110 protein-coding genes (1 of these 110 running past the window's edge) are annotated in these 107,755 nt (G+C 72.5%); 38 read left to right on the top strand and 72 right to left on the bottom strand.

What is annotated here, in order from left to right; genetic code table 11:
• From HJG45_RS22705 to dapA, 3 genes are all read right to left on the bottom strand, one after another.
• Window positions 1-429: the 5' portion of a sulfite oxidase-like oxidoreductase gene (locus HJG45_RS22705; protein ID WP_171615352.1), read on the bottom strand. Its footprint begins 294 nt before the window's first position; only the first 429 of its 723 coding nucleotides appear in the window; it begins with the start codon at window positions 427-429; the stop codon falls past the left edge of the window.
• Between the two features lie 62 nt (window positions 430-491).
• Window positions 492-977, bottom strand: coding sequence for an SsrA-binding protein SmpB (gene smpB / locus HJG45_RS22700; RefSeq protein WP_171615350.1), 486 nt, complete (start codon window positions 975-977; stop codon window positions 492-494).
• Window positions 978-1,035: 58 nt separating this feature from the next.
• Window positions 1,036-1,914, bottom strand: a complete 879-nt coding sequence (gene dapA, locus HJG45_RS22695; RefSeq protein ID WP_171615348.1) for a 4-hydroxy-tetrahydrodipicolinate synthase — start codon at window positions 1,912-1,914, stop codon at window positions 1,036-1,038.
• A 165-nt stretch (window positions 1,915-2,079) separates the two neighbouring features.
• Between dapA and HJG45_RS22690 the strand changes: the two genes are divergently transcribed.
• From HJG45_RS22690 to HJG45_RS22675, 4 genes are all read left to right on the top strand, one after another.
• On the top strand, window positions 2,080-4,089 hold the full coding sequence (locus HJG45_RS22690) for a lytic transglycosylase domain-containing protein (protein WP_171615346.1): 2,010 nt from the start codon (window positions 2,080-2,082) through the stop codon (window positions 4,087-4,089).
• On the top strand, window positions 4,068-4,982 hold the full coding sequence (locus HJG45_RS22685; protein ID WP_171615344.1) for an alpha/beta fold hydrolase: 915 nt from the start codon (window positions 4,068-4,070) through the stop codon (window positions 4,980-4,982). The genes HJG45_RS22690 and HJG45_RS22685 overlap by 22 nt, the downstream gene beginning before the upstream one ends.
• 240 nt (window positions 4,983-5,222) lie before the next feature.
• On the top strand, window positions 5,223-5,675 hold the full coding sequence (locus HJG45_RS22680) for a phosphatidylglycerophosphatase A (protein ID WP_171615342.1): 453 nt from the start codon (window positions 5,223-5,225) through the stop codon (window positions 5,673-5,675).
• 349 nt (window positions 5,676-6,024) lie between these two features.
• Window positions 6,025-6,510: a CinA family protein gene (locus HJG45_RS22675; RefSeq protein ID WP_171615340.1), complete on the top strand. Its 486-nt coding sequence runs from the start codon at window positions 6,025-6,027 to the stop codon at window positions 6,508-6,510.
• 119 nt (window positions 6,511-6,629) lie between these two features.
• Here HJG45_RS22675 and HJG45_RS22670 read toward each other — a convergent pair whose 3' ends face one another.
• The 18 genes from HJG45_RS22670 to HJG45_RS22585 all read right to left on the bottom strand — a co-directional run bounded on the left by HJG45_RS22670 (window position 6,630) and on the right by HJG45_RS22585 (window position 24,960).
• The gene (locus tag HJG45_RS22670) at window positions 6,630-7,874 is read right to left on the bottom strand and encodes a serine hydrolase (RefSeq protein WP_217363010.1); all 1,245 of its coding nucleotides are present in this window, start codon (window positions 7,872-7,874) and stop codon (window positions 6,630-6,632) included.
• 50 nt (window positions 7,875-7,924) lie between these two features.
• Window positions 7,925-8,308: a YraN family protein gene (locus HJG45_RS22665; RefSeq protein WP_171615338.1), complete on the bottom strand. Its 384-nt coding sequence runs from the start codon at window positions 8,306-8,308 to the stop codon at window positions 7,925-7,927.
• 19 nt (window positions 8,309-8,327) lie between these two features.
• Complete coding sequence (locus HJG45_RS22660; protein WP_171615336.1) at window positions 8,328-9,392, bottom strand: low specificity L-threonine aldolase; 1,065 nt, start codon at window positions 9,390-9,392, stop codon at window positions 8,328-8,330.
• Between the two features lie 225 nt (window positions 9,393-9,617).
• A complete protein-coding gene (locus HJG45_RS22655) occupies window positions 9,618-10,244 on the bottom strand; it encodes a glutathione S-transferase family protein (protein WP_171615334.1) in 627 nt (208 codons plus the stop codon).
• Window positions 10,245-10,325: 81 nt separating this feature from the next.
• Entirely contained in the window at window positions 10,326-10,814 is a 489-nt protein-coding gene (locus tag HJG45_RS22650; protein ID WP_171615332.1) for a type II toxin-antitoxin system RatA family toxin, read from the bottom strand.
• The gene (lipA, locus tag HJG45_RS22645; RefSeq protein ID WP_171615330.1) at window positions 10,814-11,851 is read right to left on the bottom strand and encodes a lipoyl synthase; all 1,038 of its coding nucleotides are present in this window, start codon (window positions 11,849-11,851) and stop codon (window positions 10,814-10,816) included. Before lipA ends, HJG45_RS22650 begins: the two co-directional genes overlap by 1 nt.
• A gap of 78 nt (window positions 11,852-11,929) precedes the next feature.
• Window positions 11,930-13,327, bottom strand: coding sequence for a dihydrolipoyl dehydrogenase (gene lpdA / locus HJG45_RS22640; protein ID WP_171615329.1), 1,398 nt, complete (start codon window positions 13,325-13,327; stop codon window positions 11,930-11,932).
• Window position 13,328: 1 nt separating this feature from the next.
• Window positions 13,329-13,871: a GNAT family N-acetyltransferase gene (locus HJG45_RS22635; RefSeq protein WP_171615328.1), complete on the bottom strand. Its 543-nt coding sequence runs from the start codon at window positions 13,869-13,871 to the stop codon at window positions 13,329-13,331.
• Window positions 13,868-14,260 (bottom strand): VOC family protein, encoded by a 393-nt coding sequence (locus HJG45_RS22630; RefSeq protein WP_171615326.1) that lies wholly within the window; start codon window positions 14,258-14,260, stop codon window positions 13,868-13,870. The genes HJG45_RS22635 and HJG45_RS22630 overlap by 4 nt, the downstream gene beginning before the upstream one ends.
• Window positions 14,257-15,729 (bottom strand): pyruvate dehydrogenase complex dihydrolipoamide acetyltransferase, encoded by a 1,473-nt coding sequence (locus tag HJG45_RS22625; RefSeq protein ID WP_171615324.1) that lies wholly within the window; start codon window positions 15,727-15,729, stop codon window positions 14,257-14,259. The genes HJG45_RS22630 and HJG45_RS22625 overlap by 4 nt, the downstream gene beginning before the upstream one ends.
• 27 nt (window positions 15,730-15,756) lie before the next feature.
• Window positions 15,757-17,187, bottom strand: a complete 1,431-nt coding sequence (locus tag HJG45_RS22620; protein ID WP_171615322.1) for a pyruvate dehydrogenase complex E1 component subunit beta — start codon at window positions 17,185-17,187, stop codon at window positions 15,757-15,759.
• Window position 17,188: 1 nt separating this feature from the next.
• Window positions 17,189-18,166: a pyruvate dehydrogenase (acetyl-transferring) E1 component subunit alpha gene (gene pdhA, locus HJG45_RS22615; RefSeq protein ID WP_217363009.1), complete on the bottom strand. Its 978-nt coding sequence runs from the start codon at window positions 18,164-18,166 to the stop codon at window positions 17,189-17,191.
• Window positions 18,167-18,533: 367 nt separating this feature from the next.
• Window positions 18,534-18,866 carry a septum formation initiator family protein gene (locus HJG45_RS22610; RefSeq protein WP_171615318.1) on the bottom strand — a complete coding sequence of 111 codons (333 nt, stop codon included), beginning with the start codon at window positions 18,864-18,866 and terminating at the stop codon, window positions 18,534-18,536.
• A gap of 166 nt (window positions 18,867-19,032) precedes the next feature.
• Entirely contained in the window at window positions 19,033-20,310 is a 1,278-nt protein-coding gene (eno, locus tag HJG45_RS22605) for a phosphopyruvate hydratase (RefSeq protein WP_171615315.1), read from the bottom strand.
• Between the two features lie 173 nt (window positions 20,311-20,483).
• Window positions 20,484-21,416, bottom strand: a complete 933-nt coding sequence (locus tag HJG45_RS22600; RefSeq protein ID WP_171615313.1) for a hypothetical protein — start codon at window positions 21,414-21,416, stop codon at window positions 20,484-20,486.
• Window positions 21,417-21,778: 362 nt separating this feature from the next.
• On the bottom strand, window positions 21,779-23,413 hold the full coding sequence (locus HJG45_RS22595) for a CTP synthase (RefSeq protein WP_171615311.1): 1,635 nt from the start codon (window positions 23,411-23,413) through the stop codon (window positions 21,779-21,781).
• 127 nt (window positions 23,414-23,540) lie between these two features.
• A complete protein-coding gene (gene secG, locus HJG45_RS22590) occupies window positions 23,541-23,864 on the bottom strand; it encodes a preprotein translocase subunit SecG (protein ID WP_171615309.1) in 324 nt (107 codons plus the stop codon).
• Between the two features lie 37 nt (window positions 23,865-23,901).
• Entirely contained in the window at window positions 23,902-24,960 is a 1,059-nt protein-coding gene (locus HJG45_RS22585; RefSeq protein ID WP_254452715.1) for a UV damage endonuclease UvsE, read from the bottom strand.
• A 152-nt stretch (window positions 24,961-25,112) separates the two neighbouring features.
• Between HJG45_RS22585 and HJG45_RS22580 the strand changes: the two genes are divergently transcribed.
• A complete protein-coding gene (locus HJG45_RS22580) occupies window positions 25,113-25,970 on the top strand; it encodes an SDR family oxidoreductase (protein ID WP_171615307.1) in 858 nt (285 codons plus the stop codon).
• Window positions 25,971-26,122: 152 nt separating this feature from the next.
• On the opposite strand, the gene HJG45_RS22575 is transcribed toward HJG45_RS22580, so the two are convergent.
• The 3 genes from HJG45_RS22575 to HJG45_RS22565 form a co-directional block, all read right to left on the bottom strand.
• Window positions 26,123-26,536 (bottom strand): Rieske (2Fe-2S) protein, encoded by a 414-nt coding sequence (locus HJG45_RS22575; protein ID WP_111472160.1) that lies wholly within the window; start codon window positions 26,534-26,536, stop codon window positions 26,123-26,125.
• Window positions 26,537-26,774: 238 nt separating this feature from the next.
• Complete coding sequence (locus HJG45_RS22570) at window positions 26,775-27,887, bottom strand: amidohydrolase family protein (protein WP_217363008.1); 1,113 nt, start codon at window positions 27,885-27,887, stop codon at window positions 26,775-26,777.
• Window positions 27,884-28,948 carry an amidohydrolase family protein gene (locus HJG45_RS22565; protein ID WP_171615305.1) on the bottom strand — a complete coding sequence of 355 codons (1,065 nt, stop codon included), beginning with the start codon at window positions 28,946-28,948 and terminating at the stop codon, window positions 27,884-27,886. Before HJG45_RS22565 ends, HJG45_RS22570 begins: the two co-directional genes overlap by 4 nt.
• A 188-nt stretch (window positions 28,949-29,136) precedes the next feature.
• Here HJG45_RS22565 and HJG45_RS22560 point away from each other — a divergent pair, with 188 nt between their 5' ends.
• Window positions 29,137-30,420, top strand: a complete 1,284-nt coding sequence (locus HJG45_RS22560; RefSeq protein WP_171615303.1) for an LLM class flavin-dependent oxidoreductase — start codon at window positions 29,137-29,139, stop codon at window positions 30,418-30,420.
• On the opposite strand, the gene HJG45_RS22555 is transcribed toward HJG45_RS22560, so the two are convergent.
• Window positions 30,395-31,123, bottom strand: a complete 729-nt coding sequence (locus HJG45_RS22555) for a winged helix-turn-helix transcriptional regulator (RefSeq protein ID WP_217363007.1) — start codon at window positions 31,121-31,123, stop codon at window positions 30,395-30,397. The genes HJG45_RS22560 and HJG45_RS22555 overlap by 26 nt on opposite strands.
• Before the next feature lie 77 nt (window positions 31,124-31,200).
• Between HJG45_RS22555 and HJG45_RS22550 the strand changes: the two genes are divergently transcribed.
• From HJG45_RS22550 to HJG45_RS22540, 3 genes are read left to right on the top strand one after another with little or no spacing between them, the layout of a single operon-like run.
• On the top strand, window positions 31,201-31,623 hold the full coding sequence (locus HJG45_RS22550) for a VOC family protein (RefSeq protein WP_171615299.1): 423 nt from the start codon (window positions 31,201-31,203) through the stop codon (window positions 31,621-31,623).
• Window positions 31,624-31,627: 4 nt separating this feature from the next.
• Window positions 31,628-32,101, top strand: coding sequence for a VOC family protein (locus HJG45_RS22545; RefSeq protein ID WP_171615297.1), 474 nt, complete (start codon window positions 31,628-31,630; stop codon window positions 32,099-32,101).
• A 40-nt stretch (window positions 32,102-32,141) separates the two neighbouring features.
• A complete protein-coding gene (locus tag HJG45_RS22540; RefSeq protein ID WP_171615295.1) occupies window positions 32,142-32,564 on the top strand; it encodes a YciI family protein in 423 nt (140 codons plus the stop codon).
• A gap of 18 nt (window positions 32,565-32,582) precedes the next feature.
• Here the strand turns inward: HJG45_RS22540 and HJG45_RS22535 are convergent, their stop codons facing one another.
• Window positions 32,583-33,578, bottom strand: coding sequence for an NAD(P)-dependent oxidoreductase (locus HJG45_RS22535; RefSeq protein WP_171615293.1), 996 nt, complete (start codon window positions 33,576-33,578; stop codon window positions 32,583-32,585).
• Between the two features lie 98 nt (window positions 33,579-33,676).
• On the opposite strand from HJG45_RS22535, the gene HJG45_RS22530 reads away from it, so the two are divergent.
• Window positions 33,677-35,092, top strand: coding sequence for a dipeptidase (locus tag HJG45_RS22530; RefSeq protein WP_171615291.1), 1,416 nt, complete (start codon window positions 33,677-33,679; stop codon window positions 35,090-35,092).
• Window positions 35,089-35,967 (top strand): CoA ester lyase, encoded by an 879-nt coding sequence (locus HJG45_RS22525; RefSeq protein ID WP_171615289.1) that lies wholly within the window; start codon window positions 35,089-35,091, stop codon window positions 35,965-35,967. Before HJG45_RS22530 ends, HJG45_RS22525 begins: the two co-directional genes overlap by 4 nt.
• Before the next feature lie 13 nt (window positions 35,968-35,980).
• On the opposite strand, the gene HJG45_RS22520 is transcribed toward HJG45_RS22525, so the two are convergent.
• Window positions 35,981-37,390 (bottom strand): FAD-binding oxidoreductase, encoded by a 1,410-nt coding sequence (locus tag HJG45_RS22520; protein WP_171615287.1) that lies wholly within the window; start codon window positions 37,388-37,390, stop codon window positions 35,981-35,983.
• Window positions 37,391-37,553: 163 nt separating this feature from the next.
• Here HJG45_RS22520 and HJG45_RS22515 point away from each other — a divergent pair, with 163 nt between their 5' ends.
• Complete coding sequence (locus HJG45_RS22515) at window positions 37,554-39,179, top strand: GMC family oxidoreductase (RefSeq protein WP_171615286.1); 1,626 nt, start codon at window positions 37,554-37,556, stop codon at window positions 39,177-39,179.
• Between the two features lie 33 nt (window positions 39,180-39,212).
• On the opposite strand, the gene HJG45_RS22510 is transcribed toward HJG45_RS22515, so the two are convergent.
• Genes HJG45_RS22510 through HJG45_RS22495 form a run of 4 tightly spaced genes read right to left on the bottom strand, consistent with a single transcriptional unit; the run spans window position 39,213 to window position 42,496 of the window.
• Window positions 39,213-39,968 carry an enoyl-CoA hydratase/isomerase family protein gene (locus HJG45_RS22510; RefSeq protein WP_171615284.1) on the bottom strand — a complete coding sequence of 252 codons (756 nt, stop codon included), beginning with the start codon at window positions 39,966-39,968 and terminating at the stop codon, window positions 39,213-39,215.
• Window positions 39,965-40,621, bottom strand: a complete 657-nt coding sequence (locus tag HJG45_RS22505) for an enoyl-CoA hydratase/isomerase family protein (protein WP_171615282.1) — start codon at window positions 40,619-40,621, stop codon at window positions 39,965-39,967. The genes HJG45_RS22510 and HJG45_RS22505 overlap by 4 nt, the downstream gene beginning before the upstream one ends.
• Window positions 40,622-40,652: 31 nt before the next feature.
• Window positions 40,653-41,636 (bottom strand): hydroxymethylglutaryl-CoA lyase, encoded by a 984-nt coding sequence (locus HJG45_RS22500; RefSeq protein WP_254452714.1) that lies wholly within the window; start codon window positions 41,634-41,636, stop codon window positions 40,653-40,655.
• On the bottom strand, window positions 41,633-42,496 hold the full coding sequence (locus tag HJG45_RS22495) for a CoA-binding protein (RefSeq protein WP_171615280.1): 864 nt from the start codon (window positions 42,494-42,496) through the stop codon (window positions 41,633-41,635). The genes HJG45_RS22500 and HJG45_RS22495 overlap by 4 nt, the downstream gene beginning before the upstream one ends.
• A 10-nt stretch (window positions 42,497-42,506) precedes the next feature.
• On the opposite strand from HJG45_RS22495, the gene HJG45_RS22490 reads away from it, so the two are divergent.
• The gene (locus tag HJG45_RS22490; RefSeq protein ID WP_171615278.1) at window positions 42,507-43,634 is read left to right on the top strand and encodes an ATP-grasp domain-containing protein; all 1,128 of its coding nucleotides are present in this window, start codon (window positions 42,507-42,509) and stop codon (window positions 43,632-43,634) included.
• Window positions 43,635-43,649: 15 nt separating this feature from the next.
• On the opposite strand, the gene HJG45_RS22485 is transcribed toward HJG45_RS22490, so the two are convergent.
• Together HJG45_RS22485 and tsaA are read right to left on the bottom strand one after the other, a co-directional pair.
• Window positions 43,650-43,952 carry a hypothetical protein gene (locus tag HJG45_RS22485; RefSeq protein WP_171615276.1) on the bottom strand — a complete coding sequence of 101 codons (303 nt, stop codon included), beginning with the start codon at window positions 43,950-43,952 and terminating at the stop codon, window positions 43,650-43,652.
• Between the two features lie 31 nt (window positions 43,953-43,983).
• Window positions 43,984-44,448 carry a tRNA (N6-threonylcarbamoyladenosine(37)-N6)-methyltransferase TrmO gene (gene tsaA, locus HJG45_RS22480; protein ID WP_171615274.1) on the bottom strand — a complete coding sequence of 155 codons (465 nt, stop codon included), beginning with the start codon at window positions 44,446-44,448 and terminating at the stop codon, window positions 43,984-43,986.
• Between the two features lie 69 nt (window positions 44,449-44,517).
• Here tsaA and HJG45_RS22475 point away from each other — a divergent pair, with 69 nt between their 5' ends.
• Window positions 44,518-45,489, top strand: coding sequence for a tripartite tricarboxylate transporter substrate binding protein (locus HJG45_RS22475; RefSeq protein WP_171615272.1), 972 nt, complete (start codon window positions 44,518-44,520; stop codon window positions 45,487-45,489).
• Here the strand turns inward: HJG45_RS22475 and HJG45_RS22470 are convergent.
• The 5 genes from HJG45_RS22470 to HJG45_RS22450 all read right to left on the bottom strand — a co-directional run bounded on the left by HJG45_RS22470 (window position 45,476) and on the right by HJG45_RS22450 (window position 49,518).
• Window positions 45,476-45,754, bottom strand: a complete 279-nt coding sequence (locus HJG45_RS22470; RefSeq protein WP_171615270.1) for a hypothetical protein — start codon at window positions 45,752-45,754, stop codon at window positions 45,476-45,478. The two genes, HJG45_RS22475 and HJG45_RS22470, sit on opposite strands and share 14 nt — an antisense overlap.
• Window positions 45,755-45,826: 72 nt before the next feature.
• Entirely contained in the window at window positions 45,827-47,041 is a 1,215-nt protein-coding gene (locus HJG45_RS22465) for a CaiB/BaiF CoA-transferase family protein (RefSeq protein WP_171615269.1), read from the bottom strand.
• Entirely contained in the window at window positions 47,038-47,895 is an 858-nt protein-coding gene (locus tag HJG45_RS22460) for a MaoC family dehydratase N-terminal domain-containing protein (protein ID WP_171615267.1), read from the bottom strand. The genes HJG45_RS22465 and HJG45_RS22460 overlap by 4 nt, the downstream gene beginning before the upstream one ends.
• A gap of 78 nt (window positions 47,896-47,973) precedes the next feature.
• Complete coding sequence (locus tag HJG45_RS22455; RefSeq protein ID WP_217363006.1) at window positions 47,974-48,246, bottom strand: hypothetical protein; 273 nt, start codon at window positions 48,244-48,246, stop codon at window positions 47,974-47,976.
• Window positions 48,247-48,315: 69 nt separating this feature from the next.
• Window positions 48,316-49,518, bottom strand: a complete 1,203-nt coding sequence (locus HJG45_RS22450; RefSeq protein ID WP_171615265.1) for a CaiB/BaiF CoA-transferase family protein — start codon at window positions 49,516-49,518, stop codon at window positions 48,316-48,318.
• A gap of 200 nt (window positions 49,519-49,718) precedes the next feature.
• Here HJG45_RS22450 and HJG45_RS22445 point away from each other — a divergent pair, with 200 nt between their 5' ends.
• Genes HJG45_RS22445 through HJG45_RS28980 form a run of 3 tightly spaced genes read left to right on the top strand, consistent with a single transcriptional unit; the run spans window position 49,719 to window position 52,236 of the window.
• On the top strand, window positions 49,719-50,873 hold the full coding sequence (locus HJG45_RS22445) for an acyl-CoA dehydrogenase family protein (protein WP_171615263.1): 1,155 nt from the start codon (window positions 49,719-49,721) through the stop codon (window positions 50,871-50,873).
• A 17-nt stretch (window positions 50,874-50,890) separates the two neighbouring features.
• The gene (locus HJG45_RS28985) at window positions 50,891-51,643 is read left to right on the top strand and encodes a PIG-L deacetylase family protein (protein WP_171615261.1); all 753 of its coding nucleotides are present in this window, start codon (window positions 50,891-50,893) and stop codon (window positions 51,641-51,643) included.
• A complete protein-coding gene (locus HJG45_RS28980) occupies window positions 51,640-52,236 on the top strand; it encodes an SAM-dependent methyltransferase (protein WP_171615259.1) in 597 nt (198 codons plus the stop codon). The genes HJG45_RS28985 and HJG45_RS28980 overlap by 4 nt, the downstream gene beginning before the upstream one ends.
• On the opposite strand, the gene HJG45_RS22430 is transcribed toward HJG45_RS28980, so the two are convergent.
• Window positions 52,166-53,332, bottom strand: a complete 1,167-nt coding sequence (locus tag HJG45_RS22430) for a glycosyltransferase family 2 protein (RefSeq protein ID WP_171615257.1) — start codon at window positions 53,330-53,332, stop codon at window positions 52,166-52,168. The two genes, HJG45_RS28980 and HJG45_RS22430, sit on opposite strands and share 71 nt — an antisense overlap.
• Before the next feature lie 136 nt (window positions 53,333-53,468).
• Window positions 53,469-55,415, bottom strand: coding sequence for an elongation factor G (locus HJG45_RS22425; protein WP_171615255.1), 1,947 nt, complete (start codon window positions 55,413-55,415; stop codon window positions 53,469-53,471).
• Window positions 55,416-55,726: 311 nt separating this feature from the next.
• Between HJG45_RS22425 and HJG45_RS22420 the strand changes: the two genes are divergently transcribed.
• The gene (locus tag HJG45_RS22420) at window positions 55,727-55,951 is read left to right on the top strand and encodes a hypothetical protein (RefSeq protein ID WP_171615253.1); all 225 of its coding nucleotides are present in this window, start codon (window positions 55,727-55,729) and stop codon (window positions 55,949-55,951) included.
• A 31-nt stretch (window positions 55,952-55,982) separates the two neighbouring features.
• On the opposite strand, the gene HJG45_RS22415 is transcribed toward HJG45_RS22420, so the two are convergent.
• Window positions 55,983-57,074, bottom strand: a complete 1,092-nt coding sequence (locus HJG45_RS22415; protein ID WP_171615251.1) for a 5-methyltetrahydropteroyltriglutamate--homocysteine S-methyltransferase — start codon at window positions 57,072-57,074, stop codon at window positions 55,983-55,985.
• A gap of 158 nt (window positions 57,075-57,232) precedes the next feature.
• On the opposite strand from HJG45_RS22415, the gene HJG45_RS22410 reads away from it, so the two are divergent.
• Window positions 57,233-57,919, top strand: coding sequence for an isochorismatase family protein (locus tag HJG45_RS22410; protein WP_171615249.1), 687 nt, complete (start codon window positions 57,233-57,235; stop codon window positions 57,917-57,919).
• A 52-nt stretch (window positions 57,920-57,971) separates the two neighbouring features.
• On the opposite strand, the gene HJG45_RS22405 is transcribed toward HJG45_RS22410, so the two are convergent.
• The 5 genes from HJG45_RS22405 to HJG45_RS22385 form a co-directional block, all read right to left on the bottom strand.
• Window positions 57,972-59,378 (bottom strand): NAD(P)(+) transhydrogenase (Re/Si-specific) subunit beta, encoded by a 1,407-nt coding sequence (locus HJG45_RS22405; RefSeq protein ID WP_171615247.1) that lies wholly within the window; start codon window positions 59,376-59,378, stop codon window positions 57,972-57,974.
• Between the two features lie 4 nt (window positions 59,379-59,382).
• A complete protein-coding gene (locus HJG45_RS22400; RefSeq protein WP_171615245.1) occupies window positions 59,383-59,793 on the bottom strand; it encodes an NAD(P) transhydrogenase subunit alpha in 411 nt (136 codons plus the stop codon).
• Window positions 59,794-59,913: 120 nt separating this feature from the next.
• Window positions 59,914-61,071, bottom strand: coding sequence for an NAD(P) transhydrogenase subunit alpha (locus tag HJG45_RS22395; protein WP_171615243.1), 1,158 nt, complete (start codon window positions 61,069-61,071; stop codon window positions 59,914-59,916).
• Between the two features lie 189 nt (window positions 61,072-61,260).
• Window positions 61,261-62,622, bottom strand: coding sequence for an AarF/ABC1/UbiB kinase family protein (locus HJG45_RS22390; protein WP_171615241.1), 1,362 nt, complete (start codon window positions 62,620-62,622; stop codon window positions 61,261-61,263).
• Window positions 62,619-64,415, bottom strand: a complete 1,797-nt coding sequence (locus HJG45_RS22385) for a M3 family oligoendopeptidase (protein ID WP_254452723.1) — start codon at window positions 64,413-64,415, stop codon at window positions 62,619-62,621. Before HJG45_RS22385 ends, HJG45_RS22390 begins: the two co-directional genes overlap by 4 nt.
• Window positions 64,416-64,646: 231 nt before the next feature.
• Here HJG45_RS22385 and HJG45_RS22380 point away from each other — a divergent pair, with 231 nt between their 5' ends.
• Window positions 64,647-66,419 carry a long-chain fatty acid--CoA ligase gene (locus tag HJG45_RS22380; RefSeq protein ID WP_254452713.1) on the top strand — a complete coding sequence of 591 codons (1,773 nt, stop codon included), beginning with the start codon at window positions 64,647-64,649 and terminating at the stop codon, window positions 66,417-66,419.
• Window positions 66,420-66,663: 244 nt separating this feature from the next.
• Window positions 66,664-67,509 (top strand): class I SAM-dependent methyltransferase, encoded by an 846-nt coding sequence (locus tag HJG45_RS22375; protein WP_171615239.1) that lies wholly within the window; start codon window positions 66,664-66,666, stop codon window positions 67,507-67,509.
• Between the two features lie 24 nt (window positions 67,510-67,533).
• Here the strand turns inward: HJG45_RS22375 and HJG45_RS22370 are convergent, their stop codons facing one another.
• The 5 genes from HJG45_RS22370 to HJG45_RS22350 all read right to left on the bottom strand — a co-directional run bounded on the left by HJG45_RS22370 (window position 67,534) and on the right by HJG45_RS22350 (window position 70,731).
• Window positions 67,534-67,737 (bottom strand): hypothetical protein, encoded by a 204-nt coding sequence (locus HJG45_RS22370; RefSeq protein WP_171615237.1) that lies wholly within the window; start codon window positions 67,735-67,737, stop codon window positions 67,534-67,536.
• Window positions 67,738-67,879: 142 nt separating this feature from the next.
• Complete coding sequence (locus HJG45_RS22365; RefSeq protein ID WP_171615235.1) at window positions 67,880-68,725, bottom strand: quinoprotein dehydrogenase-associated SoxYZ-like carrier; 846 nt, start codon at window positions 68,723-68,725, stop codon at window positions 67,880-67,882.
• A 5-nt stretch (window positions 68,726-68,730) separates the two neighbouring features.
• The gene (locus HJG45_RS22360; RefSeq protein WP_171615233.1) at window positions 68,731-69,666 is read right to left on the bottom strand and encodes a quinoprotein relay system zinc metallohydrolase 2; all 936 of its coding nucleotides are present in this window, start codon (window positions 69,664-69,666) and stop codon (window positions 68,731-68,733) included.
• 52 nt (window positions 69,667-69,718) lie between these two features.
• Window positions 69,719-70,063 (bottom strand): hypothetical protein, encoded by a 345-nt coding sequence (locus tag HJG45_RS22355; RefSeq protein ID WP_171615231.1) that lies wholly within the window; start codon window positions 70,061-70,063, stop codon window positions 69,719-69,721.
• Complete coding sequence (locus HJG45_RS22350) at window positions 70,060-70,731, bottom strand: hypothetical protein (protein WP_171615229.1); 672 nt, start codon at window positions 70,729-70,731, stop codon at window positions 70,060-70,062. Before HJG45_RS22350 ends, HJG45_RS22355 begins: the two co-directional genes overlap by 4 nt.
• 351 nt (window positions 70,732-71,082) lie before the next feature.
• Here HJG45_RS22350 and HJG45_RS22345 point away from each other — a divergent pair, with 351 nt between their 5' ends.
• From HJG45_RS22345 to HJG45_RS22330, 4 genes are all read left to right on the top strand, one after another.
• Window positions 71,083-72,882 (top strand): methanol/ethanol family PQQ-dependent dehydrogenase, encoded by a 1,800-nt coding sequence (locus tag HJG45_RS22345; RefSeq protein WP_171615228.1) that lies wholly within the window; start codon window positions 71,083-71,085, stop codon window positions 72,880-72,882.
• A 66-nt stretch (window positions 72,883-72,948) separates the two neighbouring features.
• Window positions 72,949-73,377: a cytochrome c gene (locus HJG45_RS22340; protein WP_171615226.1), complete on the top strand. Its 429-nt coding sequence runs from the start codon at window positions 72,949-72,951 to the stop codon at window positions 73,375-73,377.
• The gene (locus tag HJG45_RS22335; RefSeq protein ID WP_171615224.1) at window positions 73,374-74,195 is read left to right on the top strand and encodes a substrate-binding domain-containing protein; all 822 of its coding nucleotides are present in this window, start codon (window positions 73,374-73,376) and stop codon (window positions 74,193-74,195) included. Before HJG45_RS22340 ends, HJG45_RS22335 begins: the two co-directional genes overlap by 4 nt.
• Entirely contained in the window at window positions 74,192-74,722 is a 531-nt protein-coding gene (locus HJG45_RS22330) for a PQQ-dependent catabolism-associated CXXCW motif protein (protein WP_368040656.1), read from the top strand. Before HJG45_RS22335 ends, HJG45_RS22330 begins: the two co-directional genes overlap by 4 nt.
• A gap of 16 nt (window positions 74,723-74,738) precedes the next feature.
• Here HJG45_RS22330 and HJG45_RS22325 read toward each other — a convergent pair whose 3' ends face one another.
• From HJG45_RS22325 to HJG45_RS22315, 3 genes are read right to left on the bottom strand one after another with little or no spacing between them, the layout of a single operon-like run.
• The gene (locus HJG45_RS22325) at window positions 74,739-75,323 is read right to left on the bottom strand and encodes a hypothetical protein (protein WP_171615220.1); all 585 of its coding nucleotides are present in this window, start codon (window positions 75,321-75,323) and stop codon (window positions 74,739-74,741) included.
• Complete coding sequence (locus HJG45_RS22320; protein WP_171615218.1) at window positions 75,320-76,297, bottom strand: PQQ-dependent catabolism-associated beta-propeller protein; 978 nt, start codon at window positions 76,295-76,297, stop codon at window positions 75,320-75,322. Before HJG45_RS22320 ends, HJG45_RS22325 begins: the two co-directional genes overlap by 4 nt.
• Window positions 76,282-77,484, bottom strand: a complete 1,203-nt coding sequence (locus HJG45_RS22315) for an ABC transporter substrate-binding protein (protein WP_368040655.1) — start codon at window positions 77,482-77,484, stop codon at window positions 76,282-76,284. The genes HJG45_RS22320 and HJG45_RS22315 overlap by 16 nt, the downstream gene beginning before the upstream one ends.
• Before the next feature lie 79 nt (window positions 77,485-77,563).
• Here HJG45_RS22315 and HJG45_RS22310 point away from each other — a divergent pair, with 79 nt between their 5' ends.
• The gene (locus HJG45_RS22310; RefSeq protein ID WP_171615214.1) at window positions 77,564-78,064 is read left to right on the top strand and encodes a DUF3280 domain-containing protein; all 501 of its coding nucleotides are present in this window, start codon (window positions 77,564-77,566) and stop codon (window positions 78,062-78,064) included.
• 13 nt (window positions 78,065-78,077) lie between these two features.
• Here the strand turns inward: HJG45_RS22310 and HJG45_RS22305 are convergent, their stop codons facing one another.
• Complete coding sequence (locus tag HJG45_RS22305; RefSeq protein ID WP_171615212.1) at window positions 78,078-78,446, bottom strand: cytochrome c family protein; 369 nt, start codon at window positions 78,444-78,446, stop codon at window positions 78,078-78,080.
• Between the two features lie 163 nt (window positions 78,447-78,609).
• Between HJG45_RS22305 and cysK the strand changes: the two genes are divergently transcribed.
• Both cysK and HJG45_RS22295 read left to right on the top strand, forming a co-directional pair.
• Window positions 78,610-79,524 carry a cysteine synthase A gene (gene cysK / locus HJG45_RS22300; protein WP_171615210.1) on the top strand — a complete coding sequence of 305 codons (915 nt, stop codon included), beginning with the start codon at window positions 78,610-78,612 and terminating at the stop codon, window positions 79,522-79,524.
• Window positions 79,525-79,783: 259 nt separating this feature from the next.
• Window positions 79,784-80,632, top strand: coding sequence for a universal stress protein (locus HJG45_RS22295; protein ID WP_171615208.1), 849 nt, complete (start codon window positions 79,784-79,786; stop codon window positions 80,630-80,632).
• 82 nt (window positions 80,633-80,714) lie between these two features.
• Here the strand turns inward: HJG45_RS22295 and HJG45_RS22290 are convergent, their stop codons facing one another.
• The 4 genes from HJG45_RS22290 to HJG45_RS22275 form a co-directional block, all read right to left on the bottom strand.
• On the bottom strand, window positions 80,715-81,014 hold the full coding sequence (locus HJG45_RS22290; RefSeq protein ID WP_174890540.1) for a DUF2312 domain-containing protein: 300 nt from the start codon (window positions 81,012-81,014) through the stop codon (window positions 80,715-80,717).
• Window positions 81,015-81,145: 131 nt separating this feature from the next.
• A complete protein-coding gene (locus HJG45_RS22285) occupies window positions 81,146-81,457 on the bottom strand; it encodes a DUF1244 domain-containing protein (protein WP_254452712.1) in 312 nt (103 codons plus the stop codon).
• Window positions 81,458-81,550: 93 nt separating this feature from the next.
• Window positions 81,551-82,624 carry a tartrate dehydrogenase gene (locus HJG45_RS22280; RefSeq protein WP_171615206.1) on the bottom strand — a complete coding sequence of 358 codons (1,074 nt, stop codon included), beginning with the start codon at window positions 82,622-82,624 and terminating at the stop codon, window positions 81,551-81,553.
• A 97-nt stretch (window positions 82,625-82,721) separates the two neighbouring features.
• A complete protein-coding gene (locus HJG45_RS22275; protein WP_171615204.1) occupies window positions 82,722-83,246 on the bottom strand; it encodes a cupin domain-containing protein in 525 nt (174 codons plus the stop codon).
• 182 nt (window positions 83,247-83,428) lie between these two features.
• On the opposite strand from HJG45_RS22275, the gene HJG45_RS22270 reads away from it, so the two are divergent.
• The 4 genes from HJG45_RS22270 to HJG45_RS22255 all read left to right on the top strand — a co-directional run bounded on the left by HJG45_RS22270 (window position 83,429) and on the right by HJG45_RS22255 (window position 88,633).
• On the top strand, window positions 83,429-84,736 hold the full coding sequence (locus HJG45_RS22270; RefSeq protein WP_171615202.1) for a glycerate kinase: 1,308 nt from the start codon (window positions 83,429-83,431) through the stop codon (window positions 84,734-84,736).
• Between the two features lie 87 nt (window positions 84,737-84,823).
• A complete protein-coding gene (gene pyk, locus HJG45_RS22265; protein ID WP_171615200.1) occupies window positions 84,824-86,461 on the top strand; it encodes a pyruvate kinase in 1,638 nt (545 codons plus the stop codon).
• A gap of 53 nt (window positions 86,462-86,514) precedes the next feature.
• The gene (locus HJG45_RS22260) at window positions 86,515-86,970 is read left to right on the top strand and encodes a hypothetical protein (RefSeq protein WP_171615198.1); all 456 of its coding nucleotides are present in this window, start codon (window positions 86,515-86,517) and stop codon (window positions 86,968-86,970) included.
• A 229-nt stretch (window positions 86,971-87,199) separates the two neighbouring features.
• Window positions 87,200-88,633 carry a hypothetical protein gene (locus HJG45_RS22255; RefSeq protein WP_171615196.1) on the top strand — a complete coding sequence of 478 codons (1,434 nt, stop codon included), beginning with the start codon at window positions 87,200-87,202 and terminating at the stop codon, window positions 88,631-88,633.
• Window positions 88,634-88,696: 63 nt separating this feature from the next.
• Here the strand turns inward: HJG45_RS22255 and ada are convergent, their stop codons facing one another.
• The 4 genes from ada to HJG45_RS22240 all read right to left on the bottom strand — a co-directional run bounded on the left by ada (window position 88,697) and on the right by HJG45_RS22240 (window position 91,971).
• Window positions 88,697-89,794, bottom strand: coding sequence for a bifunctional DNA-binding transcriptional regulator/O6-methylguanine-DNA methyltransferase Ada (gene ada / locus HJG45_RS22250; protein WP_254452711.1), 1,098 nt, complete (start codon window positions 89,792-89,794; stop codon window positions 88,697-88,699).
• Window positions 89,795-89,999: 205 nt separating this feature from the next.
• Window positions 90,000-90,128, bottom strand: a complete 129-nt coding sequence (locus HJG45_RS29285) for a hypothetical protein (protein WP_302479796.1) — start codon at window positions 90,126-90,128, stop codon at window positions 90,000-90,002.
• A gap of 107 nt (window positions 90,129-90,235) precedes the next feature.
• Window positions 90,236-90,910, bottom strand: coding sequence for a tetratricopeptide repeat protein (locus tag HJG45_RS22245; protein WP_171615195.1), 675 nt, complete (start codon window positions 90,908-90,910; stop codon window positions 90,236-90,238).
• Window positions 90,911-90,966: 56 nt separating this feature from the next.
• Window positions 90,967-91,971 (bottom strand): tripartite tricarboxylate transporter substrate binding protein, encoded by a 1,005-nt coding sequence (locus tag HJG45_RS22240; protein WP_171615193.1) that lies wholly within the window; start codon window positions 91,969-91,971, stop codon window positions 90,967-90,969.
• Between the two features lie 143 nt (window positions 91,972-92,114).
• Between HJG45_RS22240 and HJG45_RS22235 the strand changes: the two genes are divergently transcribed.
• Complete coding sequence (locus tag HJG45_RS22235; RefSeq protein WP_171615191.1) at window positions 92,115-93,245, top strand: YihY/virulence factor BrkB family protein; 1,131 nt, start codon at window positions 92,115-92,117, stop codon at window positions 93,243-93,245.
• Window positions 93,246-93,272: 27 nt separating this feature from the next.
• Here HJG45_RS22235 and glcF read toward each other — a convergent pair whose 3' ends face one another.
• From glcF to HJG45_RS22220, 3 genes are all read right to left on the bottom strand, one after another.
• Entirely contained in the window at window positions 93,273-94,595 is a 1,323-nt protein-coding gene (glcF, locus tag HJG45_RS22230) for a glycolate oxidase subunit GlcF (protein WP_171615189.1), read from the bottom strand.
• 102 nt (window positions 94,596-94,697) lie between these two features.
• Complete coding sequence (locus tag HJG45_RS22225) at window positions 94,698-95,432, bottom strand: hypothetical protein (RefSeq protein WP_171615187.1); 735 nt, start codon at window positions 95,430-95,432, stop codon at window positions 94,698-94,700.
• Window positions 95,433-95,455: 23 nt separating this feature from the next.
• Window positions 95,456-96,670 carry an OpgC family protein gene (locus HJG45_RS22220; protein WP_171615185.1) on the bottom strand — a complete coding sequence of 405 codons (1,215 nt, stop codon included), beginning with the start codon at window positions 96,668-96,670 and terminating at the stop codon, window positions 95,456-95,458.
• Window positions 96,671-96,789: 119 nt separating this feature from the next.
• Between HJG45_RS22220 and HJG45_RS22215 the strand changes: the two genes are divergently transcribed.
• Window positions 96,790-97,560, top strand: a complete 771-nt coding sequence (locus HJG45_RS22215) for an SGNH/GDSL hydrolase family protein (protein WP_171615183.1) — start codon at window positions 96,790-96,792, stop codon at window positions 97,558-97,560.
• 27 nt (window positions 97,561-97,587) lie between these two features.
• Here the strand turns inward: HJG45_RS22215 and HJG45_RS22210 are convergent, their stop codons facing one another.
• From HJG45_RS22210 to HJG45_RS22200, 3 genes are all read right to left on the bottom strand, one after another.
• Window positions 97,588-98,415 carry a hypothetical protein gene (locus tag HJG45_RS22210; protein ID WP_171615181.1) on the bottom strand — a complete coding sequence of 276 codons (828 nt, stop codon included), beginning with the start codon at window positions 98,413-98,415 and terminating at the stop codon, window positions 97,588-97,590.
• 290 nt (window positions 98,416-98,705) lie between these two features.
• On the bottom strand, window positions 98,706-99,893 hold the full coding sequence (locus tag HJG45_RS22205) for an FAD-binding protein (protein ID WP_171615179.1): 1,188 nt from the start codon (window positions 99,891-99,893) through the stop codon (window positions 98,706-98,708).
• Window positions 99,890-101,347, bottom strand: coding sequence for an FAD-linked oxidase C-terminal domain-containing protein (locus HJG45_RS22200; RefSeq protein WP_171615177.1), 1,458 nt, complete (start codon window positions 101,345-101,347; stop codon window positions 99,890-99,892). The genes HJG45_RS22205 and HJG45_RS22200 overlap by 4 nt, the downstream gene beginning before the upstream one ends.
• 131 nt (window positions 101,348-101,478) lie before the next feature.
• On the opposite strand from HJG45_RS22200, the gene HJG45_RS22195 reads away from it, so the two are divergent.
• Window positions 101,479-101,838: a hypothetical protein gene (locus tag HJG45_RS22195; RefSeq protein ID WP_171615175.1), complete on the top strand. Its 360-nt coding sequence runs from the start codon at window positions 101,479-101,481 to the stop codon at window positions 101,836-101,838.
• Between the two features lie 247 nt (window positions 101,839-102,085).
• Here HJG45_RS22195 and ykgO read toward each other — a convergent pair whose 3' ends face one another.
• From ykgO to HJG45_RS22180, 3 genes are all read right to left on the bottom strand, one after another.
• On the bottom strand, window positions 102,086-102,211 hold the full coding sequence (gene ykgO, locus HJG45_RS22190) for a type B 50S ribosomal protein L36 (protein WP_076960648.1): 126 nt from the start codon (window positions 102,209-102,211) through the stop codon (window positions 102,086-102,088).
• 50 nt (window positions 102,212-102,261) lie between these two features.
• Window positions 102,262-103,524 carry a 3-sulfinopropanoyl-CoA desulfinase gene (acdA, locus tag HJG45_RS22185; protein ID WP_171615173.1) on the bottom strand — a complete coding sequence of 421 codons (1,263 nt, stop codon included), beginning with the start codon at window positions 103,522-103,524 and terminating at the stop codon, window positions 102,262-102,264.
• A gap of 72 nt (window positions 103,525-103,596) precedes the next feature.
• Window positions 103,597-104,526 (bottom strand): hydrogen peroxide-inducible genes activator, encoded by a 930-nt coding sequence (locus HJG45_RS22180; protein ID WP_171615417.1) that lies wholly within the window; start codon window positions 104,524-104,526, stop codon window positions 103,597-103,599.
• 237 nt (window positions 104,527-104,763) lie between these two features.
• Between HJG45_RS22180 and HJG45_RS22175 the strand changes: the two genes are divergently transcribed.
• The 3 genes from HJG45_RS22175 (at window position 104,764) to HJG45_RS22165 (ending at window position 107,723) form a co-directional block, all read left to right on the top strand.
• Window positions 104,764-105,339: a peroxiredoxin gene (locus HJG45_RS22175; protein ID WP_171615171.1), complete on the top strand. Its 576-nt coding sequence runs from the start codon at window positions 104,764-104,766 to the stop codon at window positions 105,337-105,339.
• A gap of 161 nt (window positions 105,340-105,500) precedes the next feature.
• On the top strand, window positions 105,501-106,031 hold the full coding sequence (locus tag HJG45_RS22170; RefSeq protein WP_171615169.1) for a carboxymuconolactone decarboxylase family protein: 531 nt from the start codon (window positions 105,501-105,503) through the stop codon (window positions 106,029-106,031).
• An 87-nt stretch (window positions 106,032-106,118) separates the two neighbouring features.
• Window positions 106,119-107,723: an EAL domain-containing protein gene (locus HJG45_RS22165; RefSeq protein WP_171615167.1), complete on the top strand. Its 1,605-nt coding sequence runs from the start codon at window positions 106,119-106,121 to the stop codon at window positions 107,721-107,723.
• Window positions 107,724-107,755: the final 32 nt, after the last annotated feature.

Here is a 107,755-nt window from a genome sequence, read left to right as displayed (position 1 = left end):
CCGCGCCGCCTCGATCAGGTCGCGGGCCCGCACCCCCTGCCAGCGGTTGTCGTAGCGGCTCCACTGCGTCACGCAGTGGATGTCGTTGACCAGCTCGACCTGCGGCAGGGCCATGAACTCGTCGAGCGTCAAGCGCAGCGGCGCCTGCACCAGCCCCTCCACCCTGAGCCGCCAGCGGTCCCGCGCCACGTCCGGCTGCACGCCGAGATCGAGCACCGGCCAGTCCTTCACCAGGGTCTGGCCGGGCGGCAGGCGCTCGCGCGTCGCGGTGCCGCCGAGGGGATAGGCCTCTCCGGTCAGCAGCCGCCCTTCGCGGGCCCAGGCCTGCTTGGTCTCGATCAGCTTCTCCCGGACCTTGCCGGTTACGGGGACCGGATCGTCTTGGAGAGGATCCTTGTGGGTCTCGTCAGGGGTCTCGTCGGGGGCCATCGCGCTCTCCTGCACCCCTTTAGGTGCCAGCCGCCGCAGCAGTTGCAAGCCCTTGGGGCCGCCTACCCCTTCGCCCGCATCAGCCGCGCCTTGTCGCGCGCCCAGTCGCGCGCGGCGATGGCGGCGCGCTTGTCGTGCTTCTTCTTGCCCTCGGCGAGGCCGAGCAGCACCTTGGCGCGGCCGCGGTCGTTGAAATGGATCTGCAGCGGCACGAGGGTGGTGCCCTCGCGGGTGATGCTGCCGATCAGCTCCCGCACCTGCTTGCGGTGCAGCAGCAGCTTGCGCGGCCGGCGCGGCTCGAACCGCGCCACCACGCTGCCGGCCTGCCATTCCGGGATGGTGCAGTTGAACAGCCACATCTCGCCGTCGCGCTCGCCGGCCCAGGCCTCGACGAGCGTCGCCCGGCCGGCGCGCAGCGACTTCACCTCCGGCCCCACCAGGGCGAGGCCGGCCTCGATCGTCTCGCCGATCGTGTAGTCGTGGCGCGCCTTGCGGTTCTGCGCGGCGATGCCGTGCGAGATGAGGGTCTTCTTCTTGTCCTTGGCCATGCGATCTACCGGGAAGGGGTTGGGCCGGCCGGGGAAGGCCGCGCCGCCCCCGACCGCCTCAATTCAGCAGCCCGACCGAGACCATCGCCTCGCGCACCCGCTGCCGGGTCGCGGGCTGCGGCGGGGCGAGCGGCAGGCGGCAGCGATCGGCGGTCTTGCCGAGCAGGCTGGCGGCATACTTCACCGGGCCGGGCGAGGTCTCGGCGAAGAGCGCGTCGTGCAGCGGCAGCAGCCGCTCCTGGATCGCCTGCGCCTCGCGCACCCGGCCCTCGCGCCAGGCGCGCTGCATCTCGGCGCAGAGCCGGGGCGCGACGTTGGCGGTGACGCTGATGCAGCCAACCCCGCCGGCGGCGTTGAAGGCGAGAGCGGTGTGGTCCTCGCCCGAGAGCTGGATGAAATCCTCGCCGCAGGCGCGCCGCGTGTGCTGCGGCCGGACCAGGTTCGCCGTCGCGTCCTTCACGCCGACGATGTTCCGGTGCTTCGCCAGCCGCGCCATGGTCTCGACCGACATGTCGATGACGCTGCGCGGCGGGATGTTGTAGATGAAGAGCGGCAGGTCCACCGCATCGGCGATGGCCGTGAAGTGCAGGACCATCCCCTCCTGCGTCGGCTTGTTGTAGTAGGGCGTCACCACCAGGCAGGCATCGGCGCCGGCCTGCTTGGCATGCCGGGTGAAGTCGATCGCCTCGGCGGTGCTGTTGCTGCCGGTGCCGGCGATGACGGGCACCCGTCCCTTCGCCGCCTCGACGCAGAGCTCGACGATGCGCTTGTGCTCCTCATGGCTCAGCGTCGGGCTCTCGCCCGTGGTCCCGACCGGGATCAGCCCCTCGGTCCCCTCGCTGATCTGCCACTCGACCAGCTCGACGAAGGCCTTCTCGTCCAAGGACCCGTCGCCACGCATCGGCGTGATCAGCGCGACCATCGATCCCTGGAACATCTGGCTTTCCTCCGGAAGGGTCCGCATGGCCCGAACGGCCGGGCCTGCCCGGTCCTGCGACCCGGGACCCGGGCGCGTGAACCTAATCACCGGGGCCGGCACCGGCAAGGGCGAGGCCTCATCATCGGTCACACACTGGCATCGGAAACCGCCTAAGCTCGCCGCATGCGCCGCCGCTCCCTGCTCGCCCTGTCCGTCCTCCTCGGCGTGCCCCTGCTCCCGCTCGGGCTCCGAGGCGATGCCGCGGCCCAGTCCGCCGCTGATCCGGCGGCCGCCCGCGCCGCCGGGCGCCAGGCCCTCGCCCTCGCCCAGGCGCAGCGCTGGGCCGAGGCCGAGGCGGCGGCGCAGGCCGCCGACCCGCCGATCCGGAAATACGTCACTTGGCTGCGCCTGCAGCAGCGCGGCCAGGCCGCGGGGGCGGCGGAGGTCGTCGGCTTCGTCCTCGCCAACCCGGACTGGCCGGGCCAGGACATGCTCGGCCGCCGGGCGGAGGAGCTGCTCGCCGCCGATCCCGATGACGAGCTCGCGGCGCAATGGTTCGCCGCCCGGGCGCCGCGCAGCCTCGATGCCTATCAGCGCCTCGCCGATGCGCTCGGCCGCGCCGGCCGGCCAGACGAGGCGAGGCAGGTGCTGCGCACCGGCTGGGCCGAGGCGCCGGCCGACCCGCTGGCCGAGCAGGCCTTCCTGGCGCGCAACGCCACGCTGCTGACCGCCGCCGACCATGCCCGGCGCTTCGACCGGCTGGCGTTGGCCCGCGACGTCGCCGGCGCCTCGCGGGTGCTGCCGGCGCTCGACCCGGCGCGTCTGGCCGCCGCCTCGGCCCGCCTCGCCTATGCCGGCGACCGGCCGGATGCCGACAGCCCGGCGCTGGCCGCCGCGGCGCCCGGCGATGCCGCCCTCACCTTCGAGCGCGCCCGCTGGCTGCGCCGGCGGGAGTCGGATGCCGAGGCCGCCGCCGCCTTCGCCGCCGGCAGCCGGCAGATCCCCTTCCCCGACCCTGCCATCGCCCGCGCCGCCTGGCCGGAGCGGAACATCCTGGCGCGGCGGCTGATCCGCCTCGGCGATCCGCCCGCCGCCTATGCGGTCGCCGCCGGTCACGGCATCAAGGCACCGGGCGAGGCGCGGCAGGAGGCCGAGTTCCTCGCCGGCTTCATCGCGCTGCGGCTGCTGCGCGACGCGCCGGCGGCCGGGCGGCATTTCGCCCGGCTCGGCGAGGACAGCCACAGCGTCATCACCCGCGCCCGCAGCCTCTACTGGCAAGGCCGCGCGGCCGAGGCGGAAGGCGCCGGCACGCGCGCCCGCGGGCATTACCAGGCCGCCGCGGCGCTGCCCCTCGCCTTCTACGGCCAGCTTGCCATTCTCGCCCTCGGCGAGGACGGGGCGCCGCTCTCGGCGCGCATCGCCCGCGCCCCGGTGCCGCAGCCGAGCCCCGCCGAGGAGCGCGCGCTCATGGCGCGGGAGCCGGCGCAGGTGGCCCTCGCCCTGGCCGAGCTCGGCGAGGCGAAGCGGGCGCGCCCCTTCCTGCTGCGGCTCGAGGAGCTGGCCGCCGATCCCGCGGGGAAGCTCCTGGTCGTGCGGCTGGCGCAGCGGCTCGGCCGGCCGGACCATGCCGTCTGGGTGGCGCGCCGCGCCGGGGCGGGCGGGCTGATGGCCCCGGCCGATGCCTGGCCGATCCCCTACGCGCCGCCCGCCGAGGGGCCCGAGCCGGCGCTGGTCCTCGCCATCACCCGGCAGGAGAGCAATTTCGACCCCGAGGCGGTCTCCGGCGCGAATGCCCGCGGCCTGATGCAGCTGCTGCCCTCGACCGCCTCCGGTGTGGCCAAGCGGCTCGGCCTGAGGCATCAGGTGGGCATGCTGACCACCGACACGGCGCACAACATGCGCCTCGGCGCCGCCTATCTGAACGAGCTGCTGTCCCGCTTCGGCGGCACGCTGCCCTATGCCATCGCCGGCTACAATGCCGGGCCGAACCGGGTCGACGAATGGCTCGGCACCTATGGCGACCCGCGCAGCGGCAGCCCGGCCATGCTCGACTGGATGGAGCTGATCCCCTTCTCCGAGACCCGCAACTACGTGCAGCGGGTGATCGAGAACATGGCGATCTACCGCGCCTTCGACCCCGCCGCGGCGGGGCTTGAGCATCCGATGTCGCAATGGATGCGGACCGCCGGCTGATGGCGCCGCAGCGACGGTTCTTCAGCGCCCGCGACGGGCTGCAACTCTCCGCGCTCGACTGGCCGGGACCGCCGCCTGGCCAGCGGGTGGGCCAGCGGGGGGGATGGACGGCGCCGACGCCGCTGCTCTGCCTCTCCGGCATCTCCCGCTCCTCGCTCGATTTCGAGGCCCTCGCCGAGTGCCATGCCGGGGAGCGGCGCATCGTCGCCCTCGACTATGCCGGGCATGGCGAGAGCGGCCGCGCCGCCGACCCGAGGCGCTATGCCGGGCCGGAGGCGGTGCAGGACGTGCTGGACGCCGTGGCCGCGCTCGGCCTCGATCGCGTGGCGCTGCTCGGGACCAGCTTCGGCGGCGTGCTCGGCATGGCGCTGGGCACGCTGCGGCCGGGCCTGCTCGCCGGGCTGGCGCTGAACGACACCGGCCCGGCGCTGCAGCAGGGCGGGCTCGAGACCATCCGCGACATCATCGGCCGCGATCCGGGCTTCGCCAGCCGCGAGCAGGCGATCGCCTTCCTGCAACGGGTGCTGCCGCCGCTCGGCATCACCGAAGCGGCCTGGCCCGAGGTCGCCGAGCGCACCTACCGGCGGGGCGAGGACGGGCGCTGGCATCCGCGCTGGGACATCCGGATTGTCGACATCCTGCCGCGCGGGGACGGGTCGGCGGTCGGCCCGACGCCCGATCTCTGGGGCTTCTTCCGCGCCCTGCCGCCGGTGCCGCTGCTGCTGGTCTGGGGCCAGGAGAGCCAGGTGCTCTCGGCGCGGACGGTGCAGGCGATGCGGGCGGCGCAGCCGGAGATGGCGCTCTGCACGCTGCCGGGCATCGGCCATGCGCCCTCGCTCGGCGAGCCGGCGGCCCGGGCGGCGATCGCGCGCTGGCTGGCGGCGATGCCGTGACCGCACCGGCGGGCGGCCGGACGCCCCGCGAGGGGACATGAGACCGGGCGCACGAAGGACCGAGCTGCGGCCCGCAGGGCCGAGCGCCCGAACGGGTGTCGCCGGTCGTGGCCATTGGCGCGCCTTGCGGCGCGTCATGCCGAAGGCGTGCCGTCCGCACGACGCGGCGAAGCCAAGCCGTGCGAAGGCACGGCGCCCGGCATCTGGGGGGCACGAAGGTGGAACCTCCGTGCACGTGGCATGAGGCCGCTCCAGCGCGTCGCCTGGCTGGTGGCGACGCTCGGCGGCATCGGCCGGCTGCGGCCGGCGCCGGGAAGCTGGGGCTCGGCCGCGGTGCTGCCGGCGGCGCTGCTCGGGCCGGGCTGGTGCCTTGGCCTCGCCTTGCTGCTCGGCCTGCTCGGCTACTGGGCCTCGCTGCGGCTGCTCGGCGAGGATGCGCCGGCCGATCCCAGCTGGGTGGTGGTGGATGAGGGGGCGGGGCAGCTCCTCGCGCTCGCCGCGCTGCCGGCCGCGACCGGCGGCTACGGGGTGCTCCTGGCCTTCCTGCTCTTCCGCCTGTTCGATATCACCAAGCCGGGCCCGGTCGGCTGGGCGGACCGGCAGCATGGCGCCCGCGGCATCATGCTCGACGACCTGATCGCCGGGGCGATGGCGGCGCTGTTGCTGCTGCTGCTGCGGGCGGTGCTGCCGTAATGCCGACGCCCCTCCATCGGCGGGCGCAAACCTCCGGTTTGCTTGGCTTAGGGCAGATCCCGTTCGAGCGGAAACGCTCGAACGGGTGAAGATGCTCTGAAAACAACAGGCTGGAGCATGTGCTGCGAACGCAGGTGAACGGAGAATGCTCTGGACCATGATCCGCTCACACAGGGTCACGGATCACGGCCTGGGCCGTTGTTTGATCGCGTGAGTCACGCTTTCGGCGAGTTCACCTCAAGCGATCACGCTCTAGCGACATAAGCCGCGGGCCCCGTTCGGGGCCTCGGACCGGTCAAGCGACCGGTCCGCTGGTATAAGGACGCGGGCCGCAAGGGGAAGTGCCAGGATGCTGCCGTCATCGACGCTGGAGGAGGCGAAGGCGCTGCTGGCGCTGCTGGAATCGCGCGGGCTGCGCCTCGCCACCGCCGAGAGCTGCACCGGCGGGCTGATCGCCGCGGCGCTCACCCATGTGCCGGGCAGTTCCGCCGTCGTCACCCATGGCTTCGTCACCTATTCCAACGAGGCGAAGCGCGACGTGCTGGGGGTGCCCTGGGGCGTGCTGGAAGGCTATGGCGCGGTCAGCGACAGCGTCGCCCGGCGCATGGCCGAGGGGGCGCTGGCGCGCAGCGGCGCCGATGTCGCGGTGAGTTGCACCGGCATCGCCGGGCCAGGCGGCGCGACACCGGGCAAGCCGGTCGGCCTGGTGCATCTGGGCGTGGCGATGGCGGACGCGACGCGGGCGGTGCGCCGGATCTTCCCCGGCGACCGCACGGCAGTCCGGACCGCCACCGTCGCCGAGGCCTTCGCCCTGGTGCGCGACCTGGTCGGCTGACGCCGCCCCAAGGCGCCTCCCGTTGCCCTGCCGCGGCTTCGCCGCGGCAGGCTGTGATGCACATTGGGTAAGAGGCGAATCACCGGGCCCCACGACGGCGCGCAGCGACGTCGTGAGGATCAGAGGAGCGCCGCATAGGTAAGCTGGCGCATGGCGTAGCGGTACTGCGTGCGGTCCGAGGCGCCCTGCAGCAGCAGGATCGCGAACATCTCCTCCCGCGGGTCGATCCAGAAATAGGTGCCGAAGGCCCCGGTCCAGAAATAGTCGCCCAGGTTGCCCGGCACCGGGCTGCGCCCGGCCGTGGTCCGCACCGCGAAACCGAGGCCGAAGCCGTATCCCACCTCCGGCGCCGGGGCGAGGCCGCCGAAGATGCGCGGCAGGTCGGGCCCGAAGCCGATGCCGGGCGGCAGGTGGTCGGCGGTCATCAGCGCCACGGCGCTGCGCGAGAGCAGCCGCGCCGCGCCGAGCCGCCCGCCCTCCAGCAGCATCTGGCAGAAGCGGGCATAGTCGGCCGCGGTCGAGACCAGCCCCTGCCCGCCCCAGAGCCAGCGCGGCCGGCGCTCGACCGGCAGCATCGCCTGCCGCACCCCGGTCACCGGATCGACCTGCGCCGCCGCCAGCCGGTCCTGCCGCTCCGGCGGCACCCAGATATCGGTATCCGCCATGCCGAGCGGATCGAGGATGCGGCTGCGGAAGAAAGCCTCCAGCGACTGGCCCGAGGCGACCTCGACCACGCGGCCGAGCACGTCGGTCGCATGGCTGTACTCCCAGACCTGGCCCGGCTGGTGCATCAGCGGTTGCCGGGCGAGGTTGGCGATGAATGCCTCGCCGCTCTGGCCGATATCGTTCACCCTGGCCGCGACATAGGCCTCCTGCACCGGATGCGCCCCGGCGCCGCCCGGGATCGGAAGGGCGCCATAGGTCAGCCCGGCGGTGTGCCGCATCAGGTCGATCACCAGCGGCTCGCGCTGCATCGGCGCCCGGTCCATGCCGACAGTGAGCGTGGCGAATTCCGGCAGGTAGCGGCTGACCGGATGCCAGAGCATCAGCCGCCCCTCCTCGACCAGCAGCATCGCCGCGACCGAGGTGACCGGCTTGGTCATGGAGGCGATGCGGAACAGCGAATCCAGGCGCATCGGCGCGCCGGCATCGCGGTCGCGGAAGCCGATCGCCCGTTCCCAGGCGAGGCGGCCGCCGCGGCCGATCGTCACCACCGCGCCCGGGATGCGGCCGGCATCGACCTCGGCCTGCAGCCAGGCGCCGAGCCGGGCCAGCGCCGCGCCCGAGAAGCCGGCCTCCTCCGGCCGGCCGGCGCGCGGCAGGATCGCCGCGCCCCCCGCTTCGGCAGCATCCTGCGGCATCATCCACCCCTCACATCGTGCAGGTCGATGCTCCCCGCCCCCACCGGGCGCGGTCAAGCATCGCCGAGGCGGAAGGCATCGGCGATGCGCCGCACCGCGCCATCGGCGGCGACCAGCAGGACATCGAAGCGGATGCCGGCGCCGCCATGGCCGGGATGCTCGGCCAGCCAGCATTCGGCGGCGCCGGCGAGCCGGGCGCGCTGGCGCGGGCCGAGGGCGAAGGCCGCCTCGGCGAGGCTCGGCCGCGCCTTCACCTCGACGAAGGCGAGCAGCCCCTCGCGCTCGGCGACGAGGTCGAGCTCGCCGGCTGGGGTGCGGATGCGCTGGCCGAGCACCGCCCAGCCCTCGGCGGCCAGCGCCGCGGCGGCAGCCTGCTCGGCATCGCGGCCGGCAAGCTCGGCGCGGGCGCCGCGCCGCTGCCGGTGGGATTCGGGCACGGGTTTCGCGGCGGGAGTCCTAGGCCGCGAGCGCGGCGCGGATATGCCCGATCGCCTCCTCGATCATCGGCGCCGTCACGTCGAGATGCGTGCAGGCCCGCACCCGGCCGCCGAGGCCGCTGACCGCGACGCCCTGCCGCAGCAGCCGGGCCTGCAGCGCCTCCACCGTGGTGCCGGCGCCCTTCACGTCGAAGAAGACGAGGTTGGTGTCCGGCTCCTCCACCACGACGCCCGGGATCTGCGCCAGGCCGCGGGCCAGCGCCTTGGCATTGGCATGGTCCTCCGCCAGCCGGTCCACGTGGTGGTCGAGGGCATGCAGGCAGCCGGCGGCGCAGAGCCCGGCCTGGCGCATCGAGCCGCCGAGCCGCTGCTTCCAGCGCCAGGCGGCGCCGATGAACTCGGCCGAGCCGCAGAGCACCGCGCCGAGCGGCGCGCCCAGCCCCTTGGTGAAGTCGAGCCAGACGGAATCGAAGCCGGCCACCATGTCGCGCGGCGCGATGCCGGCGGCGACGCAGGCATTCATCAGCCGGGCGCCGTCCATATGCGTCGCCCAGCCCTGCTCGCGCGCGACCTCGACCAGGTCCTGGAGCTGGCGCAGCGGCCAGACCGCGCCGCCGCCGATATTGGCGGTCTGCTCCACCTCCAGCAGGCGCTGCGGCGGGGCGTAGCGGGTGCGCGGGCGGATGGCGGCGCGCAGCGTCTCGGCGGTGAACATGCCGCGCGGCCCCTGCAGCGGCATGATCTGCGCGCCGGCCAGCGCCGCATGGGTGCCGCCCTCGCTGTGCAGGATATGCGCCGTCTCATGCGCCAGCACCTCGTCGCCCTTCTGGCAATGGGTGAGGATGGCGATGACGTTGCACATGGTGCCGGAAGGCAGGAAGACCGCCGCCTCCTTGCCGGTGAGCGCCGCCATGCGGTCGCAGAGCGCGTGCACGGTCGGGTCGTCGCCATGCTGCTCGTCGCCGACCTCGGCCCGCATCATCGCCTCCTTCATCGCCGGCGTCGGGCGGGTCTGGGTGTCCGAATAGAGGTTGATCCGGACGGGCGGGCTGCCGGCGGGCGGGCGCGGGGGGGCGTGGACCATGGCGGGGTTCCCTGATGCGGCGCGCAGGCTGCGGCCGCCCCGCCCCGCTGTCCACCCGCCCTGTTCAGGTCGTCTCGGGCTGGGCTGCATGACGCCTAGCCTGCAGCCGGCGCAGCCGGTTGAGCGTCCGAACGGGCGCCGCCGCTGGTGCGGCGCAGCCAAGCTGCCAGAGGCAGCGCCGGCGCCTGAGGGCATCGATGGGCCCCACATCGATGCGCACCAACGTCAACCCGGCAGGTCGAAATGCCGCGCCCAGGCGGCGGCGAGGCGCGGCCGGGTCGCCACTGCCCGCGCCAGGCGCTGAATGCCGGGGCAATGCGCCGGCATCCAGGCCTCGTTGCCCATCCAGCGGGAATGCACCGCGAGGGCGAGGTCGGCGAGCGAGAGCCGGTCGCCGAGGATGAAGGGGTCGGGCCGCGCCTCCGCCTCGATCAGGCGCCAGAACCCGCGAACCATTGTCACGGCGGCCTCCCGGATCGAGTCCGGCTCGGCGCCGAAGCGGTCCGGGTAGTCGTAGCGGGTGACGCAGGGATAGAGCTCGCCCGCCGCCAGCATCAGCCAGCGCAGCGCGACGGCGCGCCGCGGGTCCTCGCCGGCCGGCAGCAGCCCCGCCTCCGGGTGCCGCGCCTCGAGGGTGAGGAGGATGGCGGCGCTCTCGGTCACCACCGTGCCGTCGGGCAGCAGCAGGGTCGGCAGCCGGCCCATCGGGTTGATGCGGCGGTAGTCCGGGGCGAGCTGCCCCTCGCCCTCGATCGGCACGGACCGGCGCTCGGCCTCGGCACCGATCTCGGCCAGGGCGAGCTCGACCATGGCGGAACCGGAGCGGCGGTCGCCGTAGAGGATGTATCCCATGCGCCGAGCCTCGACCCCCGGCACCCGCCCGGTCCAACGCAAAGCGATGATGGGCCGATCAGCCGGGCTGATGGCCCATGCTCAGGATTGCGCCGAGGGGGCCGGTGCCGCCGCCGGCGGCGCCGAGGGACGACCGTAGAGCTGCATCGCCCGGCGCTCGAAGGCCCGGACCATCAGCCGCACTGCCTCGTTGAAGACGGTGCCGATCACCGCCTGGAGCAGGCGCGAGCGGAACTCGAAATCGACGAAGAAGTCGACCTCGGTCCAGGTTTCGGCGCCATGCGGGTGCGGGCGGAAGCGCCAGTGGTTGTTGAGGTAGCGGAAGGGGCCGTTCAGGTAACGCACATGCACGTGATCCGGCCGCTCCAGCAGCACCTCGCTGCGGAAGGTCTCGCGGAACATCTTGAAGCCGATGGTGAGGTCGGCGATCAGCTCGCCTTCCTTGCGCGAGATGACGCGGGCGCCGACGCACCAGGGCAGGAATTCCGGATATCGCCGGACATCGGCGACCATGTCGAAGAGCTGCTCCGGCGTGTAGCGGAGGATCTTCCTCTCGGCATGAGTCGGCATCAGGCGGCGGCCAGCCTGGCCTCCCGCGCGCTCCGCAGCCGTTCCTCCCGCGCACTGCGCAGCGCGACGAAGTCACGGTCGGCATGGTAGCTGCTGCGGGTGAGCGGCGTGGCGGAGACCAGCAGGAAGCCCTTGCCGCGGGCCATCCGGGCATAGTCCTCGAACTCATCCGGTGTCACGAAGCGGTCGACCGCGGCGTGCTTCACCGTCGGCTGCAGGTACTGGCCGATGGTGAGGAAATCGACCTCCGCCGAGCGCAGGTCGTCCATCACCTGCAGCACCTCCATCCGCGTCTCGCCGAGACCGACCATCAGGCCGGACTTGGTGAAGATCGAGGGGTCCTGCTGCTTCACCCGGTCGAGCAGGCGCAGCGAGTGGTAGTAGCGCGCCCCCGGTCGGATGGTGGGATAGAGCTTCGGCACCGTCTCCAGGTTGTGGTTGAAGACATCCGGCCGCGCCGCGACCACCACCTCCAGCGCCCCGTCCTTGCGCAGGAAGTCGGGCGTCAGCACCTCGATCGTGGTCGCCGGAGCGGCGGCGCGGATGGCCGCGATCGTCTCGGCGAAATGCCGGGCGCCGCCATCGGCGAGGTCGTCGCGGTCGACGCTGGTGATCACCACGTGCTGCAGGCCGAGCTTGGCCACCGCATCCGCCACCCGGCGCGGCTCGTCGCCATCGAGCGCCTGCGGCAGCCCGGTCGCCACGTTGCAGAAGGAGCAGGCGCGGGTGCAGGTCTCGCCCATGATCATCATGGTGGCGTGGCGCTGCGACCAGCACTCGCCGATATTCGGGCAGGCCGCCTCCTCGCAGACCGTGGTGAGGCGGTTGTCCCGCATCAGCGCCCGGGTTTCGTGATAGACGGGGCTGTTCGGGGCGCGCACGCGGATCCAGGCCGGCTTGCGCTGGATGGGGTTGTCCGGCCGGTGCGCCTTCTCGGGATGCCGGAGCCCCCCCTCCGGGCGGGCGGGCACGGCTTCCGCCGGCGCCTGCGGCGCCGTCCGGACGGTCCTGTGGTCGATCTCGATGCGCGTGGCCATGCCGTCCCTGGTCCGGTCAACTCGTCCGGTCAGCCCTCGGCGGCGCGGGATCGCCCCGCGCCGGCCGCGCTGCCCGGGCTAGATGTGGATCACCCGGCCATAGGCATCAAGCACCGCCTCGTGCATCGCCTCGGAGACGGTTGGATGCGGGAAGACCGTCTCCATCAGCTCCACCTCGGTGGTTTCCATGGTCTTGGCGATGGTGTAGCCCTGGATCATCTCCGTCACCTCCGGCCCGGCCATATGGGCGCCGAGCAGCTCGCCGGTCCTGGCGTCGAAGACGGTCTTGATCATGCCCTCCGGCTCGCCCATGGCGATGGCCTTGCCGTTGCCGATGAAGGGGAAGCGGCCGATCTTCACCTCGTGCCCGGCCTTCTTCGCCGCCTCCTCGGTCAGGCCGACGCTCGCCACCTGCGGCCGGCAATAGGTACAGCCGGGGATGTTCGTCACGTCCATCACATGCGGATGCATGCCGGCGATGGCCTCGATGCAGATCACCCCCTCATGGCTCGCCTTGTGCGCCAGCCAGGGCGGGCCGGTGAGGTCGCCGATGGCATAGACCCCCGGCTCGCCGGTGCGGCCATAGGGGTCGGTCACCACATGGCTGCGCTCGACCTTCACCGCCGTGCCCTCGAGGCCGATATCCTCGACATTGCCGACGATGCCGACCGCCGAGATGACGCGGTCGGCGGTGATCTCCTGCACCTTGCCGCCGGCCTCGATCACCGCCGTGACCTCGTTCGCCCCCTTCCGCAGCCCCTGGATCTTGGCCCCGGTCAGGATCCTCATCTTCTGCTTCTCAAAGGCCTTGCGGACGAAGGCGCTGATCTCGGCATCCTCGACCGGCAGGATGCGGTCCAGCACCTCGACCAGCGTCACCTCGGCGCCGAGGTTGAGGTAGAAGCTGGCGAATTCGGCGCCGATGGCGCCCGAGCCGATGACGATGAGGCGCTTCGGCATGATGTCCGGCACCATCGCCTCGCGATAGGTCCAGACCAGCTTGCCGTCCGGCTCGATCCCCGGCAGCACGCGGGCGCGGGCGCCGGTCGCCAGGATGATGTGCTTGGCCGCGAGATCGGCGACCGGCTTGCCGTCCTTGGTCACGGCAAGCTTCCCCTTGCCCGCCAGCTTGCCGTGGCCGTCGAAGACCGTGACCTTGTTCTTGCGCATCAGGTGCTTGACGCCGCCCGAGAGCTGGTTGGCGATGGCCCGGCTGCGCTTGACGATCTTGCCGATGTCGAAGCGGATGTTGTCGGCCGCGAAGCCATAGGCATCCAGCGTGTGCAGCAGGTGGTTGATCTCGCTGCTGCGCAGCAGCGCCTTGGTCGGGATGCAGCCCCAATTCAGGCAGATGCCGCCGAGATTCTCGCGCTCCACCACCGCGGTCTTCATGCCGAGCTGGGCGGCCCGGATGGCGGCGACATAGCCGCCGGGGCCGCCGCCGAGGACGATCACGTCGAAGGATTGCTCGGCCATGTCACCTCTCCTGGTCCTGTTGTCCGGCCCCTGTTCCTGCCTCTGCCTCCGAGGCGGGCGCGTCCTGCCTGGCCAGCGCCCGGAGCGCCGCGCCGCCGAGGCGCTGCAGGGTCCAGCCCTCGCGCGGCCGGGCGCCGATCGATCGGTAGAAGGCGATGGAGGGGGCGTTCCAATCGAGCACCGACCACTCCATGCGGCCGCAGCCCTCGGCCAGGGCGCGACGCGCCAGCCACGTGAAGATGGCGCGGCCGATGCCCTTTCCGCGCCGCTCGGGCGCGACGAAGACATCCTCGACATAGAGCTTCGGCCGGCCGTCGAAGCTCGAGACGCTGTAGTACCAGAGGGCGAAGCCGGCCGGGGCGCCCTCCCATTCGGCGATCAGCGCCTCGGCCCGCGCCGGCTGGCCGAAGAGCAGGCGGCGGATATCCGCCTCCTCCGCCCGCACCTGATGCGCCAGCTTCTCATATTCGGCGAGGGCGCGGACGAAGCCGAGGACGAGCGCCTCGTCCCCCGGCACCGCCGGCCGCAGCGCGAGGCCGCTCATGCCGGCGCCTCGTGGCAGACCGCCTCGATGCGGTTGCCGGCCGGGTCGCGCAGGAAGGCGGCGTAGTAATGCGGGTGGTAATGCGGCCGGAGGCCCGGCGCGCCGTCATCCGCGCCGCCTGCGGCCAGGCCGGCGCGCCAGAACCGCTCCACCGCTGCGCGGTCCGCCGCCTTGAAGCACCAGTGGCGGCCCTCCGCCGAACCTGGCGCGGGACCGGGCCGGATCGTCAGGTAGCTGCGCCGCGGATGCGCCGCGTCGCAGCGCTCGCCATAGCGCAGCGCCGCCTCGTCATGCCCGACCGCCGGGACGCCGAGCGCCGCCATCGCCGCGTCGTAGAAGCACGCGGCGAGGGCGAGGTCCGGCACCGTGATCGAGACGTGGTCGATCACAGCATCAGGCTCAGCGGGTCCTCGATCACGCCCTTCAGGGCCTGCATGAACTCGGCGGCCAGCGCCCCGTCGATGACGCGGTGATCGACCGAGAGGGTGCAGGTCATCACCGTCGCCACGGCGAGCTGCCCGCCCCGGACCACCGGCCGCTGCTCGCCGGCGGCGACTGCCAGGATGCCGGCCTGGGGCGGGTTGATGATGGCGCTGAAATCCTTCACGCCATACATGCCCATATTGGAGATCGAGAAGCCGCCGCCCTGGAATTCCTCGGGCTTCAGCTTGTTCGCCTTGGCGCGGGAGGCGAGCTCCTTCATCTCGTTGCTGATCGTCGACAGGCCCTTCTGGTCGGCCTTGCGGATGATCGGCGTGATGAGGCCGGTCGGCGTCGAGACCGCGACCGAGATGTCGACATCCTCGAACTGGAGGATCGCCTCCTCGGTCCACATGGCGTTCACGTTGGGGAAGCGCCGCAGCACCGCCGCCACCGCCTTGATGACCATGTCGTTGACCGAGAGCTTGAAGGCCCCCGGCCCATCCTTGGCGGATTTGGCGTTGAGGTCGCCGCGCAGCTTCAGCAACGCGTCGATCTCGAAATCCGTGCTGACGTAGAAATGCGGGATGGTCTGCTTCGCCTCCGACAGGCGGCGGGCGATGACCTTGCGGATGGTGCTGTTCGGCACCGCCTTGTGCGGCGCGGTGACGGAGGGCGGCGGCGCGGCCGGCTTCAGGGCGGCGGCCGGCTGCGGCGCCGCAGCGGGGGCGGCCGGTTGCGGCGCAGGTTGCGGCGCGGCTTGCGGCTTCGCCGCCGGCCCCTTGGCCAGCGCCGCCTCGATATCCGACTTCACGATGCGGCCGCCGGGTCCGCTGCCCTGCACGCCGCCGAGATCGAGCCCGGCCTGCTGCGCCATGCGGCGTGCCAGCGGCGAGGCGAAGACGCGCTCTCCCCCGCCCTGCCCCGCCCGGTCATGGCCATTGGCCTTCGGCGCCGAAGGCTGGGAGGAGGGTTGAGCCGCCGGCATCGCCACCGGCTGCTCCGCCGCGCCCGCGACCTTGCCGCCCGAGGCCTTGACGGCCTCGATCGCCGGCGCCTGGCTGGCCGACTGCGCCGGCTCCGGCGCCTCCGAGCCCTGCGGCGCGGGCGCCTTGGCCTCGGATGCCTTGGCTTCGGGGGCTTGGGCCTGAGGGGTTTGGGCCTGGGGCGCCGGGGCGGCGTCGCTGACGCTCTCGCCCGGCTCGACCAGCACCGCGATCGGGTCGTTCACCTTCACGCCCTGGGTGCCGTCGCCGACCAGGATCCTGCCGAGGATGCCCTCGTCGACCGCCTCGACCTCCATCGTCGCCTTGTCGGTCTCGATCTCGGCGATGATGTCGCCGGACTTGACCTCATCGCCCTCCTTCTTGAGCCAGCGCGCCAGCGTGCCCTCGGTCATGGTCGGCGAGAGCGCGGGCATCAGGATGTTGGTTGCCATCGGTCGTATCCCCCGTCCCTGCCGACGCTACTTGTAGGTGACCCGCTTCACCGCCTCGATGATCTCGGGCTGCGTCGGCAGCGCCAGCTTCTCGAGGTTGGCGGCATAGGGCATCGGCACGTCCTTGCCGCAGACCCGCACCGGCGGCGCGTCCAACCAGTCGAAGGCGGCCTCGATCACCTGCATCGCCACCTCGGTGCCAATATTGGCGTAGGGCCAGCCCTCCTCGACGGTGACGAGGCGGTTGGTCTTCTTCACCGAGGCGGCGATGGTCTCGGAATCGAGCGGGCGGATGGAGCGGAGGTTGATCACCTCCGCCTCGATCCCTTCCTTCGCCAGCGCCTCGGCCGCCTGCATCGCCCAGGTGACGGCGATGGAATAGGCGACGATGGTCACGTCCTTGCCCGGCCGCTCGATCTTCGCCTTGCCGATCGGCAGGATGAAGTCGTCCGCCGTCGGGCATTCGAAGGTATGGCCGTAGAGGATCTCGTTCTCCAGCACGATCACCGGGTTCGGGTCGCGGATCGCGGCGCGCAACAGGCCCTTGGCATCCGCCGAGGACCAGGGCGCCACCACCTTCAGCCCCGGCACATGCGCGTACCAGCTTGCATAGCACTGGCTGTGCTGCGCCGCGACGCGGGCGGCGGCGCCGTTCGGGCCGCGGAAGACGATCGGGCAACCGAGCTGGCCGCCGCTCATGTACAGCGTCTTGGCGGCGCTGTTGATGATCTGGTCGATCGCCTGCATGGAGAAATTGAAGGTCATGTACTCGACGATCGGCCGCAGGCCGGTCATCGCCGCGCCCACCGCCATGCCGGTGAAGCCGTGCTCGGTGATCGGCGTGTCGATCACCCGCCGCGGCCCGAACTCATCGAGCAGCCCCTGCGAGATCTTGTAGGCGCCCTGGTACTGGGCGACCTCCTCGCCCATCAGGAAGACGTCCTTGTCGCGCCGCATCTCGAGCGCCATGGCGTCGCGCAGCGCCTCGCGCACCGTGATCGGCTTGGTCGGGCCCCAGTCCTTCTCGGGCGCGGCCGCCGCCTCGCCGGCTTTGGCCGCCCCCTCGCCGCGCTGCGCCCCGCGCTCGGCGACTGCGGCATGGTCCTCGGCCTGCTTCGCCACCTCGCCCACCTTGTGGCTGGCGGCCGCCGGCGGCGCCGGCTGCTGCGGCGCGGCCGTGTCCTGGCCGGGCGCCGCGCCCTGCGAGGGTGTGTCGCCGCCGCCATCGAGCTCGGCGATCGGGCTGTTCACCGAGACTCCCTCGGTGCCCTCAGGCACCAGGATCTTCGTGAGCTTGCCCTCGTCGACCGCCTCCACCTCCATGGTGGCCTTATCGGTCTCGATCTCGGCGATCACGTCGCCGGACTTGACCTCATCGCCCTCCTTCTTCAGCCACCGGGAGAGCTTGCCCTCCGTCATGGTGGGGGAGAGCGCCGGCATCAGGATCTGCACGCCCATCTCAGCGGGCCTCCATGACGGGAGCTTCCAGCAGCACGTCGGTCCAGAGCTCGGCCTCGTCCGGCTCCGGGCTCTTCTGCGCGAAGTCGGCGGCCTCCTGGACCACAGCCTTCACCTCGTCGTCGATCTTCTTCAGCTCCGCCTCGGAGACGTCCTGCTCCAGCAGCATCTTGCGCGCCGTCTCGATCGGATCGGACTGCTCGCGCATCTTCTGCACCTCCTCCCGCGTGCGGTACTTCGCCGGGTCGGACATGGAATGGCCGCGATAGCGGTAGGTCTTCATCTCGAGCAGATAGGGGCCCTTGCCCTCGCGGCAGTGGGCAGCGGCGCGCTCGCCGGCCTCCTTCACCGCGGTGACGTCCATGCCGTTGACCTGCTCGCCGGGAATGCCCCAGGCGGCGCCGTTCTTCGAGAGGTCGTGCGAGGCGCTGGCGCGCTCCACGCTCGTGCCCATGCCGTACTTGTTGTTCTCGATGATGAAGATGACCGGCAGCTTCATCAGGGCGGCGAGGTTGAAGCTCTCGTAGACCTGGCCCTGGTTCGAGGCGCCCTCGCCGAAATAGGTCAGGCTGACGTTGCGGCTCTCGCGGTACCAGTTGGAGAAGGCGAGGCCGGTGCCGAGCGAGACCTGGGCGCCGACGATGCCATGCCCGCCGTAGAAGCCCTTCTCGCGGCTGAACATGTGCATCGAGCCGCCCTTGCCGCGCGAGTAGCCGCCCGAACGCCCGGTGAGCTCGGCCATCACGCCGCGCGCCTCCATCCCCGTGGCGAGCATGTGGCCGTGGTCGCGGTAGGAGGTGATAACCTGGTCGCCCGGCTCGAGGCAGGCCTGCATGCCGACGACGACCGCCTCCTGGCCGATATAGAGGTGGCAGAAGCCGCCGATCAGCCCCATGCCGTAGAGCTGGCCGGCCTTCTCCTCGAAGCGCCGGATCAACAGCATGTCGTGGTAGGCCTGGAGAAGCTGGTCCCGCGTCATCGACGACTCCTTCGCCGACCGCGTGCGGCGCTTGGCGCCAGCGGTGTCCGCTGCCTGGGCCATGGGCGGCTCCCTCTCGTCTCCTGTTACCGTGATCTACGCGGCCACCTGTCTCGCGGCAAGCGACGGCCGTTTAAAAAACCTCGATGTTGCAATGCAATACAGTGCTTAACCGATTTTTGGTTAACGCCCTCAACAGCCATATCAGCCGGATAATGGCATCCGATGCGGCCGGGGCGGAAACCGCGCAACAACCGCGAAGTTGCCAGTGGCAGGATGCGCGGCAACGCGCCCGGACAGCCGACCGGGAGCGCTCACGCCATCGTCAGATAAGGGATGTCCTGACCGGGGGCCCGGACGCGGCCACCTATTGGAAGAGGCGCTTGCCCGGCTCGTAGGGGATGACGATCTCGTCCTTGCCGACGAGGTTCAGCAGGGTGCGCGCCCGCTCGTCGAGCTCGTCGCGGTCGATGCGGTCGCCGCGCAACCCGGCGACCCGCCGCTCCATGGCATCCCGCTCGGCCTCCGCCCGCACCAGGGCGGCGCGGGCCTGGGCGATGTCGGCCAGTTTCCGCTCGCGCGCCACCATGCCGAAATCGCCCTGCTGGGCATTCCAGACGAAGTAGCCGCAGAGCGCCGCGAAGGCGACCGGCAGCATGGCATCACGGACCCGGCGCTTCAGGGCGCGGCCAAAGGACATGTCCGGTACTTCCCCCAAGGGCGAAGGCCGGCCCGCCCCCCGGACCGGCACCGCCGATGCGCCACGATCCTAGGCCATGTGGCGCCGAACTGGAAGTTTCCTGCGCATCCCGCCATTCGCCGGATGCGATCCGGGCCGGGGACTGCCTGCCCCGCCCGCTCCGGCCTCAGCGCCGCAGAATGGTCCGCCCGGCGAAGCGGGCGGCGGTGCCGAGCTGCTGCTCGATGCGGATGAGCTGGTTGTACTTGGCCAACCGGTCCGAGCGCGAGAGCGAGCCGGTCTTGATCTGCCCGCAATTCGTGGCGACGGCGAGATCGGCGATGGTCGCGTCCTCGGTCTCGCCCGAGCGGTGGCTCATCACCGCGGTGTAGCCGGCCCGGTGGGCGATCTCGACTGCGTCCAACGTCTCGGTCAGGGTGCCGATCTGGTTGACCTTCACCAGGATGGAATTCGCGGTCTTCGCCTCGATGCCGCGGCGCAGGCGCTCCGGGTTGGTCACGAAGAGGTCGTCGCCGACGAGCTGCAGCTTCCCGCCGAGCCTCTCGGTCAGCAGCTTCCAGCCCTCCCAGTCATCCTCGGCGCAGCCATCCTCGATGGAGACGATGGGAAACTTGCCGCAGAGCCCGGCGAGGTAGTCCACCATGCCGCCGGCATCGAGCTTCTTGCCCTCGCCCTCCATGTCGTAGATGCCGTTCTTGAAGAACTCGGTCGCGGCGCAGTCGAGGGCGAAGACCACCTCCTCGCCGACGCGATGACCAGCGGCCTCGCAAGCCTTGGCGATGAAGCCGAGCGCCTCCTCGGCGGACTTCAGGTCCGGCGCGAAGCCGCCCTCGTCGCCGACATTGGTGTTGTGCCCGGCATCCTTCAGCGCCTTCTTCAGGGCGTGGAAGACCTCGGCGCCGATCCGTGCCGCATCCGCCAGCGTGCCGGCGCCGACCGGCATGATCATGAATTCCTGGATGTCGATCGGGTTGTCCGCGTGCTGGCCGCCATTGATGATGTTCATCATCGGCACCGGCAGGGTGCGGGCGAAGACGCCGCCGACATAGCGGTAGAGCGGCTGGCCGAGATCCTCGGCCGCCGCCTTAGCCGTCGCGAGCGAGACAGCGAGGATGGCATTGGCGCCGAGCCGGCCCTTGTTCGGCGTGCCGTCGAGCTCGATCATCGTCTCGTCGATGCGCACCTGCTCGGCGGCGTCCATGCCCGAGAGGGCGTCGAAGATCTCGCCCTCGACATTCGCCACCGCCTTCAGCACGCCCTTGCCGCCGAAGCGCGCCTTGTCGCCGTCGCGCAGCTCGACCGCCTCATGCGCGCCGGTCGAGGCGCCCGAGGGAACGATGGCGCGGCCAACGGCGCCGCTGTCCAGCATGACCTCCGCCTCGACGGTCGGGTTCCCGCGACTGTCGAGGACCTCGCGGGCGATGATGTCGACGATGGCGGACATGCGCGTCTCCGGTTGGCCTTCGGTGCGCCGGCCATAAGACGGGCCGGCCAAAGGGGCAAGGGGGCGAGGACCGAGGGAGGGCGGGTTTCCGGCCTTCTACCGGCAATGGAATTGCCGCCTCGCCGGCCCCTTGGCTGTCCCCGTGTACCCCCCTGCTCCCTTTGGGCGCCGAATCAGTTGCGCCGCGACGCCTCGGCCATGGCGCCGAGCTGGGCGACCGCCGCCTCGAAGGCGGCGACCTTCGTCTCGGCATCGGCGCTGCGGGTCGCCAGCGCCGCATGCGCCGCCTCGAGGCTCGCCAGCACCTCGACCAGGGCGCCGAAGCTGCCCTGGGCGGGATCGTCGTCGCGCATCGCCGCCACGCCGCGATAGATCGCGTAGCGTTCCGCCACGCCGAGCCGCCGATCGGCCGCGACCGCGCCCAGGAAGCGGGTCTGCTGCGCATCCAGCCCCTCGCGGCGGGCCTGGATGGCGCCGCGGGTGCCCTGGCCCGTTTCGGCGCCGATCACCGCCCGCAGCAGGGCGGCGACGGCGGTGACATGCGGCGCCGCCTCGGCGATCGTGGCATTCAGGCTGGCGTTGCGGCCGGCGGCGGCCATGCCGTCGGACAGATCGGACAGGGCCATGATCCCCTCGAGCCCGGCCCGCCGCACCGCCTCCGGCACGCTGGTGCCGCTCGCCTGCCGCACCGCCAGCAGCCCGTCCTCGGCGGCGCGCGCCAGCTGGGCGCCGCTCGGGCCGGAGCGCGGCTCGACCGGCTCGCCATCGGCGAGCTGGGCCAAGCCATGGCCGTAATCGCCGAGCGCGGTGAAGGCCGGCATCAGCACCCGGCCGGCGGCCTCCGCGGCGCCGGCGAGCGGCGGATGCAGGCGGGCCGGGCCGGCCTTGCGGCCCCCTTCGGCGAAGGCGATGGCCGCATCCTCGCGCAGGACCATGCGCTCGAACTCATCCACCCGGGTCACCAGCGCATCGGCGCTCGGATCGGCCGCCTCCAGCGCCGCGCCAAAGCGGAGCGCCAGGGGCGCCGGCGCCGCCCGCTCGCCACGGCCGGCGCAGCCCATGACGAGCAGTGGCAGGAGAAGGACCAGGGCGCGACGCGGAACCATGCGGGACTTGCCTCCAGGAAGGCCGGCAGTGACGCCGCCGGCGGTGGCGGCGTCAAGCTACGTATTCCCCACAAAACCGCTTCGCAGCTTTGCGGGGATCCCATGAGACCCCTCTTGCCCGAGATGCGTCACAGCCTGCCGCGGCCAGGCCGCGCCCAATGGCCAGTATAGTCTGCCGCGGCCAAGCCGCGCCCAATGGCCAGTATAGTCTGCCGCGGCCAAGCCGCGCCCAATGGCCAGTATAGTCTGCCGCGGCCAAGCCGCGGCAGAGCAACGGGAAGCGACGGCTCCGATAAACGCTTAAGCCGCTGTCATCTTCGCGGGCCGGCGCCGCGGGCAAGCCGCATGAACCGGGCGGCGCCTCAGACCAGCCGGGCCTGGCGCACCGCGGCGCCGATGAAGCCGCGGAAGAGCGGATGCGGGTCGAAGGGCTTGCTGCGCAGCTCCGGATGGTACTGCACGCCGATGAACCAGGGATGGTCGGGATATTCGACGATCTCCGGCAGCGCCCCGTCCGGCGACATGCCGGAGAAGCGCAGCCCCGCCTCCTCCAGCTGGTCCTTGTAGTTGACGTTGACCTCGTAGCGATGCCGGTGCCGCTCGGTGATCTCGCTGGCGCCGCCATAGACCTTCTGCACCAGCGAGCCCTCGACCAGCCGCGCGACATAGGAGCCGAGGCGCATGGTGCCGCCGAGATCGCCCTGGGCGTTGCGCCGCTCGAGCGCGTTGCCGCGCAGCCATTCGGTCATCAGCCCGACCACCGGATGCTCGCAGGGGCCGAACTCGGTCGAGGAGGCGCCCTTGAGGCCGACCAGGTTCCGCGCCGCCTCGATCACCGCCATCTGCATGCCGAAGCAGATGCCGAAGAAGGGCACGCGGCGCTCGCGGGCGAAGCGCACCGCCTCGAGCTTGCCGGGGGTGCCGCGCTCGCCGAAGCCGCCCGGCACCAGGATGCCGCTCATGCCCTCGAGCCGCGCCACGGCATCGGCATCGCGCTCGAAGACCTCGGAATCGACCCAGTCGAGCTTCACCCGGACATTGTGGGCGATGCCGCCATGCGTCAGCGCCTCGGCCAGGGATTTGTAGCTGTCGAGGAGGTTCGTGTACTTGCCGACGACGGCGATGGTGACCTCGCCCTCGGGCTGCTTCACCGCATGGACGATGTTCTCCCAGCGGCGCATGTCCGGCTCGCCATAGGCCGAGAGGCCGAAATGCCGCAGCACCTCCTGGTCCATGCCCTCCGCATGGTATTGCAGGGGCACGTCGTAGATGGTGCCGGCATCGAGCGCCGGGATCACGCTCTCCGGCCGGACGTTGCAGAAGAGCGCGATCTTGCGCCGCTCGTTCTCGGGGATCGGCCGGTCGCAGCGGCAGAGCAGGACCTGCGGCTGGATGCCGAGGCCGAGCAGCTCCTTCACCGAATGCTGCGTCGGCTTGGTCTTCAGCTCGCCGGCCGAGGGGATGTAGGGCAGCAGGGTCAGGTGGACGAAGAGGCTGCGCTGCGGCCCCATCTCGTTGGCGAGCTGCCGGATGGCCTCGAGGAAGGGCAGCGACTCGATGTCGCCGACCGTGCCGCCCACCTCGACGAGGACGAAGTCGTAGCCGTCGGTCTCCGCCTGGACCACTTCCTTGATCTTGTCGGTGATGTGCGGAATGACCTGGACGGTGCCGCCGAGATAGTCGCCCCGCCGCTCGGCGGCGATGACGTCGGAATAGATCCGTCCCGTCGTCCAGTTGTCGGCCTTCGTGGCATGCACGCCGGTGAAGCGCTCGTAATGCCCGAGGTCGAGATCGGTCTCGGCACCGTCATCGGTGACGAAGACCTCGCCGTGCTGATACGGGCTCATCGTGCCCGGATCGACGTTGAGATAGGGGTCGAGCTTGCGTAGCCGGACCTTGTAGCCGCGTGCCTGCAACAGCGCCCCGAGAGACGCCGCCGCGATGCCCTTGCCCAGGGAGGATACCACGCCGCCGGTGATGAATACGAACCGCGCCATGGACGGCCTCCATAGCGCCTGCGGCGCGTTGCGGCTACCCGGGCATCACAGGGCGGCCATGCATTGGCGGGCATTGTGACCGCGCCGCCAGCCAGGGCGGCAGCGGCGAGTCGCCGTAGCCGGGGGATCAGTTCGTCGGGACGGCCGGGGAGGCAGGTGCCGGAGCCGGCGCGCTCGGCGCGGCGGGCGGCGGGGGCGCGTCCAGGATCGAGCGCTGCAGGCCGGTGCCGCGCCCGAGCAGCGCCAGCGTCAGCGACAGCACGAAGAAGGCAGTGCCCAGGACGGCGGTGGTGCGGGTCAGCAGATTGGCCGTGCCGCGGCCGGTCATGAACCCGCCCATGCCCTGGGAGGAGCCGATGCCAAGCCCTCCGCCCTCGCTGCGCTGCAGCAGCACCACGCCGATCAGGGCGAGGGTGACGAAGAGATGGATGATGAGAAGGACGGTGGCCATGGGCTCCGACAGGGTCCGGAAGGCGAGGCTGCGCCTTCTACAGGCTGGGCGCGCCGGATGCCACCCTTGGCCGTGCCGGCCCGGCCCCACGCGCCCGCGCCGCCTCCGCCAGATCCCGGCTGGCCAGGTTCTTCGCCTTCGCCTCGACCTCGAGGTCCATCCCGGCGAGGTGGTCGAGCGCCCAGTCATTCACCGCCCGGTTCCACATCCGGTCCGAATGCCGCCGCAACGCCCGCGTCGGGACGCCGGCCGCGAGCAGGCCCTGGTAGTCGGGCAGGCGGTCCGGATCCAGGCCGCCCGGCAGCAGGTCCTCCCGCGGGGCGCTCAGATGGCCGATCGGGCGGGTGCCGCGCCAACTCTCCCGCACGGTGGCGAGGCGGGCATCCGCCGGGTCGATATGCTCGCCGGCGGTGAAGCACCAGTGATGGTGCAGGTCGAAGACGATGGGCAGGGTCTCGGCCAGCGGCAGCAGGTCGTCGAGGCCGTAGGCGGTCTCGTCATTCTCCACCGTCAGCAGCCCCTGCGTCTCGGCGGAGAGCCGGGCGAGGCCGCGGCGGAAGCCGGCGAGGCCGGGGCCGCGGGCGCCGCCATGGATGTTGATATGCGCCCCCTGCGGATGCCAGCCGCCGGCGAGGCCGAGCCAGCGCATGATCTCGGTATGGTAGTCGAGATCGGCGATGCTGTTCTCCAGCGCCCGCGGATTGTCGGTGGCGAGCAGGCAGAACTGGCCGGGATGCATGGAGAGGCGGATGTCGGCGACGCGGGCCCGGGCGCCGATGGCGGCGAGGCCGGTCTCCGCCGCCTCGCGCAGCGCCGGCTCGGCATAAAGCGGGCGTGCGACAGGATGGGTATAGACCGGCAGCAGGGTGCTGATGATGCGCAGGCAGCGCTCGAGCGGCGGCGCCACGGCCACCTCCTCCACCTGGGCGGCCAGGGCCGCGAGATTGCCCTGCACCAAGCCGAGCAGCTTCGCCGTCGCCGCGGCCGGGGAGAGCCGGGAGATCGCCGCGACGGTGGTGTCGCGCAGGTTCATCGCCGCGGCCGGCCGGTCGTCTCCCGGCGGCGGCACCCATTTGCAGCACCAGCCGATTCGCATGCGGGCGGAACGCGTGCCAAGGGGACGGGTTCGGGCGGGGCTCTCCGTCCGCATCTTCGCCCGGCGCGGCACGTTCCCCCGGAAACATCCGCTGCCCATCATCCCGCGGGCGTCGTCCGCATGACCCGGCCGAACGCCAGGAAGGAGACCCCATGACCCAGATCGCTCTCGACCCCGGCTCCGTCGCGGTGATCACCGGCGGCGCCTCCGGCATCGGCCTCGCCGCGGCGCGGCGCTGGGCCGAAATGGGGCTGCGGGTCTGCATCGCCGATCGCGGCGGCGAGCGGCTGGAGGCGGCGGCCGAGGCCCTGGCCGCCCTCGCCCCCGGCGGCCGCGACGGGGTGCTGGCGGCCGCGGTCGATGTCAGCCGCGCCGAGGAGGTGGAGGCGCTGGAAGCGCGGGTGCGGGAGCGCTTCGGCGGCACCGACGTGCTGATGAACAATGCCGGGATCCAGCCTGGCAGCGACCTGCCCGGCAGCCTCGATGCCTGGGAAAGGATCATCGGGGTGAATCTCTGGGGCGTGATCCATGGCAGCCGGGCCTTCATGCCGGGCATGGTTGCGCGCGGCCGGCCGGGCTTCATCATCAACACCGGCTCCAAGCAGGGCATCACCACCCCGCCGGGGGACCCGGCCTACAACGTCTCGAAGGCCGGAGTGAAGGCCTTCACCGAGGCGCTGCAGCACAGCCTGCGCAACGCCCCCGGCTGCCGGATCAGCGCGCATCTGCTGATCCCGGGCTTCGTCTTCACCGACCTGACGGCGAAGGGCCGGGCCGAGAAGCCGGCGGCGGCCTGGACGCCGGAGCAGACCGTCGACTTCATAATGCAGCGGCTGGCAGCCGGGGATTTCTACATCCTCTGCCCGGACAACGACGTGGACCGGGCGACGGATGAGCGGCGCATCCTCTGGGCGGCGGGCGACATCGTCGAGAACCGCCCGGCACTGTCGCGCTGGCACCCAGACTATGCCGGGGCCTTCGCCGCCTTCATGGCGAAGGACAGGGGTTGAGGGCTGGGCCGGCCGGCCCCCTCGACGGCGTGTTGAGGTTGACGCTGCCCGTTGCCCTGCTGCGGCTTCACCGCGGCAGGCTGCGACGCCCCTCGGGCTCGAAGCGAAGCACGGGCCCCTGCGGCGGCGTGCAGCGACGTCGTGGGGAGGTCCTAGGCCTCGACCACCACGTAATCGTCCTCGACGCTGACCGGGAAGGTCTCGGCGGTGTAGGGCCCCTCGACCAGCGCCGCCCCCTTCTCGACATGGGCCGGGAATTGCCGGACCTGCACCCGCTTCGGGTCGAACCAGCTCTTGCCGGTGCGGATGTCGAATTCCCAGTAGTGCCAGGGGCAGCGGATCATCTCGCCCCGGCGGCCATAGCGGTAGACGCCCGGCTCCGGGCTGTCGACATGGCCCGAGACCAGCCCGGCGCAAAGGCTGCCGCCCTGATGCGGGCAGCGGTCGGAGAGGGCGAAGAACTCGCCCGCCAGGTTGAAGACGACGATGCGCTTGCCTTCCGCCTCGACGAGCTTGCGCCCGCCGGGCGGAATCTCCGCCACCGCCCCCACGATCAGCTTCGCCATGTCCCGGAACGCCTATGAAAAACAGTCGCTTTCCGTTGCCCTGCCGCGGCTTCGCCGCGGCAGGCCGTGATGTCTCTCGGGCCGGAGGGGAATCACGGGGCCGCCGCGACGGCGCCCAAGCGACGTCGTGGGGACGCTAGAGCGTGATCGCCTGAGGTGGAAACACCGAAGGCGTGAATCACGCGACAAAACAACAAGCTAGACCATGATCCGTGAACCCGAGTGAACGGATCATGGTCTAGAGGCCGTAGAGCGCCCGGGCGTTGCCGCCATAGATGCCGGCGCGGTGCTCGGCCGGGATCATGCCCGGCAGCGCCTGGCGCGGATCGTCGAAATCCCAGTGCGGGTAGTCCGAGGCGAAGAGGATCCGGTTCCAGCCGATCCAGCCCATGATGTCGATCAGATGGGCGCCGCGCTCGGGCTCCTCCATCGGCTGGGTGGAGACCCAGATATGTTCGCGGATCTGCTCCGAGGGCGCCCGGGTGAGGTGCGGCACCTCGGACTTCAGCGACTTCCAATGCGTGTCGAGCCGCCAGCCGACCGAGGGCAGCCAGGCGAAGCCGCACTCAATCAGCACGATCTTCAGGTTCGGGATGCGCTCGAAGACCCCCTCGACCACCAGGGAGATCACCTGGTTCTGGCAGGAGGTGGCGTGCTCGCTCACCTCCTCGATGTAGAAGCTCGGCCAGCCGCCATTGGTCATGGCCCAGCCGCTATAGCCGAAGGCATGGAAGGCGACCGGCAGGCCCACCTCGGCCGCCGCCTCGTAGATCGGCCAGTAGCGCGGGTTGCCGGCCGGCTCGGCGGTCCGGCTCATCATCAGGACCTGGCAGAAATTCGGGTCGCCCGCACGCTTGCGGATCTCCGCGGCCGAGGCCTGCGGGTCCTCATAGGGCACGACGACGCTGCCGCGCAGCCGCGGCTCCTTGCGCAGCCAGTGCTCGAGCTGCCACTCGTTCACCGCATGCGCCATGGCGGCGGAGAAGGCGTTGTTGCGGTCGCCCTGGCCGCTCGGCTGCAGCGGGTTCAGCACGCCGTAATCGATCCCGAAATTGTCCAGCAGCTGGAAGCGCAGAAAATCGAGGTCGGAGGCCGGGGTGCCGCCATTGGGCGGCCAGGCGTCGCGGCGGGAGGCGAGCGGCTGCGCCTTCGGGAAGGGCGGCTGGCCGCCGGTGAAGCCGTGCCGCTGGCGCATGCCCCAGGTCTGGAGATGCTGCCACCACCGCTCCGAAAGGAAGGGCTTGAACTCGGTCAGCACCTTCGGCCGCGGATGGATGTCCACATCGATCAGGCCGAGGGTGGCGGCCGCCGGCCGGCCAGGCGCGGCGATGGGCTGGATGACGTTCATCATGCGGGAACTCCCTCCCGGATCCGACCATAGGTCGCAAGCGCGTTGTCGCGCAGCAATTTCGGCAGCAGGGCCTCGGGCAGCCCCGGCGGCAGGGCGGCGTCGCCGTCGAACTGCCAGTGCGGCCAGTCCGAGGCCCAGAGCAGCATCCTGTCCGAACGCAGATGGTCGAGGATTCGCTGCACCGCCTCGGCCGGCGCATCCAGCGGCTGGGCGGTCAGGCGCACCTGGTCGCGGATGATCTCGGCCGGTAGCCGGTCCACCCAGGGGATCTCGAAGCGCACGCCCTTCCAGGTCTTCTGCAAGCGCCAGAGGAAGGCAGGCAGCCAGGTGACGCCGGATTCCAGCAGCACGACCTTGAGCTCGGGGAATTTCACCAGCGCGCCCTCGGTCAGCAGGCTGGCGAGGCAGCTCTGGAAGCCCTGCTGGTTGGCGGCGTATTCCTCGAGATACCAGGAGGTCCAGCCCACCGAGGTCTGCGGGTGGCGATAGGCGCTGCCGGCATGGATGCCGAGCGGCAGCCCGTGCCGGACGCAGGCCTCGTAGACCGGCCAGTATTGCCGCTTGCCGAGCGGATTCTCGCCCAGCGCCAGCGCCAGCACCTGCACGAAGCGCCGGTCGGGGGCAAGGCGCTCGATCTCCTCCACCGCCGCCTCGACGCTCTGCATCGGCAGCACGATGGAGGCGCGCAGGCGGTCGTCGCGGTCGAGCCATTCGGCCCGCGTCCAGTCGTTCAGCGCCCGGGTGAAGGCGACGGCCATGTCCTGGTTGAGGACGAGCTGCACGCCATAGAGGGGGTTCAGGATGGCGGTCTCGACGCCGAAGCGATCCAGCACCTGGCTCTGCAACTGCGCGACGCTCTCCGCCCCGCGGCCGTCCGGCCCGCGCCAGTCGGCCCGGATGGTCTTCGGCGAGGCCACCGGCCAGGACTGGCTGTCGAGGGTGGTGATGCCCCGCTCCACCACCTGATCCGCCCAGAAGGCGTCCATATAGGGGGTCAGCGCCTTCATGCCCGGCACCATGGGGTGAAGGTCGCAATCGATCGGGCGGTACCCGCTGAACATGCCGCTTCCTGCCGTTGCGATCCCGTTCCGGGATCGATGGCCCATTTCAGCCGCTTCCTGGTCGCGCCGCAACCCGGCGGGATGGTCGACCGACCAAAACCCGCTTCACAATCCGCATCGGCACCCCCTACCCTGCCGCCCTGGCGGTGCGGGTTCAACCGCATCCTGGCAGGAGGGAAGACCGGGCCATGAAGCTCATGTGGTTCCATCTGATGCCCTATACCGAGCTGCCGGAGGACTTCCGGCAGAAGCATCCCTCGGTCTGGGTGGACATCCACAGCACGCTGTTCGATCCGAAGCGCGCCCACCACATGTACAACGACTTCATGGACGAGCTCGAATACGCCGCCGATTGCGGCTTCGACGCCATCTGCGTCAACGAGCACCACTCGAACGGCTACGGGCTGATGCCGAGCCCGAACCTCATCGCCAGCGCCCTGGCCCGGCGCACCACGCAGGTGCCGATCTGCGTCATGGGCAACAGCCTCGCCCTCTACAACCCGCCGACCCGGGTGGCCGAGGAGTTCGCCATGCTCGACGTGATCTCGGGCGGCCGGTTGATCGCCGGCTTCCCGGTGGGCACGCCGATGGACACCTGCTTCGCCTATGGCCAGAACCCGTCCATGCTGCGCGAGCGGTATCTGGAGGCGCATGACCTGGTGCTGCGCGCCTGGACGGAGAAGGACACCTTCGCCTTCAACGGCCGCTACAACCAGCAGCGCTACGTCAACATCTGGCCCCGCCCGGTGCAGCAGCCGCACCCGCCGATCTGGATCCCCGGCGGCGGCAGTGTCGAGACCTGGCAGTGGTGCGCCCAGATGGACTACGTCTACTGCTACCTCAGCTACTACGGATACAAGGCGGGCCGCGCCATCATGGACGGCTTCTGGGCCGAGATGGACAGGCTGGGGAAGGACCGGAATCCCTACCGCGCCGGCTTCCTGCAATTCGTCGGCGTCGCCGAGACGCGCGAGCAGGCGATGGAGCTATACCGCGAGCCGGCCGAGTATTTCTACGGCCGCTGCCTGCATGTGGACGGCCGCTGGGCGACGCCGCCCGGCTACATGACCGAGGCGACGCAGCGCGCCGGGCTCTCCAGCCAGGTGGCCAAGGCAGCCGGCGCCGACAGCACCTTGGGTAAGGGCACGCAGGAACGCTTCGCCGGCACCGCCAAGGACATGGAAGGCATCGTCGAGCGCGGCTATGTCGTGATCGGCAGCCCGGACGAGGTGGCGGAGCAACTGCGCGAAGTGGCGACGACGCTCAATGTCGGCCATCTCATGCTGCTGCTGCAGTACGGCTGCATGAACAAGGCGCTAACGCAGTACAACACGCGGCTCTTCGCCGAGAAGGTCATCCCGCAGCTCCGCGGCCTGTTCCCGGACTGGGAGGATCGTTGGTGGCCGAAGCCGCTGGCATCCTCGGAGACGGCGCCGCTGCCCGCCTTCACGCCGAAGCTGGCGGCGGAATAGCGGCGGGCGGCGCCTTCGGCGGCAGCGGGAAGAGGGTGACGAAGCGCTCGGCCAGCGCCCGGTCGCCCTCGATCCGCAGCGTCCCCTCGCCCTCCAGCGCCGCGAGCGGCACGCCGCCATAGATCGCCGCCGCCAGCACCGCGGGCGCGCCGGACAGCACCAGCTCTGCCGGGCCGGCGCTGCCGGCGGCGATCGCGATCCGGCCGCCCGCCAGTCGCGCGAGATAGGGCTCCTCGCCCAGCAGGAAGCCGATGCGCGCCCGCAGCCCGGCGGCGCGCGCCGGGTCCAGCATGGTCCGCAGCGACATCAGGAAGGAGGCGGCACTGAGGGGCAGCCTCGGGTCGTGCCGCGGCGAGCGCGCCGCCCAGCGGCCGAGCGCCTGGAAGATCGGCTCGCTCTCCTGCCCCCATTCGGTCAGCGCATAGACCTGGCTGCTCGCCGGCGGCGGCAGCGTCCGGCGCTGCACGATGCCGGCGGCCTGCAGCTCCTCCAGCCGCTGGGTCAGGATATTGGCGCTGATGCCCGGCAGGCTGGCCCGCAGGTCGCGGAAGCGCCGCGGCCCGAAGAGCAACTCGCGCATCACCAGCAGCGCCCAGCGATCGCCGACGAGGTCGAGCGCATGGGCCGCGGCGCAGGCATCCTCGTAGCGCCGCTGCCGGGGCAGCGGAGGGACCGCCGAACGCCCCGCACCGCTGTCGGTCATTTTTCCTGACTTCATGGTTGCTTTTATTAACCACCACGTGGCATGCCTGTCAAAGCCGATCCAAGGAGGAACGCCGGATGACGAAGCTGATTTTCGTGAACCTGCCCGTCGCCGATCTCGCGCGAGCCCGCGCCTTCTACGAGGCGGTGGGCGCCACCAACAATCCGCAATTCACCGACGACACCGCCGCCTGCATGGTCTTCTCCGAGACCATCCACGCGATGCTGCTGACCCATGCCAAATTCCGCGAGTTCACCAGCAAGCCGATCGCGGATGCCAGGGCGAGCTGCCAGGTGCTGCTCTGCCTCTCGGCCGACAGCCGTGAGGAGGTGGATTCCATCGTCACCCGCGCCGGCGCTGCCGGCGGCGCGGTCGATCCCGGGCTGAAGATCGACCACGGCTGCATGTATGGCCGCAGCTTCGAGGATCCCGACGGCCATATCTGGGAGGTCATGTGGATGGACATGGAGGCGGCGAAGGCCGCCATGGCGAAGGGCTGAGCCGATGCCGGGCCTGACCCCCTGCCTCTGGCTCCCCGAGCGCGCCGAGGAGGCCGCCGCCTTCTACCTCGACACCTTCCGCGCGGCCGGCCTTGCCGCCGAGCGGCGCGGCGAGATGCGCATGGGCGCGGGCGGCGATCTCGTCGCCGTCACCCTCCGCCTCGCCGGGCTGGAGGTGATGCTGTTCAACCCGCGCGGCGAGGCGCAGCACAGCCATGCCCTCTCCCTTTTCCTCACCCTGCCGGACCAGGCGGCGCTGGACCGGATCTGGGAGGGGCTGCTGCAGGGCGGCGCGCCGGTCGCCTGCGGCTGGCTGAAGGACCGCTTCGGCATCTCCTGGCAGATCGTGCCCGAGCCGGTCGGCACGCTGCTGAACACGGCCGATGCGGTGCAGGCCGGACGGCTCATGCAGGCGATCCAGGGCATGGTGAAGCTCGACCTCGCCACGCTGCAGCGGGCCTTCGACGGCACGGCGTGAGCCGGGACCCGCCCCGAACGCAAGGGAAGGAGACGCCACGATGCGCGTGATGGTGCTGGTGAAGGCGACCGCCGAGAGCGAGGCAGGCGCCCTGCCCTCGCCCGAGCTGCTCGCCGCGATGGGCCACTTCAACGAACAGCTGGCCGCGGCGGGGCTGCTGCTCGCCGGGGAGGGGCTGCACCCCTCCTCGCGCGGCAAGCGCGTCGCCTTCGAGGGCGAGGCGCGACGGGTTATCGACGGGCCCTTCTCGGCGACCGGCGAGCTCGTCGCCGGCTTCTGGATCTGGAAGGTCCGCGACATGGAGGAGGCGCTCGCCTGGGCGCAACGCTGCCCCAACCCGATGCCCGGCCCGAGCGAGATCGAGATCCGCCCGATCTACGAGCTGGAGGAGTTCGGCGAGCTCCTGACGCCCAAGCTGGCGGCGAGCGAGGCGTGCCTCCGCGCCCAGGCCGAGGGGCGCTGAGCCGGGCCGGCTCGCGCCTCAGACCTTCATGCCGAGCCGGGCAAGCCGCGTCGCGGCCGCCGCATTGACAGCATGCTCGGGCAGCCGACCCTCGGCCAGCGCCGTCACCTGCCGCACCGTGTCGAAGGCCTGGTGCTCGATCGCCTGCGGCGTCAGCCCGCCGATATGCGGCGTCGCCACCACCTTCGAGTGCCGCGCCAGCGCGGGCGTCGGCATCTGGTCCGGCGCCCGGCCGACATCCATGGCGACGCCGCCGAGCTGCCCGCTCTCGAGCGCCGCGAGCAGCGCCGCCTCGTCCACGAGGTTGCCGCGCGAGGGGTTGAGGAAAAGCGCGCCGCGCTTCATGCGCGCGAAGGCGGCGGCATCCAGCAGGTTCTCCGTCTCGGCCGTCGCCACGGCGAGGCAGACCACGATGTCGCTCTCGGCCAGTAGCCGCTCCAGCGGATGGTGCTCGATCCGCGCATCCTCCGGCCGCGCCTTCGGGTCGGCCACCAGCACCCGCATGCCGAGCGCCAGGCCGAGCGGCGCCAGGTAGCGGCCGATGGCGCCGTAGCCGATGATGCCGAGCGTGCTGCCGGCGAGCTGCCGGCCCATCCGCGCCGGCGGCACCTCGCCGCGATGATAGGCGGCGCTCGCCGCGCCGATGCCACGCGCCAGATCGACCATCTGCCCGAGCACGAGCTCGGCGACCGCGGGGATGAAGCCGGGCGTCGCATGCGTCACCAGCACGCCCGCCGCGCTCGCCGCCGCGACATCGACGTTGCGGATATCGACGGCGCAGCGGAGGAAGGCGACGAGGTCCGGGGCATGCGCGAAGGTCGCCGCCTCGCCCGGCGACTGGCGGTAGCTGATGATCGCCTCGCAACCCGCCGCCGCCTCGGCCAGGGCGCGGCCGGAGGGGTGTTCGCCGCTCTCGTTCAGCCGCACCTCCGCCACCCGGCGCAGCGCGGCCAGCGCCCGCTCGCCGTAATAATTCGCCAGCGCCTCCGGCGTATGGGTCAGATAGACCTTCATCGCGCGCCTCCCGCTCCGCCCTGCGGCATCCCTCCCATGCCGGCGATGCCGGCGCAACGCGGCTTGGCCAGGGCGCGGCAGCATGGTGAATTGCCGCCATGTCGCACCCCATCCCCGCCATCCTCGCCCATCTCGACCAGCAGGCCCCCGCCGCCGAGGTGCGGCTGATCGACTGGCTGCGCATCCCGAGCATCAGCGCCCAGCCGGCCCATGCCGGCGATTGCCTGCGCGCCGCCGACTGGCTGCGCGACCAGCTCCAGGGCATGGGCTTCACCGCCAGCGTGCGGCCGACCGCGGGGCATCCGGTGGTGGTCGGGCACCATCCCGGGCCAGGGGGCGGGGCTGGGGGCGGGGATGCCGCGCCGCACCTGCTCTTCTACGGCCATTACGACGTGCAGCCGGCCGATCCGCTGCCGCTCTGGACCTCGCCGCCCTTCGAGCCGGTGGTGGTGCAGGGCAGGCATGGGCCGCGCCTCGTCGCCCGCGGCGCGGTGGACGACAAGGGCCAGTGCGCCATGTGGCTGGATTCGCTCCGCGCCTGGCACGCCGTCGCCGGCGGCCCGCCCTGCCGCGTCACGGTGCTGGTCGAGGGCGAGGAGGAGGTCGGCAGCCCGAATCTCGACGCCTTCCTCGCCGCCAACCGGGCCGAGCTGGCGGCGGATGTGGCCGTCATCAGCGATACCGGCATGTGGGACATCGACACGCCGGCCATCACCACGCGGCTGCGCGGCATGGTCTATGCGCAGATCGACCTGCGGGCGGCGCGGCGCGACCTGCATTCCGGCCTCTATGGCGGCTCGGCGCGCAACCCCATCAACCTCCTCGCCCGGATCCTCGGCGAGCTGCAGGATGCCGAGGGCCGCATCCGGATCCCCGGCTTCTATGACGGCATCGCCGAGATCTCCGCGGCGCAGCGCGCCGAATGGGAGGCGCTCGGCTTCGACGAGGCGGCCTTCCTCGGCGAGATCGGCCTCTCCATCCCCGCGGGCGAGCGGGGCCGCGCGCCGCTCGAGCGGCTCTGGGCGCGGCCGACCGCCGATCTCAACGGCATCTGGGGCGGCTATATGGGCGAGGGCAGCAAGACCGTCATCGCCGCCGAGGCGCATGCCAAGCTCTCCTGCCGCCTCGTGCCCGGCCAGGACCCGCAGGCCGTGGCCGAGGGCATCCGCCGCTTCGTCGCCGAGCGCCTGCCGGCGGATTGCACGGCCGAGGTGCAGGTCTTCAGCTCCACGCCGGGCATCGAGGTGCCGGCGGACAGCCCCTGGGTGCAGGCGGCGCGCCGGGCCCTCTCCGCCGAATACGGCCGGCCGGCGGTGCTGATGGGCAGCGGCGGTTCCATCCCCGTGGTCGAGAGCCTGAAACGGCTGCTCGGCCTCGACAGCCTGCTGGTCGGCTTCGGGCTGAACGACGACCAGGTGCACAGCCCGAACGAGAAATTCGAGCTCCGCTGCCTGCACAAGGGCGCCCGCAGCCATGCCCGGCTGCTGGCCGAGCTGGCCGGGCGCGCGACGTGAGCGGGCCGCGCCGCCCGCCGGCGCTGCGCCGCTCCTGGTTGTTCCTGCCGGGGGCCGAGGCGGGGGTGCTGTGGGCGGCGCCCGGCCTTGGCGCCGATGTGCTGATCCAGGAGCTGGAGGATTTCTGCCCGGCCGAGCGCCGCCCGGCCGCCCGCGCCCTCTGCCGCGACCTGTTCGATAGTTGGCGCGCCGCCGGCGCCCTGGCCGCGGTGCGCATCAACCCGCTCGAGGCGTGCGGCCGCGAGGACCTCGCCGCCGCCATGGCGGGGCGGCCGGACCTCGTGCTGATGAGCAAGGTCGCCGCGCCAGCCCAGGTCGCGGCGCTGGAGGCGGCCATCGCCGCGCTGGAGGAGGCGCCGGGCCGCACCGAGATCGTGCCGAACATCGAGACCGCCGCGGGGGTGGTCCGCACCCTCGCCATCGCCGGGGCGAGCCCGCGCGTCACCGCCTGCCTCATCGCCGCCGAGGACCTCGCCGCCGATCTCGATGCCGAGCGGACCTTGGAGGGCACGGAGCTCGCCCATGCCCGCAGCCGCTTCCTGCTCGAATGCACCGCCGCCGGGGTGGTGGCCATCGACTGCCCCTTCACCTTCGGCGATCTCGCCGCGGCCGAGGCCGATCTGCGCCGGGCCCGCTCCCTCGGCTTCAAGGCGAAGAGCATCGTGAACGGCGACCAGGTGGCGCTGGTCAACCGGCTGCTGACGCCCTCGGCCGAGGAGGTGGCGAAGGCCCGCCGCATGGTCGCGGCCTTCGAGGCGGCGCGGGCGCGCGGCGAGGACCGGGCCGAGGTGGACGGGCTCTTCGTCGAGGTGCCGACCTATCTCGCGGCGCAGCGGCTGCTGCGGCGGGCGGCGGCGCTGGCCGGCACCGGCTGACCCGCGCTGCGACTCACGGCAGCACCTTCCCCGGATTCATCCGGCCCTCCGGGTCGAGCGCGCCCTTGATGCTGCGCATCACATCGAGGGCGACGGGGTTCTTGTGCGTCGCCATGGCGTGCCGCTTGCTTTGGCCGATGCCGTGCTCGGCCGAGAAGCTGCCCCCGAGGGAGACGGCGATGCCGTTCACCAGCGCCTCCATCGCCCCGGCCCGCTCGGCCCAGGCGGCGCGGTCGGTCCAGCCGGCCGGCGCCAGGAGCGAGAGATGGATGTTGCCGTCGCCGGCATGGCCGATGGCGGCCATGCGCCCCTCTGGCCAGCGCGCCTTCAGCTCCCGCTCGGCGGTGTTGACGAAGGCCGGCACCGCCGAGACCGGCACCGCCGTATCGGTGCCGACCGCCGGGCCCTCGCGCCGGGCGCAATCCGGGTAGTCCTCCCGGATCTTCCAGATCATGGCCCGCTGCGCCTCGCTCTCGGCGATCACCGCATCCAGCGCCTCGCCGCCCTCGAGCGCCGCAGCCAGCGTTTCCTCCAGCATCTCGCGCAGCGGCACCGAGGGATGCGCCGCGGCGATTTCCACCATCACGTACCAGGGCGAGTCGAGCGGCAGCGGCATGCGCAGCCCGACCCCGTGCCGCTCCGCCATCTGCAGGCAGAAGCGCGCGCAGAGCTCGAAGCCGACCACCTCGGCGCCGCATTCCATGATGCGGCCATAGAGCGAGAGGGCGGCATCCGGGCTCGGCACCGCGACGAAGGCGCTCTCGATGCGCCGCAGCGCCGGCACCAGACGCAGCGCCGCAGCGGTGATGATACCGAGCGTGCCCTCGCCGCCGATGAAGAGATGCCGCAGCGCATAGCCGCTGTTGTCCTTGCGGACCCGCCGCAGGTCGTCCAGCACCCGCCCGTCCGGCAGCACCACCTCGAGCCCCAGCACCAGCTCCCGCGCATTGCCCCAGCGCAGGGTGCGGATGCCGCCGGCATTGGTCGAGAGCATGCCGCCGATCTGCGCCGTGCCCTGGGCGCCCCACTGGATGGGGAAGAGCCGCCCCGCCTCGGCCGCCGCCTGCTGCACCGTCTGCACCACGCAGCCGGCCTCGGCGACGAGGGAGAAGTCGCGGGCGTCGAGGTCGCGGATGCGGTTGAGGCGTTCGAGGGAGAGCACCACCGAGGCCGGGCCGTTCGCCGCCGGCACCGCGGCGCCGGAGAGGCCGGTGCGCCCCCCCGCTGGCACGATGGCGAGGCCGAGCGCGGCGCAGCGCCGCACCGCCTCGGCCACCTCCGCCGTGCTGCCCGGGCGCAGCACCGCATCCGGCTCGCCCCGCCAGGTGCCGCGCCAGTCCACCGCATAGGGGGCGATATCGGCCGGGTCGCGGAGGAGGTTCTTCGAGCCGACGATATCGGCGAGCGTGTCGAGCGGGGTCATTCCGGGCGTTGTCCTCCTCCCCCATCCTCGGCCGGGGCCGGGGGCGTTTCAACCCCCGCCTGCCCCTCCGGTCCCCCCCCTTGGCCTCCCCCTCTGGCCCCCGGCGCCCCCCTGGGCTTCACTGCGCCGCGCAGGATCGCTGCGATGCAACGGGTGGGAACGGATGAGCGAGGCAGTGCCGCAGAGCGCGGATTACGTGGTGGTGGGCGCCGGCTCGGCCGGCTGCGCGGTGGCGGCGCGGCTCTCGGAGGATCCCTCGGTCCGGGTGGTGCTGATCGAGGCCGGGGCGCGCGACCGCAGCCCCTGGCTGCACGTGCCGATCGGCTACGCCAAGACCATGTACCATCCGACCCTGTCCTGGAATCTGGTCACCGAGCCGGAGCCGGAACTGGAGGGGCGGCGCATCGCCTGGCCGCGCGGTCGCACCCTCGGCGGCTCCTCGGCCATCAACGGGCTGCTCTATGTCCGCGGCCAGAAGGAGGATTACGACCACTGGCGCCAGCTCGGCTGCACCGGCTGGTCCTTCGAGGACGTGCTGCCCTATTTCCGGCGCTCCGAGGACCAGGAGCGCGGCGCCTCGGCGCTGCACGGCACCGGCGGGCCGCTCGCCGTCTCCGACCTGCGCGACCGCAACCCGCTCGCCCTCGCCTTCATCGAGGCCGCCGCCGAGCTCGGCTTTCCGCGCAACCCGGATTTCAACGGTGAGCAGCAGGAGGGCGCCGGCTTCTACCAGGTGACGGCGCGCGGCGGCTGGCGCTGCAGCAGCGCGACCGCCTATCTGAAGCCGGCGCGGCAGCGGCCCAACCTCACCGTGGTCACCGAGGCGCATGCCGCCGGGCTGCTGATGGAGGGGCGGCGCGCCGCCGGGGTGCGCCTCACCCGGGGCGGCACGCCCTTCACCATCCGGGCGGAGCGCGAGGTGATCCTCTCGGCCGGCGCCATCGCCTCGCCGCATCTGCTGCTGCTCTCGGGCATCGGCCCGGCCGAGCACCTGCACGCCGTCGGCGTGCCGGTGGTGCACGACCTGCCCGCGGTCGGGCGCAACCTGCAGGACCATTTCCAGGCGCGGCTGGCGATCCGGGTGAAGGGGCCGGGCAGCCTCAACACCCGCGTCGCCAGCCTCTGGGGCAAGGCGCTGATGGGGGCCGAATTCGCGCTTCGCCGCAGCGGCCCGCTGACGGTGAGCGCCGGCACCGCCGGGCTCTTCGCCCGCGTGCTGCCGGGCAGCGCCTCGCCCGACGTGCAATACCATTTCCTGCCCTTCAGCACGGCGAAGACGATGCTGGAGCTGCACGACTTCCCGGGCATGACCATCAGCGCCTGCCAGCTTCGGCCGGAGAGCCGCGGCACCATCACCCTGGCCGGCCCGGACCCGATGCAGAAGGCGCTGATCCACGCCAACTACCTCAGCGCCGAGACCGATCGCCGCTGCATGGTGGAGGGCATCAAGCTCGCCCGCCGACTGGCCGCGACGCGGGCCTTCGCGCCCTTCGTCGAGGAGGAGGTGGTGCCCGGCGCCGCGGCGGCCAGCGACGAGGATGTGCTCGACTTCATCCGCCGCACCGGCACCACGATCTACCACCCGAGCGGCACCTGCCGCATGGGCGGCGACCCGGCGAGCGTGGTGGATCCGGAGCTGCGGGTGCGCGGCATTGAGGGGCTGCGGGTGGCGGATGCCGCGATCATGCCGACCGTCGTCTCCGGCAACACCAACGCGCCCTCCATCATGATCGGCGAGAAATGCGCCGACCTGGTGAAGGCCGCAGCGCGGCGGAAGCTGGCGGCATAAGCCGGGCACCGAGGGGCCGCGGCGGCGCCACGCCTACCGGCTCCCGCTGCCCGGCGCCCCAGGTCGCATCCCGGCGCGCCACTCATCGGCGCCGAGGCTCTCCTCGATCGCCAGAAGCTCCGTCGCCAGGGCGCCGCGCGGGTCGCGCTCCGCCCCCTCGTCAATGCAGCGCTTGGCGAGGCGGAGGGCAAGCGGCGGCGCGGCGAGGATGGCAGCGGCGAGGCCGGCCAGCTCCGCCTCCAGCGCCTCGGGCGCGACCAGCCGCGTCACCAGCCCATGCGCCAGCGCTTCCGCGGCCGAGAGGCTGCGGCCGGTGAGCATCATATCCTTGGCCAGCCGCCGGCCGAGCACCCGCGGCAGGCGCTGCGTCGCGCCGACCGTGCCGCGCAGCGCCTCCGGCGTGCGGAAGCTCGCCGCCGGCGTCGCCACGACGAAGTCGCAGGCGGCGGCGATCTCGCAGCCCGAGCCGATCGCCGGCCCCTCCACCACCGCGGCCACCGGCATGGGCAGCGCCTCGATCGCGGCATAAGCGGCGAAGCCCTTCAGGCGGCGGGCGCGCACCGCATCCTCGCCCATCCCGCGCCGCTCCTTGAGGTCGGCGCCGGCGCAGAAGACCGGGCCGGCGGCCCGGACCAGCACCAGACGCGCCCCATCCGCCGCGGCGCGCCGGGCCTGCGCGACGATCGCCTCGGCCATCGCCAGGTCGAAGGCGTTGCGCGCCGCCGGGCGGTTCAGCCGCAGCGTGACCAGCCCGCCCTCGCCCGCCTCGTAAAGCACCGTCTCGTTCATGGCCGCAGCCCCGGCGCGTCGATCCAGGCCTTCAGCCCGCGCAGCATCGCCGGCGGGTACTGCGCCGCCGCCAGGGCGAGCCCGCAGGCGGTCTCGAGCAGCGCCGCGCCGGGCACGACGCGGTTGACCAGGCGCAGCGCCAGGGCTTCCGGCGCCAGCACCTCGCGCCCCGTCGCCAACATCTCGAAGCCGAGCTTGGGGCCGAGATGGCGCAGCAATTGCGGCCCGACCAGGGTCGGCCAGATGCCGTGCCGCGCCTCCGGCCAGGTGATGCGCAGATCCTCGGCCGCCACCACCATGTCGCAGCCGAGCATCAGCGAGGCGCCCATCCCGACCACCCGCCCGTGCACGGCGGCGACCACCGGCTTGGCGGTGGCGCGCGGCGCGGCGAGCAGCACATCGGCGAGCGCCGCGCGCTCCTGCCAGGCGGCGTCATCCGCCGCCAGCGCCCGCCGCTCCTCCAGGTCGCCGCCGGCGCAGAAGCCAGGTCCCTCTGCGGCGATGACCAGGGCGGCGACCGCTGGATCGGCCTCGGCCTCCCGCAGCGCCGCGACCAGCGCGGCGCAGAGCGCCATGCTGAGGGCGTTGCGCTTCTCCGGCCGGTTCAGCCGCAACAGGCAGACGGCGTCGCGCCTCTCGCTCAGCAGGATCATCGGCCCGAGGCTGCCGGCCGGCCCTGGCCCGTCAAGGCGCGGCCGCCACCGGCGCCGAGCGCAGCGCCCGGCTGTCGAGCCGCCGGCCGAGCAGGCGTTCCGCCTCCAGCCCCGCCGCCCGCAGTCGCCCGGGATCGAGGCCGGTGCGGTAGCCCATGGCAGCCAGCGCCGTCGCCAGGTCCTCGGTGCAGGTATTGCCGGTATGGCCCTCGCCATAGGCGATGCCGGCCGGATGCCCGCCGGTGCCGCCGAGGGCGCAATCGGCATGGGTCAGCCCGGCCTCGATGGCGGCGAGGGTATTGGCGAGGCCGGTGCCGCGGCTGTCGTGGAAATGCGCGATGAAGGTGGCGGTCGGCAGGGCGCCGTGCAGCCAGCCGATCAGGTCGCGCACCCGCGGCGGCGTGGCGCTGCCGATGGTGTCGCCGATGGCGATCCGGGTCACGCCGAGCTCGGCAAAGCGCCTGGCATCCTCCAGCACGCGCTCCTGCGGCGTCGGCCCGTCGAAGGGGCAGTCGAAGGCGGTGCTGATGGTGCCGACCATGAGGAAGGCGTCGCGGGCGAGCGCCGCCATCTCGGCGACATTGTCCCATTGCTCGGCGCGCGAGCGGCGCAGGTTGCGCTGCGCGTGCCCCTCGCTCGCGGAGACCAGCAGCGAGATCTCCTCCGGTCCCCAGCCTGCCTCGCGCGCCGCGAGGGCGCGGCGCACCGCCTGCGGATTCGGGCAGGTCGCCTTGAACAGCAGGCCGGGCCGCCGCCTGACGCCGCGCAGCACCGTCTCGGCATCGGCGAATTGCGGCACCTGACCGGGATGCGCGAAGCTGGTGATCTCGATCCGGCGGAAGCCGCAGCCGGCGATGCGCTCGATCATCGCGATCTTCGCCTCGGCGGGCAGCACCGCCGCCTCGTGCTGCAGCCCATCGCGGGCGAAGCATTCGCAGAGCACCACATCCGGCGCCTCCGGCGCGGCGCCGGCGGCGATCTCCGCCATCTCCGCATCGCTCGGCGTGTCGCTCATCGGCACAGCTCCCCCAGGATGGCGATGGCCCGTGCCGGGTCGCGCGCCACGCGCGCACCGGCCGCGTCCAGCGCCGCCAGCTTCGCCTCGGCGCCCTCGCGCGCCGCACCGGCCAGGGCGCCGGCATGGCCCATGCGCCGGCCCGGTGGCGCGTGCCGCCCGACCAGCATGGCGACCACCGGCTTCGGACAGCGCGGGATCGCCTCGGCCAGGGCGTATTCCTTGTCGCCGCCGATCTCCCCGCAATAGAGCACGGCCGAGACCTCCGGATCGGCGGCCAGCGCCTGCAGCCATTCATGCGGGTTGCGGCCGCAGACCGCATCGCCGCCGATATGCGCGACCAGGCGCTGACCGATGCCCGCGGCGCTCAGCAGCCGCGCCATGGTGAGCGTCAGCGTGCCGCTGCGGCAGAGCACCGCGACGCGGCCGGGCCGGCAGAAGGAGGGCGCGATGGAGCCGAGCACGCCGGCGCCCGGCACGCAGAGGCCGAGCGTGTTCGGCCCCACCATCCAGGAGCCGGCGGCGCGCGCCGCCTGCGCCGCGCGCAGGGCGTCGTGCACCGGCACGTATTCCGCGGCGACGACGAGGCTCGGGATGCCGGCGGCGGCGCGCACCGCATCCAGCACGCCCTCGGGCGGCGTGTAGATCACCGCCGCATCGGCCGGCTCCGGCAGGTCGCGCAGATCGTCGAAGAGCGGCAGGCCGTCCATGCTGCCGCCGCCGCGGCCGAGCGCGATGCCGCCGAGCAGCGCCGTGCCCGTCTCGCGCATCGCCGCGACCTGGGCGGCGGCATAGCGGCCGGTCGGGTTGAACACCACGACGCGGCGGGGGAAGCTGGCGAGGAAGGGCAGGATCGTCACGGAGGCAACGGTGCGGCTGACCGAGCATGATGGCAAGGGCGTGCTGCGCCGGCACGGCATCGCGGTGCCGCAGGGGCGCTTGCTGCGGGAAGAGCCTGGGCCGGCGGAGCATGGCATCCTGAAGGCGCAGATCCTCGAGGGCGGGCGCGGCCAGCGCGGGCTTGTGCGCCGCAGCAGCGCCGGTGAGGCACCGGCCGTCGCGGCCGCGATCCGCGCCGCGCTCGGCGACGCGGCGGCGCCCCTGCTGCTGGAGGAGGCGCTGCCCCTCGCCCGCGAGATCTACCTGACGCTCCGCATCGACGGCACGGCGCAGTGCATCGAGCTGCTCTGCGCGCCGGAGGGCGGCATGGCGGTGGAGCAGTCGCCGCATCTGCTGCGCTGCGGCATCGAGCCGGAGGCGCCGGGCGCGCTGGAGACGCTCTTCGCCACGCTGCGCGGCGGCTTCGCGCCCGATCTCGCGGCGCGGCTGGCCCGGCTGGCGCTGCGCCTCGCCCGCATCCTGCGGGACGAGGATCTCGAATTGCTGGAGGTGAACCCGCTCGGCCTGCTGCCGGATGGCCGCCTCGTCGCCTGCGACGCCAAGCTGGTGCGCGACGATGCGGCGGGTTTTCGACAGGCCGCGCCGGATCTCTCGGCGGCGCTTGAGGAGGCGGCGCTGACGCCCCTGGAGCGCCGCGCCCGGGCGGAAGGGTTCCAGCTCGTCGAGTTGCCGGGCGGGACGGTGGCGATGATCACCGCCGGCGCCGGGCTCGGCATGCTGATGCTCGACCTGTTGGCCGATGCCGGCTGCCCCGCCGCCTGCTTCATGGACAACGCCAATGGCGGCCCGGCCGAGACCATGCCCGAGCGCCTCGCCCTCGCCTTCGAGATCGCCCGGCGGGAGGAGGTGAAGGCGGTGATGTTCTTCACCACCCTGGCCTCGCGCGGCCTGCGCGGCCGGGTCGAGGCGCTGGCCGCGGCGCTGCGCGCGCATCCGCCGACCAAACCCTTCCTCGCCGGCATCGCCGCCGGCCATGCGGCGCTCAGGGGCTATCCGCTGGACCAGGCGCGAGCCGACCTCGCCGCGGTCGGCGTCACCGCGCTGCACGACAACCCGCACGACCTGGTGCGGGCAGTGGCGGCAGCGGTCCGGGGCTGAACCCGGCGCAGCGTATCAGAAGCGGCGGTGGCCGCGCACGCGCACCGGCACCAGGATCGGCTGCGGCCGTAGCGGGAAGCCGCCGCGACCGGCATCCTCGGGCCGGGATGCGAAGGCCACGGCCGCCGCGAATTGCGCGCTGCCGAAGACGATGCCTGAGAAGAACCAAAGCATGGCGATGGGCAGGGCCCCTCCGGCGGGTCCCACCAGCAACCGGCCGATGCCGCCCGGATCGGTTTCGATCAGGGCGATGACAAAGAGCGCCGCGATGCCAAAACCAACGGCGCCGTTGAGGGCGAGGGTGCGGTGGAGGGGCATGGGCTCTTAATCGCGTGAAGCGGGCTTGGGTTCACTGACTGCGACGCGTCGCATGCGGCGCGAGCCAGCCGAGACTGGCCTCCGGCTCGGCATCGGTGGTCGGCAGGTAGGGCTTGATGTCGAGCAGCGGCGTGCCGCTGGCGCAATCGAGGTTGTGGACCCGCAGGATGCCGGGCCCGGCGAAGCCGGCGAAGCGCACCACCGAGAGCGCGAGGGGATTGGGCCGGCAGGGCGCGCGGGTGGCGAAGACGCCGCGCCGCTCGCCATCGAAGGGCGGCCGGATGACCAGCGCGGGCGCCGGGGCGCGATCGAGCCAGTAGAGCAGGATCAGATGGCTGAACCCCTCCAGGCCGAGCAGTCCTTCCCGGTAGTCCGGGGCGATGACGGCGCGGCATTCCGGCGGCGGGCCGGGCTGGCGGCCGTTGCGCGGGCAGTCGGTCGGGCTCCGCCAAGGGGTTTCCAGATGGCCGATCGGGGCGAGGGTCACGGGGGCCATGCCGGGCTCCTGCTGAATGGGCGGGCGTGGACAGGCGCTGTAGGCTTCGCGCCGGGTGGAGGAAAGACGATGACGGGACCGGCTCGGCGCAGCCTTCTGGCGGTTCTGGCGATGGGCGGGGCGCTCCGCCCGGCCCGCGCGCAACCCGCCTGGCCCAGCCGCCCCATCCGCTTCGTCAGCCCCTTCGCGCCGGGCGGGCCGCATGAGGTCCCGGCCCGCACCATCGCCGAGCATCTCACCCAGCGCCTCGGCCAGCCGATGGTGATCGAATCCCGCCTGGGCGCCGGCAGCGCGGTCGGCACGCAATTCGTCGCCCGCGAGCCGGACGGCCACACCTTCCTCGTCACCACAACCTCCTTCGCCACCCTGCCGGCGATCATGAAGGATCCGGGCTTCGACGCCTTCACCGACCTCGTGCCGGTGACGCTGATCTCCGAGAGCTCGCTGCTGCTCGCCTGCCGCGCCGATGCGCCCTTCGCCGACCTCGCCGGGCTGCTGGCCGCGGCGCGGGCGCGGCCGGGCCGGATCAGCCTCGGCTCGGCCGGCATCGGCTCCTCGACGCATCTCGCCATGGCGCTGCTGCAGCACCTCGCCGGCATCGAGCTGCTGCACGTGCCCTATCGCGGTGTCTCGCAATCCCTCGCGGCGCTGCTCGCCGGCGATATCGAACTCTGGCTCGGCGATCCCTCGATCCCGGCCGGTGCGCTGCAGGAAGGGCGGGTGCGGCCGCTCGCCGTCACCACCGCCGCGCGCAGCCCGGCCCTGCCGGCGGTGCCGGCCATCGCCGAGGCGGTTCCCGGCTATGCCGTGCCCTTCTGGTTCGCCCTGCTCGGCGGCCGCGCCGTGCCGCCCGCGGCGGTGACCCGGCTGATGCAGGAGATGGCGCCGCTGCGCGCCCCCGACAGCCCGCTCTCGCGCCGCATGGCCGGGCTCGGCGCGACGCTGCTGCTCACCGGGCCGGAGGCGCTGACGGCGCGGCTGCACCAGGAGATCCCGCAATGGCGGCAGGTGGCGGCCGCCGCCGGGATCACGCCGGAATAGGCGCCTCCGCGGCCGCGAGCGCCCGGAGCAGCCGCGCGGCCAGGGCCGGGTACTGTCCTGGCAAGGTGCCGGCGAAGGCCTCGCCGCGACTGCTCGGCAGATCGGCGTACTGGATGGGCGCCGTGAACTGGGCGGCGGTCAGGCCGAGGCACCGGCGCTCGATCCGATTTTGGAAATGCCAGCCGGCCGGCAGCGGCGTCTTCAGGATCTCGCCACCCGACCAGTCCCGCACCACCAGTGCCGTGACATCGCACTGGCCGAGCACCGGATTGTCCGGTCGCCAGTGCCGGCTCGATGCCGGCGACCCGGCGCAGCGCCGCTAGCAGGGCCTCGGGCGTCACGCCGGCGGCGGCACCACCGCGCCGTCCAGCAACGCCTCGATCTCCGCCTCCGCATAGCCGGCCTCGGCCAGCACCGCCCGCGCATCGGCCGAGAGGCGCGGCGCCAGCGGCAACGCGTCCGGCCCGGCGGCGGAGAAGGTGACGGGGCGGCCGAGCCCGGTCATCGGCCCTTCGGTCCGGTGGACCTCCCGCCGCAGCAGCCCGGTCTCCCAGAGATGCGGGTCCTCCAGCAGCCCCTCGATCGTCGCATAGGGCATGGCGGGGATCTCGCGCCGGCGGAACTCCGCGGCCCATTCGGCGGTGGTGCGGCGGCGCAGCGCCTCGGCGCGCAGGGTGAAGTAGGCGTCGACGTTGCGGAAGCGCGCGGCGACGCTGTTGAAGCGCGGATCGTCCTTCAGCTCCGGCCGGCCGATCGCGGCGAAGAAGGCGAAGGCCTGGGCATCGGTATTGGCGGAGACGGCGATGTAGCCATCCGCTGTCGGGATCGGCTTCGCATCCGGGTTCATGACGCGCGGATCGCCGGTCGGGCCCTCGGGGTCGAAGGTGCGGCGGAACATGTGCTCGGTGAGCACGAAATGCGCCATGCTCTCATACATCGGCACCTCGATCGCCTGCCCCTCGCCGCTGCGCTCGCGGGCATAGAGCGCGGCGGTGATGGCCTGGCTGGCGATGATGCCGGTGATGTGGTCGCAGAGCACGAAGGGCGCGAAGCGCGGCTCTCCCAGCACGCGGCCGAGCGCCGCGGCGAAGCCTGACATGCCCTGGATGATGGTGTCATAGGCCGGGCTGTCATGGTGCCGGCCGCGGCGGCCGAAGCCGGCGATGACGCAGAAGACGAGGCGCGGATTCTGCGGGTGCAGCGCCTCCCAGGTGATGCCGAGGCGCTCCAGCGCGCCGCCGCGCATGTTGGTCACCAGCACGTCGGCCTGCGCCGCCAGCCGCGCCAGCACCCGGCGTCCCGCCGCGGTCTTCAGGTCGACCGCGATGCTGCGCTTGCCGCGGTTGAAATGGATGAATTTCGGCGACATGTCCGGCGAGGGCGCCGGGCCGCCGAGCTTGCGCAGCAGATCGCCCTCCGGCGCCTCCAGCTTGATCACCTGCGCCCCCTGCTCAGCCAGCGTCAGGGTGCAGGACGGGCCGACCACCACCGCGGTGAGGTCGAGCACCTTCACCCCGCTGAGCGGGCCCTGCCCCGCCGCTTTCCCGCTCATGCCGCGGCCTCGGCGAGGCATTCGAAGGCGAGCCGCCCGGCGGCGTCGAGCGCCCAGAGCCGGGCCCGGCCCAGCGTCTCGGCATGGCAGGCGAGCGTCACCGGGCGACCGACGAAGAGCGGCCGGCCGGCGCGGGTGGTGACGCTGCGGAGCCGGCCGGGCAGGTGCCGCTTCGCCAGTTCGGTCAGCCGGGTCGTGGTGATGCCGCCATTGACCACCAGTGCCGGATAGCCCTCGGCGCCCGTCGCATAGTCCGAGTCGTAATGGATGCGGTGGCCGTTGTTGGTGACGGCGGAATAGCGGAAGAGCAGCACCGGGTCCGGCGTGAAGACCTCGCGCGTCGCCTCCTCGGGCACCGCCGGCGGCGCCGCCTCGGGCGCCGCGGCGCCCGAGGGTCCGGCGGGGGCGGCGTCGCGGAAGACCAGGTCCTGCTCCTCCACCACGCATTCGCGCCCGCCGCTCTCGATGCCGTGGCGGATGGTGACGAAGACCATGGCGCCGCTGCGCCCCTGCTTCGGGGTGATGGCGGCAATGCGGGAGACGCGCCGGACCTCGGAGCCGATCTCGACCGGCGCGACGAACCATGTGCGCCGCCCGGCGAACATGCGCCGCGGCAGCGGCACCGGCGGCAGGAAATCGCCCTTCGCCGGATGCCCGTCCGGGCCGAGCGCCGATTGCCGCGCCAGCGGCCCGAACAGCACCACATGCCAGCCCTCGGGCATCGGCGCGCCGCGGCGGATCAGGCCTGGATCCTGGTCCAGCAGGGCGGCGAGACGGCGCAGCAGCACCGGGCTGGCCTCGTCCTCCGCGACCGCCTCGCGGCCGATCCAGTCGCGTAGCGCGGCCTCGTCCATGCCCGTCCTCCCTCGCCGGACAGTCTTCCGGGCGGGTCCAAGGCTGTCAAACGGGGCGCCGCGCCCATGGGCCCGGCCTCAGCGCGGCTCCACCTTGCGGTCGCCGCCGGAGGTGCCGGGCGGCGGGATGACCGGCGTGGTGCGCGGATCCGGCACCGGCGCCGGAGCCTGGATGCCAGGATCGACCCGTGCCGGCGGCTGGATCACGCCGCCGGGCGGCGCGGCCGGCGGCGCGGTGTCGCTGCGCGGCGGCGGCATGGGCTGCGCCGGCCGAGCGGGCCGTTCCGTTTGTGCCAGGGCGCAGCCGCCCGACAGGATCAGCGCCGCCAGGCCGATGCCGTATCGCCGCATGCCTCCCCTCCATGTTCCGAACGGGCCGCCAACGCCGGCTGCGGGGCGGGGTTCGCCGCGCCGGCCGGTTCAGCCCATGCGCAGCGCGCCGCTCTCGGCGAGGCCCGCGATCTCGGCCTCGGTGAAGCCGGCCTCGGCGAGGATCGCCGCGCCATCGGCGCCGAGCCGCGGCGATGGCGCGCGCGGGCCGGTCGGGGTGGCGGAGAAGGTGACGGGGATGGCCATGCGGGTCACCCGCCCCTCGGTTGGGTGCTCCTCGGCCTCGAAGAAGCCGGTCGCCTGCAGATGCGGGTCCTCGAAGATGCTCTCGAGCGTATGCACCGGCGTCACCGGCAGGTCCGCCGCCTCGAGCAGCGCCAGCCATTCGGCGCTGCTGCGCTTGCGGAACTCCTCGGCCAGCATGGCCAGCACCGCGTCGATATGCCGGGTGCGCGTGGCATGGCTGGCGAAGCGCGGATCGGTCGAGACCAGGTCCGGCCAGCCGACGGCGGCGCAGAAGGCGCGCCACTGCCGGTCGTTGTAGATCATGGTGCAGACGAAGCCGTCCTTGGTCCGGTAGGGGCGGCGATCGGGCGAGAGCAGTCGCCCGTAGCCGCCGCCATCGAGCGGTGGGTCGAAGACGCGGCCGCCGAGATGGTCGCCGAGCACGAAGGTCAGCATGGTCTCGAACATCGGCACCTCGACGAGCTGCCCCTCGCCCGTGCGCAGCTGGTGCACCAGCGCCGCGTTCACCGCGCTCGCCGCCATCAACCCGGTGATGCGGTCCGCCATGGCGAGCGGCACGTAGCGCGGCTCGCCGCCATTCACCTGGGCGTTCAGCCCGGCGATCAGCGCCGCGCCCTGCATCAGGTCGTCATAGGCCGGGCGCGGCGCATAGGGCCCGTTCTGGCCGTAGCCGAGGACGCTGGCATAGACGAGGCGCGGATTGGCCTCGCGCAGCGCCGGGTAGTCGAGGCCGAGCCGCGCCATGGCGGCCGGGCGGATATTGGTCACCAGCACATCCGCCTGCCGCGCCAGCCGCAGCAGCGCCGCCCGCGCCTCCAGCCGCTTCAAGTCGAGGGCGATGCTGCGCTTGCCGCGGTTGATGGTGATGAACATGCAGCCCATGCCGGGGCTGCGGCCGGGGCCGATGAGGCGCACCACATCGCCCTCCGGCGCCTCCACCTTGGTCACCTCGGCGCCCATCTCGGCGAGGAGCTGGGTGCAATAGGGCCCGACCAGCACCGTGGTCAGGTCGAGGACACGAATGCCCGCCAGCGGTCCGGCTCCCATGGTCAGCCCCCGATCCCCGGCCGGCATGGCGTCTTGCAGCGAACCCCTGGCATCCAGAACCTCCCTCGTCCCGCCGGCGAAGCTGCGCGGGCGGCCCGGACGGGTCAACCCGCGGGCGTTCCGGTCACCATGCCGCGGGCGGCGGGCCGGCGCCCCGCCGGCCCCGCAACCGCGCGCAGCGCCGGCCGTTGCGGCCGCGCATGTCCCTGATCCAGCCCACGCCGCCGCTGCCGCCGGCCGACCTCCCTGCCCTGCTCGCCGGCCTGCGCCGCGCCCTGCCCGGCATCGCCGCCCGCGCCCCGGCGCGCGACGCCGATGGCGCCTTCCCGGCCGAGGATGTGGCGGCGCTGCGCGAGGCGGGCTTCCTCGCCGCGCCCCTGCCGCCGGAGTTCGGCGGCCAGGGCCTCGGCACCACGCCGGCCGGCGCCGCCGCGCTCTGCACCGCGCTGCGCCTGATCGGCCGCGCCAGCCTGCCCCTCGGCCGGCTCTGGGAGGGGCATGTCAATGCGCTCCGTTTGATCATGGCGCATGGCGATGCGGCGCAGCGGGCGGCGGCGGCGCGCGATGCACGGGCCGGGCGGCTCTTCGCGGTGTGGAACACCGGCGCGCCCGGCGAGCCGCCGCTCGGCATCGCGCGGGAGGGCGAGCGCATCCGCCTCACCGGCCGCAAGATCCTCTGCTCCGGCGCCGGCAGCGTCGAGCGGGCGCTGGTCACCGGCATCGCGGCGCCGGGCGAGCCGACGCGGCTGGTGCTGCTGCCGCTCGCCCCCGGCGAGCGCGCCGACCTTTCCGGCTGGACCGCGCAGGGAATGCGCGCCTCGGCGAGCGGCGCCATCGACGTCACCGGCATGGAGCTGCCCGCCGCGGCGCTGATCGGCCCGCCCGGCGCCTATGAATCGCAGCCCGACTTCGCCGCCGGTGCCTGGCGCTTCGCCGCCGTGCAAGCCGGCGGGATCGAGGCGCTGCTGGCGGCGCTGCGGGCGCATCTGCTGCGGCTCGGCCGCGGCGGCGACGCGATCCAGGCGGCACGGCTCGGCGAGGTGGCGATGCTGGCCGAGACGGCGCGGCTCTGGGTCGAGGCGGCGGCACCGCGCGCCGAGGCCGGTGATGCCGGGGAGGCGGCCATCGCCTTCACCGGCCTTGCCCGCACCGCGGTCGAGCGTGCGGCGATGGAGGCGCTGGCGCTGACCGAGCGCGCCATCGGGCTGCAGGCCTTCCTGCGGCCACAGGATGCCGAGCGGATCGCCCGCGACCTCTCGACCTATCTGCGCCAGCCGGGGCCGGACCGCGCCCTTGGCCACGCCGCCGCGCATGTGCTCGCCGCCGCGGCCGAGCCCGGCGATCTCTGGGACTGAGCATGGATCCCGTTGGCATGGACGCCGCCGCCTTCCTGCGCGCGGCCGAGGCGCTGCCGCTGGAGCAGGACCCCCGCGCCCTGCTCGGCCCGGCCGGGGCGCTGGTGCTGGCGCCGCATCCGGACGACGAATCGATAGGCTGCGGCGGGCTGATCGCCGCCGCCACCGCTGCCGGCCTGCCGGTGCGGGTGGTGGTGGTGAGCGACGGCACCGGTTCGCATCCTGGCCTGCCGCCGGAGCGGATCCGGGCGGTGCGTGAGCGGGAGACGCTCGCCGCCACGGCGGCGCTCGGCCTGCCGCCCGAGGCGGTGCATTTCCTGCGCCTGCCGGACCGGGACGTGCCCGCCGCCGGGCCTGGCTTCGCCGCGGCGGTGGAGGCGATCCTCGACCTCGCGCGGCCGGCACCGGATGCGGTGCTCTGCACCTGGCGGCACGACCCGCATTGCGACCATGCGGCGAGCTTCGCCATCACCGAAGCGGTGGTGCGCCGCCTGCCGGGCGTGCGGCTGCTCGCCTATCCGGTCTGGGGCTGGGCCTTCGCGCATCCGATCGCCGGCTTCCCGCTGCCCCCGCCGCCGATCCTGCCGGGCTTGCCGCGCGGTCGGCGCTTCGGCATCGCCCGCGTCCTCGAGGCGAAGCGCCGCGCCATCGCGGCGCATGTCTCGCAGCACAGCGATCGGATGGGCGATGCCGACGCCTTCCAGCTACCGCCCGAGGCGATCGCCCTGGCGCTGCGCGACGTCGAGCTGCTGCTGGAGGAAATGCCGTGACGCAGCGCCCCGGGCAGAGCCTCGACGTCGCCTATTTCGATGCGATCTACGCCGCCGATGCCGACCCCTGGCGCTTCGCCAGCAGCGACTACGAACGGGCGAAATACGCTGCGACGCTCGCCGCCCTGCCGCGCCCGCATTACGCCCGCGCCTTCGAGATCGGCTGCTCCATCGGCGTGCTGACGGCGCAGCTCGCCCTGCGCTGCGATGCCTTGCTGGCGGTGGACCTGGCCGAGGCGCCGCTCGCCGCCGCGCGGGCGCGCTGCGCCGATGTGCCGCAGGTGACCTTCCGGCGCATGGCGGTGCCTGGCGACTGGCCGGAGGGCGGCTTCGACCTGATCCTGCTCTCCGAGGTGGTCTACTACCTCGACGCCGCCGATCTCGCACGGCTCGCTTCCCGCGTCGCCGGCGCGCTGCATCCCGGCGGCGAGGCGCTGCTGGTGCACTGGACCGGCGAGACGGACTACCCGCTCTCGGGCGATGCCGCGGCGGAGGGCTTCATCGCCGCGGCCGGGCTGCCGGTCATTCGGCAGCAACGGGCAGAGGCCTATCGGCTGGATCTGCTGCGCCGCCCTCCCGCTCCGCCCGGCTGAGCGCCGCGAGCATCCGGCGCGCCTGGACCGTCTCCCACGGCAGCGCCGATGGCAGCAGCAGCCGGCGCCGCAGGCTCGGCGCCGCCGCCTGCAACGCCTCCCAGGCCAGGCCGAAGCTCGGCGCCGCCAAGACCTGGTCCATCATCGCCGGCGCAAGGCCGAGCGCGGCCTGCAACCGCCCTGCCTCCTCCAAGCCGGCGCGCAAACGCCGCAGTGCCCGCCGGACGCGGAAGCGCCGCCAAGCATCCCGGGCCGGCTCCAGCCGGTCATCGACCGGTGCTTCGGGATCGGCGAGGCGGTGCCGCAGCGTCTCCGCCATGCCGCCGCCCGCTCGGCCATCGAGCCGGCAGGAAACCAGCACCCGCGCCGCGCCGCTGTGCCGGATGCGGGCATCGATGCGGTCGAGCGCCCGGAACAGGGCGCGGTCCTCGCCCCGCGGCACGAGCGGCACGCCGCCGACCGCCCGGTAGGCGGGCAGCCGCAGCGCGATCGAGGCGCCGGAATGCGTGCCATGGGCCGGCGCCGGATCATGCGCGATGGGATCGAGCCGTGCAGCCAGCGCATCCAGCAGCGCGGCGTAGCACGCCTCCGCCGCCTCGCGCCGGCGCAGCGCCGGCGGCAGCGAGGCGACCTCGAGCGGGTCGGGCAGCACGGCGCCGGCCACCGCATCGGCCCCGGCGGCGAGCTCGGCGAGGTTGGCGGCGAGCCAGCCCGGCTCCGGCCGCGCATCCGCATCGGTGCTGAGCAGCACGCCCTCGGGCGCCTCGCCGAGCAGCGCCGCCGCCGCATCCATGGCCGCGGCGCGGGCGCCGCCGGCATGCGCCCGGTCCGGCGGAAGCACTGCCTCGACCACCAGCAGGGGGAATGGCAGGCCAGGCGCCAGGCGGCGCGCGAGCCCGGCCGTGTCGTCTCGGCAGTTGTTCGCCAGCAGCAGCACGGCGGTGCCGGCCAGGACGCCGCCTTGCTGCGCCGCCAGCGCGTTGAGGCAGTCCGGCAGGCGCGAGGTCTCGTCGCGCGCGGGGATGGAGAGCACGCTGCGCAAGGCAGGGCCGGGCACGGCCGAGAGGGCGGCCAGGGCCGCGGGCGGGAAGTTCATCGTCCCGGCAGAACGGAGCGCCGCGCAGCGGCGTTCCCGCACGCCCGCGCGCGGGGCGGCGCGCGGGCATCACAGTGTCAGGCGTACGACAGCCCTGCCGCACCCGGCACCCCGCGCGGGGTGCCGGGCTCGGGCGTCAGCGGTGCCGCGCCTCCGCCAGATGGTCGAAGCGATGCGTGTAGGTGCCGAGGCCCTGGGTCTGGCTGCGCAGTTCGATGATCATCTCCTGCAGCTCGGCCGCCGGCACCAGCGCCTCCACCGTGTCCCAGCCCTCCCAACCCTCGCGCGCGGCATAGCCGAGGATCTGGCCGCGCCGCCCGGTCAGCAGGCGCTGGGCGTTCGGCGTGTACTCGGCCGGTACCTGCACGGTCACGGCATGGATCGGCTCGAGCAGCACCGGCTCGCCCTTGGCGAGCCCCTCCTGCATCGCCATGCGCGTGGCGGTGGCGAAGGCCATGTCGCTGCTATCGACGGAGTGGAAGCTGCCATCGAGCAGCGTCACCGCGACATCGACCACTTGGTGGCCGAGCGGCCCCTTGCGCGTCGCCTCCTCCGCCGCCTCCCCGACCGCCGGGATGAAGCGCTTCGGCACGGCGCCGCCGACCACCTCCTCGGCGAAGCTGAAGCCGGCGCCGCGCTCGCGCGGCTCGATGCGCAGCTTCACATCGGCGAACTGGCCGTGGCCGCCGGTCTGCCGCTTCAGCCGCGCATGCTGGGTAACGGCCTGGCGGATGGTCTCGCGATAGGGGATCTGCGGCCGCACCGTGCGCAACCTGACCCCGGAGCTGCCGGCCAAGCGGTCCAGCGCCGCCCGCAGATGCAGCTCGCCCTGTCCCTGCAGGACGGTCTGGCCGCTCTCGGGGTCGAGGATCACGGTGAGGGCGGGGTCCTCCTCGGCCAAGCGTTGCAGGGCGCCGGAGAGGCGCACCTCGTCCTTGCGGTCCTCGAGCACCACGGCCAGCGCATGCACCGGCGCGGCCGGCGCCGGGAAGGCGAGCGGCGCACCGGCCCCGAGGGTCGCGCCGGTCGTCACGCCCTCCAGCCGGCCGAGTGCCACGATCTCGCCGGCCGCGGCCTCGGGCACCTTCTGCGCCTCGCCATTCGGGAAGCGGTGGATGCCGCCGATGCGGTGGCCGTCGAGCTGCATGCCGTCCCGCACCGCGCCGCGCCAGATCCGCGCCCAGGAGAGGCGGCCGGCATGGCCGGCATGCAGGGTGCGGAAGACCTGGGCGAGCGGCGGCCCCTTGGTCTCGACGCCGCGCCGGGCGGCCGTTTCCTCCGGCTCGGGCACGTCGTGGCGGAGCGCCTTCCAAAGGCGATGGATGCCGTTGTTATGCTCCGCCGCGCCGAGCAGGACGGAGACGACGGCGCCGCTGCGCTCGCCGCTGTGCAATGGCCGGTAGATCTCCTCCGGCGCCGGCGTCAGATCCTCGAGCACCTTCTCGAGCAGGGCGTCGTCGTGATCGGCCAGCGCTTCCAGCAACTCGGCCCGCGCCTCGCTCTCCCGCGCCCGCATCATGGCGGGCAGCTCGATCCGCTCGGAGGCGGCGCCGCGGCGGTAGCGATAGGCCCGTTCGGAGACCAGGTCGACATAGCCGGTGACCGCCTCGCCTTCGCGGATCGGCACCTGCCGCAGCACCAGCTTGCGCGGCGTCTGCGCCTGCAGGGCGGCGAGGGTGTCGCGCACCCGGCCGTCGAGCTGGTCGATCTTGTTGACGAAGACGATGGCCGGGATGCCCTGCTCGTCCAGCATGCGGAAGACCGGGCCGAGCACCGCGGCGCGGCCCGGCGCGGCCTCGGTCACCACCACGGCGAGGTCGGCGACGGCGAGGGCCGCCGCGGCGTCATGCGCGAATTCGACCGAGCCGGGGCAATCGAGCAGCGCCCAGGAATCCTCCATATGGTCGACATGGCCGAGCCGCAGCTCGGTGCCCATGCCGCGCGCGCCGCCGCGCCGCGCCGGGGCGCCGGCGGCGCTCAGCAGGGCGTCGAACAGCGTCGACTTGCCGCTGCCCTGCGGGCCGATGAAGGCGACGGATCGGGGCCCCGCCCCGCCGAGTGATCTGCCGCTGGCATCTGGCATCGTGCTTCGCCCTCCCGTTCGGGGCGGGCCGTCGCGGCGCCTGGACCGGATGCCGCCGGCCAGCCCGGGTCTCCCTGGACCCTTGGTTGCCGCGGGCGTCCTGGCGCCGCCGGGACGGACCCGGGCGCCACGCGTGGGACGAGCCTAACCAGATGCCGCCGGGGCACGCCAGCCCGCCATCGCGACGGTATCCCGATGCGCCGGGGTCATGCACCGTTCAGCAACCACCTTCGGTTCATCCTGCGCTGCCGCCATCCCGCCTATCGCATTGGGATCGACGGCCTATTGCATCGCAGCGACAGGGTGACCCCATGACGATCCGCCCGCAGCGTCCCGGCGGCCAGGCCGACGGCTCGCTGACCGTTCTGACCCTCTCCGCCGCCGTCACGCTCCTTCTCGGGCTGGCGCTGCTGCCGGGGCAGGTCGTGTTCCTCGGCATCGTCGCGGCCACCACCGCGCTCGGGCTGAACCTCGCGGAACTCCGCCGGCATGGCGGCTCCGGCCTGCCGCGCCTGCCGCTGCGCCCGGAACACTGAACCTCGCCGCAAAACCGCTTCGCGGAGGGGATCAGAGCCCGCCCCAGACCTCCTCCGCCACCTCGACGCAGAGGCGGAGCTTCGCCCATTGCTCCTCGACCGTGAGCAGGTTGCCCTCCTCGGTCGAGGCGAAGCCGCATTGCGGGCTGATGGCGAGCTGGTCGAGCGGCGCATGCCGCGCCGCCTCCTCGATGCGGCGCTTCAGCATGTCCTTGCCCTCCAGCGCGCCGGTCTTCGAGGTGATGAGGCCGAGCACCACCGTCTTGCCCTTCGGCAGGAAGCGCAGCGGCGCGAAGCTGCCGGAGCGCTCGTCGTCGTATTCCATGAAGTAGGCATCGACATCGATGCTGTTGAACAGCACCTCCGCCACCGGATCGTAGCCGCCGGCCGCGATGTGCATGGAGCGGAAATTGCCGCGGCAGAGATGCATGGAGACCACCATGTCGGCCGGCCGGCCGGCGAGGGCGGCGTTGATCATCCCGGCATAGGTCTCGAGCAGCCCTTCCACCCGCTCGCCGCGGTTGCGGAGCTGGGCGAGCTGCTCCGGATCGCAGAGATAGGCGATGTTGGTCTCGTCGAGCTGCAGGTAGCGGCAGCCGGCGCCGGCGAAGTCCCGCATCGCGGCGTTGTAGGCGGCGCCGAGATCGGCGAAGAAGCCGTCCATCGCGGGATAGGCATGGGTGTCGATGGCGCGCCGCCCGCCGCGGAAATGCAGCACCGAGGGCGAGGGGATGGTTTGCTTCGCCACCGCCTCGCCGGCCTGCGCCGCGAGGAAGCGGAAATCCTCGACGAAGGGATGCCCCTGATAACGGATCGGGCCGGTCACCTTCAGCCCATAGGCCTTGGTCTGGCCGCCCTTGAACTGGATGCCCTGATCGGCCTCGTACAGCGCGACGCCGCCGAGCCGGGCGAGGAAGTCGAAATGCCAGAAGGCGCGGCGGTACTCGCCATCGGTCACCGAGCGCAGCCCGACCGCCCGCTGCGCGGCGATGGCCTCGGCGATGCAGCGATCCTCGATCGCCCGCAGGTCGGGCGCCTGGGCGGCGCGGGCCTCGCGCAGCGGCACCGGCCGCAGCAGGCTGCCGACATGGTCGGCACGGAAGGGGGGCTTGCCGTTCGGCATGGCGTCTCTCCGGAAGCGGTGGGCGTGGCCCGGGGGTCCGGCGCGGCGGCATGATGCCGGCTGGGCAGGCCCTCGGCCACCACCGGCACAACGCGCGGCTGGCATGCGTGATGCTTGGCCGTGGCCCGGTACGAACCCGGCACGCCGAGGAGCCCGCCATGCCCCGCACCATCCCGCTCGCCGCCCGCCCGGCGCCGATCGCCCTCCGGTCCGAGGAGACGGCGTTGATCGTCGTCGACATGCAGAACGCCTATTGTTCCAGGGGCGGCTATATCGACCTGTGCGGCTTCGACGTCTCCGGCGCGCCGCCGGTGATCGAGGAATGCGCCAATATCGCCGCCGCCTGCCGCGCCGCCGGCATCCCGGTGATCTACCTGCAGAACGGCTTCTCGCCCGACCAGCGCGAGGCGCCGCCGACGGCGCCGGTCTGGCACAAGTCCAATGCGCTGAGGTTCATGCGCGAGAACGAGGCCTATGCCGGGAAGCTCATCACCCATGGCACATGGGACCATGAGATCGTGCCGGCGCTGACGCCGCAGCCGGGCGACATCCTGGTGCCGAAGACGCGCTACAGCGGCTTCGCCGGGACAGGGCTGGAGCAGATCCTGCAGGCGCGGCGGGTGCGGATCCTGCTCGTCATCGGCGTCGCCACCAATGTCTGCGTCGAGAGCACCATCCGGGACGCCTATCATCGGGAGTTCTTCCCCGTCATGGTGACGGACGCGACCATGGCCGCCGGCCCCGGCGCCCAGGCGGCGACCGAGTTCAATGTCGAGCATTTCTTCGGCTGGCTGACCACGGGGGCCGAGTTGCGGGCGGCGCTCGGCGGCAACGCGCCGGCATGAAAAAAGGGGCGCTGCCCCGCGGCAGCGCCCCCTTCCCGTCCGGATGCCAGGCTTATTTCTGCAGCGCCTGGACGATCTCCTGCGTCACCTTCTTCGCGTCGCCGAACAGCATCATGGTGTTGGGGCGGAAGAACAGCTCGTTGTCGACGCCGGCATAGCCCGAGGACATGCCGCGCTTGACGAAGAAGACGGTCTTGGCCTTCTCCACGTCGAGGATCGGCATGCCGTAGATCGGGCTCGACTTGTCGGTCTTGGCCGCCGGGTTGGTGACGTCGTTGGCGCCGATGACATAGGCGACATCGGCCTCGGCGAATTCGGGGTTGATTTCCTCGAGCTCCTTCACGTCGTCATAGGGCACGTTCGCCTCGGCGAGCAGGACGTTCATGTGCCCTGGCATGCGGCCGGCGACGGGGTGGATGGCGTATTCCACCTGCGCCCCCTCCTTCTTCAGCAGATCGCCCATCTCCCGCAGCACCTGCTGCGCCTGGGCGACCGCCATGCCGTAGCCCGGGACCACGATGATCTTGCTCGCATTCTTCATGATGAAGGCGGCATCCTCCGGGCTGCCGGCCTTGACCGGGCCGCGGTCGCCGCCGCCCGCCGCGGCGCCGGCCGCGCTGCTGTCGGTGCCGAAGCCGCCGAGCAGCACGTTGATGATGCTGCGGTTCATGCCCTTGCACATGATGTAGGACAGGATCGCGCCCGAGGCGCCGACCAGCGCGCCGGTGATGATCAGCAGCAGGTTCTGCAGCGTGAAGCCGATGCCCGCCGCCGCCCAGCCGGAATAGCTGTTCAGCATCGACACGACGACCGGCATGTCGGCGCCGCCGATCGGGATGATGAGCAGGAAGCCGAGCGCGAAGGCGAGCAGCGCGATCGCCCAGAAGAGCGTGGCGCTGCCGGAGGAGACGAAGGCGATGATGAGGATCAGCAGCAGGAGGCCGAGGCCGAGATTGAGCCAGTGCTGCCCCTTGAAGGTGATCGGCGCCCCCGACATCAGCGCCTGCAGCTTGGCGAAGGCGATGACCGAGCCGGAGAAGGTGATGGCGCCGATGGCGAGGCCGAGCGACATCTCCACCAGCGAGCCGCCATGGATGGCGCCGGCATGGCCGATGCCGAAGCTCTCCGGATTGTAGAAGGCGGCCGCGGCCACCAGCACCGCCGCCATGCCGACCAGCGAGTGGAAGGCGGCGACGAGCTGCGGCAGCGCCGTCATCTGGATGCGGGTGGCGATGTAGCCGCCGATGCCGCCGCCGATGGCCAGCGCCACGACGATCAGCCCGACGCCGCCGAAGGACATGCCCGGCCGCAGCAGCGTGGCGAGGATGGCGATCGCCATGCCGACCATGCCGTAGAGATTACCCTGCCGCGAGGTCTCGGGATGCGACAGGCCGCGCAGCGCCAGGATGAAGAGGACGGCGGCGACGAGATAGGCGAGGGTCGAGAAGGTCGCGCTCACGGCCTCAGCCCTTCTTCTTCGGCTGGAACATGGCCAGCATCCGGCGCGTGACGATGAAGCCGCCGAAGATGTTCACCGCGGCCAGCATCGCGGCGAGGAAGCCGAAGACCTTGGCGGCGGTGCTCTCGCCGAGCCCGGTGGCGAGGATGGCGCCGACGACGATCACCGAGGAGATGGCGTTGGTCACGCCCATCAGCGGGCTGTGCAGCGCCGGGGTGACGTTCCAGACCACGTAGTAGCCGACGAAGCAGGCCAGCAGGAAGATCGTCAGCAGGAAGAGGAAGGGGTCGGCCGCGGCCATGATGGGCTCGACATGCGCGCCGGCGGTGGCTGCGAGCTGCCGCGCCTGCTCGGCGAGGCGCAGCGCGTTCTGCGCCTGCGCCGTGGCCTGGTTGGCCAGGTCGGTGGGATTCATTCTGGTGTCTCCTTCGGAGACGCCGGCCGATGCGGGCCTCGGTCCCGCCCTGCCCCGCGGAGCGTCGCTCCGCGGGGCAGGGTGGCGCGCGGCGCCCCGGACGGCATCGGGTTGCGGTCCTCAGGCGGCCTTGGCGGCGGCGAAGCTCGGATGCACGACGGCGCCGCCGCGGGTGAGCAGCACGCCCTTCACGATCTCGTCCTCGGCGGGCAGCTTCGGCGCCTTCGCCTCCTTGTCCCAGAAGGTGGTCAGGAAGGTCAGTAGGTTGCGCGCGAAGAGCGCCGAGGAGGCGCCGGCGATCCGGCCCGGCCAGTTGTGATAGCCGAGGATCTTCACCCCGTTCTCGGTGGTCACCAGCTCGCCGGGCTTGGTCAGCGCCACGTTGCCGCCGGCATCGGCGGCGATGTCGACGATGATCGAGCCGGGCCGCATCGAGCGCACCATCTCGGCCGAGACGAGCTGCGGCGCCTGCCGCCCCTGCACCAGCGCGGTGGTGACGACGATGTCCTGCTTGGCGATATGCGCCGCGACGACCTTTGCCTGCTCGGCATAGAACTCGGCCGAGAGCTGCTTGGCATAGCCGCCGGCGGTCTGGGCCTGCTTGCTCTCCTCGCTCTCATAGCCGACGAAGCTGGCGCCGAGGGACCTGATCTCCTCCTTCGCCGCCGGCCGCACATCGGTCGCCGAGACCCGGCCGCCGAGGCGGCGGGCGGTGGCGATGGCCTGCAGCCCGGCGACGCCGGCGCCCATGATGAAGACATTGGCCGCCGGGATGGTGCCGGCCGCGGTCATCAGCATGGGGAAGCCGCGGTCGAAGGCGCCCGCCGCCTCGACCACCGCGCGGTAGCCAGCCAGATTCGCCTGGGAGGAGAGAATGTCCATGCTCTGCGCGCGCGTGATGCGCGGCAGCAGCTCCATGGCGCCGGCCTCGATCCCGAGTTGGGCATAGATGCCGGCCGTCTTGGCATCGGCGCCGAGCTGCCCGAGCAGCAGGGCGCCGCGCGGGATCAGGGAGAGCTCGTCCACCGCGCCCTCGCCGGCGCCGAGCGGGGCGCGGATCTTCAGCACGATGCCGGCGCCGTTCAGCGCCGCCGCCGCATCCGGAGCGATCTCGGCGCCGGCCGCGGCATACTCCGCATCCGGGATGCCGGAAGCGAGCCCGGCCCCAGTTTCCACCGCGACGCTGCGGCCGAGGCCGATGAATTTCTTGACGGTCTCCGGCGTGGCCGCGACGCGGGTCTCGGCCGGCCGACGCTCCTTCAGGACAGCCAGTCGCATGCGGGTCCTCCCCCTCTTTCGCAGAATAGATGCGGCGGCGCGCGAAAGCCGACAAGCCTGAACGGGCGGCCGGCAGCCCGGGCCTGATACAGTGCGGGTCGGGGATTGACCATGGGGCGCGCCGGGGACGGGACGCCGAAGGCGGCGCCGCGCAGCCCCACTGGCCGCGCCGGCGCAACGAAACCGGCCTCAGGCGGCGGGCGGCGGCACCCTCGCCTCGGTCAGCGCCTTGGCCTGGCGCTCGGCCACCGCCTGCTCGGAGAGGTCCTCGATCATCTCCATGAAGAGCCGGTGCCAGTTCATCTCGGCGCGCAGCCGCAGGAAGACGCTGCCGAGGCCGACCGCGGCGCGGTCCATGAGCGGGAATTCGCGCGGGATGCGCACGCCGCCGGTCCGCTTCAGCCCCTCATGCACCTTGGCCGCGATCTTGCGGCCATAGGACATGTCCTCGACCTCCTGGATCGGGCGGACCCGGTCCTGCACCAGCGGTTCGTAGAGGAAGGACGCCCACAGGTTGAGGACTTCCATCGTCTCCTTCGAGAGGTTGCGGAAGCCCCAGACACGATAGGCCTCGGCCGCCTTCTCGTCGTCATGGTCCCGCACTGCTTCGAACAGCAGGATGACGCCGCCGACGAAGCTCGGGGGGAAGACGCGGATGGTGCCGAAGTCGAACAGGTTGATGCCCTGCCGGTCCGGCCGCACCTGGTAATTGCCGAGATGCGGGTCGCCATGGATGACGCCGTAACGGTAGAAGGGCCGGTACCAGGCGCGGAACAGCCCTTCGGCATAGGCCTGCCGCTCCTCCTGCGGCGGGTCCTCCTCCAGCCGCTTCACCAGCGGCCGGCCCTCGAGCCAGGTCATGGTCAGCAGCCGCGTCGTGCAATAGCCCTCGATCGGCTGCGGCACCGCGACATGCGGCTGGTCGGCGAGCATCAGGCCGTAGAGCCGCTGATGCGCCGCCTCACGCAGGTAGTCCAGCTCCTCGCGGAGCCGGTCGCGCAGCTCCTGGTACACCTCGCCATTGTCGAGCGCGCTGTCCATGCGCTGGTAGAGCTGCATGGCGATGCGGAGCTGGCGGAGATCGGCCTCCACCACGCTCGGCATGTCCGGATATTGCAGCTTGCAGGCGACGAGGCGGCCATCCGGCAGCTCGGCCCGATGCACCTGGCCGAGCGAGGCGGCGGCGGCCGCCTCCCGGCCGAAGCTGCGGAACTTCGATTCCCAGCCGGGGCCGAGCTCGCCCTGCATGCGGCGGCGCACGAAGGGCCAGCCCATGGGCGGGGCGTTGGACTGCAGCGTGGCCAGCTGCTCGGCATATTCCTCCGGCAGGGCGTCGGGCACGGTCGAGAGGAACTGCGCCACCTTCATCAGCGGGCCCTTCAGCCCGCCCAGGATCTGGCGCAGATCCTCGGCATGCGCGTTCTTGTCGGTCTTGAGGCCGAGGAAGCGCTGCCCCGCGACGCGGACGGCGATGCCGCCGACCGCGCCGGAGGTCCGCACCATCCGCCGCATCTCCCCGAAAAGGGTGCTGTCGCGGTTACGGTCGCTCATGCCGCGGCACCCGGCCCTGCTCCCGATCCTGCCCCTGGCCCCTCCTCGGCGAGCTCGTCGATGAAGCCGGCGATGACGTCGAGGCCGCGCTGCCAGAAGGCGGGATCGGAGGCATCGAGGCCGAAGGGCGCGAGCAGCTCCTTGTGCCGCAGCGTGCCGCCGGCCTTCAGCAGATCGATGTATTTCCGCTCGAAATCCGGCACCCCTCCCTCGCGGTAGACGCCGTAGAGCGCGTTCACCAGGCAGTCCCCGAAGGCATAGGCATAGACATAGAAGGGACTGTGGATGAAGTGCGGGATATAGGCCCAATAGACGCCGTAGTCCTCGCTGAAGTCGAAGGCCGGGCCCAGGCTCTCGGTCTGCACCTGCATCCAGATGGCGGCGATCTGCTCGGCCGAGAGCTCACCCTTGCGGCGCTCGTCATGCAGCAGCGTCTCAAACCGGTAGAAGGCGATCTGCCGCACCACCGTGTTCAGCATGTCCTCCACCTTGCCGGCCAGCATCAGGCGGCGGCGGCCCGGATCGCGCTCGGCATCGAGCAGGCCGCGGAAGGTCAGCATCTCGCCGAAGACCGAGGCGGTCTCGGCCAGGGTCAGCGGCGTGCCGGAGAGCAGGTAGCCCTGCTCGCCCGCCAGCACCTGGTGCACGCCATGGCCGAGTTCATGCGCGAGCGTCATCACGTCCCGCGTCTTGCCGTGGTAGTTGAGCAGCAGATAGGGATGCGCGCTCGGCACGGTGGGATGGGCGAAAGCGCCCGAGGCCTTGCCCGGCCGCAGCGCCGCGTCGATCCACGGCTTCTCGAAGAAGTGGCCGCCGATCTTCGCCAGCTCCGGGCTGAAGGCGCGGTAGCTGTCGAGCACCGTCCGCACCGCTTCCGGCCAGGCGATGCTGCGGTCCTGCTCCTCGGGCAGCGGCGCGTTGCGGTCCCAGTGCTGCAGCTTCGGCAGGCCGAGCCACTTCGCCTTCATCGCGTAATAGCGGTGCGAGAGCCGCGGATAGCTGGCGCGCACGGCGGTGACCAGCGCGTCCACCACCTCATCCTCGACCATGTTGGCGCGGTTGCGCGCGCTGCCGGGCCGCGGGTAGCGGCGCCAGCTATCGATGATCTCCTTGTCCTTCGCCAGGGTGTTGGTGATGAGGGAGAAAAGGCGGATGCGGCTGCCGAAGGCCTCGGAGACGCCGCGCGCCGCCGCCGCCCGCACTGCACGGTCGCGGTCGGAGAGCTTGTTCAGCGCCGCCGAGACGGTCTGCTCCTCCTCCCCCACCTTCACGGTCATGCCGGCGATGGTCTCGTCGAACAGGCGGTTCCAGGCGCTGCGCCCGGTCACCTCCTTCTCGTGCAGCAGCTTCTCCAGCTCGTCGGAGAGCTGGTGCGGGCGGAAGACGCGCAGGTCGCGCAGCCAGGGACGCCAGCGCAGCAAGGCCGGGCTGGAGGCGATCTTCTGCTCCAGCTCGGCATCGCCGAGGCGGTTGAGCTCCAGCGTGAAGAACAACAGGTGCGAGGAGATCGCGGTCACGCGCTCCTGCAAGGTCTGGTAGAAGCGGCCATTCGCCGGGTCCTGCGCGTCGCCGGCGAAGACGAGCTGGCCGTAGCTCATGGCCCGGCCGAGCACCTCCTCGATCCGCTCGTATTCGGCGATGGCCGCGGCGAGCGCCTCCCCCGACATCGCGGCGAGGCGGCCGGCATGGCGGGCGGCGAAGGCCTTGCCCTGGGCCTCCGCCTGGTCGAGATCCAGGCCGAGCCGCGGATCCTCGGGCGAGGCATAGAGGTCGGAGAGGTCCCAGACGGGCAGCGGCGCGCGCCCCGGCGGGCCGCCGGCATCGAGCGGCGCCCGGACCTGGGGCGAGAAGGCCGGGTCGGCCGGGGAGAAGGCCGTGCCTGCGGCGGCATCGCCCGCGGCACGGGTCAGGGTCGGAATGGGCTCGGATCGGGTCACAACTCCCCATATAAGGCCGCCGAGGTCGCGGCCAAGCGGCCAGTGGGTGGCGGCCCTACGGAGCCGCGGGGAAGGGACGAGGGGGACATGCCGGAAACCGAGGCGCTCACCAGGTCGCGCATGGCGGATCCGCCGCGGCGGCCGGCCCGCCAGGCGGGCGAGGACTGGACCAGCCTGCCGGGCATGCTCTTCGCCCTGGCGCGGCGGCATCCCGACCGGCCGATGCTGCGCTACTGGCGCGACGGCGCCTGGCAACGCCTGCGCTGGGGCGACTTCGTCCTGCAGGTGGCGCATGTCGCCGCCTGGCTGCGGCAGCAGGGCATCGCGCCCGGCGACCGGGTGCTGCTGGTCAGCGAGAACAGGCCGGAATGGAACGTCGCCGATGCCGCCATCATGGCGATCGGCGCCGTGACCGTGCCGACCTACACCACCAACACCATCGCCGACCACGCCCATGTCCTGCGCGATTCCGGGGCGCGCGCCGCGATCACCTCGACGCCGGCCCTGGCGGCGCGGGTGACGGAGGCGGCCGCGCAGACCGGCGGGCTCGACCTGCTGCTCTGCATGGAGGCGGCCGAGGGCGTCCGGGCCCGCTCCTGGGCCGAGGCGGTGGCGCATCCGGCCGACGCCGCCATGCTGATGGCCGAGGTGGAGCAGATCCCGGCCGGCCGGCTCGCCTGCCTCATCTACACCTCCGGCACCGGCGGCGCGCCGCGCGGCGTGATGCTGCCGCACCGCGCCATGCTGGCGAACCGCGCCGGGGTAAGCGGCCTGCTGGAGCGGCTCGGGGTGGACGGGCTTCCCTACCTCTCCTTCCTTCCGCTCTCGCATAGCTACGAGCATACGGTCGGCTGCTACCTGCTGCCCTCAATGGGCATGGAGGTGGTCTATTCCCGTGGCGCCGACCGGCTGGCGGCAGAGTTCGAGGAGATCCGCCCGGCCGTCGTCACCGCCGTGCCTCGGCTCTTCGAGGTGCTGCGGGCGAAGATGCTGGCGCAGATCGAGAAGCAGGGCGGCCTCAGGCGACAGCTCTTCGAGCGGGCGCTGGCGCAGGGGCTGCGGCGGCTGGACGGGCCGCCGCTCGGCCCGATGGCGCGGCTGCTCGACCCCCCGCTCGACCGGCTGGTGCGCGAGAAGGTCCGCAGCCGCTTCGGCGGCCGGCTGAAGGCGCTGGTCTCGGGCGGCGCCCGGCTCGATCCGGACCTCTCCGGCTTCTTCATCGCCCTCGGCCTGCCGCTGATCCAGGGGTATGGCCAGAGCGAGGCGGGTCCGGTGATCAGCGTGAACCTGCCCTGGGACAACCACCGCCACACGGTTGGCCCACCGCTGGCCGGCGTCTCGGCCCGGATCGCGCCGGATGGCGAGCTGCTGATCCGCGGCGACCTGGTGATGGACGGCTACTGGAACAACCCGGCGGCGACTGCCGAGGCGCTGCGGTCCGGCCCGGAGGGCGCGACCTGGCTGCATACCGGCGATGTCGGCCGGATCGAGGCGGGGCGGATCATCATCACCGACCGCAAGCGCGACTTCATCAAGACGCTCGGCGGCGACATGGTGAGCCCGGCGAAGCTCGAAGGGCTGCTGATGGCCGAGCCCGAGATCGCCCAGGCCGTGGTGGCCGGCGAGGGCAAGCCCGGCATCGTCGCCCTGCTCGTCCCCGCCGAGGGCATGGCGGATCGGGTCGCCGCCGCGGTGAGCCGGGTGAACGGCCGGCTCTCGACCATCGAGCGCATCCGCCGCTGGATGCCGGCGCCGGTCGCCTTCTCGGTGGAGAACGGGTTGCTCACCCCGACGATGAAGGTGCGCCGCCGCGCCGTGCTCGAGCGTTATGCCGGGGCGCTGGAGGCGCTGTACCGCTAGAGCGTGATGCCTGAGGTGGACTCACCGACGGCGTGAATCAGGCGATCAAACAATGCTCCAGACCATGGTCCTTGAACCAGAGTGAACGGACCATGGTCTAGTGTCCTGATCTCGAGGTCCTGCAGACTTCGCCATAATGGCCACTAGCCTATTGTTTTCGGAGCATCTTCATCCGTTCGAGTGGTGCCATTCGAACGGGATCTGCTTCAAGGCGGCCTGCCCGCTGCCCGGCCGAGGAGGCGCCATGACGACCAATCCCGACGCGGATGCCGCCTGCTTCTGGAACAGTCCGATGACCCGGGCTTGGGCGACCGAGCATGCCCGCGTCGACGCGCTCTTCGCCGGGGTGCTGGAGCGCGCCCTCGAGGCCGCGGCGCCGCGGCTGGGCGAGCGCGTCATCGACATCGGCTGCGGCAGCGGCACGTCCGTCCTGGCGCTCGCCGAGCGGGTGGGGGCCGAGGGGCAGGTCCTCGGCCTCGACCTGGCGCGGGAGTCGATTGCCGTGGCGCAGCGCCGCCTTACGGCTGCGGGCCATCGCCAGGCCAGGGCGGAGGTCGGCGATGCCGCAAGCTACCCGCTGCCGGCCGGCGGCTTCGACCTGCTCTTCTCCCGCTTCGGCGTGATGTTCTTCCCCGACCCGGTCGCCGCCTTCCGGCATCTGCATGCCGCCCTGCGGCCCGGCGGGCGGCTCTGCGCCACCGCCTTCCAGGCGCCGACGGCGAATCCCTGGACCAGCGCCCCGGCCGCCGCCCTCCGCCCTCTCCTCCCGCCCCAGCCGCCGGCGCAATCGGACGCGCCCGGCCAGTTCGGCTGGGCCCGCGCCGGGCGCCCGGCCGAGATCCTGGAGGGTGCCGGCTTCCGCGAGGTGCGGGTCACGCCGCAGGAACTGGGCTTCCGGCTCGGCCCGGACGCGGCGACCGCGGCCCGCACCGCCATGACCTTCGGCGCGGTCGCCCGGGCGCTGTTCGAGGCCGATGCCGCCACCCGCGCCACGGCGCAGATGGCGCTCGAGACCTTCTTCGCCGGGCATCAGGGCCCGGATGGGGTGGTGATGCCGGCGGCGATCTGGATCGTCACGGCCCAAGCCTGACCCGGCGGGCCTGGCAGTACCGGCTCAGATCCGCTCCTCGCGCGGCCGGTTCACCTCGCAGCGCCAGCGGCTGAGGGTGAAGGCCGGATGCTCCGAGATCCATCGCGCCGCCAGGATCTGCCCCTGGGTGGCGCAGGCCACCACGGACTGGACCGCGAGCATCGGCCGTTCCTCGTGGCATTGCGCCGGCACGGCGGTGAGGCAGACGACCATCACGAGCTCGATCATCGCCTTGGATCCCTTTCCGGGATGCGGCCCCGGCGGGCGGCATCGGTTGCGGAGGGCTCCTTCCCATCCCGGCCGAGACTCGCGGGCGGACCCTCCATGCAGCAAGGCACGCGGCTGGCGTCGGGGAGGCGGCGGCCGTCGCTCAGCCGGCGGCGCCGAGGGTCCAATGGCCCTCGAACCGCCGGTCGCGGTTGTCGAGGGCGACAACGCGCAACTCGCCGCCTGGCTCGCCATCCAGGGTGAAGCCGAAGGTCGGGTTCTCGGCAATGGAAATCTCGGACTCGATTCGCAGCAGCTCGGCGCCGGCATAGGTGATGCGCAACGCCCGCACGTATTCGGCCGGGATCGAGAGCCGGGTGAGCTGGTCGATCTGCAGGCCCGAGGTGTTGGGATGGCTGACCGCCACCTGCACCGGCACCGCGCGGCCCGGCGCCGGCGGGCCCTCCGGCAGGGTCATGCGCATCCGCCCCATGCGCTGCCGCGCCGCCTCGAGATCGCCGGCGATCGGGGCCGAGCAGCCGCCGGCCGCCTTCACGAAGCGCGTCGTCTCCAGCAGCCGCCCATCCGACGTCTCGGCGACCGCGTGCAGGTTCGTATAAGCATCGACGCGGATGCGCGCGGTCAGGGCCCGCAGCGCCCCCGGCCGGCCGGCCCGGAAGACGGCGGCGAGCGGCAGCGGGTTCTCGTCCACGGTGAGGTAGATCGCGCGCACCGCCGGGGCCGCCTCCGCCGAGAGGGCGATGGCGATCGGCACCAGCGCCGCATCCTGCGCCCGCGCCGGCGCCGTGAGCTCCAGCGCCGCGCCGGCCGGCAGGGTGGGCCGGTTGCCGAGGATCGCCTGCTTCAGGTCGCGCCAGCGCTCGGCCCGGCGGGGCGCCTCCGCCGGCTCGATCCCCTGCGCCCGCGCCAGGCCGGGTGGGGCCAGGAGGGGCGTGGCCAGGAGGGGCGCGATCAGGAGGGCGGATCGGCGGCGAAGGGCGAGAGGCATGGCGGCTACTCCCATTCCAGTTCGCGATAGGCCGCGGTGACGTTGCGGCCATGATAGGCCTCGGCGAGGCGCCAGGCCCGGGATTCCGCCACAGCGACCCGGCCCGGCGCCTCAGCGATGCCGATGCCGGCCCGGAGGGCGGCGCGGGTGCCGTCACGCAGCGCGACGAGGTAGCGGGTCAGCGCCTCGGCCGCCTCCAGCCAGACGGCGGCGGGCGGGCCATGGCCCGGCACCGCGCGCGCCGCCGGCATCGCGCGCAGCCGCTCCAGCACCGCGAGCCAGCCGAGCAGGCTGCCCTCCAGCGCCGGGATGCGGTCGATGAAGAGCAGGTCGCCGGTCCAGAGGCTGCGCGTCGCGGCGTCGAGCACGGTGAGGTCCTGGTCGGTATGCGCCGGCGGATGCGCCTGCAGCAGCACTTCCCGGCCGCCGAGATCGAGCGACAGCCGGTCCTGCACCAGCCGCGTCGGTGCCAGCGCGCCGCTGCCGACCGCTGCCGCGCCCATGGCGCGCTCGAGCATGCGGAGATCGTAGGGGCCGCGCTGCGCCAGGGCGAGGGGAAGCCTGGCATGGCCGATCACCTCTGCCCCGCACTCGGCGAAGGCGGCGGCGCCCATGACATGGTCGGGATGCGCATGGGTGAGGATCAGGTGGCGGATCGGCCGGCGCGTCACGGCCGCCACCGCCGCGCGCAGCCGCTGGCCATGCGCGAGGCTGCCGCCGGGATCCACCACCGCGACCGCCTCGGCGCCGAGGATGAAGCCGGTATTGGCGATGGCGTCGAGATTCTCGGCCGAGGCCTCCTCGTCGACACCGGGCAGGACGAAGACGCCGTCCGCCACCTCGACGACCGGCGCGGCGGGCCGGGCGGCGACGAGCGGCAAAGCGAGGCCGAGCCGCAGGCCCTGCCGCCGCGTCAGCCTCGCCGGACGCCGCGCCGCCATCCGGCCCGTTCCATGCGCGCGCTTCCCATGCGTCCGTTCCCCAGGCGCGCGCTCATGGAAAGCATTGCAGCGTCGCCTCGGCCTGGGCCCGCCGCAAGGCCTCGATGGTGGCCCGGACCTGTGGGACGTCGCGGAACTCGGCGCCCCGCTCGCCGAGATTGCCGGCCTGCATGCGCAGCGCGGTGTCGGCGGCCTCGTAGCTATCGTAGGGCAGCTTCGCAGCGATGGCGTCGATGCTGCAGGCGCAGCGCTCCAGCGCCAGCCTTGTATTGCCGTTCGCGGCCATGCAGCCGAGCACGTAATCCGCCCGGGCCACGGTCGGGTAGTCATAGGCCAGGGCGGGCATGGCTGCGGGTATGGCAGGCAGTAGTAGGACGAGGAGCAGCGGCGCCTTCATGGCGTTGCCTCCATTGGTTCCGCATGGGCGAAGACGATCTCCTCGCGGAAGGCGGGATGGTCGTCGCCGGCCGGGACCTCGCTGCCGATCGACCGGAGCCAGCCGGGGACCGCCTCGGCGAGCACGAAGCGGAGGCGCATCGCCTGGTAGCGCCGGGCGCGCGGCTCGCCGCCGAAGGGCTGCAGCAACACCTCGGTCGCCGGCACTTCGCCTCCCTCGAAGGGCAGCGTGATGCGCTGCACCGTCGCGGCATCGACGAAAGCCTGCCGGATGCGGGTGCGGAACCACACTGTCGAGCCGCCAGTCGCGGCGCTCAACTCGCGCGCATCGCGATCGAGGGTGAAGAGCAGCAGCGGGTTGCCGCGGAATCCCCGCGCCACCGGATAGTGCATGACGCGCGGGCCGGTGAGGAATTCCGGCTCGACGTCGAAGCGTCCCGCATCCTGGCTCGCCCGCACGGCCAGCCGGATCGTGTCGCGCACCGGCGCCCTTCCCGCCTCCTCGCGCAGGAAATCGTAGTCGAGCCGGAGCGGCGCGTGAAGGCCGGCGAGATGCGGTGTCTCGAACAGCAGGCGCTGGGCCGGCGAGAGGGGTGGCGGCGGCTCGTCCGCCGCGGTGAGCAGCGGCGCCGTCGCTGCAAGGGCCGCCAGCCGGCGACGTCCGATCATCCGGTCCTCCTCGGTCCCGCGATGCCCTGGCCACGGCTTCGCAGCGGCCCGCGCAGATCATTGTGCACAGCAGCAATCCCGGAAGCCGCGCCATGTTGTCCCATTATAGGCGGTCGAACATCCCGGACCATGGGAGGAGTCCTCCCGAATTCCGCGGTGGTGTTTCCCGCGAGTTGTCGAAGTCGTGCGCGGAACCGGTGCTGCTGGACGCTTGTCGGATGTCGAGGCAGCACAATTAGCACCCAAGCGGGAGGCGAAGCCCGCCCTTCGCCCGGCAGCGGGGGCTGCCGGAGGGTGGAACAATTGTGCGGCCGTGCCCTGCGGGTCGCCGGTTGATGGAGGAACGACAAGATGTTGCGACGCACAGCCCTTGCGATCGCGCTGGCTTTCTCGGCCACCGCCGGGTCCACGGTGGCCTCGGCCAATGATGAGTTGCTGAAGCTGCAGAAGGACCCCAACCAGTGGGTCATGGCCAACGGCAACTACGCGTCGTGGCGCTACAGCCCGTTGAACCAGATCACCCGCGAGAATGTCGGCCAGCTGCGGCCCGCCTGGCAGTTCTCCACCGGGGTGCTGCGCGGCCATGAGGGTGGCCCGCTGGTGATCGGCGACGTGATGTACATCCACACGCCCTTCCCCAACCGGGTCTTCGCCCTCGATCTCAACAATCCCGGTCGGGTGATCTGGCGCTACGAGCCGACGCAGGATCCGAGCGTCATCGGCGTGATGTGCTGCGACACGGTCAATCGCGGCCCGGCCTATGCCGACGGCAAGATCATCCTCAGCCAGGCCGACACCACCCTGGTGGCCCTCGACGCCAAGACCGGCAAGGAGGTCTGGAAGGTCAAGAACGGCGATCCGGCGAAGGGCGAGACCTCGACCATGTCGCCGCTGGTCGTCGGCGACAAGGTGATGGTCGGCATCTCGGGCGGCGAGTTCGGCGTGCGCGCGCATGTCACGGCCTACAACCTGAAGGACGGCAAGCTGGTCTGGCGCGCCTATTCGGTGGGGCCGGACAGCGACATCCTCTTCGACCCGCAGAAGACCACCGAGATGGGCAAGCCGGTCGGCGCCAACAGCTCGCTCAAGACCTGGGAGGGCGACGAGTGGAAGATCGGCGGCGGCGGCACCTGGGGCTGGATCAGCTATGACCCGGAGCTGAACCTCATCTACTACGGCTCCGGCAATCCCGGCACCTGGAACCCGTCGCAGCGGCCGGGCGACAACAAGTGGTCGATGACGATCTTCGCCCGCGACGCCAACACCGGCGTGGCGCGCTGGGTGTACCAGATGACGCCGCATGACGAGTGGGACTACGACGGCGTCAACGAGATGATCCTCGCCGACAATGTCGAGGTCGGCGGTCAGCGCGTCGCCAAGACCCTGGTCCATCTCGACCGCAACGGCTTCGGCTATACGCTGAACCGCGAGAACGGCGAGCTGCTGGTCGCGCAGAAATACGATCCCGTCGTCAATTGGGCGTCCCATGTCGACATGAAGACCGGGCGGCCGCAGGTGGTGCGGGAGTTCTCCACCGGCAGCGGCGGCGAGGACAACAACACCCAGAACATCTGCCCGGCGGCGCTCGGCAGCAAGGACCAGCAGCCGGCCTCCTACTCGCCGAAGACCGGCATGTTCTACGTGCCGACCAACCATGTCTGCATGGACTACGAGCCGTTCCGCGTCTCCTACACTGCGGGCCAGCCTTATGTCGGCGCGACGCTGTCCATGTACCCGCCGAAGGGCGAGGACCATATGGGCAACTTCATCGCCTGGGATGCCGGCAAGGGGAAGATCGTCTGGTCGAAGCCCGAGCGCTTCTCGGTCTGGTCCGGCGCGCTGGCGACGGCCGGTGACATCGTCTTCTACGGCACGCTCGAAGGCTATCTGAAGGCCGTTGACGTGAAGGACGGCAAGGAGCTGTTCAGCTACCGCACGCCGTCCGGCATCATCGGCAACGTCAACACCTTCACCCACAAGGGCAAGCAATATATCGGGGTGTTGTCCGGCGTCGGCGGCTGGGCCGGCATCGGCATGGCGGCCGGTCTCGGCGGCGACAATGAGGGGCTCGGCGCGGTCGGCGCCTACAAGGCGCTGTCCGACTACACCCAGCTCGGCGGCGTGCTGACCGTCTTCGCCTTGCCGAACTGAGCCGGACCGGCTGCCATGATACCCGAGGCCGGTCCCTCCGGGGGCCGGCCTCCCAGGAGCGTCCTGATGAAAATTTCGCTTGTCTCCGCCTGCGTCCTCGCCGCGGCCCTGGCCGGGCCCGCCCGCGCTGCCAACGATGCGAAGGACGATTACGAGCGGCCCTATCACGTCGAGGACGGCAAGGTCGACCAATCCGTCTACAACGGCTACCGGCGTTACGGGAATTCCTGCCTGCAATGCCATGGCCCGGACGGGCTGGGCAGCAGCTACGCGCCGAATCTGACTGAATCCCTGAAGCACATGACGCATGAGCAGTTCTCGGACACCGTCATCAACGGCCGGCAGAACGTCACTGCCTCGCAGCAGAACGTCATGCCCTCCTTCGGCCATGTCGAGGACGTGGTCATGTATCTCGATGACATCTACGCCTATCTGAAGGCGCGGTCCGACGGCGTCCTTGGCCGCGGGCGGCCGGAGCGGATGCTGAAGAAATGAGGCGGTCGGCGGGATGCCTCCTCGCCCTTGGCGTCGTCCTCAGCCTGGCGACGCCGCCCGCCGCGGCGCAGACCGGTGACCTGGTGGCGACGGACGCGCTGCGCGTCTGCGCCGACCCGGCCAACCTCCCCTTCTCGAACGAGCGCGGCGAGGGCTTCGAGAACCGCATCGCGGCACTGCTTGCGGGGGCGCTCGGCCGCCGGCTGGACTATGTCTACTTCCCGCAGGTGCAGGGCTTCGTGCGCAACACGCTGCGCGCCGGGCGCTGCGATCTCGTCATCGGGACGGTGGCGGGCGACGAGATGCTGCAGAACACCAACCCCTACTACCACACCACCTATGTCATCGCCTTCCGGCGCGACCAGCCGGTGCCGGAGCGGCTCGACGACCCGGCGATGAAGACGCTGCGGCTCGGCGCCATCGCCCGCACGCCGCCAACTGACCTGCTGCTGCGCAACGGGCTGATCGGCAACACCCGCTTCTTCCCGCTGGCCGTCGACACCCGGCACGAGGCCCCAGGCGCCGACCTGCTGCGCGCGGTCGCGGCGGGCGAGCTCGACGCGGCCCTCATCTGGGGGCCGATCGCGGGCTACCAGATCAAGGTGAAGGGCCTGCCGCTGGCGCTGCGCGCCTTGCCGACCGAGCCGGGCGTGGCCCGCATGGACTACCGCATCACCATGGGGGTGCGCGGCCAGGACACCGAATGGCGCCGCCGCATCAACGCGGTGATCCGCGAGCATCAGGGCGAGATCGACGGCATCCTGCGCGACTACGGCGTGCCGCTGCTCGATGCCGAGGGCAAGTTGCAGGCGCCGTGACCCGGCGCCGGTCCCTCCTCGCCGCCGTCCTGCTCGGCGCCGGGCCGGCGCCGCCGCAGGGCTACCGGATGCAGGACTACCGGGCGCCGACGCCGGAGACGGTGCCGGGCGGCCGGGCCATCGACACGGCCGAGGCGGCGCTGCTCTTCGAGCGACAGGGCGCCGTCTGGATCGACGTGCTGGCCGCGCCGCGGCGGCCGGAGGGGCTGCCGCCTGGAACGCTCTGGCGACCGAGCCCGCGCCTCGGCATCCCGGGCAGCCTCTGGCTGCCCGAGGTCGGCCGCGGCGCGCCGGCGCCGGAGACCGAGGCCTGGTTCCAGCGCATGCTCGAGCAGGCGACGGATGGCGACCGCGAGCGACCGGTCGTCTTCTACTGCCTCGCCGATTGCTGGATGAGCTGGAACGCGGCGAAGCGGGCCGCCGCCTGGGGCTGGCGGCGGGTGCTGTGGTACCGCGACGGCACGGATGGCTGGGAGGCGGCGGGGCTGCCGACCGAGGTGCTGCACCCGGCGCCCGGCTGGCAGTGACCCGATCGGCCCGGGGTCAGTCCTGCGGCATCGCCGCCTGCAAGGCCCGCGCATAGGCGCCGAGCCGCCCCTCCAGCCGCACCGGCACCTCGCAGGCATAGTGCAGCGTCCGCTCGGCATCGCCGTAGGTCTTGGCGGCGAAGAAGCGACGCCGCTCCAGCTCGTCGTGCGTCGCGGCCGGCGCCGTGCGCAGCTCCGCCTCCAGCGCGCGGACCCGCTCGGCCAGGTCGCGCTGGCGGCGGGCGAAACGACGGATCTGGTCGATGACGCCGTCGCGTTGCCGGTTGGTCTCATCCATCAGGCCGAGGAAGGCGAGCGGCAGCAGGCGGCGCCGGGCCGCGGCATCGAGCGGCGCCGAGAAATCGCGGATCGCCGCGACCCCCTGCTCGGCCTCGACCGGCCGCGGGGCGATCCGCCCGACCAGCGCCGCCACCTCGGGCACGCCCTGCCAGTCGCCGCCCGGCACCTCCGGCCAGAGCGCCGCCGCGCCGATCTCGGGCACGTAGCGCTGCACGCAGGGCCAGTCCGCATCGGGCTTCGGCTGCGCCGCGACGGCGGCCGGCAAGAGGCACCAGGCGATCGCCCAGCGGCGCCAGGTCACGGCTTCACCACGACGCCCCAGGGCGCCTGCCCGACCGGGACGCTGCGCGTGACCCGCATCGCCTCGATATCGACCACGGAGAGGTCGTTGCTGACGCCGTTGGTCGTGTAGAGCTTCGAGCCATCCGCCGAGAGGGCGAGGTTCCAGACCCGCTGCCCGACCAGCAGCATGCGCTGCACCTCGCGCGTCGCGACATCGACCACCGCGACCCGGTTGGCGGGGCCGAGGGTGACGAAGAGCTTGCTGGCATCGGCCGAGAAGGCCATGCCCACGGGCTGGATCGCCTCGCGCGGCACGCCCGGGATGCTGAAGCTCACCTGCCCCACCACCTTCCAGTCATCGGCGCTGATCAGCGAGAGGGTGCCGCCAATCTCGGACGAGACCCAGAAGCGCTTGCCGTCCGGCTGCCAGAGCGCGTAGCGCGGCCGGGCGCCGACCAGGACATTGGCGATGATCTTGCCGCTGCCGGCATCGATGACATGCGCCATGTTGGTGGTCTCGGAGGTGTTGACCACGTAGCGCCCGTCCGGGCTGAGGCCCATCCCCTCCGGCTCGACGCCGACCGGGATCTCCTGCAGCACCACGCCGCGCTCCACATCCACCACCGTGACGAGGTTGTCATCCTCGTTGGCGACATAGAGCCGGCGGCCATCGGGATGCAGCGCGGCGCGCTCGGGGTCGGAGCCGCTCGGCAGGCGGCGGACCACCTTCCAGCTCGTCGTGTCGACGACATCGACCCGATCGCTGTCGCCGGCGCAGACATAGAGGAAGCGCCCGTCCTTCGAGAGGACGATGCCGCGCGGGCGCTCGCCCACCTTCACCGTCTGCACCACCTTCAGCGTCTCGCCGTCGAGCACGCTGATCGTGTTGTCCTTCTCGTTGGACACCATGATGGTCTCCGCCCGCGCCCCGTTGCCGGCCAGAAGGGCGCCGGCGAGGAGCAGGGCGGCGGGCAGGGTCAGGATGCGTGGCATTGCGTCTCCGGCCGGTCGGCGCCGAGGGTGTCGAGTTCCGAGGTGCGGTGCTGGAAGCCCGGTTGCGGCGAGACGGAGACCAGCGAGCGAGGCCCGGCCAGCAGGATCGGCTGGCGGAGCTGGTTGTCCCAGTCGCGGAAGGAGAGCTTGGCCCCCTTGAAGCCGGCGACCTCGAATGCCGGGCTGCGCAGATAGGCAATGACCTTCTCCGGCTCCGTCGACTGGCTGCGCACCGCCGCCTCGCCGATCGCGCGCAGCGCCAGCCAGGCGGCCTGGTCGAGCGGCGTCATTACCCGCCCGGCCTGGGCGCGGAAGCGCCGCTGCAGCTGGGTGGCGCCCCATTGCTCGTGCACCGGCGACCAGATGGTCGGCACCAGCCCCTGTGTGCCGGCGACCGGCCGCGGATCGGTGGTGCGCCAGGCGAGGCTCTCGCCCCAGTCATCGGTCTCGTCGGCGACCACGAGGATGTCGTAGCCCGGCGCCCCTTGCGTGAAGCGCGCCGCCTCGGCGGCGATCGACATATGGCCGGTATCGGTGCGCTGCGCGCCGGGGTCGTGGGTCCAGGGCTTGTCGGCCACGATGCGCAGCCCGAATTTCTTCGCCGCGCGCCGCATCGCCTCGGCATAGAGCCGGTCGCCCGGGCCCGGCCCGGCGGCGAGGAAGAGGTTGCGCCAGCGCTTCACCGCCAGGTACTGCGCCAGCGCGTCGGTCAGCATGGCGCGGCTCGGCAGCACGTGGAACAGGTTGCGGCGGCAGGCTTCGTTGCGCAGCGCATCGTCCGGCGCGCCGACGTTGAGCAGCACCGCCTGCGGCTCGGCGGCCGCCTGCAGCAGCATGTCGGCCGGCAGGTCGGCGACGATCAGGCGGATGCCCTTGCCGAGCATGTCGCGCAGCGCCGGCATCACCTCCTCGGCCGCCTCGGTGCGATGCTCCTCCAGCGTGAAGCGTTGGCCGGTGAAGCGGCCGGTCGTCGCATTGTCCTTCAGGCCGAGGCGCGCGCCCTGCAGTCCCTCATCCTGCGGCGGCGGCTCGATCAATGTCGAGGGCAGCTGCCGCGGCAGCTTGAGGGCGAGGTAGCCGATGGCCAGCGCCGGCGCCTCCTCCGCCGCAGCGACCGTCGGCAGCGCCGCGGCGAGCAGAGCGGAGGCCAGCAGGGCCCGACGACCGGAAGGGCGCAAGACCGCCACGTTATTTCCTCCCATGGCCCGGCATCCGGCCGGCCCTCCACGCGTATCCCACCGCAGGACCGGAGGGAACCGAGACCGGATGCGCCCGACACGTCGCGCGGCCTGGCTGCCGCTCCTCCTGCTCCTCGCCCCGCCGGCGCGGGCCGGTGAGAGCATCGTAGTCTTCGATCCGGAGTTGCGCGACACCTCGGGCGAGGGCGAGCGGCCGGACCAGCAACAGCGCCTTGGCATGATCGGCGCGCTGCTGCGTCAGGGGCTTGCCGAGTCCGGCCGCTACAGCCTCGTCGATCCCGCGCCGCAGCGCGCCCGGCTGGCCCAGGGGCCCGCGCTCGGCAGCTGCGGCGCCTGCGCGGCCGAGGCGGCCAGGGCCCTCGGCGCGCAGCTCGCCCTGGTCACGGTGGTGCACAAGGTGAGCAACTTGATCCTCTATTTCAGCATCACCATGCTCGACGCCGCCTCCGAAGCGGAGCGCGCCGTCTGGCGCGCCGATATCCGCGGCAACACCGATGAGAGCTGGCGCCACGGCATCGCCTGGATGCTGCGCCACCGGATCCTGGCGGAGCCAGGTCCGGGGCGCTGAGCCGGGCAAGGCGCTATTTCTGCGTGGCGAGATAGGCGATGATGTTCTGCCGCTCGGCCTCGTCCTTGATGCCGGCCAGGATCATCCGGTTGCCGGGGACCAGGGCCTTGGGGTCGGCCAGATAGGCGTCGAGCGTCGCCTCGTCCCAGGTCTTGCCGGCATTCTTCATCGCCGGGGAATAGTTGAAATTCGCCACCTGCCCGGAAGGCCGCCCGACCACGCCATGCAACGAGGGGCCGACCTTGTTCTGCCCCTCGGCCACGGAGTGGCAGACGGTGCAGCGACGCGCGAAGGCCGTCTTGCCGGCATCGGCGTCGCCAGCGGCCCAGGCCGCCGCCGGCAGCCCCGCGATCACCACCACGAGCATCGTCATCGAACGCATTCACGATCCTCCCCTGTCAGGCTTTGGGTCAGCGAAGGCAATCTGGGGTCGTTTCACCAGATAGGAGTCCGCTGGTCACGGAAAGCTGTTTGCGCCAGCGTCCCGTCGGCCGCCAAATTGGCGGACCATCCAACATGAATAATCCTCCACGGAGCGCCGGCGCATGAAAGCGAAGACCGTCCTCGAGACCATCGGCGGCACGCCGCATATCCGCATCAACCGCCTGTTCGGCGATGCCGAGGTCTGGGTGAAGTCCGAACGGCAGAATCCCGGCGGCTCGATCAAGGACCGCATCGCCCTCGCCATGGTCGAGGCGGCGGAGCGCGAGGGGCGGCTGCGCCCTGGCGGCACGATCATCGAGCCGACCTCGGGCAATACCGGCATCGGCCTCGCCCTCGTCGCCGCGGTGAAGGGCTACAAGCTGGTGCTCGTCATGCCGGAGAGCATGTCCATCGAGCGGCGGCGGCTGATGCAGGCCTATGGCGCGAGCTTCGACCTGACCCCGCGCGAGAAGGGCATGAAGGGCGCGATCGAGCGCGCGCAGGAGCTGGCCGCGCAGACGCCGGGCGCCTGGGTGCCGCAGCAATTCGAGAATCCGGCGAATATCGAGGTGCATGTGCGCACCACGGCGCAGGAGATCCTGCGCGACTTCCCCGAGGGTCTCGACGTGCTGATCACCGGCGTCGGCACCGGCGGCCACATCACCGGCTGCGCCCAGGTGCTGAAGCAGGCCTGGAAGGGGCTGAAGGTCTTCGCCGTCGAGCCCTCGGCCTCGCCGGTCATCTCCGGCGGCGCGCCCTCGCCGCATCCGATCCAGGGCATCGGCGCCGGCTTCGTGCCGAAGAACCTGCATACCGACCTGCTGGACGGGGTGATCCAGGTCTCGGGCGACGACGCCAAGGCCTATGCCCGGCGCTCGGCGACCGAGGAGGGGCTGCTGGTCGGCATCTCCTCCGGCGCCACCCTGGCGGCGATTGCGCAAAAGCTGCCGGAGTTGCCCGCCGGATCGCGCGTGCTTGGCTTCAACTACGACACCGGCGAGCGCTACCTCTCGGTGCCGGACTTCCTGCCGGGCTAGCTCCCCGCAAAGCCGCTTCGCGGCATTGCGGGGTTCCCGGGAGTCTCCGCCTGCCCAAGGCGCGCCACGGCCTGCCACGGCTTGGCCGCGGCAGGGTTAACGGGCAGCGACGGCTTTGACGGGCGCTTCCCGAACGGATCGCCGCCGAGCTGGAGCCGGGGCTGGTCTGGCGCCGTCGCGCGGCTTGCGCCCAGTATCCGCTGTGTGGCGCGCCCTGCCCTGCCCAAGGGTTCGGGACGCCATGGCGCAGGAGGACAGCATGGCGCTCAAGGACATCCTGGTTCACCTCGACCCCTCGCCCCGCTCCGCCGACCGGCTGCGCCTCGCCGCGGCCCTGGCGCGGCAGCACGACGCGCATCTGATCGGGCTGCTGGTCGTCGATGCGATGCTGCCGGCCCTCGCCATGGCCGATACCGGCAGCAGCGGGCCGCTGGTCGGGCAGGTGCTGGACCAGATCCGCGCCGATGCGCTGCAGGAAGCGGCCAGGGTCGAGGCGGCATTCAGCGAGCGCATGCGGCTCGACGGCATCAGCGGCGAGTGGCGGCTGGTGGAGGGCGCGCTGCCCGAGGTGGTCGCGCTGCATGCGCGCTATGCCGACCTCGCCATCCTCGGCCAGGTCGATCCGCAGAACTCGCCGCCCGGCGCGGCGCAATTGGTCGAGCAGGTGCTCTTCGCGGCGGGGCGGCCGGTGCTGCTGGTGCCGCATAGCGGGCGGTTCGAGACGCTCGGGCGGCACGTGCTGGTGGGCCGGAATGCCAGCCGCGAGGCGGCGCGGGCGGTGAACGATGCGCTGCCGATCCTGGCCGCGGCCGAGAAGGTGACCGTGCTCGCCGTCAATCCCGAACGCCGCCCCGGCGCGCATGGCGCCGAGCCGGGCGCCGATATCGCCCTGCACCTCGCGCGGCACGGGGTGAAGGCCGAGGTCGAGCACATGACGGCGCCCTCGATCCCGGACGGGCTGTCGCTGCTGAACCGGGCGGCGGAGCTGGCGCCCGACCTGCTCGTGGTCGGCGCCTATGGCCATTCGCGGCTGCGCGAAATGGCGCTCGGCGGCGTCACCCGCACGCTGCTGCGGGAGATGACCGTGCCAGTGCTGATGTCGCACTGAGCCAGGACTAGCGCCCTGCCGGACGGGTCCGGGCAGGATCCACCGGCGCCGGGGCGGGGGCCGCTTCCCCGCCCCGCGCGGCTCACATGCCGAGGGCGCGGCGGTAGAGGTCGAGCAGCGTCTCCTGCTCCTCCACCTCGGCCGGCTCCTTCTTGCGAATCGAGATGAGCTGGCGGACCACCTTCACGTCGAAGCCCGCGCTCTTCGCCTCGGCGAAGATGTCCTTGATGTCGCCGGCGAGCGCCTTGCGCTCCTCCTCAAGCCGCTCGACGCGCTCGATGATGCTGCGCAGCCGATCGGCCGCGATGCCGCCGACCTCGGGATCCGGATCGGCCGCCTGGCGCGCCCGGCTCTCCCGGGCTGCCTCTTCCACGTCGCTCATGCCATGGCCCCCCAAAGCCAAGGGCGGCGGGTTTACCGGTCGGGCGGCGGATCAGCAAGGCAAACCGACTGAACCGCACGCCCTTCCGATCCCGGAGCGATCCTGGCCCCTCGCGACGGCGCGGGGAAACGTCAGTGCCCCGGCGTCGCGGCGGCGAATTTCGCCTTCTGCTCGGCCGAGGCCTCCTTCTGGTGCTTCGCCTGCCACTCCTTGTAGGGCATGCCGTAGACGATCTCCCGCGCATCCGGATCGGCCAGCGGGACGCCTCGCTCCTCCGCCCCCTCGCGGTACCAGCGGGACAGGCAGTTCCGGCAGAAGCCGGCGAGGTTCATCAGGTCGATGTTCTGCACGTCGGTCCGGGCGCGCAGGTGCTCGACCAGCTTGCGGAAGGCGGCAGCCTCGAGCTCGGTGCGGGTGGCGTCGTCCATCTCGGGTATGGCCATGGTCGGTCCTCCAGTCTCCGCCGCATCATCTGGGGTCGGCCGCCCCCGGCCGGCAAGCCTCCCGGGGCAGCCCAGCCGGTGGCAGCACCCTCATCAGGCATTGGCGCCGCGGATGGCGGCAATGACCGCTTGCGTCACCTCCTCCGTCGTCGCCCTGCCGCCGAGATCGGCGGTGAGCACGCCATCGGCGCAGACCCGCTCCACCGCCGCCATGAGCTGCTGCGCCGCCTCGGCCTCGCCGAGATGCTCGAGCATCATCGCCGCCGTCCAGAAGGTGGCGACCGGATTGGCTACGCCCTTGCCGGCGATGTCGAAGGCCGAGCCGTGGATCGGCTCGAACATCGAGGGCGCCCGGCGCGAGGGGTCGAGATTGGCGGTCGGCGCCACGCCGAGCGAGCCGGCCACGGCCCCGGCCAGGTCGCTCAGGATATCGGCATGCAGGTTGGTGGCGACGACGGTGTCGATCGAGTCCGGCCGGCGCACCATGCGCGCCGCCATGGCATCCACCAGCTCCTTCTCCCAGCGAACGTCGGGGTAGTGCGCCGCGACCTCGGCGGCGATGTCGTCCCACATCACCATGCCATGCTTCTGCGCGTTGGACTTGGTGACGACGGTCAGCAGCCTGCGGGGCCGCCCGCGGGCGATCTCGAAGGCGGTGCGCATGATCCGCTCCACCCCGGCGCGGGTGAAGATCGCGGTCTCGGTCGCCACCTCCTCCGGATGGCCGCGATGCGCGCGGCCGCCATGGCCGGCATATTCGCCCTCGGAATTCTCCCGCACGATCACCCAGTCGATGTCGCCGGGATTGACCGCGCGCAGCGGCGAGGTGAGGCCGGGCAGCACCCGCGTCGGGCGGATATTGGCGTACTGGTCGAAGCCCTGGCAGATGCGCAGCCGGAGGCCCCAGAGGGTGATGTCGTCCGAGATCTGCTGGTCGCCGACGGCGCCGAAGAAGATGGCGTCGAAGTGGCGCAAGGTCTCCAGCCCGTCCTCGGCCATCATCCGGCCGGTCTCGCGGTAGTAGTCGCTGCCCCAGGGGAACTCGGTCACCTCAAGCCGGAAGGCGTCGCCGCGCTCGGCCATCGCCTGCAGCACGCGGAGCCCGGCCGGGATGACCTCCTTGCCGATGCCGTCGGCGGGGATGGCGGCGATCCTGTGGGTGCGCATGGCGGGGTCCTCTCTCTGGCCCGGTCTCTAGCCCGGACTTTGGCCCGGCCATGGCATGCCAGTTCCGAGAGAGGACGCAAGCCCGCCGCGCCGGTGCTCAGCCGTAGCCGCGCCCGAGGGAGCGCTCGGCGGCCTGCCGGTCCGCCGGGTCGGCAGCGCCCGGCACCGCCGCCTCCCCGTCCCGCGGCGATGCCGCGCCGGCCGCGTCCTGCGGCTCGCCCCGCGCCCCGGCGCCGTCACCCGCGCCTGGCTCCTCCTCGGCGATGTGGAAGTCGAACTGGCCGTCATGCGATTGCCAGGACTGCACGGTGAGAACCTGGGCCCCGCCCTGGCTCTCATGCGGCCCGTGCACCACGCCGGCCGCCTGCGTCAGGAAGGCGCCGGGGCCGAGCGCCTCGCCCTTCTCAATGAGGTCGCCGGAGAGGACGTAATGCATCTCCGACCCCGCCTCGTGCCGATGCGCGGGGATATAGCCGCCGGCCGGGATGTGGATGACGCTGGTGACGACACCGCGCGCCGCATCCTCGTTCAGGATCTGGATGAGGAACTCGCCGCGGGAGCCGGGGATCTCGAAGGGCCGCGGCGCCACCGCCTCGGCGGACACAGTCATCGGCTCCGTCATGCCAATCTCCATCGGGGAAGGGCGCTCAACGCGGCGGCGGCGAAGCGGGTTGCGCGCCACCGCCGGCGGGACCGGCCTGCATCCGCCCGTGCCGTGGATGGTTTTTTCGCCCCCTTCCCCATCCCACCCCTGGCGGCATGGCCGCGGGAGAGGGAGAAGGCAGGGGGACTGGGGAGGATGCCATGGCTGGACCGAGCGGCAGCTGGAACGACGCCACGGCGCGCGCGGCGCTGCGCCAGCTCTTCGAGGCCGGGGTGCGCGCCGCCGACCCGCTCGCCGTGCTCGGCCCGCATCTGCCCCCGCCGCCGCGGCGGGGCCGGGTCGTCGTGGTCGGGGTCGGCAAGGCGGCGGCGAAGATGGCGCTGGCCGTGGAGCAGGCCTGGCCCGAGGTGTCGCTCGGCGGGCTCGTCATCACCACCCATGGTGCCGACCTGCCGGACCCGCCCGCGCACCGTCGCATCCCGGTGCGCTTCGCCAGCCATCCGGTGCCGGATGCGCATGGCGCCGCCGCGGCGGCCGAGATCCTGGCCGCGGTGCAGGGCCTCGCCGCCGAGGACCTCGTGCTCTTCCTCGTCTCGGGCGGCGGCTCCTCGCTCTCCACCCTCCCCGCGCCCGGCCTCACGCTCGACGACCTGATCGCGGTGAACCGCGAGCTGCTGCGCTGCGGCGCGCCGATCGACGCCATGAACTGCATCCGCAAGCACCTCTCGGCCTTCTCCGGCGGGAGGGTGGCGGCGGCGGCGCATCCGGCGCGGGTGCTGACCCTCGCCATCTCCGACGTGCCGGGGGACGATCCGGCGGTCATCGCCTCGGGCCCGACCGTCGCCGACCCCACCAGCTTCGCCGAGGCGCAGGCGCTGGCGGCGCATTACCGCATGCGCCTGCCGGCGGCGGCGATGCGGCATCTGGAGGCGGCGGAGGACGAGACGCCGAAGCCCGGCGATCCCCGCCTCGCCGGCACCGAGCTGCGGATGATCGCGACCCCGCTGATGGCGCTGCGGGCGATGGCCGAGGAGGCGCGGCGGCTCGGCCTCGCGCCGCTGATCCTCGGCGATGCGCTGGAGGGCGAGGCGCGGGAGCTCGGCCGGGTGCTGGGCGGCATCGCGCTCTCCGCCGCGACGCATGGCGAGCCGGTCGGGCGCGGCGCCGTGCTGCTCTCGGGCGGCGAGACGACGGTGACGATCGACGGCCCCGCCGGCGAGGGCGGGCGCGGCACCGAGACGCTGCTCGGCCTCGCCCTGGCGCTGAACGGCGCGCCGGGTGTCTGGGCGCTCTGCTGCGACACCGACGGCATCGACGGCAAGTCCGACGCCGCGGGGGCGATCGCCACGCCGGATACCCTGGCGCGCGCGCGGGCGCTCGGGCGCGACCCGCAGGCGGCGCTGGCGGGGCATGACAGCACCGGCTTGTTCCGAGCGCTGGGCGATCTGGTGGTGACCGGGCCGACGCTGACCAATGTGAACGATGTGCGGGCGGTGCTGATCGGCTGAGCAATCACACGCGAAGACTTAATGTTAAGCTTCGATGACCTAACTTAAGCCTGGAAGCCGAAGCTTAAGCCGCCTAGGATGCCGTCCATGAGAGACGCCATCCTCGACGATCTGCTGAACCGCCGTGGCACCGGCGCGAAGATCGCGACCGCCCTCGGCATCACCCCCGCCGCCGTGTCGCAATGGCAGCGCATCCCGGCGGACCGGGTCATGGAGCTGTCGCGGCTGCTTGAGCTGCCGCCCTACCAGCTCCGCCCGGATCTCCACCCGCCGCCCGAAGGGAAGCTTCGCATGGCCCCGCGCATCCCGCTCCGCCGCCGCCGGCGGACCAAGGTCGTCGCCACGCTCGGCCCCGCCAGCTCCTCGGCCGAGGTGATCGAGCGGCTGCATCGCGGCGGCGCCGATGTCTTCCGGCTGAATTTCTCGCACGGCACCCATGCCGACCATGCCGAGCGGATCGCCATCATCCGTGCCGTCGAGGCGAAGGTCGGCCGGCCCATCGGCATTCTCGCCGACGTGCAGGGCCCGAAGCTGCGGGTCGGGCGCTTCCAGGGCGGCAGGGTGCAGTTGCAGACCGGCCAGCCCTTCCGCCTCGACCTCAACCCGACGCCCGGCAATGTCAGCCGCGTCGAGCTGCCGCATCCGGAGATCATCAAGGCGGCGCAGATCGGCACCAGCCTGCTGCTCGACGACGGCAAGCTACGGCTGCGCGTCACCCATGTGCGCGGTGACCACCTGGAGACCGAGGTGGTGGTCGGCGGCGCGCTCTCCGACCGCAAGGGCGTCAACGTCCCCGATGTCGCCCTGCCCATCCCGGCGCTGACCGGAAAGGACCGCGAGGATCTCGCCTTCATCCTCGGGCACGGGATCGAATATGTCGGCCTCTCCTTCGTCCAGCGGCCGGAGGACGTGGCCGAGGCCAAGCGCATCGTCGATGGCCGCGCGCTGATCATGGTGAAGATGGAGAAGCCGCAGGCGGTCGAGAACCTGGACGCCATCATGGCCCTGACCGATTGCGTCATGGTCGCCCGCGGCGATCTCGGCGTGGAATGCCCGCCCGAGGAGGTGCCGCTGATCCAGAAGCGGATCGTCCGCGCCGCCAAGGCGGCCGGCAAGCCGGTGGTGGTGGCGACGCAGATGCTCGAGAGCATGATCGCCGCCCCCGCCCCCACCCGCGCCGAGGCCTCCGACGTGGCGACCGCCGTCTTCGACGGGGCCGATGCGGTGATGCTCTCGGCCGAGACCGCCGCCGGCCAGTACCCCTTCGAGGCGGTCAACATGATGGACCGCATCCTGGCCCGAGTGGAGCAGGATGCCGACTGGCGCCGGATGACGGACACGGCACGGCCCGAGCCAGAGCCGACCAGCGCCGGCGCCATCGCCGCCGCCGCCCGGCAGGTGGCGCACACCATCAGGGCGCAGGTGATCGCCACCTTCACCAGCACCGGCAGCACCACCTTCCGCGTCGCCCGCGAGCGGCCGGACTGCCCGATCCTCGGCCTCACCGCCAGCATGGAGATCGCCCGTCGCCTCGCCGTGGTCTGGGGCGTCCATCCGGTGGTGACGCAGGAGCCGCATGCGATGAGCGACATGGTCGCCAAGGCGACCCGGGCGGCGCTGCAGGAGGGCTTCGCCGCCGCCGGCGAGGAGGTGGTGGTCACTGCCGGCGTGCCCTTCGGCACGGCCGGGACCACCAATGCGCTCCGGGTGGCGACTGTGAAATAGCAACGCAGGCGAGGGACGGCATTACAGAACGGAAAGAAGTCCCTCATCGCGCGTTGCTGACCCTGCCCGGCCGCTGGCGCGAACGGCTAGCCATGCCGGCACCGGACAGGGAAACCGAAGACATGACGAAGTTTCATCTGGCAGGCCCCGTCGCACTGGCCGCGAGCCTGCTGGCGCTCACCGCCTGCCAGAACCGTCCGCCGCCGTCGGCGGCCATGGCCCCAACCCCGGGTGCGAGCGCCGCCGAGCCCATCGTGCCGGGCACCGGCCGCATCATGGGCGGCATCAGCAATGCCGAGGTCCAGCGCGTGCCCCAGGGCACCGGTGCGCAGGCGCCGATCGTCCCCGGCACCGGCCGCATCATGGGCGGCATCAGCAATGCCGAGGTCCAGCGCACCAAGCCGGGTCCCGGCGTGCAGGCGCCGATCAAGCCCGGCACCGGCCGCATCATGGGCGGCATCAGCAATGCCGAGGTGGAGCGGGCCGGCGGCGGCGCTCCCCCTCCCTGATCGGTCCGTCCGTCACGCGACCAGCCAGCCCGCGGCCGGCGGCGACGGACCCGCCGGCCGCGGGTCTGCGACCAACAGGATCGTGATGGCGCTCACGCCACGCCGAGGCGTGTGAATGATTGACCCTGTGACCGCCAGCGGGCGCCATGCCGCGTCTTGGGGGCCCGTCTGGGGGCATGGGGGAGAAATCATGCAGTCGTCGTCGCGCCGGCCGGGACCGGCGATGCTCATGCTGGGGACCGCGCTGCCGATGCTGGCCGGATGCGGCCTGAGCGTGGAGCGCACGGAGCGGGTCGAGGGGCTGCAGCAGGAGCTCGCCCTCTCGCAATCCGAGGGCGGCGCGCTGCGCCAGCGCGTGGCCGAGCTGGAAAGGACGCTCGGCCAGGAACGCCAAGCCGCGGGCGATCTCGCCGCCCTGCAGGCCAAGCTGCAGCGGGCGCAGGCCTCGCTCGTCGCGGCCCAGCGCGGCCGTGCCAATGCGGAGGCCGAGCTGCGGCAGCAGCGGGCGCAGCTTGAGGCGGAGGAGCAGCGGCTCGCTGGGGTACAGGCAGAGGCCGGGCAGCTCGAGCAGACGCGGACCGAGCGCAGCGGCGCGCTGGTCGAGACCGAGAAGCGCCTGGGCCTGCTGCAGGACCAGGCCGGCTCCGAGGATCGCCGCCTCGCCGGGCTGCGCGATCAGGTGACGGCGCAGGATGGCCGGCTGAGCGCCCTCACCGACCGGATCGCCGCCGAGGACCGCCGCCTCGCCACCCTGCGCAACGAGGCCACGGCGGCCGAGCAGCGCCTGGCCGGGCTGCGCGCGCAATCGGCGACCGAGGATCGCAATCTGGCCGGCCAGCGGGAGCGGGTGGCGCAGGAGGAGCAGCGGCTGCAGGCGCTGCGCAGCAGCGTCACCGAGGCTGAGCGCTCGCTCGCCGAGCGGCGCCAGGCCGGCAGCGAGGCCGAGAAGCGCCTCGCCGCGCTGCGCGACCAGGTCTCGACCACCGAGCGCGCCCTGACCGAGGCGAATGGCCGGCTGGCCCGCAGCAACCAGGCGGCCGAGGAGACCGACCGGCGGGTGAAGGGGCTGGAGAGCCGCTCCGCCGAGCTCAGCCGCGGCGGCGCCGAGGCCGAGGCGCGCCTCGCCTCGCTGCGGCAGGGCGTGACGGCGGCCGAGACGACGCTCGCCGAGCGTCGCAACGCCGTCGGCCAGGCCGAGGCGGAGCTCGCCCGGCTCGGCACCGCGCGTGACCAGGCCGCGGCGACCCTGCGCGGCCTCGAGCAGCGCAGCGCCGAGCTGCGGACCGAGATCGGGACGGCGGAACGCCGCCTGGCGGAGCTGCGCAGCGGCACGGCGGCCGAGGAGCAGCGGTTGCAGGCCGCCCGCGCGGAGGCGGCGGAGGCCGATAAGGCGCTCGCCGAGCGGCGCAGCGCCCTCGCCGCGCTCGACAAGGGCGCGAGGGACGAGGCGGAGCTTCGCCGCAGCGTGGAGTCGCTGCGGGCGGAGGTCGCCTCGCTGGAGCGGCGCCGCGACGGGCTGCAGGGCGAGATCGTCGCCTCGCAGCAGCGGCTGGAGGCGCAGCGGCGGGACCTCGCCGACATCGTCGCCCGCGTCCGCCGCGAGGGCGGCCCCGCCATCCCGGCCTCGGCGCCGGAGGGAAGCGGCCCTGGTGAGGGCCGCTGATCCGACCAGGAAACAACCAGGGAAGCGGCCCTAGCGGGAGCCGCCAATCCGGCCGGGCGGCGGTCAGCCCTTTGCCGCCCGCTCCTTCGCCAGCAGGGCGCGCTTGCGCGGCACGCCCCAGCGATAGCCGGTGAGGTCGCCGTCCTTGCCGACCACGCGATGGCAGGGCACGGCGAGCGAGACATGGTTCTGGGCGCAGGCCCGGGCGACGGCGCGGACCGCCCGCGGCGCGCCGATGGCGACCGCCATCTCGCCATAGGTGCGGGTCTCGCCGAAGGGGATGGCCTGCAGCGCCTCCCAGACCCGCCGCTGGAAGGCGGTGCCGCGCAGATCGAGCGGCAGGGCGAGCGCCGCCTTCGGCTCCTCCAGGAAGGCGACCACCTGCCGGATGGTGCCGGCCAGCGCCGCCGGCGCCGGCTCGACCCGCGCCTTCGGGAAGCGGCGCCGGAGATCGCCCTCGAGGCTGACGAAATCCTCGGCGAAACCGATGAAGCAGACGCCGCTGCCGGTCGCCCCGACCATCAGCGGGCCGAGCGCGCTCTCGGCGGTGGCGGTGCGGATGGTCTCGCCCGCCCCGCCCCGCCGCGCCGCGCCCGGCGTCATGCCGAGCACGCGGCCCGGCGCCTCGTAGACCCGGCTCTCGCTGCCATAGCCGGCGCCGGCCACGGCCTCGGCCACCCGGTCGCCGGCCTGCAGCGCCGCCTGCAACCGGCGGGCGCGGACGGATTCGGCATAGGATCGCGGGGTCACGCCGGTGATCTCCTTGAACAGCCGCAGGAAATGGTGCCGGGCATAGCCGGCGCGGTCGGCCAGCGCGGCGAGGCTCGGGATGGTCTCGCTCCGCTCGATCAGGTCGCAGACGGCCTGGATCGCCGCGGCATGCAGCCCGGCGCGCTCGCCCTTCGGATCGCAGCGCTTGCAGGCGCGGAAGCCATCGGCCTCGGCGCCGGCGGCATCGGCGTAGAAGCGGACATTGCGCCGCAGCGGCGCGCGGGAGGGGCAGCCGGGGCGGCAGAAGACGCCCTGCGTCGTCACCGCATAGAGGAAGGGCCCGCAGGCCGGCTGCGGGTCGCGGGCCAGCAACGCCGCCCACCGCGCCGCGCCGAGCGCGTCCGGGAGATCGGTGTCGAGGCGATCGGGGATGGGGGCCATGTGCGTCATGGCGTCACTCTGGCGCCGCCTGCGGGCCGCTGCCATCCGGGCATTGCGCCCACGCGCGGCACGGCCGGAATGGCGGTGCCGCGCGTGGGCTTATCACTGCCCCTAAAATGCCGGGCGAAAACCTCCGGTTTGCCTGGGCCTTCGCGGCATGAGCCGCGATCCCCGTTCGAGGCCTCGGACCGGTCTGGGGACCGGTCCGCCGACATCACTTCGCGGCCTGCACCGCGGCGGCGGCGGCCACGAGGCCGAAGATCCAGGGAAGGGCGGCGAGAAGGTCGGTCACGGGAGTTGTCCTGCTGCGGCGGCGCCAAGGATGCGCCGCCTTCCTGACCATCGATGTGGTCCCGCCCGATGCGGCCGGCCAATCATCGCCGCGGATCACCGGCATGCATCTGCCGAATGGAAACGGCTTGGCCTCGCGGCAGGCGCATGGGAGCCTGGTCAGGTGGCGTCGCCCTCGGCCTTCCGCCGCAGCTCCCGCAGCCGCTCCTGGCCGCCGGGCATTTGCGGGTTGATGGCCAGCGCCGCCTCCAGCGATTGCAGCGCGCCGCGGGGATTGCCCGCCTCCTCCTGCAATGTCGAGAGGCTCAGCAGGGCCGGCCAGTGCCGCGGCTCGCAGCGCAGCGCCTCCTGCAGGTCGCGCGCGGCGGCGGCGTTGTCGCCCGCCCGGCCATAGGCCTGGGCTCGCAGGTACCAGGCCTCGGCGAAATCCGGCTGCAAGGTGATGGCGGCGTCGAAATCCTCGAGCGCCTCCTCCGGCAGGCTGGCCTCCAGGTTGCGCGCCCCGCGGCGCAGCAGCAGCGTCACCGAGGCGCTGGCGGATTGCCCCCAGAGGGCGCGGATCCGCGCCTCGACCAGGGCGGCGCCGGCCTCGTCCGGCGCGGTGCGCAGGGCCTCGAAGGCGCGATCGAGCTCGGCCTTGCGGATCTCCGCCGCCCGGGCCTGGCCCTGCGGCGCGCCCCCGGATGGCGGCGATCGTGACGGCGGCCCGGTCGGCGGCCCAGGTGGCGATTGAGACGGCGATTGAGGCGGCGATCCCGGTGCCTGGGCCAGGCCCGGCACCGGGCTCAGGGGCAGGAGAACGGGCAGGAGCAGCAGGGCGAGGCGCCGGCGCATGCGGGAAAGGTCGGCGGTCCTCGCCCGGCTGGCAAGGGCCGGCCGCGGCGACGGCCTCAGCGGCGGCCGAGCACCAGGCCGGACTGCTCGACGATGCCGCGGAACTTGGCGAGTTCCGCGGCGAGGAAGGCGCGGGCCTCGGCGGGCGTGCCGGGCGGCGCCGGATCGACGCCGGCCTGGGCGAGGCGCTGCGCCGTCGCCTCCTCCGCCAGCACCCGGCGCACCCCGCCAGCCAGGGTCGCGACCACGCCCGACGGCAGGCCGGCGGGACCGACCAGCATGTTCCAGGTGGTGACCTCGAAGCCCGTCAGGCCGGCCTCGTCGAGGGTTGGGATGTCGGGGAAGAGTGGATGCCGCTGCAGAGCGCTGACCGCGAGGCCGCGCGACAGCCCGTCGCGGATGTGCGGCGCGGTCGAGGCCAGCACCTCCAGCGAGTAGTCCACCTCGCCCTTGGCCAGCGCCTCCATCACCGCCGAGCCGCCGCGATAGGGAATGTGCTCGGCCTTGAGGCCGCCGGCGCGGAGCTTGAGGTACTCCCCGGTGAGATGGCCGATGCCGCCCGCCCCGCTGGTCGCCCAGGTGTAGCGCCCGGGCTCGGCGCGCAGCGCGGCGAGCAGGTCCTGCACCCTCCGGAAGGGCGAGGCGGCCGGCACCACCAGCACGATCGGACCGCCGCCGACCAGCGCGACCTGGGTGAAGTCGGCGACCGGGTCGTAGGGCGTCTGCTGCGGCAGGGCCGCCGGGTTGGTGGCCAGCGCCGAGGCGGAGGCGAGCATCAGCGTGGCGCCGTCGGCCGGCCGGTGCCGCACCCATTCCGCCCCGACCGACCCGCCCGCGCCCGAGCGGTTCTCGACCACGAAGCGCGCCGGCCCGCCGGCCTCGCCGCTCAGCACCGCGCCCAGCCGCTCGGCGAGGATGCGCGCCGCGATGTCGGTGGAGCCGCCGGCGAGGAAGGGCACGACCAGGGTCACCGGGCGGTCGAGCCAGGACTCCGCCCGGGCGGCGCGAAGGGCCGGCGCGGCAAGGGCGGCGGCGAGCAGGAGGCGGCGCGGCAAGGGCATGGAGACGTGTCCCGGTCAGACTGCGCCCCAGATGCCGCGAAACCCGGCCGCCGGCAAATCCTCGTCCCATGCCGGCCTGCGCGGCACCATTCCGATCCGCGCGCGTTCGCTTGGCCGTTGTCCCTTGCGTTGCGGAGACGCCTATGCCGGCCGAGCGCGCCCCGAATACCCTTCTCGCCACACTCGTCTCCGCCGGTGGCCTGGTGCTGCTCCTGACCGGCCGCGACGACACGGCCCGGCCCCCGGCCCGCGCCGCGGCGCCGGAGCGGCTGCACGCCACGCCCGATGCGGCGGATCCCGCCCCCTCGGGGGGCCGCCCGGAGAGCCGGAGCAAAGCCGAGCGCCACGGCCGGCACGCCACAACGCCGAGCGAAATCCCGGCGCGTGGCTGGTGGGCGATCCTGAAGCGCACCGCCTCCGAGATCATGGAGGACCGGGTGATGACCGAGGCGGCCGGCATCACCTTCTACGTCCTGCTCGCCCTCTTCCCGGCCATCGCGGCCTTGATCTCGATCTACGGGCTCTTCGCCGAGCCGGCGACGATCAACGACCATCTCGCCTCGCTGGCCGGCGTCGTGCCCGGCGGCGGCGTGGACATCATCGCCGAGCAGGTGAAGCGCATCACGGAGAAGGGCAGCGGCACGCTCGGCATCAGCGCGCTGATCGGCCTCGCCACCTCGCTCTGGTCGGCCAACCAGGCGATGAAGGCCTTCGTCGATTCCCTGAACATCGTCTATGGCGAGACGGAGAAGCGCGGCTACATCGCGCGCCTCGCCCTCACCCTCGGCTTCACCCTGGGCGGCATCCTGCTCATCATCCTCGCCATGGTGGCGGTGGTGGCGATCCCAGTGGCGCTGCATTTCATCGGCCTCGACCAGCAGCTCGAGATGCTGCTGCGGCTGGCGCGCTGGCCGATCATGCTGCTGGTGGTCGGGCTCTTCCTCGCCTTCCTCTACCGCTACGCGCCGAGCCGGGAGCGGGCGCGCTGGCGCTGGGTGAGCTGGGGCAGCGCCTTCGCCACGGTCTGCTGGATCGGCTTCTCGCTCGGCTTCTCCTGGTACGTCACCAATTTCGGCAATTATAACGAGACCTATGGCTCGCTCGGCGCGGTGGTCGGCTTCATGACCTGGATCTGGCTCTCCTCGACCGTGGTGCTGGCCGGGGCCGAGCTGGACGCCGAGATGGAGCACCAGACGGCGCGCGACACCACGGCCGGGCCGGAGCGGCCGATCGGCGCCCGCGGCGCCCGCATGGCGGATACGGTGGCGGGATAGGCCGGACGGGGACGGCCAGGCGGCCGGTCAGGCCGCCTGCCGCTGCCGCGCCGCGCCCACCGCCGGCGGCTCCGGGCCACCCGCCATCCAGTCGAGCAGTTCCACCGTGTGCACCACCGGCAGGGCGTCGCCGCCGAGCTGGGTGAGGCAGCCGATATTGCCTGCGGCGATCAGGTCGGCGCCAGTGCGGTTGATGTTGTGCAGCTTGCGCTCCCGCAGCCGCGTGGCGATCTCGGGCTGCAGCAGATTGTAGGTGCCGGCGCTGCCGCAGCAGAGATGCGGCTCGGCCGGGTCCTTCACCGCGAAGCCGGCGCGGGCGAGAAGCTGCTTCGGTAGGGTGGTGATCTTCTGCCCGTGCTGCAGGCTGCAGGCGGAATGGTAGGCGACGGTCAGCCCCGGCTTCGGCCGGCTCGGCGCATAGGCAAACCTGTCGAGCGCCTCGGAGACGTCCATCGCCAGCGCCGCGACCTTCGCCGCCTGCTCCGCCTCGGGCTCCTCGCGGAACATGAAGCCGTAATCCTTCACCGTCGTGCCGCAGCCGGAGGTGTTGATGACGATGCCGTCCAGCCCCTCGCCCGCGATCTCGCGGCTCCAGGCGGCGATATTGGCACGGGCGAGGCGCATTGCCGGGTCGTGGTCGCCCATGTGGTGGTTCAGCGCGCCGCAGCAGCCCTGCTCGCGGGTGATCACCACCTCGACCCCCATGCGGGTGAGCAGGCGGATCGTCGCCTCGTTGATCGAGGGGGCGAGGACCTGCTGGGCGCAGCCGGTCAGCAGCGCCACGCGGCCGCGGCGGGTCCCCTCGGCGCGGTGCACCTGCGGCGCCTGCATCGGGCTCGGCGGCGGCAGGGCGCCGGGCGCGAGCCGCAGCATGGCCCGCAGCCGCTTGCCGAGCATGGCGCCGGGCGGGATCAGCCCGGCGAAGGGCCGGCCGAGCCGGGCTCCGGCCACCGCCGCGCGGAAGCGCGCCGGATAGGGCAGGATGGCGGCGAGCAACCGGCGCAGCGCCTTCTCCTGCCAGGGCCGGTCATAGGTCTCCTCGATGTATTTCCGCGCATGGTCGACCAGGTGCATGTAGTGCACGCCCGAGGGGCAGGTCGTCATGCAGGAGAGGCAGGAGAGGCAGCGATCGACATGCCGCACCACCTCCTCGGTGGCGGGCTTGCCGCTCTCCAGCATGTCCTTGATCAGGTAGATGCGGCCGCGCGGGCTGTCGAGCTCGTCGCCGAGCAGCACGAAGGTCGGGCAGGTGGCGGTGCAGAAGCCGCAATGGACGCAGGTGCGGAGGATCTGGTTGCTCGCCCGCGTATCCGGGTCCTGCAGCTGCTCAGGCGCGAAATTGGTCTGCATCGCGCCATGGTAGGCGCTGGCCCGGCGGCGCGATACTGGCCGATGCGCAACGACCGCGGGCGCCCGCGAGCGTGATCCGGCGGGCGGCCGATGCCTCGGCGTTCAGTCCGACCGGGCCGCGCGCGCTTCCGCCAGGCCGTCGCGCAGGACGGCGGCGACGGCCCAGGCGAGGCAGGCATTCAGCCGGTCGGTTGCAGCCACCCGCTGCGGCTTCGGGGCGCGCTCGACATCCACCTGCTCGGTCTCGACCCAGTGGCGCATCAGCTCCCAGCGCTGCAGCAGCGGCACCTGATGCGCCGCCGCGACCAGGCGCAGCGCATCCAGATAGGGATCGATATTGGCGTTGGCGCGCAGGAAGCGGGAGAATTGCGGATCGATCAGCAGGGCGTCGATGCCGGCCGCCTTCAGCGCCTCCAGCCGTTCGTTCAAGGTCTCGACCATGTCGTTGACCTCGGCGCCGCGGACCGCGCTGAAGGTGCCGGTGGCCCAGAGGACGAGCTGGGTCGGCGCCCGCGCCAGCTCGGCGGCCATGAGGGCGCTCGCCTCGGTCGTGTTGATCCCGCGCTCGCCGCGCACCGCAACCTCGATCGTCGCCTTCGGCCAGCGCTCCCGCAGCAGGGCCTGCAGCCGCGCCGGCCAGGCCGCCTCCGGGCCGCTGGTGCCGGCGCCGAGCACCGAGACGCCGCCGATGACGAGGATCCGCAGCGACCCCGCCCGCAGCGCCTGCAGCGTTGCCGGCAGGGGCGACCCGGCCTCCAGCAGCTCCGGCGGCTCGGTACAGGCAGGGGGGTCCGCGCCGGCTGCCGTGGCCAGCGGCAGGGCGATCAGCAGCGCCATGGGGAGCAGCCGCGTGCGCATCATTACGCAGGAGTCGTAGAAGAGGGCGCCGCGCTCGGCAAGTGCGATGACCGGGCCACGCCGCCCCGCGCCGGCTCCGCCTGGTCACGCTGGCGGTACCAGGCGCCGACCGCACCCACTGCCACCAGGGCCAGCAGCCCGCCGAGATTGACCACCGCCTGCATCGGGCCGTGATCCGACTGCTCGAGCGCCAGCCGGCCGAGGAAGGCGAGGAAGATGCCGGTGCAGAAGACCGGCAGCCCGTGCTGGCCCATCAGCACGAAGGGCGCGGCCGGGCCGGAGCGGAGCCAGGCCGCATCCCGCGGCACGGCATGGCCGAGCAGATAGGCGAGGGCGAGGATGGAGACCAGCCGGGCCGGGTGCAGCGCGCTCTTGTCGATGGTGGTCAGCAGGACGCCGACCGGCTCCGGCAGCAAGGCCAGCCATTCCGGCACCGCATGCGCGAGCAGCATGGCGCAGGCCCCGATGAGGAGAACGATCACCGAGGCGGCGATGAGGCTGCGGCGGAAGGGGATGGCGGGGGCCGGGCCACGCTGGCCGTTCGGCAGGCGGGGCGCGTAGCCGAGGGCGGCGCCGGTGAAGAAGAGCAACTGCCAGGCGAAGGGGTTGAAGAACCAGCCGCCATCGATCCAGTTCGGCAAGTTGAGGTCGAAGAGCCGTGCCGCCGCGTAGAGCAGGGCCGAAAGGCCGAGCAGCAGCCCCGGCCGCCGCAGCAGCGGCAGGGCCGGGGCGAGCAGCACCAGCAGCGCGATGTAGAGCGGCAGGATGTCGAGGAAGGCCGGCTGGTAGCGCAGCAGCAGGGCCTGCAGCAGCGCCAGGTAGGGCTGCTCGCGGAACGGGTCGAGATGCAACTCGTCCAGATAGGCCGGGCTGTCGAGGACCGAGGCGGAATAGCCGACCTGGGCGGCGAAAACGACGAAGAGGAAGATATGCGCCACATAGAGCGTGCTGGCCCGGCGCAGCAGCGCCGCCGCGCCGTAGAGCCAGCCGCGCCGGTCATAGGCGGCGCCGTAGGCGAGGCCGGCGGCATAGCCCGCGAGCAGCACGAAGGCCTCGGTCGCATCGCAGAAGGCGATGTTGCGGAGGGTGAGTTCGCCCAACCAGTTCCCGGGCACATGGTCGATGAAGATGAACCACAGCGCCAGGCCGCGGAACACATCGACCCGCAGGTCCCGGCCGGCACCGCCGGTCCCGCCGCCCCGGATCAGGCCGCGCATCCCCACCTCCGCCAACGCCGCGAAAGTTGCGGCCGGGGTCGTGCTTTGCAAGTCACGTTGCAGGCCGTAACGCGACTCGACCGCTGGCGCTGCGGACCCGGTTTTGGCAGGGTCGGGGGATGCGTCGATGCTTTGCCCTCCTGGCCCTGCTGTGCCTGCCCGGTCTCGCCATGGCCCAAACCTCCGGCGCCCCACCCTCCGAGGCGTCCTCCGGGGCCGGGCCCTGCCCGCCCAGCCCGACCCAGGCCGTCAACCTGCCGGTGACGCGTGCCGCTTTGGCGCGGGGCGCCCCCGTCACCATCGTCGCCTTCGGCTCCTCCTCGACCGAGGGGGCCGCCGCCAGCGGGCCGGAGCAGACCTATCCGGCGCAGCTCGAGATGCGGCTGCGCGCCGCCCTGCCCGGCGCCCGGCTCACCGTGCTGAACCGCGGCAAGGGCGGCCAGGAGGTGCATGAGATGCTGGCGCGGCTCGAGAGCGACGTGCTCGCCGCGCAGCCGACGCTGGTCATCTGGCAGGCCGGGGCGAATGCGGTGCTGCAGGGCATGCCGGCCGAGGAATTCCACAACAGCCTCGCCGGCGGCATCGCCCGGCTGCAGGCCAGCGGCGCCGATGTGCTGCTGATGGACGTGCAGCGGGCGCCGCGCATCCTGCACTCGACCGGCTTCGAGCGGCTGGATGCGGTGATCCTCGCGCTCGCCGCGGAGACGCATGCGCCGCTCTTCTCCCGCGCCGCGCTGATGCGGGGCTGGGATGCCGAGGGCACGCCCTATGCGGCGATGATCTCGCCCGATGGCCTGCACCACAACGACCGCGGCTATGCCTGCCTGGCCGAGGCGCTGGCGCGCAGCATCCTCGGCGCGACCGGGCCCTCGGTGATGGCGCGGCGGTAGCAGAAGGGCGTCAGGCGGCGGACGGCCCTATTCAGCCGCAAGGGTATCCGCCGGGATGACGAGGGCATGGTTCGGCCGCGGCAGCAGCGCCAGCCGCGCATCCAGCCGGCCCTGCACCATGTCGCGGAACAGGCCGCGATTGAGCGGCCCGGTCTCCGGCACCCGCTCCAGGAAGCGCCGGAACACCGCGCGGTAATGCGCCGCCTGGCGGACGAAGCGCTCATCCACCTCGAAGCGCGCCATCTCGGCGGTGGTCGCCGGCAGCAGCCGGAGGATCGCCAGCGCCAGTTCCGGCCCCGCCGGCAGGGCGATATCGGTCCCCTCCCCGGCGCCGGCGACCGAGACCTCGCCCTCGGCACGACGCCAGCCGAAGGCCAGGCGCCACATCGCGGCCATAACGGCGGCGAGCTCGCGCGCCGTCATGTCCCATTCCGCGACCAGGCGCTCGAGCCGGGATTCGGACATAAGGGCCTGCAGCGTCTCGGCCTGGCCCCGGCCGGCGCCGAGCTGGCCGAGCAGCAGCCGGGTCTGCTCCTGCAGGATGGCGGTCTGCTCCCGCGCCTCGGCGAGCAGCGCCTGCAGCGCCAGGGCGCGGCTGTCGCCGGATTCGCCCTGGCGCTGCAGGGCGTCGCGCATCACCACCAGCTCCGCCCGCTGGGTCAGCCAGCAGAGGGCGAGCAGGCCGAGGCCGCCCGGCAGGACGAGGCCGATGGCCAGCGCCACCCAGCCCGTCGGCCCGAGCGCGACCAACCCCTCCGGCCCGGCCTCGGCCCAGAGCAGCAGGGCGACGCAGAGCGGCACGAGGGCGGCGAGGAGGAGCAGGCCGAGACCGATGGCGCGTGCGAGCAGGCGCAAGGCAGTCAGCCTCCTTCGGTATCTGATGGAAACGGTGCGAATGAACACCAGACTAACGAATCAACGGTAGAGACGCACCACTACAATACGCGTGTAACGCGATGGCGACCGAACTGTGGCCGCCGCGCCGCGCTGTGCCCTCCCTGCCCCGGCTCCTGCCTGAAAGCGCCTGTCGGAAGCGCCGCCACCCGTTGCCCCGCTGCGGCTTCGCCGCGGCGGGCTGTGACGTGCTCAGGATATGAAACGAATTATAAACCCCGCTAAGCCGCGCAGCAGTGGGGTGGGGACTGCTAGAAGCCGGCGCGCATCCGGCCCGGGTTGAGGATGCCCTTCGGGTCCAGCACCGCCTTCACCCGCCGGCCGATCGCGGCCAGCGCCGGCGGCTCCTCCGGCAGCACCGCGACGGCCGCCCGCAGCGGCTCGGGCGCCCGGAACAGGGTGAAGGTGCCGCCCGCCGCCTCGGTCGCCGCGACCACCCGGGCATGCTGCTCCGGCCTCGCCGGCCCGGCCAGCCAGACCAAGCCGCCGCCCCAATCCAGCAGCGCCTTGTCGAGGCCCGAGGCCGCGACTACCCCCGGCCCGGTGCTCGGCTTGACCGAGACGCGCCAGACCGCCTCCTCCGGCGCGGCGCCGAGCGGCTCCGCCTCGCGCACCGCCTGCCAGGCGGCGAGGCTGGCATCCTCGCCTAGCAGCGCTGCCTCGCCGAAGCCGGCCAGCGCCTCGCGCAGCCGGCCGAGCCGGTAGGCCACGGATTCGGCAAATTCCTCGATCCGCAGCAGGGCAAGCGGCCCGGCGAGGCCGGCGACGCCCCCCGATGGCAGCAGCGCCGCGCCGGAGACGCCGTAGGGGCTGCCGAGGCCGGCCGAAAGGGCCCGCACCCCGGTCGCCAGATCGGCGACGCGCAGCGCCAGCGAGCCGGAGGAGGCCGGCGCCGGCAGCACCTTCAGCGTCACCTCGGTGATGACGCCGAGCGTGCCATGGGCGCCGGTCAGCAACTTGCAGAGGTCGAGGCCGGTGACGTTCTTCAGCACCCGGCCGCCGCTGCGGAACACCTCGCCAGTGCCGGTGACGGCGCGAATGCCCATGACATGGTCGCGCATGGCGCCGCCCATGATGCGGCGCGGGCCGGAGAGGTTGGTCGCCACCAGCCCGCCGATCGTCGGCTCCCGCCCGGCGCCGAACAGGCCGGCGAGCATCGGCGGCTCGGCGATCAGGTGCTGGCCCTTCTCGGCCAGCGCCGCCTCGATCTCGGGCAGCGGCGTGCCGGCCAGCGCCGAGACGATCAGCTCCTGCGGCCGGTAGAGGGTGATGCCGGAGAGGCCGCGCGTGGTCAGGCTGCGCGCCGCCTGCACCGGCCGCAGCAGCTCGCGCTTGCTGCCATTGCCCTCGATGGCCAGCGGCTCGCCGGCCGCATGCGCCGCGGCGATGGCCGCCGCCAGCGCCGCCTCGTCCGGCGGCGCGAGGAGGGCCTCGCTCATGCCGCCCGCTGCAGGGCGGGATTGTCCTCCAGCGGGAAGACCTTGGCCGGGTTGAGCAGCCAGTCGGGATCGAAGGCGCCCTTGATGGCGCGCTGCAGGGCGAGCTCCGAGGGGCTGAACTGCACCCCCATCAGGTCGCGCTTCTCGACGCCGACGCCGTGCTCGCCGGTGAGGCAGCCGCCGACCTCGACGCAGAGCTTCAGGATGTCGGCGCCGAAGGCCTCGGCCTTGTGGAAGCTCTCCGGGTCGTTGGCGTCGAACATGATGAGCGGGTGCAGGTTGCCGTCGCCGGCATGGAAGACATTCGCCACCTGCAGCCCGTATTCCGCGCTCATCTCGCCGATGCGCTTCAGCACATGCGGCAGCTCGCCAGTCGGGATGGTGCCGTCCATGCAGAGATAGTCGGGCGAGATGCGGCCGACCGCGCCGAAGGCGCCCTTGCGGCCCTTCCAGATCGCCATGCTCTCCTCGGCCGTCTGCGCCACCTTCAGGCTGATCGGGTCGAAGCGGCCGCAGATCTCCTTCAGCTTGCCGAGCAGCATGTCCTGCTCCTCGGTGCTGCCCTCGACCTCGATGATCAGCATCGCCTCGGCCTCCAGCGGGTAGCCGGCATGGGCGAAGGCCTCGCAGGCATGGATGCAGGGCTTGTCCATGAATTCGAGCGCGACCGGGATGATGCCCGAGGCGATGATGGCATCGACCGCCGCGCCGGCGATCTCGGTGCCCTTGAAGGCGGCGAGCATGGCGCGCTGCCCCTCGGCGGCGCGCAGGATGCGGACCGTCACCTCAGTGACGATGGCGAGCTGCCCCTCCGAGCCGGTCAGCAGGCCGAGCCAGTCATAGCCGGCCGCATCCAGGTGGCGGCCGCCGACCTCGATGATCTCGCCCTCGATGGTGACGAGCTTCAGGCCGAGCAGGTTGTTGGCGGTGACGCCGTATTTCAGGCAATGCGCCCCGCCCGAGTTCATGTTGACGTTGCCGCCGATCATGCAGGCGAGCTGGCTCGACGGGTCGGGGGCATAGAAGAAGCCGTCGGCCGCGACGTGGTTGGTGATGCCGAGATTGGTGACGCCGGCCTCGACCACCGCCAGGCGGTCCTCGTAATCCACCTCCAGGATGCGATTCATGCGCATCAGCCCGATCACCACCGCATCCGCCAGCGGCAGCGCACCACCGGAGAGGCTGGTGCCGGCGCCGCGCGGGATCACTCGGATGCCGTTGGCATGGCAGTAGCGCAGCACGGCGGCGACCTGCTCGGTGGTCTCCGGCAGCACCACCGCGAGCGGCGGCTGCCGGTAGGCGGAAAGCCCGTCGGTCTCATAGGGCTTGAGCCGCAGTTCCTCGCTGATCACCCCCTCGCCGAGCGGGCCGGTCGGGACCAGGGCGCGCAGGGCGGCGACGATCTCGGCGCGCCGGGCCAGCACCGCCGGCTTGGGATCGGGCAGGCTGATCACGTCACTCTCTCCTGCTCAGGCATGTGGTCCGGCGGAAAATGGGCTTCCGGGCGGCGCCGGGCAAGCGGCACGCTTGCCGCTGCCGGGCGGCGCGGGCAGTTTCCCGGCCCAACGATCCTCTGGAGACGCGCGTGCCCCGTTTTCCGTCCTGGCTCCTCGCTGCCGCCCTCGTGCTCGGCCTCGCCACGCCGGCCTTTGCCCAGATCCGCGAGGGCGCCTATGCGGTGGAGGGCACCAATCCGGATGGCAGCACCTATGAGGGGCAGCTCCTGCTCCGCCCCGGCCCGGCGGGAAGCTGGCTGGCGAATTGGCGGGTGGGGCGGGAGCAGATCCTCGGCCTCGGCCTGATCAATGGCGGCGTGCTCGCCATCTCCTTCGTCATCGAGGGACGGCCGGGAGTCTCGGTCTTCGAGGTCGATCCCGACGGCAAGCTGCGCGGCCACTGGACCACCGGCGGCGGCCTCGGGACGGAAATCCTGACGCCGCAATAGAGGCGTCCCGGCGCCGGACAGCAGAAAACCCGCCGCGGCCGGCGCCGCAGGCGGGTTGTTCAAACCGAACCCTGGAAACGCCTCCCCGCCATGCCGCCGGCCCCGGAGGCCGGTCGCAGCCGGGGAGCGGCCTCTGAAATGTCCATCAAAACCGTCGCTTTCCGCTGCCCTGCTGCGGCTTTGCCGCGGCAGGCTGCGACGGTTCCTGGGCAGATGGGCCTCCGCGACGCGGTTTTGCGGGGCGTTCTTAGCCCTGGCGGGCCTTGAGGCGCGGGTTCTTCTTGTTGAGCACGTAGAGGCGGCCACGGCGGCGCACCACCACGCAGTTCTTGTCGCGAGTCTTCGCGGATTTGAGGCTGTTGCGGATCTTCATCTCGGCGGACCTTTTCGAGCGGGCGCGTTTAGGGAAACGGCGGCGGCGTGTCAACCAGCGCGTCCGCCAGCGGCCTCCTCGGCGGCGAGCCGCAGCAGCCCCTCCAGCGTCTGCGGCAGTCGGCGGCCGAGGATGCCCTCCGCCACCTGGGTGCGCAGCACCTGCGCCGTGCCGCCGGCGATGGCGAACATCCGGGCGTCGCGGACATGCCGCTCCATCGGGTTGTCGCGGCTGTAGCCTTCGGCCCCCCAGACCTGCAGCGCCTGGTTGGTGACCGCGATGGCGGTGTCGGCGGCGAGCACCTTGGCCTGGGCGGCGGCCAGCCGGTCGGGGAAGCCCGTGGCTCCGTCACCCGCACCTGGGGCACCATCACCAGGTCCGGCGCTGCGGGCGGCGCGCCAGACCAGGGCCCGCGCCGCCTCGAGCTGGATGGACATGTCGGCCAGTATCCAGCCGAGGCCCTGGAACTCGGCGATCGGCCGGCCGAATTGCCGTCGCGCCACGGCCCGGGCCAGCGCCGCCTCATAGGCGCCGGCGGCGATGCCGAGGGCGGCCGTCGCGGCACCGACGCGCTGGCCGTTATAGGCCTCCATCAGCCGGCCGAAGCCGCGGGCGAAGCCGCCCGGCGGCCGCAGCACCATGGCATCCGGCACCTCCAGCCCGCGCAGGTGGATCTCCGCCTCCGGCATGCCGCGCAGCCCCATGGAGGGGATGCGGCGATGGATGACGAGGCCGGGCGGATCCCCCTCCCCGCCCCGCGCCACCAGGAAGCCGCCGATGCCGCGCTCCTCCCCGTCCTCGATGGCGCGGGCGAAGATCAGGTGCAGGCGGGAGACGCCGCCGCCGGTGATCCAGTGCTTCACGCCGTCGATCACCCAGGTGTCGCCATGCCGCACCGCGCGCGTGGTCATCTCGGTCGCGGCCGAGCCGGCCTCCGGCTCGGTGATGCAGATGGCCGGCTTGTCGCCGGCGAGGACGAGATCGGCGGCGAGCCGCTTCTGCGCCTCGGTGCCATAGGCCATGACGGCGCCGATCGCGCCCATATTGGCCTCGACCGCGATGCGGCCGCAGACGGCGCAGGCCCTGGCGAATTCCTCGATGACGAGAACGGCGTCGAAGCAGGAGAGGCCCGCCCCGCCATAGGCGCGCGGGATGGTGAGGCCGAGGAAGCCGGCCTCGGTCATGCGGCGCACCATCGGCCAGGGATAGGCCTCGGTCCGGTCGGTCTCGGCCGCCTGCGCCGCGGCCTCGCGCGCCAGCTCCCGCGCCCGGTCGCGCAGCCCGGCCTGCGCCGGCGTCAGCCCATCCTGCATGCGTTTCCCTCCCGGCGGGCGGCGGCGCCCTGGCGCCCTGGCGCCCTGGCGCCCTGGCGCCCTGGCGCCCGGTTACCCGGCCTGCACCGCCTCGGCAATGGCGCGGGCGAGGTCGCGGAACTCGCCGGCCCGGGGGCTGCGCGGCCGCCACGCAAGGGCCAGGCTGCGGCCGGGCGCCGGGGCCGCCTCGTCCTTGCCGGCCACCGGCCGCACCTCGACCGCCGCGCCGGCCAGCACGCCGCCCTGCACCGCCAGCCGCGGCACCAGGGTCACGCCGAGCCCGCTCGCCACCATCTGCACCAGCGTGTGCAGCGAGGTGGCGGCGAAGCCCTCCTCGCTCGGGATGGCGGCGCGCGGCAGGCCGCAGGCATCGAGGGCGTGCTCGCGCAGGCAATGCCCGTCCTCGAGCAGCAGCAGCCGCTCCGCCGTCAGCGCGGCGATCGGCACCTCGTCGAGCGCCGCCAGCCGGTGGCCGGCGGGCAGCGCGGCGAGGAAGGGGTCGGGGGCGAAGGCGAGCGTCTCCGCCTCGCCGCAGATGCAGGGCAGCGCCAGCAGCAGCAGGTCGAGGCGGCCAGCGGCGAGCTGCGCCAGCAGCCGCTCGGTCTGGTCCTCGCGCAGCCAGAGCCGCAGGCGCGGGAAGGCCTGGCGCAGGGTCGGCATCAGCCGCGGCAGCAGGAAGGGGCCGATGGTCGGGATGACGCCGAGGCGGAGCGAGCCGGAGAGCGGGTCTCGCGCCGCCGTCGCCGTCTCCGCGACCGCCTCCAGCGCCGCCATGGCCTGCCGGGCCCGCTCGATCACCTCGAGGCCGAGCGGGGTGAAGATCGGGCGCTTGGTCGCGCCGCGCTCGAGCAGCGTTGCGTCGAGCTGCCGCTCGAGGGCGATGATGCCGGCCGAGAGGGTGGATTGCGTCACCGCGCAGGCGGCGGCGGCGCGGCCGAAATGGCCGTGATCGGCCAGGGCGAGCAGGTAGCGGAGCTGCTGCGGCGTCGGCAGCGCCGTCATCGGCTCGCTCGATCGTGAGTCGCGGCGGGCGGCCGGGCGGGCGACCAGCCTGGCCATGGATCAGCCATGGCGGCCGGCAGGCGGGAGGTGGGCGAGGCGTTCGGTGTCATCGATCCGTTCGATTACATTTCCCAAAACTATTCATTTGCCTGGAACGGCAGCGCCGCCAATATTTGGTGCAGCGCAGCATGGTGTCCATCATGCAAGGCGCCGCATTCAACCGCTAGGGATGTCCGCATGCTGACCGTTGGCGACAAGTTCCCCTCCTTCGCCCTCGACGCCGTGAAGGGTGGCCCCGAGGGCCTGGGCGGCCCCGGCAAGTCCTTCACCCGCATCACCTCCGAGTCCGATGCCGGCAAGTGGAAGATCGTCTTCTTCTGGCCGAAGGACTTCACCTTCATCTGCCCGACCGAGATCGCCGCCTTCGGCAAGCTCGCCGGCGAGTTCGCGGACCGCGACGCGGTGGTCTATGGCGTCTCCACCGACAGCGAGTTCGTCCACCTGAACTGGCGCGTCCACAACGACGACATCCGCGACCTGCCGATCCCGATGCTCGCCGACATCAAGCGCGAGCTGTCCGAGGCGCTCGGCATCCTCGACAAGGAGGCCGGCGTCGCGCTGCGCGCCACCTTCATCGTCGATCCGGACGGCACCATCCAGTGGGCGGCGGTGAACGGCCTCAATGTCGGCCGCAACCCGCAGGAAGTGCTGCGGGTGCTCGACGCGCTGCAGACCGACGAGCTCTGCCCCTGCAACTGGGAGAAGGGCAAGGAGGTCCTGAAGCCGCAGGACCTGTTCGAGAAGGCGGCCTGAGTCCCAGGCGCCGCTGATCGAGGGGGACGCGCCGCGTCTCCCTCCCCCGCCCACCCGGCCCCGCTCACCTGGACCGGGCGGGCGGGTGGGCCGAGCGGACGGGCGGCCCCGCCGCGTCCGCTCGGCCCACCGCAACGACCAGCCCCTTCGAGGAGCCCGCCATGTCGCTGGAAGCCCTGCGCAACGCTCTGCCCGACTATGCGAAGGACCAGAAGCTCAACCTCGGCAGCCTGGCCACCGAGCCGGTGCTGACCGAGCAGCAGCGCGCCGGCACCTTCGTCGCCTCCGCCCTCGCCTCCCGCAACCCGACCGTGATCAGGGAGATCGTGGACGAGTTCGGCCCGAAGCTGAGCCCAGAGGCGCTGACCGCCGCCAAGGCCGCGGCCAGCATCATGGGCATGAACAACGTCTATTACCGCTTCACCCATCTGGTGCAGGGCGACTACGCCCAGATGCCGGCGAAGCTGCGCATGAACGTCATGGCGCGCCCGGGCGTCGACAAGATCGACTTCGAGCTCTGGTCGCTCGCCGTCTCGGCCATCAACGGCTGCGGCATGTGCATGGAGAGCCACGAGAAGGTCGTGCTGCAGCACGGGCTGAGCAAGGAGCAGGTGCAGGCCGCGGTGCGCATCGCCTCGGTGGTGCATGCGACGGCCGCGACGCTCGACGGCGAGGCGGCGCTCGCCGCCTGAGCGCGGCGCCCGCCGGCCTGTCTTCATCGCTTCTTCACCCGGCGCCGGCATGATTCCCGCCAGACGGATCGGTCGGGCAATGGGCGAATGGATCAGCAATCGAAATCGCGGCAGGTGACGGATCGCGACCGCTTCCTGACCTTCGCCCTGGCCGCGGCCGAGATCCTGGTGGAGACGACGCCGGAGGGCCGCATCCTCTTCGCGGCCGGCGCCCTCAACAGCCGCCTTGGCCGGCCGGCCGAGGAGTGGCTGGGCCGTCAGGCCCGGGACCTGCTCGCCCTGCCGGACCGGCAGGGTTTCGACCTCGCCTTCGCCCGCCTCCTCTCCCGCGACCGCCTGCCCCCCACCCGCTTCCGCCTCGCCAATGGCGCGGGTACGCCGGTCTCCTGCGCCGGGTTGCGGCTGCTCGGCCGGGATGCCGGCCGGCTCTGCCTCACTCTCGGCGCCCTGCCGGCCGAGCGGCCCGCCGGCCTCCCCGCCCCCTCGGGCCCCGCCGGCCTCTGGCAGGCCGCCGAGCAGACCGCGCGGGAGGGCGGCGACGGCCGCATGCTCGGCCTGATCGAGCTGCGCGAGGCCGACCGGCCGCTGATCCCCTCGCCCGACGCCGCCGCCCGCATCCGCGAGACCATCGCCGGGACGCTCGGCTCCGAAGACCTGGCGAGCGAGCTCACGCCCGGGCGCTACGGCCTGATCGCCCGGGGCGGCTCGGATATCGGGGCGCTCGGCGAGGCCATCGCCGCCGCCGCCGGCAACGGCGCCAGCGTCGCCACCCGTGGCCTGGCGCTGGAGGCGGAGGGACTGACGCCGCTGCAGCGCTCCCGCGCCCTCCGCCACGCCCTCGCCTGCTTCTCCCGCGAGGGGCCGGAGCGGCTGGACGGGGAGGGCTTCGCAGAGGGGCTCTCCGGCTGCGTGGCGCAGGTCTATGCGCGGGCGGCCAGGCTGCGCCAGGCCATCGCCGATCGCCGCTTCCAGCTCGCCTTCCAGCCGATCGTCGCCCTGGCCGACCGCCAGCCGCATCACTGGGAGGCGCTGCTGCGGCCGGACCCGGAGACCCGCGCCGCCATCGGCGGGGTGCAGGACTTCGTCACCTTCGCCGAGACGGCCGGCCTGTCGGAGGAGCTGGACTGGGCCGTGCTCGCCGCGGTCTGCGCCGCCGCCCGCCGCGTCCGCGGCGCCCGCATCGCCGCCAACCTCTCCGGCCTGACCCTCCAGAGCCCGGGCTTCCGCGACCGGCTGCTGACCCTGCTCGATGCCGAGCCGCTGCTGTCGCATCGTCTGCTCATCGAGATCACCGAGACCGCCGAGATCGAGAACGAGGCCGAGGCGGTGCGCACGGTCGAGGCGCTGCGGCAGCGCGGCCTGCTGCTCTGCATCGACGACCTCGGCGCCGGCGCCGCCGCCTTCCGCTACCTGCGCGCCTTCCGGGTCGATTACGTGAAGATCGACGGGCTCTACGTGACCGCCGCCACGCATAGCGAGCAGGACCGCAACGTCATCGCCGGCATGGTGGAACTGGCCCGGTCGCTCGGGGCGCGGGTGGTGGCGGAGCGGATCGAGACCGAGGAGGAGGCCGGGCTCATGCGCTCGCTCGGCGTCGACTATGGCCAGGGCTGGCTGTTCGGGCGGCCCGGCGCCCTGCCCGGCCGCGGCCAGGCCGCCTCGCCCCTCGAGCCGAGCGTCCCGGTGCCGTAGCGCCGGCATTTGACGCTCCGCGCCGCGGCGCC

The sequence above is a fragment of the Roseicella sp. DB1501 genome (genome assembly GCF_013112485.1).
Lineage (GTDB): Bacteria > Pseudomonadota > Alphaproteobacteria > Acetobacterales > Acetobacteraceae > Paracraurococcus.
The sequence above is the reverse complement of the archived record's forward strand: the minus strand, read 5'-3'. Positions and strand labels throughout refer to the sequence as shown.

What these genes read in the sequence shown, in the direction of transcription:
- smpB (WP_171615350.1), bottom strand. Translation starts at nt 977, where the DNA reads ATGGCCAAGGACAAGAAGAAGACCCTCATCTCGCACGGCATCGCCGCG.
- dapA (WP_171615348.1), bottom strand. Translation starts at nt 1,914, where the DNA reads ATGTTCCAGGGATCGATGGTCGCGCTGATCACGCCGATGCGTGGCGAC.
- HJG45_RS22690 (WP_171615346.1), top strand. Translation starts at nt 2,080, where the DNA reads ATGCGCCGCCGCTCCCTGCTCGCCCTGTCCGTCCTCCTCGGCGTGCCC.
- HJG45_RS22685 (WP_171615344.1), top strand. Translation starts at nt 4,068, where the DNA reads ATGGATGCGGACCGCCGGCTGATGGCGCCGCAGCGACGGTTCTTCAGC.
- HJG45_RS22680 (WP_171615342.1), top strand. Translation starts at nt 5,223, where the DNA reads ATGAGGCCGCTCCAGCGCGTCGCCTGGCTGGTGGCGACGCTCGGCGGC.
- HJG45_RS22675 (WP_171615340.1), top strand. Translation starts at nt 6,025, where the DNA reads ATGCTGCCGTCATCGACGCTGGAGGAGGCGAAGGCGCTGCTGGCGCTG.
- HJG45_RS22670 (WP_217363010.1), bottom strand. Translation starts at nt 7,874, where the DNA reads ATGATGCCGCAGGATGCTGCCGAAGCGGGGGGCGCGGCGATCCTGCCG.
- HJG45_RS22660 (WP_171615336.1), bottom strand. Translation starts at nt 9,392, where the DNA reads ATGGTCCACGCCCCCCCGCGCCCGCCCGCCGGCAGCCCGCCCGTCCGG.
- HJG45_RS22655 (WP_171615334.1), bottom strand. Translation starts at nt 10,244, where the DNA reads ATGGGATACATCCTCTACGGCGACCGCCGCTCCGGTTCCGCCATGGTC.
- HJG45_RS22650 (WP_171615332.1), bottom strand. Translation starts at nt 10,814, where the DNA reads ATGCCGACTCATGCCGAGAGGAAGATCCTCCGCTACACGCCGGAGCAG.
- lipA (WP_171615330.1), bottom strand. Translation starts at nt 11,851, where the DNA reads ATGGCCACGCGCATCGAGATCGACCACAGGACCGTCCGGACGGCGCCG.
- lpdA (WP_171615329.1), bottom strand. Translation starts at nt 13,327, where the DNA reads ATGGCCGAGCAATCCTTCGACGTGATCGTCCTCGGCGGCGGCCCCGGC.
- HJG45_RS22635 (WP_171615328.1), bottom strand. Translation starts at nt 13,871, where the DNA reads ATGAGCGGCCTCGCGCTGCGGCCGGCGGTGCCGGGGGACGAGGCGCTC.
- HJG45_RS22625 (WP_171615324.1), bottom strand. Translation starts at nt 15,729, where the DNA reads ATGGCAACCAACATCCTGATGCCCGCGCTCTCGCCGACCATGACCGAG.
- HJG45_RS22620 (WP_171615322.1), bottom strand. Translation starts at nt 17,187, where the DNA reads ATGGGCGTGCAGATCCTGATGCCGGCGCTCTCCCCCACCATGACGGAG.
- pdhA (WP_217363009.1), bottom strand. Translation starts at nt 18,166, where the DNA reads ATGACGCGGGACCAGCTTCTCCAGGCCTACCACGACATGCTGTTGATC.
- HJG45_RS22610 (WP_171615318.1), bottom strand. Translation starts at nt 18,866, where the DNA reads ATGTCCTTTGGCCGCGCCCTGAAGCGCCGGGTCCGTGATGCCATGCTG.
- eno (WP_171615315.1), bottom strand. Translation starts at nt 20,310, where the DNA reads ATGTCCGCCATCGTCGACATCATCGCCCGCGAGGTCCTCGACAGTCGC.
- HJG45_RS22600 (WP_171615313.1), bottom strand. Translation starts at nt 21,416, where the DNA reads ATGGTTCCGCGTCGCGCCCTGGTCCTTCTCCTGCCACTGCTCGTCATG.
- HJG45_RS22595 (WP_171615311.1), bottom strand. Translation starts at nt 23,413, where the DNA reads ATGGCGCGGTTCGTATTCATCACCGGCGGCGTGGTATCCTCCCTGGGC.
- secG (WP_171615309.1), bottom strand. Translation starts at nt 23,864, where the DNA reads ATGGCCACCGTCCTTCTCATCATCCATCTCTTCGTCACCCTCGCCCTG.
- HJG45_RS22585 (WP_254452715.1), bottom strand. Translation starts at nt 24,960, where the DNA reads ATGCGAATCGGCTGGTGCTGCAAATGGGTGCCGCCGCCGGGAGACGAC.
- HJG45_RS22580 (WP_171615307.1), top strand. Translation starts at nt 25,113, where the DNA reads ATGACCCAGATCGCTCTCGACCCCGGCTCCGTCGCGGTGATCACCGGC.
- HJG45_RS22575 (WP_111472160.1), bottom strand. Translation starts at nt 26,536, where the DNA reads ATGGCGAAGCTGATCGTGGGGGCGGTGGCGGAGATTCCGCCCGGCGGG.
- HJG45_RS22570 (WP_217363008.1), bottom strand. Translation starts at nt 27,887, where the DNA reads ATGATGAACGTCATCCAGCCCATCGCCGCGCCTGGCCGGCCGGCGGCC.
- HJG45_RS22565 (WP_171615305.1), bottom strand. Translation starts at nt 28,948, where the DNA reads ATGTTCAGCGGGTACCGCCCGATCGATTGCGACCTTCACCCCATGGTG.
- HJG45_RS22560 (WP_171615303.1), top strand. Translation starts at nt 29,137, where the DNA reads ATGAAGCTCATGTGGTTCCATCTGATGCCCTATACCGAGCTGCCGGAG.
- HJG45_RS22555 (WP_217363007.1), bottom strand. Translation starts at nt 31,123, where the DNA reads ATGACCGACAGCGGTGCGGGGCGTTCGGCGGTCCCTCCGCTGCCCCGG.
- HJG45_RS22550 (WP_171615299.1), top strand. Translation starts at nt 31,201, where the DNA reads ATGACGAAGCTGATTTTCGTGAACCTGCCCGTCGCCGATCTCGCGCGA.
- HJG45_RS22545 (WP_171615297.1), top strand. Translation starts at nt 31,628, where the DNA reads ATGCCGGGCCTGACCCCCTGCCTCTGGCTCCCCGAGCGCGCCGAGGAG.
- HJG45_RS22540 (WP_171615295.1), top strand. Translation starts at nt 32,142, where the DNA reads ATGCGCGTGATGGTGCTGGTGAAGGCGACCGCCGAGAGCGAGGCAGGC.
- HJG45_RS22535 (WP_171615293.1), bottom strand. Translation starts at nt 33,578, where the DNA reads ATGAAGGTCTATCTGACCCATACGCCGGAGGCGCTGGCGAATTATTAC.
- HJG45_RS22530 (WP_171615291.1), top strand. Translation starts at nt 33,677, where the DNA reads ATGTCGCACCCCATCCCCGCCATCCTCGCCCATCTCGACCAGCAGGCC.
- HJG45_RS22520 (WP_171615287.1), bottom strand. Translation starts at nt 37,390, where the DNA reads ATGACCCCGCTCGACACGCTCGCCGATATCGTCGGCTCGAAGAACCTC.
- HJG45_RS22515 (WP_171615286.1), top strand. Translation starts at nt 37,554, where the DNA reads ATGAGCGAGGCAGTGCCGCAGAGCGCGGATTACGTGGTGGTGGGCGCC.
- HJG45_RS22510 (WP_171615284.1), bottom strand. Translation starts at nt 39,968, where the DNA reads ATGAACGAGACGGTGCTTTACGAGGCGGGCGAGGGCGGGCTGGTCACG.
- HJG45_RS22505 (WP_171615282.1), bottom strand. Translation starts at nt 40,621, where the DNA reads ATGATCCTGCTGAGCGAGAGGCGCGACGCCGTCTGCCTGTTGCGGCTG.
- HJG45_RS22500 (WP_254452714.1), bottom strand. Translation starts at nt 41,636, where the DNA reads ATGAGCGACACGCCGAGCGATGCGGAGATGGCGGAGATCGCCGCCGGC.
- HJG45_RS22485 (WP_171615276.1), bottom strand. Translation starts at nt 43,952, where the DNA reads ATGCCCCTCCACCGCACCCTCGCCCTCAACGGCGCCGTTGGTTTTGGC.
- tsaA (WP_171615274.1), bottom strand. Translation starts at nt 44,448, where the DNA reads ATGGCCCCCGTGACCCTCGCCCCGATCGGCCATCTGGAAACCCCTTGG.
- HJG45_RS22475 (WP_171615272.1), top strand. Translation starts at nt 44,518, where the DNA reads ATGACGGGACCGGCTCGGCGCAGCCTTCTGGCGGTTCTGGCGATGGGC.
- HJG45_RS22465 (WP_171615269.1), bottom strand. Translation starts at nt 47,041, where the DNA reads ATGAGCGGGAAAGCGGCGGGGCAGGGCCCGCTCAGCGGGGTGAAGGTG.
- HJG45_RS22460 (WP_171615267.1), bottom strand. Translation starts at nt 47,895, where the DNA reads ATGGACGAGGCCGCGCTACGCGACTGGATCGGCCGCGAGGCGGTCGCG.
- HJG45_RS22455 (WP_217363006.1), bottom strand. Translation starts at nt 48,246, where the DNA reads ATGCGGCGATACGGCATCGGCCTGGCGGCGCTGATCCTGTCGGGCGGC.
- HJG45_RS22450 (WP_171615265.1), bottom strand. Translation starts at nt 49,518, where the DNA reads ATGGGAGCCGGACCGCTGGCGGGCATTCGTGTCCTCGACCTGACCACG.
- HJG45_RS22445 (WP_171615263.1), top strand. Translation starts at nt 49,719, where the DNA reads ATGTCCCTGATCCAGCCCACGCCGCCGCTGCCGCCGGCCGACCTCCCT.
- HJG45_RS28985 (WP_171615261.1), top strand. Translation starts at nt 50,891, where the DNA reads ATGGACGCCGCCGCCTTCCTGCGCGCGGCCGAGGCGCTGCCGCTGGAG.
- HJG45_RS22430 (WP_171615257.1), bottom strand. Translation starts at nt 53,332, where the DNA reads ATGAACTTCCCGCCCGCGGCCCTGGCCGCCCTCTCGGCCGTGCCCGGC.
- HJG45_RS22425 (WP_171615255.1), bottom strand. Translation starts at nt 55,415, where the DNA reads ATGCCAGATGCCAGCGGCAGATCACTCGGCGGGGCGGGGCCCCGATCC.
- HJG45_RS22420 (WP_171615253.1), top strand. Translation starts at nt 55,727, where the DNA reads ATGACGATCCGCCCGCAGCGTCCCGGCGGCCAGGCCGACGGCTCGCTG.
- HJG45_RS22415 (WP_171615251.1), bottom strand. Translation starts at nt 57,074, where the DNA reads ATGCCGAACGGCAAGCCCCCCTTCCGTGCCGACCATGTCGGCAGCCTG.
- HJG45_RS22410 (WP_171615249.1), top strand. Translation starts at nt 57,233, where the DNA reads ATGCCCCGCACCATCCCGCTCGCCGCCCGCCCGGCGCCGATCGCCCTC.
- HJG45_RS22400 (WP_171615245.1), bottom strand. Translation starts at nt 59,793, where the DNA reads ATGAATCCCACCGACCTGGCCAACCAGGCCACGGCGCAGGCGCAGAAC.
- HJG45_RS22395 (WP_171615243.1), bottom strand. Translation starts at nt 61,071, where the DNA reads ATGCGACTGGCTGTCCTGAAGGAGCGTCGGCCGGCCGAGACCCGCGTC.
- HJG45_RS22390 (WP_171615241.1), bottom strand. Translation starts at nt 62,622, where the DNA reads ATGAGCGACCGTAACCGCGACAGCACCCTTTTCGGGGAGATGCGGCGG.
- HJG45_RS22380 (WP_254452713.1), top strand. Translation starts at nt 64,647, where the DNA reads ATGCCGGAAACCGAGGCGCTCACCAGGTCGCGCATGGCGGATCCGCCG.
- HJG45_RS22375 (WP_171615239.1), top strand. Translation starts at nt 66,664, where the DNA reads ATGACGACCAATCCCGACGCGGATGCCGCCTGCTTCTGGAACAGTCCG.
- HJG45_RS22370 (WP_171615237.1), bottom strand. Translation starts at nt 67,737, where the DNA reads ATGATCGAGCTCGTGATGGTCGTCTGCCTCACCGCCGTGCCGGCGCAA.
- HJG45_RS22365 (WP_171615235.1), bottom strand. Translation starts at nt 68,725, where the DNA reads ATGCCTCTCGCCCTTCGCCGCCGATCCGCCCTCCTGATCGCGCCCCTC.
- HJG45_RS22360 (WP_171615233.1), bottom strand. Translation starts at nt 69,666, where the DNA reads ATGGCGGCGCGGCGTCCGGCGAGGCTGACGCGGCGGCAGGGCCTGCGG.
- HJG45_RS22355 (WP_171615231.1), bottom strand. Translation starts at nt 70,063, where the DNA reads ATGAAGGCGCCGCTGCTCCTCGTCCTACTACTGCCTGCCATACCCGCA.
- HJG45_RS22350 (WP_171615229.1), bottom strand. Translation starts at nt 70,731, where the DNA reads ATGATCGGACGTCGCCGGCTGGCGGCCCTTGCAGCGACGGCGCCGCTG.
- HJG45_RS22345 (WP_171615228.1), top strand. Translation starts at nt 71,083, where the DNA reads ATGTTGCGACGCACAGCCCTTGCGATCGCGCTGGCTTTCTCGGCCACC.
- HJG45_RS22340 (WP_171615226.1), top strand. Translation starts at nt 72,949, where the DNA reads ATGAAAATTTCGCTTGTCTCCGCCTGCGTCCTCGCCGCGGCCCTGGCC.
- HJG45_RS22335 (WP_171615224.1), top strand. Translation starts at nt 73,374, where the DNA reads ATGAGGCGGTCGGCGGGATGCCTCCTCGCCCTTGGCGTCGTCCTCAGC.
- HJG45_RS22320 (WP_171615218.1), bottom strand. Translation starts at nt 76,297, where the DNA reads ATGCCACGCATCCTGACCCTGCCCGCCGCCCTGCTCCTCGCCGGCGCC.
- HJG45_RS22310 (WP_171615214.1), top strand. Translation starts at nt 77,564, where the DNA reads ATGCGCCCGACACGTCGCGCGGCCTGGCTGCCGCTCCTCCTGCTCCTC.
- HJG45_RS22305 (WP_171615212.1), bottom strand. Translation starts at nt 78,446, where the DNA reads ATGCGTTCGATGACGATGCTCGTGGTGGTGATCGCGGGGCTGCCGGCG.
- cysK (WP_171615210.1), top strand. Translation starts at nt 78,610, where the DNA reads ATGAAAGCGAAGACCGTCCTCGAGACCATCGGCGGCACGCCGCATATC.
- HJG45_RS22295 (WP_171615208.1), top strand. Translation starts at nt 79,784, where the DNA reads ATGGCGCTCAAGGACATCCTGGTTCACCTCGACCCCTCGCCCCGCTCC.
- HJG45_RS22290 (WP_174890540.1), bottom strand. Translation starts at nt 81,014, where the DNA reads ATGAGCGACGTGGAAGAGGCAGCCCGGGAGAGCCGGGCGCGCCAGGCG.
- HJG45_RS22285 (WP_254452712.1), bottom strand. Translation starts at nt 81,457, where the DNA reads ATGGCCATACCCGAGATGGACGACGCCACCCGCACCGAGCTCGAGGCT.
- HJG45_RS22280 (WP_171615206.1), bottom strand. Translation starts at nt 82,624, where the DNA reads ATGCGCACCCACAGGATCGCCGCCATCCCCGCCGACGGCATCGGCAAG.
- HJG45_RS22275 (WP_171615204.1), bottom strand. Translation starts at nt 83,246, where the DNA reads ATGACGGAGCCGATGACTGTGTCCGCCGAGGCGGTGGCGCCGCGGCCC.
- HJG45_RS22270 (WP_171615202.1), top strand. Translation starts at nt 83,429, where the DNA reads ATGGCTGGACCGAGCGGCAGCTGGAACGACGCCACGGCGCGCGCGGCG.
- pyk (WP_171615200.1), top strand. Translation starts at nt 84,824, where the DNA reads ATGAGAGACGCCATCCTCGACGATCTGCTGAACCGCCGTGGCACCGGC.
- HJG45_RS22255 (WP_171615196.1), top strand. Translation starts at nt 87,200, where the DNA reads ATGCTGGGGACCGCGCTGCCGATGCTGGCCGGATGCGGCCTGAGCGTG.
- ada (WP_254452711.1), bottom strand. Translation starts at nt 89,794, where the DNA reads ATGACGCACATGGCCCCCATCCCCGATCGCCTCGACACCGATCTCCCG.
- HJG45_RS29285 (WP_302479796.1), bottom strand. Translation starts at nt 90,128, where the DNA reads ATGGTCAGGAAGGCGGCGCATCCTTGGCGCCGCCGCAGCAGGACAACT.
- HJG45_RS22245 (WP_171615195.1), bottom strand. Translation starts at nt 90,910, where the DNA reads ATGCGCCGGCGCCTCGCCCTGCTGCTCCTGCCCGTTCTCCTGCCCCTG.
- HJG45_RS22240 (WP_171615193.1), bottom strand. Translation starts at nt 91,971, where the DNA reads ATGCCCTTGCCGCGCCGCCTCCTGCTCGCCGCCGCCCTTGCCGCGCCG.
- HJG45_RS22235 (WP_171615191.1), top strand. Translation starts at nt 92,115, where the DNA reads ATGCCGGCCGAGCGCGCCCCGAATACCCTTCTCGCCACACTCGTCTCC.
- glcF (WP_171615189.1), bottom strand. Translation starts at nt 94,595, where the DNA reads ATGCAGACCAATTTCGCGCCTGAGCAGCTGCAGGACCCGGATACGCGG.
- HJG45_RS22225 (WP_171615187.1), bottom strand. Translation starts at nt 95,432, where the DNA reads ATGGCGCTGCTGATCGCCCTGCCGCTGGCCACGGCAGCCGGCGCGGAC.
- HJG45_RS22220 (WP_171615185.1), bottom strand. Translation starts at nt 96,670, where the DNA reads ATGCGCGGCCTGATCCGGGGCGGCGGGACCGGCGGTGCCGGCCGGGAC.
- HJG45_RS22215 (WP_171615183.1), top strand. Translation starts at nt 96,790, where the DNA reads ATGCGTCGATGCTTTGCCCTCCTGGCCCTGCTGTGCCTGCCCGGTCTC.
- HJG45_RS22205 (WP_171615179.1), bottom strand. Translation starts at nt 99,893, where the DNA reads ATGAGCGAGGCCCTCCTCGCGCCGCCGGACGAGGCGGCGCTGGCGGCG.
- ykgO (WP_076960648.1), bottom strand. Translation starts at nt 102,211, where the DNA reads ATGAAGATCCGCAACAGCCTCAAATCCGCGAAGACTCGCGACAAGAAC.
- acdA (WP_171615173.1), bottom strand. Translation starts at nt 103,524, where the DNA reads ATGCAGGATGGGCTGACGCCGGCGCAGGCCGGGCTGCGCGACCGGGCG.
- HJG45_RS22180 (WP_171615417.1), bottom strand. Translation starts at nt 104,526, where the DNA reads ATGACGGCGCTGCCGACGCCGCAGCAGCTCCGCTACCTGCTCGCCCTG.
- HJG45_RS22175 (WP_171615171.1), top strand. Translation starts at nt 104,764, where the DNA reads ATGCTGACCGTTGGCGACAAGTTCCCCTCCTTCGCCCTCGACGCCGTG.
- HJG45_RS22170 (WP_171615169.1), top strand. Translation starts at nt 105,501, where the DNA reads ATGTCGCTGGAAGCCCTGCGCAACGCTCTGCCCGACTATGCGAAGGAC.
- HJG45_RS22165 (WP_171615167.1), top strand. Translation starts at nt 106,119, where the DNA reads ATGGATCAGCAATCGAAATCGCGGCAGGTGACGGATCGCGACCGCTTC.